At 34.7% G+C, this 99,049-nt stretch carries 79 protein-coding genes, 4 tRNA genes and 3 pseudogenes; 22 read left to right on the forward strand and 64 right to left on the reverse strand.

The window, feature by feature from the left end:
• Window positions 1-159, reverse strand: a pseudogene (locus RBB48_RS22335) (cobalt transporter); the annotation flags it as partial.
• Window positions 160-527: 368 nt separating this feature from the next.
• On the opposite strand from RBB48_RS22335, the gene RBB48_RS22340 reads away from it, so the two are divergent.
• The 3 genes from RBB48_RS22340 (at window position 528) to RBB48_RS22350 (ending at window position 4,965) form a co-directional block, all read left to right on the forward strand.
• The gene (locus RBB48_RS22340) at window positions 528-2,057 is read left to right on the forward strand and encodes a cardiolipin synthase (protein ID WP_060487013.1); all 1,530 of its coding nucleotides are present in this window, start codon (window positions 528-530) and stop codon (window positions 2,055-2,057) included.
• A gap of 127 nt (window positions 2,058-2,184) precedes the next feature.
• Window positions 2,185-3,078 carry an ATP-binding protein gene (locus tag RBB48_RS22345; protein WP_000892965.1) on the forward strand — a complete coding sequence of 298 codons (894 nt, stop codon included), beginning with the start codon at window positions 2,185-2,187 and terminating at the stop codon, window positions 3,076-3,078.
• 3 nt (window positions 3,079-3,081) lie between these two features.
• The gene (locus RBB48_RS22350; RefSeq protein ID WP_088608964.1) at window positions 3,082-4,965 is read left to right on the forward strand and encodes a vWA domain-containing protein; all 1,884 of its coding nucleotides are present in this window, start codon (window positions 3,082-3,084) and stop codon (window positions 4,963-4,965) included.
• Between the two features lie 38 nt (window positions 4,966-5,003).
• Here the strand turns inward: RBB48_RS22350 and RBB48_RS22355 are convergent, their stop codons facing one another.
• The 4 genes from RBB48_RS22355 to RBB48_RS22370 all read right to left on the reverse strand — a co-directional run bounded on the left by RBB48_RS22355 (window position 5,004) and on the right by RBB48_RS22370 (window position 8,267).
• Complete coding sequence (locus tag RBB48_RS22355; protein WP_060487015.1) at window positions 5,004-5,426, reverse strand: NUDIX hydrolase; 423 nt, start codon at window positions 5,424-5,426, stop codon at window positions 5,004-5,006.
• Window positions 5,413-5,955 carry an orotate phosphoribosyltransferase gene (gene pyrE, locus RBB48_RS22360; protein WP_141547135.1) on the reverse strand — a complete coding sequence of 181 codons (543 nt, stop codon included), beginning with the start codon at window positions 5,953-5,955 and terminating at the stop codon, window positions 5,413-5,415. The genes RBB48_RS22355 and pyrE overlap by 14 nt, the downstream gene beginning before the upstream one ends.
• A gap of 111 nt (window positions 5,956-6,066) precedes the next feature.
• Window positions 6,067-7,032: an L-threonine 3-dehydrogenase gene (locus RBB48_RS22365; protein ID WP_000723139.1), complete on the reverse strand. Its 966-nt coding sequence runs from the start codon at window positions 7,030-7,032 to the stop codon at window positions 6,067-6,069.
• A 44-nt stretch (window positions 7,033-7,076) separates the two neighbouring features.
• Window positions 7,077-8,267: a glycine C-acetyltransferase gene (locus RBB48_RS22370; protein WP_000095914.1), complete on the reverse strand. Its 1,191-nt coding sequence runs from the start codon at window positions 8,265-8,267 to the stop codon at window positions 7,077-7,079.
• A 213-nt stretch (window positions 8,268-8,480) separates the two neighbouring features.
• On the opposite strand from RBB48_RS22370, the gene RBB48_RS22375 reads away from it, so the two are divergent.
• Window positions 8,481-9,212, forward strand: a complete 732-nt coding sequence (locus RBB48_RS22375; protein WP_088061833.1) for a class I SAM-dependent methyltransferase — start codon at window positions 8,481-8,483, stop codon at window positions 9,210-9,212.
• 31 nt (window positions 9,213-9,243) lie between these two features.
• Here the strand turns inward: RBB48_RS22375 and RBB48_RS22380 are convergent, their stop codons facing one another.
• Genes RBB48_RS22380 through RBB48_RS22390 form a run of 3 tightly spaced genes read right to left on the reverse strand, consistent with a single transcriptional unit; the run spans window position 9,244 to window position 12,137 of the window.
• Window positions 9,244-10,065, reverse strand: a complete 822-nt coding sequence (locus RBB48_RS22380; protein WP_060487018.1) for an ABC transporter ATP-binding protein — start codon at window positions 10,063-10,065, stop codon at window positions 9,244-9,246.
• 12 nt (window positions 10,066-10,077) lie between these two features.
• Window positions 10,078-11,136: a FecCD family ABC transporter permease gene (locus RBB48_RS22385; RefSeq protein WP_048562868.1), complete on the reverse strand. Its 1,059-nt coding sequence runs from the start codon at window positions 11,134-11,136 to the stop codon at window positions 10,078-10,080.
• Window positions 11,133-12,137, reverse strand: a complete 1,005-nt coding sequence (locus tag RBB48_RS22390; protein WP_087983392.1) for a FecCD family ABC transporter permease — start codon at window positions 12,135-12,137, stop codon at window positions 11,133-11,135. The genes RBB48_RS22385 and RBB48_RS22390 overlap by 4 nt, the downstream gene beginning before the upstream one ends.
• A gap of 172 nt (window positions 12,138-12,309) precedes the next feature.
• On the opposite strand from RBB48_RS22390, the gene RBB48_RS22395 reads away from it, so the two are divergent.
• Together RBB48_RS22395 and RBB48_RS22400 are read left to right on the forward strand one after the other, a co-directional pair.
• Window positions 12,310-13,275 carry an ABC transporter substrate-binding protein gene (locus tag RBB48_RS22395; protein WP_088608959.1) on the forward strand — a complete coding sequence of 322 codons (966 nt, stop codon included), beginning with the start codon at window positions 12,310-12,312 and terminating at the stop codon, window positions 13,273-13,275.
• A 381-nt stretch (window positions 13,276-13,656) separates the two neighbouring features.
• Window positions 13,657-15,042, forward strand: coding sequence for a peptide MFS transporter (locus RBB48_RS22400; protein WP_306008126.1), 1,386 nt, complete (start codon window positions 13,657-13,659; stop codon window positions 15,040-15,042).
• Window positions 15,043-15,083: 41 nt separating this feature from the next.
• Here RBB48_RS22400 and RBB48_RS22405 read toward each other — a convergent pair whose 3' ends face one another.
• The gene (locus tag RBB48_RS22405) at window positions 15,084-15,263 is read right to left on the reverse strand and encodes an acid-soluble spore protein H (protein ID WP_000382688.1); all 180 of its coding nucleotides are present in this window, start codon (window positions 15,261-15,263) and stop codon (window positions 15,084-15,086) included.
• 191 nt (window positions 15,264-15,454) lie between these two features.
• Window positions 15,455-15,742: an ArsR/SmtB family transcription factor gene (locus RBB48_RS22410; protein ID WP_000081429.1), complete on the reverse strand. Its 288-nt coding sequence runs from the start codon at window positions 15,740-15,742 to the stop codon at window positions 15,455-15,457.
• An 823-nt stretch (window positions 15,743-16,565) separates the two neighbouring features.
• Here RBB48_RS22410 and RBB48_RS22415 point away from each other — a divergent pair.
• Complete coding sequence (locus RBB48_RS22415) at window positions 16,566-18,185, forward strand: L-lactate permease (protein WP_046957351.1); 1,620 nt, start codon at window positions 16,566-16,568, stop codon at window positions 18,183-18,185.
• Between the two features lie 40 nt (window positions 18,186-18,225).
• On the opposite strand, the gene aspA is transcribed toward RBB48_RS22415, so the two are convergent.
• From aspA to gloA2, 3 genes are all read right to left on the reverse strand, one after another.
• The gene (aspA, locus tag RBB48_RS22420) at window positions 18,226-19,659 is read right to left on the reverse strand and encodes an aspartate ammonia-lyase (protein ID WP_306008127.1); all 1,434 of its coding nucleotides are present in this window, start codon (window positions 19,657-19,659) and stop codon (window positions 18,226-18,228) included.
• A 275-nt stretch (window positions 19,660-19,934) separates the two neighbouring features.
• Entirely contained in the window at window positions 19,935-21,233 is a 1,299-nt protein-coding gene (locus tag RBB48_RS22425; protein ID WP_088061817.1) for a hemolysin family protein, read from the reverse strand.
• A 107-nt stretch (window positions 21,234-21,340) separates the two neighbouring features.
• Window positions 21,341-21,727, reverse strand: coding sequence for an SMU1112c/YaeR family gloxylase I-like metalloprotein (gene gloA2 / locus RBB48_RS22430; RefSeq protein WP_001017670.1), 387 nt, complete (start codon window positions 21,725-21,727; stop codon window positions 21,341-21,343).
• A 91-nt stretch (window positions 21,728-21,818) separates the two neighbouring features.
• On the opposite strand from gloA2, the gene RBB48_RS22435 reads away from it, so the two are divergent.
• From RBB48_RS22435 to RBB48_RS22445, 3 genes are all read left to right on the forward strand, one after another.
• Window positions 21,819-22,997 (forward strand): NupC/NupG family nucleoside CNT transporter, encoded by a 1,179-nt coding sequence (locus RBB48_RS22435; protein WP_088121265.1) that lies wholly within the window; start codon window positions 21,819-21,821, stop codon window positions 22,995-22,997.
• A 185-nt stretch (window positions 22,998-23,182) separates the two neighbouring features.
• A complete protein-coding gene (locus RBB48_RS22440) occupies window positions 23,183-24,199 on the forward strand; it encodes an LCP family protein (RefSeq protein WP_304363091.1) in 1,017 nt (338 codons plus the stop codon).
• Window positions 24,200-24,433: 234 nt separating this feature from the next.
• Window positions 24,434-25,696, forward strand: a complete 1,263-nt coding sequence (locus RBB48_RS22445; protein WP_088121263.1) for a VanW family protein — start codon at window positions 24,434-24,436, stop codon at window positions 25,694-25,696.
• Between the two features lie 39 nt (window positions 25,697-25,735).
• Here the strand turns inward: RBB48_RS22445 and RBB48_RS22450 are convergent, their stop codons facing one another.
• Together RBB48_RS22450 and RBB48_RS22455 are read right to left on the reverse strand one after the other, a co-directional pair.
• Window positions 25,736-26,008, reverse strand: a complete 273-nt coding sequence (locus RBB48_RS22450) for a hypothetical protein (RefSeq protein ID WP_087983406.1) — start codon at window positions 26,006-26,008, stop codon at window positions 25,736-25,738.
• A gap of 15 nt (window positions 26,009-26,023) precedes the next feature.
• Window positions 26,024-26,542 carry an RNase A-like domain-containing lipoprotein gene (locus tag RBB48_RS22455; protein WP_064477118.1) on the reverse strand — a complete coding sequence of 173 codons (519 nt, stop codon included), beginning with the start codon at window positions 26,540-26,542 and terminating at the stop codon, window positions 26,024-26,026.
• A gap of 397 nt (window positions 26,543-26,939) precedes the next feature.
• On the opposite strand from RBB48_RS22455, the gene RBB48_RS22460 reads away from it, so the two are divergent.
• Window positions 26,940-27,488: a TVP38/TMEM64 family protein gene (locus RBB48_RS22460; RefSeq protein ID WP_088121262.1), complete on the forward strand. Its 549-nt coding sequence runs from the start codon at window positions 26,940-26,942 to the stop codon at window positions 27,486-27,488.
• Window positions 27,489-27,551: 63 nt separating this feature from the next.
• On the opposite strand, the gene RBB48_RS22465 is transcribed toward RBB48_RS22460, so the two are convergent.
• The 3 genes from RBB48_RS22465 to RBB48_RS22475 form a co-directional block, all read right to left on the reverse strand.
• Entirely contained in the window at window positions 27,552-29,252 is a 1,701-nt protein-coding gene (locus tag RBB48_RS22465; protein ID WP_088061807.1) for a M4 family metallopeptidase, read from the reverse strand.
• Window positions 29,253-29,419: 167 nt separating this feature from the next.
• On the reverse strand, window positions 29,420-29,545 hold the full coding sequence (locus RBB48_RS22470; protein WP_131933998.1) for an NprX family peptide pheromone: 126 nt from the start codon (window positions 29,543-29,545) through the stop codon (window positions 29,420-29,422).
• A gap of 2 nt (window positions 29,546-29,547) precedes the next feature.
• Window positions 29,548-30,819 (reverse strand): helix-turn-helix domain-containing protein, encoded by a 1,272-nt coding sequence (locus RBB48_RS22475; protein ID WP_088061805.1) that lies wholly within the window; start codon window positions 30,817-30,819, stop codon window positions 29,548-29,550.
• 199 nt (window positions 30,820-31,018) lie between these two features.
• Here RBB48_RS22475 and RBB48_RS22480 point away from each other — a divergent pair, with 199 nt between their 5' ends.
• The gene (locus tag RBB48_RS22480; RefSeq protein ID WP_048541651.1) at window positions 31,019-32,482 is read left to right on the forward strand and encodes a nicotinate phosphoribosyltransferase; all 1,464 of its coding nucleotides are present in this window, start codon (window positions 31,019-31,021) and stop codon (window positions 32,480-32,482) included.
• Between the two features lie 203 nt (window positions 32,483-32,685).
• On the opposite strand, the gene RBB48_RS22485 is transcribed toward RBB48_RS22480, so the two are convergent.
• The 7 genes from RBB48_RS22485 to fdhF form a co-directional block, all read right to left on the reverse strand.
• Window positions 32,686-35,052 (reverse strand): heavy metal translocating P-type ATPase, encoded by a 2,367-nt coding sequence (locus tag RBB48_RS22485; protein WP_097906881.1) that lies wholly within the window; start codon window positions 35,050-35,052, stop codon window positions 32,686-32,688.
• A 23-nt stretch (window positions 35,053-35,075) separates the two neighbouring features.
• Complete coding sequence (locus RBB48_RS22490) at window positions 35,076-35,453, reverse strand: ArsR/SmtB family transcription factor (protein WP_000918377.1); 378 nt, start codon at window positions 35,451-35,453, stop codon at window positions 35,076-35,078.
• A gap of 255 nt (window positions 35,454-35,708) precedes the next feature.
• Window positions 35,709-37,124 carry an amino acid permease gene (locus tag RBB48_RS22495; protein WP_048541647.1) on the reverse strand — a complete coding sequence of 472 codons (1,416 nt, stop codon included), beginning with the start codon at window positions 37,122-37,124 and terminating at the stop codon, window positions 35,709-35,711.
• A gap of 103 nt (window positions 37,125-37,227) precedes the next feature.
• A complete protein-coding gene (gene ald / locus RBB48_RS22500; RefSeq protein ID WP_048541645.1) occupies window positions 37,228-38,361 on the reverse strand; it encodes an alanine dehydrogenase in 1,134 nt (377 codons plus the stop codon).
• A gap of 369 nt (window positions 38,362-38,730) precedes the next feature.
• Window positions 38,731-40,602: a glycerophosphoryl diester phosphodiesterase membrane domain-containing protein gene (locus RBB48_RS22505; protein ID WP_088061797.1), complete on the reverse strand. Its 1,872-nt coding sequence runs from the start codon at window positions 40,600-40,602 to the stop codon at window positions 38,731-38,733.
• 155 nt (window positions 40,603-40,757) lie between these two features.
• Window positions 40,758-41,240 carry a helical membrane plugin domain-containing protein gene (locus RBB48_RS22510; RefSeq protein WP_048541641.1) on the reverse strand — a complete coding sequence of 161 codons (483 nt, stop codon included), beginning with the start codon at window positions 41,238-41,240 and terminating at the stop codon, window positions 40,758-40,760.
• Window positions 41,241-41,252: 12 nt separating this feature from the next.
• On the reverse strand, window positions 41,253-44,189 hold the full coding sequence (gene fdhF / locus RBB48_RS22515; protein WP_088608955.1) for a formate dehydrogenase subunit alpha: 2,937 nt from the start codon (window positions 44,187-44,189) through the stop codon (window positions 41,253-41,255).
• A 299-nt stretch (window positions 44,190-44,488) separates the two neighbouring features.
• Between fdhF and fdhD the strand changes: the two genes are divergently transcribed.
• Both fdhD and RBB48_RS22525 read left to right on the forward strand, forming a co-directional pair.
• A complete protein-coding gene (fdhD, locus tag RBB48_RS22520; protein ID WP_088061793.1) occupies window positions 44,489-45,295 on the forward strand; it encodes a formate dehydrogenase accessory sulfurtransferase FdhD in 807 nt (268 codons plus the stop codon).
• Between the two features lie 220 nt (window positions 45,296-45,515).
• Complete coding sequence (locus RBB48_RS22525) at window positions 45,516-46,022, forward strand: GNAT family N-acetyltransferase (protein WP_000405878.1); 507 nt, start codon at window positions 45,516-45,518, stop codon at window positions 46,020-46,022.
• Between the two features lie 510 nt (window positions 46,023-46,532).
• On the opposite strand, the gene RBB48_RS22530 is transcribed toward RBB48_RS22525, so the two are convergent.
• Window positions 46,533-46,655, reverse strand: coding sequence for a hypothetical protein (locus RBB48_RS22530; RefSeq protein WP_001068388.1), 123 nt, complete (start codon window positions 46,653-46,655; stop codon window positions 46,533-46,535).
• Window positions 46,656-46,984: 329 nt separating this feature from the next.
• Between RBB48_RS22530 and RBB48_RS22535 the strand changes: the two genes are divergently transcribed.
• The 3 genes from RBB48_RS22535 to RBB48_RS22545 all read left to right on the forward strand — a co-directional run bounded on the left by RBB48_RS22535 (window position 46,985) and on the right by RBB48_RS22545 (window position 49,953).
• On the forward strand, window positions 46,985-47,656 hold the full coding sequence (locus tag RBB48_RS22535) for a response regulator transcription factor (protein WP_000238949.1): 672 nt from the start codon (window positions 46,985-46,987) through the stop codon (window positions 47,654-47,656).
• Window positions 47,657-47,721: 65 nt separating this feature from the next.
• A complete protein-coding gene (locus tag RBB48_RS22540) occupies window positions 47,722-49,185 on the forward strand; it encodes a sensor histidine kinase (RefSeq protein WP_306008128.1) in 1,464 nt (487 codons plus the stop codon).
• Between the two features lie 255 nt (window positions 49,186-49,440).
• The gene (locus RBB48_RS22545) at window positions 49,441-49,953 is read left to right on the forward strand and encodes a GNAT family N-acetyltransferase (RefSeq protein ID WP_000351216.1); all 513 of its coding nucleotides are present in this window, start codon (window positions 49,441-49,443) and stop codon (window positions 49,951-49,953) included.
• A 32-nt stretch (window positions 49,954-49,985) separates the two neighbouring features.
• On the opposite strand, the gene pdxR is transcribed toward RBB48_RS22545, so the two are convergent.
• Window positions 49,986-51,386, reverse strand: coding sequence for a MocR-like pyridoxine biosynthesis transcription factor PdxR (gene pdxR / locus RBB48_RS22550; protein ID WP_306008129.1), 1,401 nt, complete (start codon window positions 51,384-51,386; stop codon window positions 49,986-49,988).
• Between the two features lie 120 nt (window positions 51,387-51,506).
• On the opposite strand from pdxR, the gene RBB48_RS22555 reads away from it, so the two are divergent.
• The gene (locus tag RBB48_RS22555) at window positions 51,507-52,433 is read left to right on the forward strand and encodes a DMT family transporter (protein WP_088121249.1); all 927 of its coding nucleotides are present in this window, start codon (window positions 51,507-51,509) and stop codon (window positions 52,431-52,433) included.
• Window positions 52,434-52,548: 115 nt separating this feature from the next.
• The gene (locus RBB48_RS22560) at window positions 52,549-53,073 is read left to right on the forward strand and encodes a DUF4871 domain-containing protein (protein WP_147787295.1); all 525 of its coding nucleotides are present in this window, start codon (window positions 52,549-52,551) and stop codon (window positions 53,071-53,073) included.
• A 297-nt stretch (window positions 53,074-53,370) separates the two neighbouring features.
• On the opposite strand, the gene RBB48_RS22565 is transcribed toward RBB48_RS22560, so the two are convergent.
• From RBB48_RS22565 to RBB48_RS22625, 14 genes and pseudogenes are all read right to left on the reverse strand, one after another.
• Window positions 53,371-54,570, reverse strand: a complete 1,200-nt coding sequence (locus tag RBB48_RS22565; RefSeq protein ID WP_306008130.1) for an NAD(P)-dependent malic enzyme — start codon at window positions 54,568-54,570, stop codon at window positions 53,371-53,373.
• Between the two features lie 59 nt (window positions 54,571-54,629).
• Complete coding sequence (locus RBB48_RS22570; protein ID WP_000512729.1) at window positions 54,630-55,976, reverse strand: 2-hydroxycarboxylate transporter family protein; 1,347 nt, start codon at window positions 55,974-55,976, stop codon at window positions 54,630-54,632.
• Between the two features lie 122 nt (window positions 55,977-56,098).
• A complete protein-coding gene (locus tag RBB48_RS22575; protein WP_098090699.1) occupies window positions 56,099-56,806 on the reverse strand; it encodes a response regulator in 708 nt (235 codons plus the stop codon).
• A complete protein-coding gene (locus RBB48_RS22580; protein WP_149213941.1) occupies window positions 56,803-58,407 on the reverse strand; it encodes a sensor histidine kinase in 1,605 nt (534 codons plus the stop codon). The genes RBB48_RS22575 and RBB48_RS22580 overlap by 4 nt, the downstream gene beginning before the upstream one ends.
• Before the next feature lie 78 nt (window positions 58,408-58,485).
• Window positions 58,486-59,433, reverse strand: a complete 948-nt coding sequence (locus tag RBB48_RS31875) for a methyl-accepting chemotaxis protein (protein WP_438285567.1) — start codon at window positions 59,431-59,433, stop codon at window positions 58,486-58,488.
• Window positions 59,425-60,468: pseudogene (locus tag RBB48_RS31880) on the reverse strand (HAMP domain-containing protein); the annotation flags it as partial. The pseudogene RBB48_RS31880 and the gene RBB48_RS31875, both read right to left, overlap by 9 nt.
• A 252-nt stretch (window positions 60,469-60,720) precedes the next feature.
• Entirely contained in the window at window positions 60,721-61,470 is a 750-nt protein-coding gene (locus tag RBB48_RS22590) for a C39 family peptidase (protein ID WP_306008131.1), read from the reverse strand.
• Between the two features lie 13 nt (window positions 61,471-61,483).
• Entirely contained in the window at window positions 61,484-62,305 is an 822-nt protein-coding gene (locus tag RBB48_RS22595) for a transporter (RefSeq protein WP_097890743.1), read from the reverse strand.
• Between the two features lie 206 nt (window positions 62,306-62,511).
• On the reverse strand, window positions 62,512-63,762 hold the full coding sequence (locus RBB48_RS22600; protein WP_371878391.1) for a sensor histidine kinase: 1,251 nt from the start codon (window positions 63,760-63,762) through the stop codon (window positions 62,512-62,514).
• Window positions 63,759-64,430: a response regulator transcription factor gene (locus RBB48_RS22605; protein WP_306008133.1), complete on the reverse strand. Its 672-nt coding sequence runs from the start codon at window positions 64,428-64,430 to the stop codon at window positions 63,759-63,761. The genes RBB48_RS22600 and RBB48_RS22605 overlap by 4 nt, the downstream gene beginning before the upstream one ends.
• 150 nt (window positions 64,431-64,580) lie before the next feature.
• Window positions 64,581-65,285: a metallophosphoesterase family protein gene (locus tag RBB48_RS22610; protein ID WP_048562841.1), complete on the reverse strand. Its 705-nt coding sequence runs from the start codon at window positions 65,283-65,285 to the stop codon at window positions 64,581-64,583.
• A gap of 646 nt (window positions 65,286-65,931) precedes the next feature.
• Window positions 65,932-66,804 carry an ankyrin repeat domain-containing protein gene (locus RBB48_RS22615; protein WP_097890741.1) on the reverse strand — a complete coding sequence of 291 codons (873 nt, stop codon included), beginning with the start codon at window positions 66,802-66,804 and terminating at the stop codon, window positions 65,932-65,934.
• Between the two features lie 290 nt (window positions 66,805-67,094).
• The gene (locus RBB48_RS22620; RefSeq protein ID WP_001259409.1) at window positions 67,095-67,598 is read right to left on the reverse strand and encodes a nitrous oxide reductase accessory protein NosL; all 504 of its coding nucleotides are present in this window, start codon (window positions 67,596-67,598) and stop codon (window positions 67,095-67,097) included.
• 131 nt (window positions 67,599-67,729) lie between these two features.
• A complete protein-coding gene (locus tag RBB48_RS22625) occupies window positions 67,730-67,984 on the reverse strand; it encodes a hypothetical protein (RefSeq protein ID WP_087983445.1) in 255 nt (84 codons plus the stop codon).
• Window positions 67,985-68,237: 253 nt separating this feature from the next.
• On the opposite strand from RBB48_RS22625, the gene RBB48_RS22630 reads away from it, so the two are divergent.
• Window positions 68,238-69,542 (forward strand): CitMHS family transporter, encoded by a 1,305-nt coding sequence (locus RBB48_RS22630; protein WP_075310625.1) that lies wholly within the window; start codon window positions 68,238-68,240, stop codon window positions 69,540-69,542.
• A gap of 47 nt (window positions 69,543-69,589) precedes the next feature.
• Here the strand turns inward: RBB48_RS22630 and RBB48_RS22635 are convergent, their stop codons facing one another.
• From RBB48_RS22635 to colA, 7 genes and pseudogenes are all read right to left on the reverse strand, one after another.
• A complete protein-coding gene (locus RBB48_RS22635; protein WP_088061768.1) occupies window positions 69,590-70,282 on the reverse strand; it encodes a response regulator in 693 nt (230 codons plus the stop codon).
• Window positions 70,282-71,892 carry an ATP-binding protein gene (locus RBB48_RS22640; protein WP_088061766.1) on the reverse strand — a complete coding sequence of 537 codons (1,611 nt, stop codon included), beginning with the start codon at window positions 71,890-71,892 and terminating at the stop codon, window positions 70,282-70,284. The genes RBB48_RS22635 and RBB48_RS22640 overlap by 1 nt, the downstream gene beginning before the upstream one ends.
• Before the next feature lie 152 nt (window positions 71,893-72,044).
• Window positions 72,045-72,992, reverse strand: coding sequence for a methyl-accepting chemotaxis protein (locus tag RBB48_RS31710; RefSeq protein ID WP_370458318.1), 948 nt, complete (start codon window positions 72,990-72,992; stop codon window positions 72,045-72,047).
• Window positions 72,987-74,132 (reverse strand): annotated as a pseudogene (locus RBB48_RS31715) (HAMP domain-containing protein); the annotation flags it as partial. The pseudogene RBB48_RS31715 and the gene RBB48_RS31710, both read right to left, overlap by 6 nt.
• Before the next feature lie 123 nt (window positions 74,133-74,255).
• On the reverse strand, window positions 74,256-75,830 hold the full coding sequence (locus tag RBB48_RS22650) for a flotillin lipid rafts scaffold protein FloT (RefSeq protein WP_000154996.1): 1,575 nt from the start codon (window positions 75,828-75,830) through the stop codon (window positions 74,256-74,258).
• Window positions 75,831-75,842: 12 nt separating this feature from the next.
• Complete coding sequence (locus RBB48_RS22655) at window positions 75,843-76,391, reverse strand: NfeD family protein (protein ID WP_001173145.1); 549 nt, start codon at window positions 76,389-76,391, stop codon at window positions 75,843-75,845.
• Between the two features lie 245 nt (window positions 76,392-76,636).
• Complete coding sequence (gene colA, locus RBB48_RS22660; protein ID WP_306008134.1) at window positions 76,637-79,534, reverse strand: collagenase ColA; 2,898 nt, start codon at window positions 79,532-79,534, stop codon at window positions 76,637-76,639.
• A gap of 268 nt (window positions 79,535-79,802) precedes the next feature.
• Here colA and opuD point away from each other — a divergent pair, with 268 nt between their 5' ends.
• Window positions 79,803-81,353 carry a glycine betaine transporter OpuD gene (gene opuD / locus RBB48_RS22665; protein WP_046956767.1) on the forward strand — a complete coding sequence of 517 codons (1,551 nt, stop codon included), beginning with the start codon at window positions 79,803-79,805 and terminating at the stop codon, window positions 81,351-81,353.
• A gap of 128 nt (window positions 81,354-81,481) precedes the next feature.
• On the opposite strand, the gene RBB48_RS22670 is transcribed toward opuD, so the two are convergent.
• The 13 genes from RBB48_RS22670 to RBB48_RS22730 all read right to left on the reverse strand — a co-directional run bounded on the left by RBB48_RS22670 (window position 81,482) and on the right by RBB48_RS22730 (window position 97,914).
• Window positions 81,482-82,345 (reverse strand): GNAT family N-acetyltransferase, encoded by an 864-nt coding sequence (locus tag RBB48_RS22670; protein ID WP_088061758.1) that lies wholly within the window; start codon window positions 82,343-82,345, stop codon window positions 81,482-81,484.
• Window positions 82,346-82,500: 155 nt separating this feature from the next.
• Entirely contained in the window at window positions 82,501-85,296 is a 2,796-nt protein-coding gene (locus tag RBB48_RS22675) for an NEAT domain-containing protein (protein ID WP_306008135.1), read from the reverse strand.
• 129 nt (window positions 85,297-85,425) lie between these two features.
• The gene (gene yhbH, locus RBB48_RS22680) at window positions 85,426-86,601 is read right to left on the reverse strand and encodes a sporulation protein YhbH (protein WP_046957378.1); all 1,176 of its coding nucleotides are present in this window, start codon (window positions 86,599-86,601) and stop codon (window positions 85,426-85,428) included.
• A gap of 446 nt (window positions 86,602-87,047) precedes the next feature.
• Window positions 87,048-88,943, reverse strand: coding sequence for a PrkA family serine protein kinase (locus tag RBB48_RS22685; protein ID WP_306008136.1), 1,896 nt, complete (start codon window positions 88,941-88,943; stop codon window positions 87,048-87,050).
• A gap of 392 nt (window positions 88,944-89,335) precedes the next feature.
• Complete coding sequence (locus RBB48_RS22690; protein ID WP_088610253.1) at window positions 89,336-91,405, reverse strand: sensor domain-containing protein; 2,070 nt, start codon at window positions 91,403-91,405, stop codon at window positions 89,336-89,338.
• Between the two features lie 127 nt (window positions 91,406-91,532).
• Window positions 91,533-92,021, reverse strand: coding sequence for a tRNA (uridine(34)/cytosine(34)/5-carboxymethylaminomethyluridine(34)-2'-O)-methyltransferase TrmL (gene trmL / locus RBB48_RS22695; RefSeq protein ID WP_000538149.1), 489 nt, complete (start codon window positions 92,019-92,021; stop codon window positions 91,533-91,535).
• Between the two features lie 58 nt (window positions 92,022-92,079).
• Entirely contained in the window at window positions 92,080-92,967 is an 888-nt protein-coding gene (locus tag RBB48_RS22700) for an amidase domain-containing protein (protein ID WP_000260555.1), read from the reverse strand.
• Between the two features lie 44 nt (window positions 92,968-93,011).
• The gene (queG, locus tag RBB48_RS22705; protein WP_098230343.1) at window positions 93,012-94,154 is read right to left on the reverse strand and encodes a tRNA epoxyqueuosine(34) reductase QueG; all 1,143 of its coding nucleotides are present in this window, start codon (window positions 94,152-94,154) and stop codon (window positions 93,012-93,014) included.
• Between the two features lie 199 nt (window positions 94,155-94,353).
• Window positions 94,354-94,427, reverse strand: a tRNA-Gly gene (locus RBB48_RS22710).
• Between the two features lie 114 nt (window positions 94,428-94,541).
• The gene (locus tag RBB48_RS22715) at window positions 94,542-95,192 is read right to left on the reverse strand and encodes a DsbA family protein (protein ID WP_000841323.1); all 651 of its coding nucleotides are present in this window, start codon (window positions 95,190-95,192) and stop codon (window positions 94,542-94,544) included.
• Between the two features lie 188 nt (window positions 95,193-95,380).
• The gene (locus RBB48_RS22720) at window positions 95,381-96,157 is read right to left on the reverse strand and encodes a transglycosylase domain-containing protein (RefSeq protein WP_088610251.1); all 777 of its coding nucleotides are present in this window, start codon (window positions 96,155-96,157) and stop codon (window positions 95,381-95,383) included.
• A gap of 427 nt (window positions 96,158-96,584) precedes the next feature.
• Complete coding sequence (locus tag RBB48_RS22725) at window positions 96,585-97,046, reverse strand: NUDIX hydrolase (protein ID WP_088610250.1); 462 nt, start codon at window positions 97,044-97,046, stop codon at window positions 96,585-96,587.
• A 148-nt stretch (window positions 97,047-97,194) separates the two neighbouring features.
• Window positions 97,195-97,914: a YebC/PmpR family DNA-binding transcriptional regulator gene (locus RBB48_RS22730; RefSeq protein WP_088610249.1), complete on the reverse strand. Its 720-nt coding sequence runs from the start codon at window positions 97,912-97,914 to the stop codon at window positions 97,195-97,197.
• 351 nt (window positions 97,915-98,265) lie between these two features.
• Between RBB48_RS22730 and RBB48_RS22735 the strand changes: the two genes are divergently transcribed.
• Window positions 98,266-98,586, forward strand: a complete 321-nt coding sequence (locus RBB48_RS22735; RefSeq protein ID WP_046956772.1) for a DUF3884 family protein — start codon at window positions 98,266-98,268, stop codon at window positions 98,584-98,586.
• A gap of 212 nt (window positions 98,587-98,798) precedes the next feature.
• Here RBB48_RS22735 and RBB48_RS22740 read toward each other — a convergent pair.
• From RBB48_RS22740 to RBB48_RS22750, 3 genes are all read right to left on the reverse strand, one after another.
• Window positions 98,799-98,880, reverse strand: a tRNA-Leu gene (locus RBB48_RS22740).
• A gap of 9 nt (window positions 98,881-98,889) precedes the next feature.
• Window positions 98,890-98,960, reverse strand: a tRNA-Cys gene (locus RBB48_RS22745).
• A gap of 14 nt (window positions 98,961-98,974) precedes the next feature.
• Window positions 98,975-99,049 (reverse strand) — tRNA-Gly (locus RBB48_RS22750).

Below are 99,049 nucleotides of genomic sequence, written 5' to 3' on the forward strand. Positions count from 1 at the left end.
GCCCCATCCGCCTCCGTGATGGTGGTGATGATCATAGTGATTGTGCCCTCCATGATGGTGATGTCCGCCGTTATGGTTGTGCCCTCCATGAGGATGATGATTACGATAATACAATCCGTTATTTTCTATATAATTCATGTTTCCCCTCTCCTTTTCCATTTTCTCATCTTAATAGGTATTGTATGGATAGTACGGACCTTGTTAGTAACCTATATAATTAAGAAGAATCCGCGTAATAAAGATAACTATATCCTGGTCTTCATCATGCACCTGCTACAAATCCATGATATGGTTATCCCCTTTCCTATATAAAGGGCAAGGGTTTTGTCCCTCCTACACTGTTTATTAACCAGCAAATAGCTGGATAATAACGTCACAATATAATGTATGTAGGACAAATGCGGAAAGCATGGAGAAAATGTCTATATTTTGTAAAAAAAACAAAACACTTTATAATAAGAATGTCGGATTATACCTTTTTATATAAGAGGTCTATACTTAAGAAAGATTAGAGGAATTTTATAGAAATGAAGAAGCCTATCGTTCAATTACTATCAATATTTGTAATTATATCTATCGTTCTTTTCCTATTAAATACATCATTTATTTCGTTATATACATTTGTCGGCGCTCTCTGGTCCATCACAATCATAGGAATTTCATTCGTTATTTTCATCGAAAATAGGTCTCCTCAAAGCACCTTAGCGTGGTTTTTAGTATTAGCACTTCTTCCCGTTATAGGGGTGCTTTTATACTCTATTTTCGGTCGTAGCCGTTGGAGAAGAAAAAAACATCTCCATCGTTCAGAAGAACAAAGAAAATTATTCCGTGAAATATTAGAAGGAAGACGACTAGAATTAGCACTCACAGTCCCCTTACATGAACGTTCTGTACATTTAACAGAAGTCGTACAAAAATTTGGAGGCGGGCCTGCCGCAGATAGAACGACGACAAAACTTTTAACAAATGGAGATCAAACATTCTCAGAAATTTTGCAAGCTATCGAGCAAGCAAAACATCACATACATATTCAATACTATATTTATAAATCTGATGAGATTGGTACGAAAGTTCGAGATGCTTTAATAAAAAAAGCAAAATCTGGTGTTATTGTACGCTTTCTTTATGATGGACTCGGAAGTAACACTTTAAGAAGACGCTTTTTAAAACCTATGAAAGAAGCTGGGATCGAAATTGTAGAATTTGACCCTATTTTTTCAGCTTGGTTACTTGAAACAGTCAATTATCGTAACCACCGTAAAATCGTTATTGTAGATGGAGAAATCGGTTTTACTGGTGGACTCAACGTCGGTGATGAATATCTTGGTCGTTCAAAAAAATTCCCCATTTGGCGTGATAGCCATTTAAAAATAGAAGGGAAAGCGTTATATAAATTACAAGCAATCTTTCTAGAGGATTGGCTCTATGCATCTAGTGGGTTGAATACTTATTCTTGGGATCAATTTATGAATAGACAATACTTCCCAGGTAAAGAAATTTCAAATGCAGAAGGTGCTGTGCAAATTGTAGCGAGCGGACCAAGCTCAGATGATAAAAGCATTCGCAATACATTATTAGCTGTTATGGGATCTGCAAAAAAATCGATTTGGATCGCTACACCTTACTTTATTCCAGATCAAGAAACTTTAACATTATTACGTTTAAGTGCAATATCTGGCATAGATGTACGCATTTTATATCCTGGTAAAAGTGATAGTATTATTAGTGATCAAGCATCTCAGTCCTACTTCACTCCGCTTTTAAAAGCTGGTGCTTCCATTTATAGTTATAAAGATGGTTTTATGCATGCAAAAATTGTACTCGTTGATGATAAGATCGCGACAATTGGAACGGCAAATATGGACGTACGCAGCTTTGAATTAAATTATGAACTTATTAGCGTACTATATGAATCAGAAACCGTTCATGATATTAAACATGATTTTGAAGACGACTTTAAGCATTCCACTGAAATTAAATGGAACGCATTCCAAAAAAGAAGTATCAAAAAACGAATATTAGAGTCTTTCATGCGACTCATTTCTCCTTTACTGTAAGCAATCAATGTAACATTGATTGCTTTTTCTTTTCCATTTCCCCTCTCTCCTTTTCTTTGCATACCATATTAAAACAAGTTATCATAAGATGTATTACTTTATGAAAATAATGTTAGGTGGGAAATACATGTTAGAACAATTTCATATACATGCTGATTTAAAACAACAGCTCTCAACCATTCACGAAAAAAATAAACAAGAAGCTGGTGAAAATGCACATTTAATTGGAAAGAAAATATATAAAGCATCTGATAACAGCATTATTGAAGATGCTATTACAGCGCTTCTTCTTGGCAAAAACATTCTATTAAAAGGGCCGACTGGTAGTGGTAAAACAGTACTAGCTGAAACTCTTTCTTCTTTATTCCAAAAACCAATGCATAGCATTAACTGTTCTGTTGACCTAGATGTAGAAGGTATTTTAGGATACAACACACTACAAACGAAAGATGGCGCATCTGAAGTTACATTCGTTAACGGCCCTCTTATGAAAGCAATGAAGAACGGTCATTTCCTATATATTGATGAAATCAATATGGCAAAACCTGAAACGTTACCACTTCTTCACGGTGCATTAGATTACCGTAAAATGATTACAAATCCATTTACACAAGAGGTTGTATATGGCGATGACGAGTATCGTGTAATTGCAGCAATTAATGAAGGTTACGTTGGAACAAGTGAACTAAACGAAGCATTAAAAAACCGTTTCGTTATTATTGAAGTTCCATACATTCAAGGTGATACATTAAAAGAACTATTACTATCTGAATCAAAATTAAATGATGTTGCAACAATTGAAAAGTTCGTTGCATTTGCAAGCGACCTTATGCCTTTAGCTCGTGACGGACGTGTAAGTGAAGAAGCAGCAAGTATTCGTGGCATTATCGACGCATGTGATTTAGGTGTATATATTCCTGTTATGCGTGCAATTGAACGTAGTATTATCGCAAAATTAAACGATGAAACAGAACAAATGACTGTCCGTGAATTAGCAGAAAGTTATTTCTTTGAGGGATAATTCATGAGACAAATTTTTAGTGACAAAAAAATTGATGCGTCGCTGTTTCTACAAATGGAAAACTTAATGTATGCTCTTCTAAAAGAAGACGATGCCTACCTTGAGTATGGCTATAAAGCATACTACGATGAAATTGAAAAAAAGGTTGTCATTAGTCACTTTTGGGATGATCGAAAAGAAGAGGATACAGTAATCGGATTAAAAAGCGAAGTGTTTTTAAAGGCACTTGGTAATAAACATTACTCGGACATGACTTTAATTCGTTCTTATGCGATTGAATTACAAGAATCACCCTTAAAAAAGTTTTTAACACAATTATTTGTTCTATTAGAAGATTTACGTGTTGAGGAAATCGTAAAAAACTTACGCCCTGGCACAAAGCATGTTTTTAAAAGAAGAAAAGAAATGTATCGCAATTACTTTGGTTCACAAAATGAAATCAATCGTGTTCGTAACTATCACGGTGATCGTCTATTTTGTCTCTGCTATCTTTCATTAACGAGCGATAAATATGAAATGTTTAATAATGAATATTTCGAGCAAATTGAAGCAATTTTGCATGAAACATTCCAAGCTCGTAATACAGAAGATATTATGTATATCGTTGAAAAAATTCGCTATCGTTTAGAAGGACTTCTTGAAAGTGATATGCTTAATAATTATTTCGGACATGCTCCGCTTTATTTATCTGTCATTGCAGACGAAAAGAACTGTCGCGTCGAAGATTTAGCAAATGATGATACGCAGCTCATAGATGACGATGAAAATAAAAACAAAATGGATGAAAGTTTCTCCACATGGCATCGTGAAAATAAAAATAACGAAAACGAGAATTTTTTACGCTTTGAATTAGAAAGCGGAACAAAAACAAACATGATGGGCGATACTGCTCGTGAATCAGAAGATGGCGACCAAGCACTTGGTTCTGTACAAGGTACTTCTCAAAAAAGTACACAATCCAACTTTGATGGCGCTGATACAGAAGAAGCAAGAGCTTCACACGCTTCTAGCCAAAACGAGGGTGCATACGGTAAGTATAACGTTGGTGCTTCTCATATATTTAAAGAAGCTCGCAAATCAAATCCTGATGAAAAAAAGGATTACCAAGCTATCAAATCAGTCGTTAATAAAGATGTAAAAGAATTAAAGAAAATTATCGAAAAAACGATTGAAAATAAAACGAATGCAAATAGTGATAAATATTACGGAAGACTTCGTAAGAAATTCCTTCGTATTTATACTGAAAAGCAGCCGCGCATGTTTTATAAAAAAGGACAAGAATCACAAGAACTTGACGTTGCATTCCAACTACTAGTGGACTGCTCTGGTTCTATGTATAACAAAATGGAAGAAACGAAAAAGAGTGTGGTCCTATTCCATGAAGCATTGAAATCTTTAAAAATCCCGCACGCCATTAGTGGATTTTGGGAAGATGCTTCTAGTGCTAAGCCTGAGGATAAACCAAACGTTATCCATGAAGTTGTAACGTATAAAAACTCAACGTTACCAAACGTCGGTCCAGAAATTATGCAGCTTCGCGAAGAAGAAGATAACCGCGACGGATATATTATTCGTATCGTTTCTGAAAAGCTTGCAAAAAGACCAGAAAAACATAAATTCTTACTTGTCTTTACAGACGGTGAGCCTTCTGCGCTAGACTATCAACAAGACGGTATTTTAGATACACATGAAGCTGTCAAACTTGCTCGTAAAAGTGGTATGGAAGTAATCGGAATCTTCATCGAAGAAGGCGAAGCGAAAGAAGCCACTTATCAATTAATGAAGAACATTTATAACCATCACTTCTTAGTTGCAAATCATGCTGAAGATTTACGTCTGAAGATTAAACCACTATTGAAAAAGTTACTACTGAAGACGATTGAATAGAAAAACAGGAGCGTTGTCGCTCCTGTTTTTTCTTTCAATCACTTTGTTTCTGATTGAAACTTATATGGAATGGCTACTTCTAATAATGCCTCGAATCCGCCATCGTAGAATGGAAATCGTTCATTTGCGATCGTTCGATTCACCCACTCTATTGCAGAAATTTCTTCTTCATCTCCCGCAATCAGTTCACCTTTTACTACATTTGCTCGGAATGTAAAAAGTATCGCATGATTCCCTGATTCTTCAAAGAATTTTTCATTGATCGCAACAAGTCCACCTGCCACGGCAGTTAAACCTGTCTCTTCTTTCACTTCTCTTATTAGTGCTTCCTCTAATATTTCACCTTTTTCAACAGCCCCACCCGGCAGTGACCAAACGTTTTGTTCTATATTATGTACCATTAATATTTTATCTGTTTCTTCATCATGTATTAGTGCATATACGACGTCAACTCTTTGCATGTTGCTTTTCTCCTTCAATTAACTCATCCATTGTAAATAAAGAATGTAGTTGTAAGCCATCTTCTAATAAGTTGTCTTTTCCCTCTTTCGTTCGTTCAATTACACCTAGAACATGATGTACTTTCGCACCTAGTTCTCTTAAATCTTTCGTACTTAATAATATTTGACCACCTGTCGTAATAACATCCTCAACAACACAAACATTTTTCCCAGCAATATTAACGCCTTCTGCTAACTTACATGTACCGTACTTCTTCGCTTCTTTTCTTACAAATACAACTGGTATACCTGTTTGTAAAGATAATGCTGTTGCTACTGGAATTCCTCCCATTTCTAAACCTGCGAGTACTTCTGTATCAGGGGGAATGAGCTCTTTCAACTGTTTAGCAATTTCTAATAACAGTACTGGATTAGATTCAAATAAGTACTTATCAAAGTATTGATTTGATACTTGTCCTGATCGAAGTTTAAATGTTCCTGTTAAACGTGACGTATTATAAATTCCCTTTGCTAACTCCCATTTCTCCATTGTTTCTCTCCCCTTTATGCACAAATTAACTTATTCTATCACACTTGTAATTATTTGTATATTCCTAAAATACAAATAAAAGGGTCGATTCCTAAGAATCGACCCTTCCTATTAATTCATCACTAACTCAGCTGTGAGCTTTTTTTTTAACTTAGCCAACATGTCAGTTGTCATTTTGTCTAAATCGTATTCTGCTTTAAAGCCCCACTCTTTCATTGCTGCTGTTGCATCAATAGAGTTTGGCCAGCTATCAGCGATTGTTTGACGAGCAGGATCTACAGCGTAATCCATTGTAAACGTCGGGATGTGTTTACGAATTGATGCTGCGATTTGCTCTGGCTCAAAGCTCATTGCTGTAATATTGAACGCGTTTCTATGCACAAGTTTACTTGGATCAGCTTCCATTAATGAAATGATCGCTTGTAAAGCATCTGGCATATACATCATATCCATGTATGTTCCTTCTGCAATGTATGAGGTGTATGTGCCTTTTTTAATCGCCTCATAATAAATTTCAACCGCATAATCAGTTGTTCCGCCTCCTGGAGGAGCTACGTAAGAAATTAAACCAGGGAAACGTACACCGCGCGTATCAACGCCAAACTTTTGATGATAATAATCACATAGTAATTCTCCTGCTACTTTGTTTACCCCATACATCGTAGTAGGACGCTGAATTGTATCTTGTGGCGTATTATCTTTCGGTGTTGATGGACCGAATGCACCGATAGAACTTGGCGTGAAAAACTTACAGTTTAATTCACGAGCTGCTTCTAATGCATTTACAAGTCCACCCATATTTAAATTCCAAGCAAATAACGGATTTTTTTCTGCTGTTGCTGAAAGTAAAGCTGCTAAATGAATAATTGTATCTACTTCATTACGCTTTGCGATATCATGTAGTTTTTGTCCATCTGTTACATCTAACGTTTCAAATGGACCAGACGTTACTACTTCACTATCTGTTTCACGAATATCTGTTGCAATAACATTTGATGCACCGTATACATCACGAAGTTTCATTACTAATTCAGAACCAATTTGCCCTAAAGAACCGGTTACTAGAATTTTTTTCATTTTCCCCACTCCTCATTTGCAAGCTATTCAAAAGATGTCGTTACTTAAATGATGCCCATTTCTTTTCCTACTTTTTCATACTTACGAATTGCTTCATCTAACATTTCTTTCGTATGAGCTGCTGTAGGCATATTACGAACGCGTCCTGTTCCTTTAGCTACAGTTGGGAACACGATAGATTTTGCATATACGCCTTCTTCATTTAGACGTTTACTAAATTCTTGTGTTAATACTTCGTCACCAATAATACAAGGTGTAATTGGCGTTTCACTTTCTCCAATGTTAAAGCCAAGTTCTTTTAACCCTTGTTTTAAATAGCGGCCATTTTCCCAGAGACGATCATGTAACTCTGTGCTTTCCATTAAAATTTCAATTGATCGCATACATGCAGCTGCATCAGCTGGTGTTAATGCTGTGGAGAATAAGAATGGACGTGAACGAACTTTTAACCAGTCAATTAAGTTTTGTTTCCCTGCTACATATCCACCAATTACCCCAATTGCTTTTGATAATGTACCAATTTGGAAATCAACTTTATCAGATAGACCGAAATGCTTTACAGTTCCTGCACCTTTTCCAAGTACACCTGAACCGTGTGCATCGTCTACATATGTCATTAAATCTAATTCTTCTGCAATCTCAACAATCTCTGGTAATTTTGCAACATCTCCATCCATTGAGAAGACACCGTCTGTAATTACCATTAATTTATTGTAAAGACCTGATTCTTTCGCTGCGATTGCTTTTTGGCGTAAATCTTCCATATCAGAATGTTTATAAACGATGATTTTCGCTCTTGATAAACGACTACCATCAATAATAGAAGCATGGTTTAATTCGTCTGAAAGAATCGCATCATTTTTATCCATAACGGCTGAAATCGCTGCCATATTACAGTTAAATCCTGATTGGTAAGCAATTGCTGCTTCTGTATGTTTAAACTTTGCAATTGTCTCTTCTAATTTAATATGCAAATCTAAAGTACCGTTAATTGTACGAACAGCTCCTGCTCCAACGCCGTACTTATGAATTGCACCAATTGCTGCTTCTTGCAAACGGCTATCTGTTGCTAATCCAAGATAGTTGTTTGAAGATAAGTTAATATATTCTTTTCCGCCAATTGTAATGATCGGTCCATTTGAACTCTCAAGCGGATCAATTACGTTATAAAGCCCCTTTGATTTTAAATCCTCTAAATTTTCTTCTAAAAATTTTGCAAGTGTTTTACTAGACATTGTGAAGCCTCCCATCGTTCATGTAAGCGGATTATTGTCTTAATAGTTCTAATAATCCCTCTACTAGCTTAACACGTTTTTAGAATTTATTATAGAAAAATAGTTTAAAGTAACCGCTTACAATTCTAGATTATATATGATTCATTACAAGAAATCTATCATTTACTTTTCATATTTGGTAGAATAAAAAAAATATTTAAGGGGGCTTCAATCATGGCATTTACTGAATCTGATGTATATAATAACGAAGCATTTTTTGAACAATATATGAAACGAAGATACCGAGAAAATAGCCCAAATGAATCACTTGAAAAGCCAGCCTTCTTTCAACTCATTGGTGATGTGAAAGGAAAGAAAATCCTCGATTTAGGCTGCGGTGACGCCAAGTTTGGCGAGGAATTATTAGAGAATGGCTGCCACTCTTACACTGGTATTGAAGGCTCCGAACTTATGTATGAAAAAGCTAAAAAACAACTAGAAAATAAAAATGGAACCGTCCATTGTTTAAACCTCAAAGACTACACATACCCTCCTTCTACTTTTGATTTAGTAACGTCTAGACTCGCCTTACATTATATTGAACATCTTCCTATCATTTTTCAAAATGTGTACGAAGCTTTAAAAACAAATGGAACCTTTACTTTTAGTGTTCAACACCCTGTTATTACTTCTTCATTTGAAAGCTTGCAAACGAGCGGAAAAAGAACAAGCTGGCTCGTCGATGATTATTTTAAAATGGGAAAACGCGTTGAACCTTGGATTGATCAAGAAGTTATTAAATATCATCGTACAACGGAAGAATATTTTACATTATTACAACAAGCTGGATTTACGATTACAAATATAAAAGAAGCTACACCAAATCAAACTTATTTTCAGAGCGAAGAAGAATATGAACGACGTTTACGAATTCCCCTCTTCCTACTATTCTCTTGCGAAAAATAAAAAAGACGATGAATCATCATCGACTTTTTTATTATCTCATTGCCTGAGCAACCTCTTTACGTACACGTCTTCCTTTTCCATGCGGAATACAAAGTGGCGTCCCAAATAACGGATCCGTACTAATTTGACATTCCATTCGGAACACATCACGTACTAGCTTCTCATCCACTACTTCTTCCGGCTTACCTTGTGCATATATTTGTTTATCTTGAATGGCAACAATATTGTCTGCATAACGGCATGCTAAATTTAAATCGTGTAATACCATAACAATTGTTCTTTGTTCTGTTTCATTTAATTCGAATAATAAATCTAGCACTTCAATTTGGTGAGTCATATCTAAATATGTAGTAGGCTCATCCAGTAAAATAATATCTGTATCTTGTGCAAGCGTCATTGCAATCCAAGCACGTTGACGTTGTCCACCTGAAAGAGCATGCACATCACGCTCAGCAAATTCTGTCATACCTGTTGCTGCAAGTGCTCTTTGTACCATTTCTTCATCTTTTTCTGACCATTGCTTCAGCCATGTTTGATATGGATAACGTCCTTGCTTTACAAGCTGCAATACTGTAAGTCCTTCTGGCGCTTGCGGTCCTTGTGGTAAAATTGCCATTTGACGAGCGATTTGCTTCGTTTGCATACTTTGAATGGCTTGATTATCTAACAAAATGTCACCCGTTGTTGGCTTTAACAATCTAGCTAGTGAACGTAATAAAGTTGATTTCCCGCAACCGTTAGAACCGATAAAGATTGTAATTTCGCCTTTTGGAATTTCTAAATTCAACTCATCAATAATAATTGTTTCACCATAAGACAACGTCAAACGTTTCGTCTCCAATGCTTTTTGCATATTCATCTCCCTTTATGAATTCCGACTTTTATAAAGTAAATAAATAAAATAAGGTGCACCAATTGCTGACGTAAATACCCCTGCTGGAATTTCAAGTGGTGTGAAAACTGTACGCCCAATTAAATCTGCTGCGAGCACTAAAATTGCACCAACAATTGCTGCAACTGGGAGTAATGCACCGTATAAAGAACCAACTAGTCTTCGTGAAATGTGAGGTGCCATTAAACCGACAAATCCAATTCCTCCGGCAAAGGCAACTGCTCCACCAATTAAAGCTGTACTAAGTAATAACATGAATACGCGTGACTTCGTTAAAGGAACACCAAGCCCTACCGCAATATCATCCCCTAGCTCTTGCGCATTTAAATGTCTAGCAGCTATAAATGATATTACCGTTAAAACGAGAACCCACGGCGCAAGCACCATAACGTTTTGCCATGAAGAACCGTAAACAGTACCTGTAATCCATACATTCGCTTGACTCGCTTGATAAATAGGCGCTAACAACATAAACAAAGTCGTTGCCGCTTTCGTTAATGCCCAAAAACCAACACCAATTAAAACAAGACTAATCGGTGATAATCCGTCATTTCTCCATGCAAATAAATATACAAAAAGCGCTACAATCGTTGCCCCAGCGAAGGCTGCTAACGGCATATAATGAATGCTTACGGTTAGCGCATTATTTTTATCACTGAATATAGCTAAAAATAATACAACTGCAACACTTGCACCACCTGTAATCCCGATGATATCAGGAGAAGCCAGTGGATTTCGAACGAGACCCTGTAAAATACATCCTGCTACAGCAAGTGCAATTCCTACAAGGATGGCAATCAAAATACGCGGCATACGAAACTTGTTTACAACCATATTTGACATCGCATCGCCATTTCCAGTAATCGCTTGCCATACATCATAAGGGGCAATTTTCATGTCTCCCATACCTGCACTTGCAAAAAATAATCCTATTAAAACAACTAGTAAACTGAATAAGACGAGACAAGCTCGTTTATACATTAAAAACGAGAGCCCGCCTTTTCCTATACGAAACGGAATATACTTCTTCATTTGCTAAGCCCTCTCTTACGTGCAATATAAATAAAGAATGGTGCCCCGATAAACGCTGTCATAACCCCTACTGGTACTTCTTGTGGCATAATGACATATCTTGCTGCTATATCAGCTAAGATTAATAGTATTGCACCTAACAATCCGCTATACGGTACTCTCCACCTGTGATCTACTCCAACAAGAAATCTGGCAAAATGCGGAGTAACAATACCAATAAATCCAATCGGACCAGCGACTGCAACTGAACCACCAGACAACAGGACAATAATAAATAGTACGAATGATTTCATTAAAATCGTTCTTTGTCCAAGGCCTTTTGCAACGTCTTCCCCCATCATTAATGTATTTACTTTCCCTGCCATCATAAGAGATGCGATCCAGCCTACTAATAAATATGGGAATACAGATTGTAAAATTTCTAACTTTCTTCCTTGCACAGATCCGGCAAGCCAAAACAGTACTTCTTCAAGCGCTTTTTCATTTAACACAAGTAATCCTTGCGTTAATGATGAAAATAACGCACTAATTGCGACCCCTGCTAACGTTAACTTAAGAGGCGTCGTCCCTTCTTTTCCTAAAGAACTAGAAGCAAATACAAGCACAGCTGCAATTGCTGCCCCTAAAAAGGCAATCCACGTGAAAGCTGATAATGATGTCACGGAAAAAATAACAATTGCTACCACTATGAAGAAAGCAGCACCTGAATTTAATCCAATAAAATCTGGAGAAGCAAGTGGATTCTTCGTTAAAGTTTGCATAAGACAACCGGCAATGGCTAAACTAGCACCAACACTAGCTGCAATTAATGCCCTTGGTAAACGCACATTTTGAATAATAATATGTTCATTGGAACCATTAAAATGAAAAAAAGCATCTAACGCTAATTTCCAGCTCGTATTTGTATATCCGAAAATAATACTTCCCCAAATACAAATAATGACTGCAATGATTCCAACAAATAATCCAATCCATTTTGCTTGATTTGTTTTTAATAACATGCAGCGTTTCCCCTTCAATGTATAATGATACGTTGTAAGTGTATTTCAACTTAATTCTCATTGTCAACGATAATGAGAACTATTTTCATTGATATGTATTGACAATCAAAAGATAAAAGCTTAATATCATGCTTGCTATTGAAAAAACTTCTCAGTATGTAGGGGGTACATAATGAATTTAACACGAAAGAAATCGTTTACAGTATTTGTATTTTTACTAGCCTTTTCATTACTTTTAAGTGCTTGTGGAAAATCAAATACGAAAGAGGAAACAAAAGAAGATACAAAAAAAGAAATGATTACGGTGGAACACGCAATGGGTAAAACAGAAGTTCCTGCTAATCCAAAACGTGTAGTCATTTTAACAAATGAAGGAACTGAAGCTTTACTTGAACTAGGTGTGAAACCAGTTGGGGCTGTAAAATCTTGGACTGGGGATCCATGGTATCCACATATTAAAGATAAAATGAAAGATGTAAAAGTTGTTGGTGATGAAGGACAAGTGAACGTGGAAACAATCGCTTCTTTAAAACCAGACTTAATTATCGGTAACAAAATGCGTCACGAAAAAGTGTACGAGCAACTAACAGCAATTGCACCTACTGTGTTCTCTGAGACGCTACGTGGTGAATGGAAAGATAACTTCAAATTTTATGCAAAAGCATTAAATAAAGAAAAAGAAGGTCAAAAGGTTTTAGCTGATTACGATAAAAGTATGAAAGATTTAAAAGCTAAACTAGGCGATAAAGTAAATCAAGAAATCTCTATGGTTCGCTTCATGCCTGGTGATGTTCGTATTTATCATGGTGATACATTCTCTGGTGTTATTTTAAAAGAGCTTGGATTTAAACGCCCTGGTGACCAAAATAAAGACGACTTTGCAGAGCGTAACGTGTCTAAAGAACGTATTTCAGCAATGGATGGTGATGTATTATTCTACTTCACATTCGACAAAGGAAACGAGAAAAAAGGCTCTGAATTAGAAAAAGAATATATCAATGATCCTCTATTTAAAAATTTAAATGCAGTAAAAAATGGTACAGCATACAAAGTTGACGACGTTATTTGGAATACAGCTGGTGGTGTAATGGCTGCTAACCTACTATTAGATGATATCGAAAAACGCTTTGTTAAATAATATTTCCTTAACCAGCTCCCCTTCTATGGAGCTGGTTATTTTTCAATTCACTTAAATGTCACATTATTTCATTTTGTATTTTTATTCTCAATATGTTATATTGTAAAAGTAAATAGAATATATTTTCTCTATATCAGAATAAATATTTTAATCTAAATTTTCTGATTAATCACTATTTTATTTTCTTTTAGAATTCAATTATTACATTTGAAAACGCTTATCATCTCGTTTTCAGGGCAAAATACAGTAACGGTCGAAGAAAAATAGAACATTTTTAGAAATTTTCTTTCTATTTCCATATAATTCTATTGACTTCTAAATATTTTGTAAATTAAAATGATTACATAAATATCCGTTATACAGGATTAGGGGGAAACAAAAATGGATGCAGCTTTAAAATTAGACAAAGCTGGAGAGCAACAATCACCAAAAAAACATCCACCAGGGTTGTACTTGTTGTTCTTAACAGAAATGTGGGAAAGATTTAGTTATTATGGAATGCGTGGCCTTTTAGTTCTTTATTTAACAACTGCTGCTGTTAGTGGTGGGTTAGGATTTGATAAGGCAGTCGCAGTGCAATTATATGGTACTTTTACAGCGGCAGTATATTTCATGCCAATTATAGGCGGATGGCTAACGGATCACTATATCACAAGACGTCATGCCATTACTCTCGGCGGAATTATTATGGCAATCGGTAACTTTGTACTATTCTCAATGAATACAAAAACAGGTCTATTCCTTGGATTAATACTATTAGTTATTGGTAATGGATTCTTCAAACCAAATATTTCTACACTGTTAGGTGAATTGTATGGTGAAAATGATTCACGTCGTGACAGTGCATTTACTATCTTCTATATGGGTATTAACGTAGGTGCTTTCTTTGCTCCACTTATTTGTGGATTTTTAGCAGAAGATTTCTTTAAAACAAGCGCTAATGGCGTTATTGTAATGGGATATAAATACGGATTCTTAGCAGCTTGTATCGGTATGATTATTGGACAAATTGTTTTCAACTTATTAGCTCCTCGTTACCTTGGTAAAGCAGGAACAACAATTGTCGGTAAAAAGTCAAAAAATCAACCTGCAGTTGAAAAGAAACCTTTAACAAAACAAGAGAAAAATCGTACTTGGGCAATTGTAATTTTAACTTGTTTCGTAGTGTTCTTCTGGGCAGGATTTGAACAAGCTGGTAGTTCTCTAACACTTTATACAAATAAATTTGTTGATCGTACAATTTTCGGTTGGGAAGTTCCAACATCTTGGTTCCAATCAGTTAACCCAGCATTCATCGTACTACTTGCACCATTCGTATCTATGCTATGGTTAAAACTTTCTAAAACAAAACGCGGTGATTTAAAAGTACCAACAAAAATGGCATTAGGTATGATTTTACTAGGTATAGGTTACCTTGTTTTAACATTAGCAGTTCTAAAAACTGGAAGTAGTGAAGCAGATATAACTGTAAAAGCGAACTTATTATTCATCGTTATCACTTATCTCTTCCATACAATTGGTGAGTTATTCTTATCACCAATCGGTCTATCAATGGTAAGTGCAATCGCTCCTGTAAAATTAGCATCATTACTAATGGGGGTATGGTTAGCTGGTACGGGTATGGCTAACTGGTTAGCAGGTAAACTTGCTTCCTTTACACAATCATTAGGCTACCTTGAAGTATTTGCAAGTATCGGTATTATCGTTATCGTCTTAGGACTTGTACTCCTTCTCTTCTCTAAAAAAGTTGCGAGTATGATGGAATAACACTCGAAAAGACGCTTCTAAAATTAGAAGCGTCTTTTTTATCATTTCTCCTCTAAAGCCGTCACGTTCACGTGAACGCTTTCTCCAGGATTAGATACATCATACACTTGAGCAACCCCACTCTGCTCGTCACAGCTCTCAATCCATACTGGGACGCCCTCATATGTAACGTCAATGCTACTTGAAGAAGATAAAATTTGTTTCACACGTTTTACATCCATACTACTATTCCTCCTTTTACTTACTACACTCCTTTCTATCTTTTCTTTCCTCTTTAGAATATATTCCATATAGCAGCATTTTAATGGATAGCCTTTTCTTCCTTTCCTGCTAACATTTTCTCTCCTATTACCTTTCTGACAAATAAAAAAAGACGTATATCCCACACGTCTTTTTCCATAATATTCAAATTTTAAGAAAATAATGTTTTTACAACTTCACTTACTTTATCATTATGAATTTGATAATACACTTCTAATCCTCGTCTTTCAAAGCGCACTACTTTATTTTGTTTTAATTTCGTTAAATGTTGCGAAACTGTTGATTGTGGAATTTCTAATACTTCCTGTAATTGTGTTACATTACAAGTCCCACGTTGCATTAGTTCCATTACTAGACGTAGACGCAACGGATGCGCTAACGCTCTTAACATTTGTACATCTTCTTCTGAAATACGACATTCGAATTGATTTTGGCTCATAAAGTTCCCCTCATTTTCGTTTTTATTTTCTTTTTATTTATTTATATATCTGTTCTTATATTTCCTGTTACGACATAACTTTATCAACCTATAAAGCTGAAAATTTTTTCCACCTTAACCAGCAAAGAGCTCAGGAAAAATTCCTTGCTGATTTTGAATATTATACTATATGATATAACGAAAAAGCAAAACAACGAGCTGCAAATACTTTGCTTGCAAACGTTGTTTTATCAGGCTTTTTGTTATATTTTCACCTCATTGCAACGTGCAGTAATGATATTGTAAAATACCGTCTATAATTGATAACCTATCGTAACGTATTTGGGTTATATTTAACCTCTTTGTTACGCTAAAAGGAATTTTCAGTAAAAAAATAATATAATATTAAAAATTAACTTATTGTTGTTTTAATTCGTATTGTACTTGCTCAGACTGTTATTCAAAACTTCCTATTAAATGCATTTGCTTTCTCTTTCTTACTAAATCAACTCGGACCAGAATGTGACACCTATCAAATTTCAACTATTCCAACATCCTATATACTTAATGCAAAGACTTCATCTAACATATGGAATCAATGATATATGAACAGACAAAACAATATGGAAATAACTTCAAAAAGCGCACTCAAATCCATTTGAGTGCGCTTTTTTGTCCACTTTATGAACAAAGCATTTCTTTTAACACTATTATGGAATAATTATACTTTTTTACGTTGACAATAGTGTTGAAGGAGAATATACTAAGCATGTAAGTTGATTGTGAATAGTTTCACAAATAATGTGAATTTCTTCACATAAAATAGATAGGAGTTGTCATTATTATGAGTACTTGGACACAAATTTATGACCCATTAAACAATATTTGGTTATCTGCACTAATCGCAGCACTTCCAATTTTCTGCTTCATTATTTGTTTAGTGGGATTCAAAATGAAAGGTTACATGGCTGGTCTTTACAGTGTAATTGTTGCTATTATTCTTGCTATATTTGTTTATAAAATGCCTACAACTGCAGCAGTAGCATCTGCCGGATTTGGTGTTTTATCTGGATTTTATCCAATTTGTACTATCGTTATCGCAGCTATCTTCCTTTACAAATTAACTGTTAAAACAGAACAATTCAATGTCATTCGTGATAGTATTTCAAGTATTACAAATGATCAACGTTTACAAGTATTATTAATCGCTTATTCTTTCGGCGCTTTCTTAGAAGGCGCAGCTGGTTTCGGTGTTCCGGTTGCTATTACAGCTGCATTACTTGTAGGTATGGGCTTTAATCCATTAAAAGCAGCGGGTATTTGCTTAGTAGCTAATATCGCTGGTGGTGCTATGGGGGCTATGGGTATTCCAGTTACAGTACCTGCCCAATTAACTGGAATAGATGCATTAACTGTCGGTCGTCAAACTGTTCTTATTTTACCATTCATTAGTATTGTTTTACCGTTCTTACTTGTTTCAATGGTAGATGGATTTAAAGGCATTAAAGAAACTTGGCAAGGTATTCTTGTAAGTGGTGTTTCTTTCGCAATTACTCAGTTTGTTGTAACTTACTTCTTAGGCGCTGAACTTACTAATATTTTCGCAGCAGTCGTAAGTATGGTCGCTCTTGCATTATTCTTACGTGTTTGGCAACCAAAATCTTCTGCTAAAGAAGAAAAACAAGAAGAAAAAGAATCTCATACATTCAATCAAATTTTATATGCTTGGTCTCCATTCATATTCTTAACTGCATTTGTAACAATCTTTAATTTAAAACCAATTAAAGCTTTATTTGCTCCGGATGGTCCATTAGCAAACTTAGTATTTAACATTCAATTCCCTGGTCTTCATAATCAAGTTATTAAAACTGCACCAATCACAAAAGCTGATACACCTTTCGCAGCGATTTTCAAACTAGATGTATTCTCTTCTACAACTACTGCGATTGTATTAGCAATTATCGTTTCACTTATCGTCTACCGTGTAAACGGCAAAATGATTAAAGAATTAATGATTGAAACAATAAAAGAATTAAAGGTTCCAGTATATACAATTTGTAGCGTTATCGCTTTAGCTTACGTAGAGAACTACTCTGGTATGTCATCTACACTTGGACTTGCATTCTCTTCTACTGGAAATGCATTCCCTATTCTTTCTCCAATCTTAGGATGGATTGGCGTATTCATTACTGGTTCAGTAGTATCTAGTGGTTCACTATTCGCACCACTTCAAGCAGTAACTGCCGATCAATTAAACATCGTACCATCTACTCTCGTTTCATTAAACGTAGTTGGTGGCACAATAGCAAAAATGGTTTCACCACAATCCATAGCAGTTGCTTGTGCGGCAGTTGGACTAGTTGGTAAAGAATCTGCTCTATTTAAAACAGTGATGAAATATAGTTTAATCTTCTTAGCTATTATTAGCTTACTTCAATTAAATGCTGTATTTAATATCTTTTAAACAAAAAACACCGATCCAAATGGATCGGTGTTTTTTCACATTACATCTTCTTATTCTTTAGTAAAGAAGCTCCAGCAATTTCAGGATGCGTCATTTCGAATGGATCTAAAATAATATCCAATTCTTCTTCTGTCAGTACACCATGTTCTAAACATAGCTCCCTAACAGATTTTCCTGTTTCAATTGCTTCACGTGCAATACGAGATGCTGCTTCATAACCAATATGAGGGTTCACCGCTGTAATAATTCCAACACTTTTCTCTACATATTGCTTCAGCAATTCTTCATTTGCTGTAATTCCTTTAATACAATATTCACGGAATACACGGAATCCGTTATTCATAATACTAATAGATTGAATTAAATTAAATACGAGTACAGGCTCCATTACGTTTAACTCTAATTGTCCTGCTTCTGATGCTAAGCAAATTGTATGATCATTACCAATTACTTGGAAAGCAACTTGATTAATTACTTCTGCCATAACAGGATTTACTTTACCTGGCATAATAGATGAACCTGGTTGGCGAGCTGGTAATTGAATTTCCGCCAATCCAACACGTGGACCAGATGCCATAATACGAAGATCATTTGCAATTTTAGACATATTCATCATACATACTTTTAATGCCGCAGATACTTCTGTGTATGCATCTGTGTTTTGCGTTGCATCAACTAAATGCTCTGCACCAACAAGTGGGAATCCGCTAAATGTTCGCAAGTGTTTAACCACTTGTTCAATGTACGTAGGGTTTGCATTTAATCCCGTACCAACAGCTGTCGCCCCCATGTTCACTTCATATAAATGTTGGCGAGACTGTTTAATTCTTTTTATATCACGTTCAAGCACTCGGCTATACGCTTCAAATTCTTGTCCAAGACGAATCGGAACAGCATCTTGTAAATGTGTACGTCCCATTTTAATGACGTGGTCGAACTCTTTTGCTTTTTCACGGAAAGCAGCATGAAGTTCTTCCATTGTAATAAGAAGTTCTTCTAACATCATAAGAGTTGCAATATGAATTCCCGTTGGAAACGCATCATTCGTTGATTGAGCCATGTTCACATGTGTGTTTGGGCTAATTTTCACATACTCGCCTTTTTCATATCCCATACGTTCTAAAGCTCGATTAGCGATTACTTCATTTGTATTCATATTAATAGAAGTTCCAGCACCGCCTTGGATTGGATCCACGATAAATTGATCATGGAATTTCCCATCAACAATTTCTTGTGCTGCCTCTGCAATTTCATATCCAATGTCTTTAGCTAAGTAACCAGTATTCATATTTGCAAGTGCCGCCGCTTTCTTCACAATTGCCATTGCCGTAATGAGTGACGGATGAATGCGATATCCTGTAATCGGGAAGTTTTCTACAGCACGTAATGTTTGTACCCCATAATAAGCTACACTCGGTACTTCCTTTTCACCTAAAAAATCTTTCTCTATACGTATATCCTTCGTTGCTATCATTTTCATCACCTATACTTTTCATTCTAAATCCTTATCTAAAAAATTCGCCTCTAAAAAAACGAGTATCATTCAGAAGAATTTTTCAGTATCCACCTTCACTATATAGCACCTTTTTTGAAAGCGCAAACATTTATTTTTCTATATCTACCTTTTATAAAGTGAAACTTTAATCAGTGGGGGTTTTGTTGATCCCCCACCTAACTTCTTCGCTTTCGCTGAATTTTGAAGTAGGGGTCTTACTGCCCACAAATAGCGGGATAAAAATTTATAGAAAATCATTCTTCTACCTTCTTTATTTCCACTCGTTTAATTTGATGCATATCCTTTTCAAGAACTTTAAAAGAAAAGCCGTGTTTTTCAATAATATCTCCTTCAGCAACGATTTGCTTTTGTACCATAATCCAGCCACCAATTGTATCTACATCAGCAGCGATTAGGTGTAGGCCAAATAAATCATTTACTTCACTAATAAGCACTTTTCCCTCTACGATTTTATAGCCTTCACTTATATGCTCTATAGGCGGGTGTTCATCTTCATCGTATTCATCTCGGATTTCTCCAACAATTTCTTCTAAAATATCTTCTAGTGTAACGATCCCCGCTGTACCACCATATTCATCATATAATACAGCTAATGGAATTCGTTTTCTTTGCATTTGTAATAGCAAATCATGAATAGGAATATTTTCTAACACTTCAATAACTGGTCTTGTATATGGCTTAATCGAGCACCCCTCGTCTCGATTACCATCCATATAACGAATAAATAAATCCTTTACATTAACCATCCCAATAATTTCATCTTTATCTTCACCAAATACGGGATATCTCGTGTACTTTTCTTGTGCGATTATTTTAATATGTGTTTCAAATGGTTCGTCCTCATATAAACCTACAACTTCCGTACGAGGTACCATAATTTCCTTTGCGACTCTATTATCGAATTCAAAAATATTATTTACATATTTAAATTCCCTTTGATTAATCTCTCCGCTCTCATAACTCTCGGATAAGATTAATCGTAATTCTTCCTCCGAATGAGCAACTTCATGTTCAGAAGCCGGATGTAATCCGAATAACCCTGTCACAAGCCTCGCAGAACCATTTAAAGCCCAAATAAACGGATACATTACTCGGTAAAAGTAAATAATTGGCTTCGATAATAATAAGCTAACTTGTTCTGCCCTTTGTATAGCGAGCGTCTTCGGAGCAAGTTCACCAATGACAACATGTAAAAACGTAATAACTGCAAAGGCAATAATAAATGAAACTGTACTTGCAATTGCAGGAGATAGGTGTAGTTTTAAAAACAACGGCTCGAGTATATGTTTTATAGTGGGCTCTCCTAACCACCCAAGCCCTAAAGCAGTAATTGTAATACCTAACTGACATGCTGATAAATACTCATCTAAATTCGAAGTTACTTTTTTAGCTGCCAATGCTCCTCGTCGTTTCTCACTAACGAGTTGATCAATACGACTGCTACGTACCTTAATAATTGCAAACTCAACAGCTACAAAAAATGCTGTTAACGCAATAAGGATGGCTACCATCAATAATTTTAAAATATCCACATATGTCCTTTAGCTTTCTTAGCTAAAGTTACACCTCCTTTAAAAAAGAAGTTTCACTTTAGTTTCTTCATTTATTTGAAAGCAACCCTATATAAAATTCACCAATTTCAAGCCTCATACAATTCTAAAGGCAAGCCATCAGGATCTTGGAAAAAGACAAATTTTTTATCCGTAATTTCATCCATACGTATCGCTTCAGTCTCCACACCGCATTGTTTTAAATGGTTTACAGCTTCTTCTATATTTGTAACAGCAAATGCTAAATGTCTAAGTCCAGCTGCTTCTGGAAAACTCGGGCGCTCAGGTGGACTAGGAAATGAAAATAATTCAATTTGATACTCTTCCCCTACACATAAATCTAACTTATAAGAATCTCGTTCTTTTCTATATACTTCATTTATCGCTTTAAAACCTAATATCCGAGTATAAAAATCCTTTGACAGTTCATAATTCGAACAAATAATTGCAACGTGGTGCACTCTACATATATTCATGCTCTCTCTATTCCTTTCTTTACCAAAGATGCATATTCTCCCTTGAAATGAAAAACATATATAGCAGAATATCTCTTTTAGGGGGCTTACTATGAAATTTATTACTTTTTTCGTGGGACTTATCGTTGTTTTCTTCCTTGCTTATATTGCTAGCAACAATAAGAAACATATTAAATTTAAACCAATTTTCATCATGCTTATTATACAGTTGATTTTAACCTATTTATTATTAAATACAGAAATCGGCCTCATACTTATTCGGGTCATTTCCAGTCTGTTTACAAAGCTACTCGAGTATGCTGCTGATGGTATAAACTTTGTATTTGGCGGTCTTGCCAATAAAGGTGAAATGTCATTTTTCCTTACTGTATTATTACCAATTGTCTTCATTTCCGTCTTAATTGGTATACTACAACATTTCAAAATACTACCATTTTTTATTCATTGGATCGGTTACTTCCTTAGCAAAATAAATGGTCTTGGGAAATTAGAATCTTACAACGCTATCGCCTCTGCCATTGTCGGCCAATCAGAAGTTTTTATTACAGTTAAAAAGCAATTAGCTCAAATTCCAAAACACCGTCTTTATACACTTTGTGCTTCTGCCATGTCAACCGTATCTATGTCTATCGTAGGTGCCTATATGACAATGATTGAGCCTAAATATGTAGTAACCGCACTCGTTCTCAATTTATTTAGTGGTTTTATTATCATACTCATCATCAATCCTTACGACGTGAAAGATGACGAAGATATTTTAGAAATTAAAGGCGAAAAGCAAAGCTTTTTTGAAATGCTTGGAGAATACATTCTAGATGGCTTTCGCGTAGCCATCGTTGTCGGCGCTATGCTCATCGGATTCGTCGCATTAATTAGCTGCATTAATGACCTATTCCTCATTATATTCGGCATTACTTTCCAGCAATTAATCGGCTACGTATTTGCGCCTGTTGCATTCCTTATCGGTGTACCAAGTTCTGAAATTGTCACAGCTGGTAGCATTATGGCAACGAAGCTTGTAACGAATGAATTTGTGGCAATGATGGACCTTAGTAAACTTTCTAATAGCCTTTCTCCCCGTACAGTGGGTATCATTTCTGTTTTCCTCGTTTCTTTTGCCAACTTTTCTTCTATCGGCATTATTTCAGGTGCAGTAAAAGGGTTAAACGAAGAACAAGGAAACGTCGTTGCCAGATTTGGCCTTAAATTACTATATGGAGCTACTCTCGTTAGCATTTTATCTGCAATTATCGTAAGCATTATGTTGTAATTAGGTAAAATTTTATCATTTTCTTATCCCTATCTTTTGTATACAATAACGAATAGGTGTCTTATAAATAATCAAGACATCTATTTTTTATACATGTACAATCGCTTTTATTTAGCGTACAATATTTTTTATGTGTTTGAATGCGCTTCTAGATGTATACACTTTGATAGTTTTAAAGGAGAAAAATGATGAAATCCGATATGAACAAAGACACCCGAGCCAAAAACGGACGCTCAAAGAAAAAACGCCTACTTTGGTTCCTTCTTATTCCATTACTGATTATAGCACTTGGAGCAGGGGGCTACTCCTTCCATATATACAGTAAAGCAAAGTCTGTATTAAGTAATGCCTATTCTGAACTGGGCCGCGGGGATAAATCCAGCAAACGTGAAAAAGCTGTGAAACCTATGACTGACAACATTTCCGTACTTATTATGGGTGTTGATGAAAGTGATATTAGGGACAAGAGTTATGGAAAAGCAACTCGTACGGATGCGCTATTACTTGCAACAATTAATAAAAACGATAAATCTGTTAAACTTGTGAGTATTCCACGTGACTCACGTGTCTACATTAAATCACGTGATAAATACGATAAAATTACACATGCGCACGTATTCGGTGGTGTGGACAGCACAATTGATACAGTGGAGAAATTTTTAGATGTTCCAGTTGATTACTATGTAAAATTCAACTTTAAATCATTTATCAAGATTGTCGATTCTCTTGGTGGTATTACTGTCGATGTTCCGGTTGAGTTTACAGAACAAAATAGTAAAGACGAAGCAGATGCAATTCACCTCAAAAAAGGACGTCAACATTTAAATGGAGAAGAGGCATTAGCACTAGCTAGAACTCGTCATATCGATAGTGATTATATGCGCGGTCAACGACAACAGCTTGTTTTAGAAGCTATTGCTGCAAAAGCACTATCTCTTAATTCTATTAATAAAATCGGTGGCCTCTTAGACGCTGTCGATAAAGACTTAAAAACAAATTTAACTTTTGATGATATGATGACAATTGCCAAAAATTCAATGGATTCCAATTTAAAAATGGACAAAATGCAAGTAGAAGGTACTGATAAATATATAGGTGGTATTTATTATTACGTTCCAAATGAAAAAAGCGTCAATAATATTTCGACAACACTACAAGAACATCTCGGTGTTACGAATAAAAATGAACATAAAAAATTATAATAAAAAGGCTGCTAGATCTTTCTAGACAGCCTTTTTATTATAATTTTCAACATATTTCTCGTGCATATTGTGACAAAAAGAGACAATTATTACAACAGTGTAACATTTTTTATAAAAACATTACACGCATAGTGGAAATAATAGTATACTAGTACGTACATAATGTTATTTTCATCATTTTTATACAAAAAATGTAATACATATATTTATACAAAAATTTCTGGGGGGAAATAAATGAAGCTAAGTAAAATACTGATCGGTTCTGCAATTACTGGAGGCATATTACTTTGTGTAGGCGGTGTTGGTGGATATCAATATGTATCCAAACTAAATAATCAATTAGATACTACTGCATTACCAAATACTACATTTGAAGGTATTTCTCTCGATGGAAAAAATAAAAAAGATATTCAAGCAATTATTAATCAAAAGGTAACTGAATTAGATCAAAAATCTCTTACCTACATATTCCAAAATGATAAACAAACGTACACATGGAAAGATTTAGGGATAAATTATAAGGAAAAAGATATTATTGACAAAATCTTTAAAGAACAAGAAGGAAACGCAATGAATCGTTACCAAATGCGGAAGCAGGCCGAAAACGGTGAATTAAAACGTGACTATAAATTAACAGCTCAATTAAATACAACTGCTTATGAAAGCTTTATGAAGGATAAATATAATGAAACATTAAAAAATCCTATTAATGCAGAATTAAGTGTTGAAGGCTCTACAGTAAATATTAGCCAAAGTCAAAATGGAGAAAAAATTGATAAAGGAAAATTAACTGATTTAACGCAGCAGGCCATTACTTCTGGCTCATCGGACGTTACATTACCAGTTACACTCTTAAAACCTGAGCGTTCTACAGAAGATATACAGAAAATGGGGATTAAAGAAGTAATTGCTGAATATTCAACTCCAATGGCTGGTCGGAATGGAAACCAGTCCTATAACGTAAATAAGTCAGCTAATACTTTAAGTGGAGTTATTGTCGCACCTGATGAAACGTTTAGTTTTAATGGCCGTGTTGGCGTAACGGATGCTGCCCATGGTTATAAATCCGCAGCAGTATTTTCACAAGGTAAAGTTATACAAAGTGCAGGCGGAGGCGTTTGCCAAGTTAGTAGCACTTTATATAGCGCAGCTTTAAGAGCAGATTTAGGAATTGTTTCTCGAAGCAATCATTCTATGCCCGTAAATTATTTACCACTTGGGCAAGATGCAGCAGTGGCAGATTATGGTCCGGATTTAAAATTTAAAAACAATACAGGCAATCATATTTATATTCAAGCATTTTCAAATGGCGGTAGTATTACTACTCGCATTTTTGGTACAAATACTGGTAAAAATGTTGAAGTTTCTTCTCAAGTAGTTAGTAGAACTGGTGATAAAATAACAGCGGTTACGTATAAAAAAGTAACACAAAACGGTGAAGTAGTATCAAATGGACAAATTTCAAAAAGCGTATATAAAAGTGCCCCAACACAATGAGACACCATCAAATTGGCAAAAGAAAAAGGCGTGATCTATTCACGCCTTTTTCTTTTGCAATAATAGTAAAAAAGCTTCAAGATGGTCTTTCGTTTCTTCTAAAGACCACATGCGATTTCCTTGCTTCGCAGCTAATACACACGCCTCTTCCCAAGCGTTTTTTTTCTTCATATATAATAATTCATTGCGTAATTTCAAAACAATTTCTTCATCTTCTTGCTCTATAAACTCTTCCATCACGCCTACTATTTCATCCTCATGGATACTTAACGTACAATACGATTTGAGAAAATATTGTAATGTCGTATACATATTTACTCCCCCTTCTTATTTATCAGATGGATAAGAAGTAATGATCTTATATCCTAAATCTCCTGACTTATCTCTCGCCAAAACAGTAACAGTTTTTACTAACTTGTCTTTTACATTCATATTTTTCTTTATTACCGTTTTTCCAACTGGGAATGAATGAGTTGTATTTAATACGAGACGAGCCTCTTTAGAATTTTTTAACCAATCTTGAATTTCCTTATCATGCTGCTTCAAACTATCTTTTACAGCTTTCGTCGCTGTTTCCTTATCATAGTATGTACTTGCCGCTGATACTTTATCTGTCTTCAAGCGATTCTTCAAATCCTCTTCTGATTTTCCTACATGTCTTTCAATCGTATGACCATTTTTAGGTGGCCCTTCCATTTCATCTAAAATATTATCACTAATTTTTTCTACTGATGTCGATTGATTCCCTGTTTGTTTCTCTGTTTTTTGTTCTTTTCCTGCACATCCACTTAAGATCAGCATTAATGCCAATAAACTACTCAAGAGAAGACTACTTATTCGTTTCATAATATCACCTCTTCCATGATTATTATCGTAACTTCACTAAAAGTCAATTTCACAACGAAAAAACATATACATTTTTAAAATTCCTCATCAATTTTGCCATATTACCACCCTAGTTTCATCAAACTACTATTTTGGACCCCCTCCGAAATATACCCCTATGTTTTTATAATTATTTCCCAGATTAAATCACCCCTAAAATAGCTAAACATCCCCTTTAAAAACAGAGTTTTTTGGTGATTTTATAAAAAATAAAATATACCCCTAATTTTATATACCTAATACCCATATAAGGTATATCGATGGTGTTTTATCAACGTTTTCTACATTATGTAAATTTGTGCTTGCCTACACAATGGAAATATGGTGTAATGCAAAAAAAGATAAAGGATTTTAAACAATGGCTGAAACAATTCAAAACTTCTTAACAGACTATTATTCAATCGCAATTCCACTTAGTATCTTAATTAACGTCATCATCAGTCTTTTAGGTTTTATCCCTAGTATTTTTTTGACCGCTATTAACATACAGCTCTTTGGTGTAACAAACGGGACCATTATTTCGATCGCAGGTGAGGCATTAGGGGCTATTATCTCGTTTTATATTTATCGTATAGGCCTTCAGAAATTCACTCACAACAAAGCAAATAAGTATCCAAAGGTAGAACGCCTACTTTATGTAGAAGGTAGAGAGGCCTTTCTACTCGTTCTATCGTTTCGATTCATACCTTTCATCCCATCAAGTATCGTTACTTTATTTGCCGCTCTAGGCAAAATGTCATTACTCTCTTTCAGTATTGCCAGCACAATAGGTAAAATACCGGCTTTGTTAATCGAAGTATATTCTGCCTATCATGTCATGAATGGAACGAATGAAGCGAAGTGGATTGTAACAATAGCGGGTTGTGTTGGATTGTTTTATTTGTGGAAAAAATGGAGAAAAAAATAAAGAAGGAGCATAGGCTCCTTCTTTATTTTTGAAGTATTTTATTAATAATACTCTCTTAAACCCTTAGTTTACACCAACAGCACTAAATGATTGCTTCACTGCTGCTACTTCCGCAGAAGTCGCACCATATAAATCAGCTGCAGCTTGTACTGCACCAGCACGAGCTTGGCTAAATGTAGTAGATTGCGTGAAATATTGTGTATTTGCACGGTAATAAATTGCACCTAACTTATCTTTACCAATACCAGTTACAGTTACACCAGAATGTGTACCACCATTTGCTAATAAATAAGCTTGTTTGTTAATGATACCACTGTTCGTATGAACTCCACCGTTATCACTTGAACCAGTGTAACGCTTAGAATAATGATCTGGATCACCATATTTCGCCGGATCACTCATAGAGCGAAGTGCGTCTCCTGCTTTACCAGGCGTGTAAATATCTTCACCAATCTCCCAATCTGGATTACGGTTATCATAGAACTCTACTAATGTACCAAAGATATCAGAAATTGCTTCATTTAATGCTCCTGATTCATTTTGATAAATTAAATTCGAGCTATTTTCCGTAACCGCATGCGTTAATTCATGACCAATTACATCAATTCCACCAGATAATGAAGTAAACGTTACACCATCACCATCTCCGTATACCATTTGTGATCCGTTCCAGAATGCATTATTATAATTACTTCCGTAATGAACTGTTGATTTTAACGGCGCTCCTGCATCATTAATAGAATTTCTATTAAATGTAGCTTTATAGTAATCATATGTTTTACCTGCATAGTAATGAGCATCTACCGCTGCTGCATCATACGCTGCATTGAAAACATTATCTGCATCTGCCCATAATGTTCCTGGTAATGTTGAACGATTTTTCGCATCATATGTGAAAATCGTTGCCCCGCGTGTATTATCTTGTAAGTAGTAAGATGATCCAGATAACGTTGTATTAAGCGATTTCGTATCTCCTAATACCCCTTTACCAGTTCCTACTTTATTTGTTCCTGTTACAGGCTTTACAACTGCTTTTGCATCTTGCTTAGGAGCCTCTTGTTTAACTGGCGACTTATCATCATTCGTCACATGATCGATTGTATTAAACTTATTTAATACTTTACCGCTTTCTGCTTCAATGAAATAGTAGTAGTTTCCTGGGCTTGGATCTAAGAAGTTTAGATTTACAACGTATGCATATGTTGTTTCTTCACCATTTTGATATACATATAAGTCCGCTTTTGGTTCTACCTCATACTTAGGTGTAACACCTAAATCTTTTTGCGCAATTTCAATTGCTTTTGCGCCCTCGATCTTATTTTTATTCTTCAACTTTTCTTTTTTGTCTAAATCAGGTGCAACTGTTCCAGACAATACTTTTAAAGAACCATCTTTACTTACATGAGCTACTTGAGTAGAACCCCATACAGGTACTCCTTCGTATACTTGTTGCATACGTACTACTGTTGAATCAGTTACAGCATCTTTTTTCACTTGTTTTACTTTGAAAGAATCTTGCGCACTCTTTTCCCCTAACTTATAATCACCTTTTGCTGCGTTTAAGTAATCAAACACAACAGATTCTGCTTTCTTACCAGTCGCTCCAGTTAGATCACCAGAAATAAACTCTGGTGACTGTACTGTCTCATTGTACTTCTTCGTAGAGAGCACATTTTTAGAATCTGCAAATGCAGAGCCTGTCCCTCCAAACGTTGTAACTGCCATTCCTGCCGCTAACACTAACGCTAAACTTTTCTTTTTCATGAATCTTCCCCCTAATAAATTATTTTTTGAAAAAGAGTAGTTTTATCGTAGCACTATGTTTCCACTATTAATATACTAAAAATTCAAATAATTATTTTCTCAAGTTTTGTAGAATTTTGAGGAACAAATATTGAAAAAACCCCTTTCCGATTGGAAAGGGGTTTTTATTAAGAATTTATTACTTCTATTAGTTCTTTAGCTTGACCATACATATCTCCAGTCCAAGCATATTGAGGTTCTAACACTACTAATATAGCCACTAATGCTAGTGCACCAAAAATCATTTTCTTCATATTCATCTTCCTCCCTTTTCTTCTAATAAATTAATAGTTAGTCTATAATACCGATTACTTTCTTGGAATTCTAATACTTCTTCATGATATTTTGCTAATTCTAAATATACCTTTTTTAAATCTTTTTTATTTTCCTCTTGCTTAAAAAATGTTAAAGCTTCTGTTTCTAAAAACTTTTTATACACCCCCTTCTCTTCAAAATATTTATATTGAAGTATTAAAAGTGTATATAACATACTTTTATACTTCTCATCTCTTTTCGCAACTTCTATCCCTTTATTAATCCACTCTTTTACTTCTTCAAATTCCTTCAATTCAATACATTGCAATGCAATCTCATATACAGCATCAATATAATCTAAATCTTCTTCCTTCTTGTATTGTAAACATTGTAAATAATACTCTTTCGCTTTTGCATAATCCTTTAAATGGTAATGTAAATACCCCATGTTATTTAGAGCAATCGCTGTTATGTTATCTTTATCCGCAAAAGAATTAGCCTCTCTTAAAATATTTCTATAAATTCCTAAAGCTTCGTTATATTGTTTTTTCTGTATATAACTTAACCCTATCAATAACTGGCAATTAATCACATGACGAAATTTATATTCATTCTTAAAGCCTTCCATAGCTAAATGAGCAAAATGTAAAGCCATATGTTCTATTTCTAATTCATTATAAACAAGAGCTAAATTATAATAGATTCCAGTTTCATAATAGCCTTGTTCTTTCGCCATCACTTCAGTTTGAACTAAATAATCTAAGGCCGTTTTATATTTATGCTGTAAAAAATAATATAGACCTTTACTATACGTATATAATAATTTCTGAAATGGCGAATACTTTTTGTACATCTTTTTTAATCTCTCTAATTCTTCTTCAACAGCCAGAAAATCTCGTTTCATAATTAAATAACGCGTATACAGCAGTTTATAATAATTTATAATTTCAAAATCCAAAACATGCTTCATTTCACCTTGCAACTCTTCATATATGCGTTCTACTTGCGGCTTGTCCAAATGAACTAGTGCATTCAACCATTCATCTAGCTTCCCCTTCACATCTTCTTCTACATCTCTCAAATCCGTCACGGCAATTTCTAACCTTGTGCAGAGCAATTGTAGAATTTCTTCTGATGCCTCGATCTTTCCATTTTCGATTTTACTTAAGTATGAGACAGAACAAATGCCCTGACATAATTCTTCTTGTGTCATTTTTTGCTGTAGCCGTTTATAAAAGACTTGTTTGCCTATTTTTTCTAATGTTTGTTGCATTGTCCTCCTCCATTCTCATTACCCCCATTACTCTAATAATACATAAAATCTTGAGAAATATAAATTGATAAATGTTAATTTTCTAAAAAATATGCATTATTTCATTTTTTTCCCTCTTGACTACACTTTCATATCCATTCTTTGCTACGAGCGATGAAAAATTGGTATACTATAACCAAATTATGGAGGTGTTTTCGCGATGACTTATTATAAAGACGATAGCTATGCCTTACATACAGATTTATATCAAATTAATATGGCTTATACATATTGGAAAGATGGTATTCATAATCGCCGCTCGGTGTTTGATTTATACTTTCGAAAGCTTCCATTCGAGAACGGTTATGCTGTTTTTGCTGGCCTTGAAAAGATTGTAGAGTACATAGAAAACTTCAGCTTTACCGAAAGCGATATCGCTTATTTAGCAGAATTACAATTTGAAGAAGAATTCCTTCATTATTTACAAAATATGAAATTCACTGGGACCGTTCGAAGTATGCAAGAAGGTGAAGTTGTATTTAATAACGAGCCTTTATTACGTGTTGATGCACCGCTCGGCGAAGCACAAATTATTGAAACTGCCCTGTTAAACATTGTGAATTACCAAACATTAATTGCAACAAAAGCTGCTCGTATGAAGCACGCTGCAAATAATGATGAACTTTTAGAATTTGGTACAAGACGTGCCCACGAGTTTGATGCAGCTCTTTGGGGCACACGCGCTGCCTTTATTGGTGGTTTCTCATCTACGAGTAACGTACGAGCTGGGAAACGCTTCGGAATACCTGTAGCAGGCACACACGCTCACTCTTTCGTTCAAGCGTATCGCGATGAATATGTCGCGTTTAAGAAATACGCTGAAACTCATAAAAAATGTGTCTTTCTCGTTGATACATACGACACTTTAAAATCAGGTGTTCCAAATGCGATTCGCGTCGCGAAAGAGTTTGGGGATCGTATCGATTTTTATGGAATTCGCCTTGATAGTGGTGATATGGCTTATTTATCTAAAAAGGCAAGAAAACTACTAGATGAAGCTGGGTTTACAAATACAAAAATTATTGCTTCTAGCGATTTAGATGAATACACAATTATGCATTTGAAATCTCAAGGCGCAAAAATTGATGTATGGGGCGTTGGAACAAAATTAATTACGTCCTTTGAACAACCAGCGTTAGGGGCTGTCTATAAACTAGTTGCGATTGAAGATACTGATGGAAAGTTAAATGATACAATTAAAATTTCATCTAACCCTGAAAAAATTACCACTCCAGGACTGAAACGAATTTATCGCATTATCAATCGAGTTAACGATCATGCAGAAGGCGATTATATTGCATTAGATTCTGAAGAGCCAGGAAAAGAAGAACGTTTAAAAATGTTTCATCCTGTTCACACGTATATAAGTAAATTTGTAACAAACTTTGAAGCACGCGAACTGCATAAAGACATTTTCATTAACGGCGAAAGAACATATGAACTACCAGGTATATTAGATATTCAAAAATATAATGAACAGAGTCTCGCACTATTTTGGGAAGAATATATGCGAACTTTAAATCCCGAAGAGTACCCTGTCGATTTAAGTCAAGAATGTTGGGATCATAAAATGAATTACATTCAAACCGTTCGAGAACAAGTTGAAAAAAATATACAAAAATAAAACAGAGAAGCTTTTCCTTCTCTGTTTTTTCAATACGATATGTATCTTTGTGGAAAATATATTAAAATAGTACGACAAATATTTTTTTATTTGTAAATTTTAATATTACGTTATTTATTTACAAAATAATATTTGTTATTATTTTATTGAGTCAATTTCAACAAAATAACCTAAAAAAGAGGACGCAGGTTGCGTCCTCTTTTTTATAAATCTTTCACTCGTAGTACACGCATTGCATTTAACACTGCAAGTAGTGTCACACCAACATCTGAGAAGACAGCTTCCCACATTGTTGCAATACCAAAAGCACCAAGTAATAAAACTAATCCTTTTACCCCTAATGCAAAGATGATATTCTGCCATACAATGCGTCGTGTGCGTTTTGCAATATTTAAGGCTGTTGCAATTTTTGAAGGCTCATCAGTCATAATAACAATGTCTGCCGCCTCAATCGCTGCATCTGATCCTAAACCACCCATCGCAATACCAACATCTGCTCTTGCTAATACCGGTGTGTCATTAATACCATCACCAACGAAAGCAACTTTTTCTTTTCCGTTCTTCGCCGCATCAATTTTTTCAATCTCTTCGACTTTTTGTTGCGGTAATAGTTCTGCGTGAACTTCATCTAAACCTAATTCTTTACCAACAGCTTCACCAACGGATTTTGCATCACCCGTTAACATGACTGTCTTCTTAATACCTAGTTCTTTTAATTTTTGAATTGCTTTTTTTGAATCTTCTTTTACCTCATCAGAGATAACGATATAACCTGCATATTCCCCATCTACAGCAACGTGAACTAATGTACCTACCGTTTCTGGTTGCTTAAATGTAATGTTTTCTTTTTTCATTAATTTAGCATTACCTGCAAAAATTTCTTTTCCTTGTACTTTTACGACTGTACCGTGACCAGAAATTTCGCTATACTCATCGATTATTTTTTCATCAATTGATTTTCCGTATGCTTTTCGAATAGATTGTGCAATTGGATGATTAGAATACACTTCAGCAAATGTTGCATACTCTAATAATTCTTCATTTGTAATACCTTCGCTTGGTTCCATTTTTGTAACTTTGAAGACACCTTTTGTTAATGTTCCTGTTTTATCAAAAACAATATATTTCACATCATTTAAAGCTTCTAAATAGTTACTTCCTTTTATTAACACACCACTTTTAGATGCACCACCAATTCCTCCAAAGAATCCAAGAGGAATAGATACAACTAACGCACATGGACAAGAGATTACTAAGAACACTAAAGCTCTATAAATCCATTCTGAGAATGTAGCTCCTTCTAAAATAAGTGGTGGAATAAACGCCATGATTGCTGCTGTAATAACTACAACCGGAGTGTAGTAACGCGCGAACTTCGTAATAAAGTTTTCTGTTGGCGCTTTTTTACTGCTTGCATTTTGAACTAAATCTAAAATTTTTGATACAGTTGATTCACCAAATTCTTTTGTAACTTCAATTGTTAATACGCCATTTTGGTTCACAAAACCACTTAATACATCATTTCCAACTTCGACTTCACGTGGTACAGATTCACCAGTCAATGCTGAAGTATCTACCATTGATGTTCCTTCAACTACTTTTCCGTCTAATGGTACTTTCTCACCAGGCTTCACGATAATATAATCGCCGATTTGTACATCTTCTGGTGATACTTGTTTCGTTTCATTTCCAACCTTCACATTCGCATAATCAGGACGGATATCCATTAATGAAGTAATTGACTTTCGGGAGCGATTGACCGCAATACTTTGGAATAGTTCCCCTACTTGATAGAATAGCATTACCGCAACAGCTTCTGAATATTGTTGAATCGCAAAAGCTCCTAGTGTTGCAATTGCCATTAAGAAGTTTTCATCGAACACTTGGCCGCGAGTTATGTTTCTTACCGCTCTCCAAACGATATCTCCGCCTATTAATAAATACGCAAGGACGAATAACGGAATTGTTATCATTTGTGGTAAGCCAGCTAATGCAGCAATTGCTGTCAAAATTCCGCCGACCACTAATCGTCCTACCATCTTTTTCACATTTGCTTCACCATGGTCGTGACTATGTCCGTGGTCATGACCACCTTTTTCTTCACGAACAACTTTTACATCTGGTTCTAACTTTTGAACGACATTTGTTATATTTGCTATAGTCGCTTCTAATTCTCTTTTATTCGCTACTTCAACTCTTAATTTCTTTGATACGAAATCAACAGTTGCTGCTGAAACAGTGGGCATTTCTTTCACTTTATTTTCAATCTTCATCGCACAGTTTGCGCAATCTAAACCTTCTAATATAAATACTTCTTTCGCTACTTTTGTGTTGTTTTCTTCTTGTACTTTAATGTGCGGTTCTAATTTTGTAACGAGTTGTTTTGCTTCTGTAACAACTTCGCTTTCTGTATTTTGTGCTGTTTCTAAAACCATTGTTTTTGTCGCGAAATTTACAGAACAAGAATTTACTCCTTCTATATTCCCAACGCCTTTTTCAATTTTCATTGCACAGTTCGCACAATCTAAACCTTCTAACACCAGTTTCTTTTTCACTAATGCTTCAGCCATCGTTCTCCCTCCTCGCGTTCTTTTTATTCTTCCTCGTTTACGTGTTCAAACGCTTGCTCGAAGATATGAATTACGTGCTGGTCAGCTAACGAATAATAAACGACCTTTCCTTCTTTACGATTCTTTACAAGTTTCGCTTGCTTTAACACACGAAGCTGATGTGAAATAGATGATTGTGTCATTCCTAATAAATACGCTAAATCACACACACACATTTCTGCTTCAAATAACGCATGTAATATTCTCGTACGTGTACGATCACCTAATACTTTAAATAGTTCTGCTACTTTACTTAAACTTTCATCAGTTGGAATTGTTTGTTTTACTTGATCAACAACTTCTTCATGAATTATCGTTTGAGAACATGTCTCTTGTGGTGTTTCTACTTTATTTCCAGCCATTATAGCTCACCTCTTCATTTGAACATATGAACAATCATTCATATATCTTATACTCTTATTATATGAGCGTCCATTCATATGTGTCAATGAAATCTCATACATTTTTCCGAACATTTTGTTCATATTTTAATAAGGCTTACACATATTTTCCACATCCATTACATTCTCATACAAAAAAGGATGTAAATTTTGCACAAAAGAAAAAAGCCTTGCGCGCTCCCTAGACGCACAAGGCTTACTATACTTATATCCCTTTTAATTAGCTTGTTCTAAATTATCCTGCGAACTTCCATCGTCTTTTAAATGACTATGTTTTTTCGAATAAACAAAGTATACAACTACTCCGATTGCTAACCAAACACCGAAGTATATCCATGTTTTTAATGGTAAATTTACCATTAAGAATAGACAACATGCAACTGAAATAATCGGTAAGATCGGTACAAGTGGTACCATAAATCCACGTTGTAATTTCGGATGCGTTTTACGAAGAATGATAACAGTTACACCAACCATGGCGAACGTTAATAACGCTCCAATATTCGCTAAATTCGACAATTCTTTTAAATCGATAAATCCAGCAATTAAAGCACTACCAATTCCTGTTAACCAAACTGAAAATGTTGGAGCTTCAGTCTTCTTGTTAATTTTCGCGAAAGATTTTGGCAATAAACCGTCACGGCTCATTGCGAAGAATACACGAGTTGTTGCATAAATGTAAGCGAAAATTACAGCCATAATTCCGATTACAGCTCCAATAGCAATTACACCAGCCACTTTATCTTGTCCTACAACTTCTAACACATATGCCATAGCTTCAGGTACATCTAATTCCTTATAAGAAACCATACCTGTCATAACGAGACAAACTACAACATAAATGATTGTACAAATAACTAACGAAGCAATAATACCAATCGGTAGATCACGTTGCGGATTTTTTACTTCTTCAGCAGAAGTTGCTAATGCATCAAATCCTAAGAAAGCAAAGAATACTGCTGCTCCTCCGGCGAAAACTCCACTTATGCCGTACGGTGCAAATGGTATCCAGTTTTCTGGTTTCACGTAGAATACACCAACTGCAATGAATAAAACAACAATACCAATTTTAATTAATACCATTATGTTATTCACACGCTTACTTTCTTTCGTACCTCTTGATAATAACCAAGTTATCACCAACGTAACGATAATTGCGGGTAAGTTCACCATACCACCTTGCGATGGAATCGTTAACAAGGCTTTAGGAATTTCAAGTCCTAATCCACTAACTAAGTTATTGAAATAACCCGTCCATCCGCCAGCTACTGCGGCAGTTGTTACGACATATACGGATAACAATGTCCATCCCATTAAATGGGCAACAAACTCACCAATTGTTGCATATGAATATGTGTACACACTACCTGAAACAGGAAGTGTAGATGCAACTTCTGCATAACATAATGCTGCAAATCCACAAACAATTGCTGCAATCATGAATGAAAAAATAACTGCTGGACCAGCATCTCTTGCTGCTACTAATCCTGTTAATACTAGAACTCCTGTACCGATTATCGCACCAATCCCTAGCATTGTTAGGTCGAATGCCCCTAGCGTTTTCGTTAAAGTTTTACTTTTACTTTCCCCTAACAATTGCGTAACGGATTTCTTTTTAAATAGGTTGGCCACGATGTATGCCCCCTTTTGCCAAGAAGAGCTAAGAGATCTTCACTCTTAGCTCTTATCATGTTGGTTTATATATTGTTCGATTTTGTTTTGTATAATGCTTCTATTAGCAAGATACTGTTTCTGCTTCTAATAATTCTTTAGCACCTTTGTACTCTACACCGTGAGCTTCTGCAACTGCTTCGAATGTTACATAGCCGTCTAATGTGTTAATACCTTTTAGTAATGCAGCGTTTCCTAGGCAAGCTTCTTTGTAGCCTTTGTTAGCAATTTGTACTGCATATGGTACTGTTACGTTTGTTAATGCAAGAGTTGATGTACGTGGAACCGCACCTGGCATGTTTGCAACTGCATAATGAACAACGCCGTGTTTTTCGTAAGTTGGGTTATCATGAGTTGTAATACGGTCAGTTGTTTCGAAAATACCACCTTGGTCAATCGCGATATCTACAACAACAGAACCTGGTTCCATTGATTTAATCATTTCTTCTGTTACAAGTTTTGGCGCTTTTGCACCTGGGATTAATACTGCACCGATTACAAGATCAGACTCTTTTACAGCTTCTGCAATATTGTAAGGATTAGACATTAAAGTTTTTACTTGGTTTCCGAAAATGTCATCTAATTGACGAAGACGTTCTGCACTTAAGTCGATGATTGTTACATCCGCACCTAGTCCAACTGCAATTTTAGCAGCATTTGTACCAGCTTGTCCACCACCGATGATTGTTACTTTACCACGTTTAACCCCTGGAACACCTGCAAGTAAGATACCTTTACCGCCTTTGTTTTTCTCAAGGAATTGTGCACCAATTTGTGCAGCCATACGACCAGCTACTTCACTCATAGGTGCAAGTAATGGTAGAGAACGGTTTTCTAATTGTACTGTTTCATATGCAATAGAAACAACTTTCTTTTCGATTAATGCTTTTGTTAATTCTGGTTCTGGAGCTAAGTGTAAGTATGTGAATAAGATTAAACCTTCGCTGAAGTGTTTGTATTCGCTTTCAACTGGTTCCTTAACTTTCATAACCATTTCCATGTTCCAAGCTTCTTCAGCCGTATCAACAATTTTTGCTCCCGCTTCAACATACTGAGCATCTGTGAAACCAGATCCTAGACCTGCACCCTTTTGAATGAATACTTCGTGATTGTTACGAATTAAATGTACAACACCTGCTGGTGTCATTGCCACACGGTTTTCGTTGTTTTTAATTTCTGCTGGTACCCCAATACGCATAATGAAATGCCCCCTTATAATTAACAGAAAAAAGAGATTCTTTTTTCTTTTTGTAATAATTAATAACTTATGTCCTTATTCTAGCATAACTTAAAAGTCATGAAAACGCTAACATACTATTTTTTTGAAGTTTATATATTTAGAATAGTGTAAATATATGGAACATTGATTCTATTAGCATCTTCATGCCATTTCATTATCTATCACTCTATTTTTATTATACTCCCTAAAAATAAGCAGTATTCACTTATTATTCGACAATAATGTAACAATGTAAGAAACCCGAGTGATTCCGTATACATATACAGTTAATAATTTGTACAATACTTTAGGGATATATTCTTTTCATAAAAAAACAGCTGCAAGCATTTAGCCAGCAGCTGGATAACTTATAAATAACTTGGAAAATAAATCATCTGTTGTTTCACTAATTTTATCAAACAGATCACTTTCTTCCGCTTCTTGCTCTTTTAACATCTTAATTGTTTCACGTGCATCTTCAGGATAATCGGTAATGATACCATCTACGTTTAATTTATAATATCCCTTTAAACTTTCCATATCATTTACCGTCCATACGTAAATCGGCTTGTTTAACTTTCTTGCTTCTTTTACTAATTTCTTATTTAACATGTATTCTTCTGCTACATAAAAATCAGCCTTCACATTCTTTAAGTTGGCTCTACTTGCATACAGTATATATCCTACTTTTATATTTGGATTTGCACGTTTAAACTCTTTAATAAGCGGATAGTGTAGCGTTTGAATGACACATTGTTTCTCAAATTCATTATCTTTAATCACTTTTAATACTTTGTTTACGAAATCTTTTTCGCCACCATGAAGCTTCACTTCAATATTAAGTTTGATTTTGTTCTTTGACAGCTTAATGATCTCATCAAGTGTACTGATTTGTCCTGACAATCCGTCTTGACTAAGAGTAAGCTGCCTTAACTCATCCATCGTTAAATCTGACACATGAACATTAGCATTAGCAAGACGTTTTAGCTTCAAATCATGTATAACTGCTAGTTCACCGTCTTTCGTTTGCAGTACATCAATTTCAGCATAGTCTGCTTTCGCATCAATAGCCCCCTGCACAGCTTCTTTCGTATTCTCTACACCTTTTGAAATATAACCACGATGAGCCATAATAATTGGTTCTTTATATGTGTTTGTAATAAAGGTAACAATGAAGGCAACAACCATTCCAGCAGTAATAATTCCTACAATATATACGCCAATAAATTTCCAACGATGTTTTTGGAAGAAACATTTATCTGCTTTCGTTTTCGAATAATCTAATCCTTCTTCTAATAAAACATCTTCGACCGCAACCTTTTGTAAATACAATCTTGTTAACGCCATAATATAAAACGGCGTCATAATAAAGCTAAATAGGTACAATGTACTTGTTAAGAAGACTGAAATAGTTGACTCTGCTAGTAGTGCAAATGTCCCTTCTGGGTTCGTAAATTCATACACTCCCCACAGACAAAGTAAATAAATTCCTACACATAAAAGAAAGACGATTCCTACAGATATGAAAAAACCTACTAAAAAGAACAATACTTTAAAGAAGCTTTCTTTTACTAAGTTCGCACTTTTTCGTGCTGCCGTACGGAACGGCTTCTTCTCTAAAACGATAATAGGTAAAACAAAAATCCAACGAAGATTTAAATAGGCAACTACAGCAAAGAAAGTATAATATCCAACTTGCCCCATTGTTGTCTTAAATAGTTCACCTGTAATAAAATTAGGAATTTGAATTTCAGGAATCAATGCAGATTTATATCCCATACTTAATAGTGGTAATAGTACAACTGCATACAAAACAAATCCGGGTAAGCAATATGTAAACAGGGAAGGTAAATACGTTACTGTTTTATACAAAATTGGACGTAGTCTCACCTTTTGCCTTTTATGAGCGAAGTACGAAATGATAATAAGTACTGCAAACTCTGTAAATATAAGAAACAATGCCAATATAGATAAAATTAAAATCGCCAAAATCCCGTATGGTGTTTTCAAAAATGCTAATAACTCATCATTTGTTGCGTTTGCATACCCACCAAAGTACAACAACTTATTGAAAATAATACCGAAAAGTGGGATAAACACAATCGCTGCTAACAATTTATAAGCAAGTTGGAATGTTAACACATTCCAAAAAGCAAATCTAACAGTTTGAAAGGAATGTCTCATTACTCCTGGTATAGATAGTCTTTTACGGTGTTGCATATATTCCTCCATATTCTAAAACGATATTTGAGATGGATTCCATATTTCCATTTCTAATCCATCTTTTTAATAATAATATATTCCGCTTAACATGAACACTCTTATACATACAATGAAAAAAGTGATGGCTACGTCCCATCACTTTTTCATTTACCCTATTTTTTCTCTAATCCTTGCCCAAATGCTTTCAAGAAGCTAAAACCGAATGTAATGGCTCTATTGATATCTGGATCTTTTAACACTTTAAAGAAATCCATCACTTTTGTTTTTTTACCACTATTTAATTCATCTGTTGCAAATTGCAATCCAGTAACTAAACTCGATGTGATTTGCTTCGTTACTTCTGGGTCAACTGCAGATAGCGCTTCCCCCGCCCCCATCATATTGTTGAGTGCATTTTTAACGGGTTCACGATTTAATTGCTCCACAGCGATTTTTGAAACATCTTCCTTCGCAGCAAGTAAACTAATCGCTGCATCTAATATCCCAGCCTTCTGCAACTGTGCTAAAAGCTGCATCGTTTCTTCTACTGCTTCACGATTATTAGATAGCTCATGTAGAAGTTCATCTGCTAATTGCTGTTTCTGTTCTTCCTCTGTTACAACTTTCTTTTTAATTAACGTAATTTCTTTCGCCACTATCTCCGCCCCCTAGTCCACAAGTGATACGTATTGTTTTCTTTGCCACTTTTGCTCGATTTCAACACCATTTTGCGGATTACGCTTTTTATCTCGCGGGTTTGAAGATGGTAACGGACGATTTCCTTTTTCACGTAACACACGCATTTTCACCATCGTTTGTTTATATGCTGGTGTACACGTATAAAGGTCTGTTGCCGTCCCAGTTAAAATATTGATTGCCTCTTCATTTACTGTTGCATGCATTGGTAAATATAGCTCTTTCCCCGTTACACGATCAGTAATAAGCGCTTGTACTTTAATTTTCCCAAATGGTGATGCTAATTCTACAAGACCACCATCTTTTACATTGCGCTCTATAGCGAGTTCAGGTGAAATTTCAACGAATACTTCAGATACTTTAGATAAAATACCAGCCGACTTATTCGTCATATTCCCTTCATGGAAATGTTCTAGCATACGACCATTATTTAAAAGTAAATCATACTCATCTGGCGCTACAACCGGTGGTACCCATTCATCTAATGATAAACGAGCAAGTTTATCTGGGAAGTTAAATCCGTCTACATATAATAGCGGTGTATCGCTACCATCATGACTACCCCAACATAAACTATTCCATCCTTCTAGACGATCATACGTCGCTTGAGAGTATAACGGTGCAAGTGATGCGATTTCGTCCATAATTTCACTTGGACTTTCGTAATTCCAATCCCCGCCCAGTGCACGAGCAACTTTTTGCAAAATCCACCAGTCTGGTTTGGAATCACCAAGCGGTTTCAATACTTCATATAATCTTTGAATACGGCGCTCTGTATTCGTAAACGTTCCTTCTTTTTCTAAGCTTGGTGCTGCCGGTAAAATAACATCAGCAAAACGAGCTGTTTTTGATAAGAACATATCTTGAACAACGAGGAAGTCTAAATTTGATAAAATATGTTGCACATGGTTCGCATTTGAATCGACTAAAGCCATTTCTTCACCCATGACATACATACCGCGTAGTTTTCCTTCTTCCGCTGCAAGTAACATTGCAATATTATTTAATCCTGGTGCTTTCGGAATAGTTGTACCGTATGCTTTTTCAAATTTCGCACGAAGCGTATCATCTGATACTGCTTGATAACCAGGAAGCCAGTTTGGTAATGTTGCCATATCACAAGCACCTTGTACGTTATTATGCCCTCTTAATGGGTATGCACCTGCACCAGGACGACGATAGTTACCCGTAACAAGTAGTAAATTTGAAATTGCTGCTGATGTCGTACTTCCTCCTGTATTTTGAGTTACACCCATTCCCCAAAGTATACAAGTACCATCTGCTTCATATACCATACGGGCCATTTCTTTTAACTGAGCTTTAGAAATCCCCGTAATTTCTTCTGTGTAATCAAGCGTATACTTTTCTAACATTTTGCTATATTCATCAAAGTTCTTCACATTTTCAGCTAAAAACTTTTTATCGTGCCAATCTTGATCAATGATATATTTCGTAATACCTGCAAGCCATACGTAATCCGTTCCTTGGCGCGGATGAATAAATAGATCCGCACGCTCTGCCATTTCATGTTTACGAAGGTCTGCTACAATCAGTTTTTGCTCGTGTAATTTATGAGCACGTTTTACTCTCGTAGCAAGTACAGGATGTCCTTCTGTTGGATTCGCACCAACGATAATAACAAGGCCTGCTTCAGCTATATCTTTCACTGTTCCAGCATCCCCGCCCATACCGACAGTTTTAAATAAACCGTCTGTCGCTGGAGATTGACAATAACGAGAACAGTTGTCCACATTATTCGTTCCATATATTTGTCGGGCTAGTTTTTGCATAAGGTAATTTTCTTCATTCGTTACTTTCGATGAAGAAATGAATCCAAATGCATCGCTGCCATATTGAGATTTAATATGCTGCATGTTAGAAGCAACAACTTCTAATGCTTCTTCCCATGAAGCTTCAACAAACATATCTCCTTGGCGAATTAATGGCTTCGTAATTCGATCTTCACTATTTACAAAGTCCCATCCAAATTTACCTTTTACACATGTGGAAATACCATTAACAGGTGCATCTGAAACAGGTTGCACTTTTAATATATGGCGATCTTTTGTCCATACTTCAAAGGAACAACCGACACCACAAAATGTACAAACTGTTTTTGTTTTATTAACTTTCGTCTTACGCATCGCAGCCTCTACTTCTGAAACCGCTAAAATACTACTATATCCAGGCTCTACATCCTTTACAAAATCAATCATTGGATCTAACACATCTGGTTTTAATCCAGTCATGAACCCAGCTTCACCTAGCATTGTTTTTTCCATTAACGCATTACATGGACATACTGTTACACACTGCCCACAACTTACACAAGATGAGTCATTTATGCTTACACCATGATCCCATATAACACGTGGACGATCTAAGTTCCAGTCTATCGATATAGTTTCATTAACCTGTAAGTTTTGACATACTTCTACACACTGTCCACAAGCAATACATTGATTTGGATCATACCGATAAAACGGATGTGACATATCCACTTCACAAGCACTTACTTTCGGCTCATACGGATATTTCTGTTCTTCAATTCCCATCATATGTACCGTGTTATGGACTTTACAGTTACCATTATTGTTATCACAAACGGTACAATACAATAAATGATTCTCTAATATTCGATCCATTGCCTCAGTCTGTGCCTCTTTTGCACGCTGGGACTGTCTTTCAATATGCATACCGTTCTCTAATTTTGTTGAACAAGCACGTAATAACTTCCCATTTACTTCTACAATACACGTATCACAAGTTTGAATTGGATCTACTTCTGGTACATGACAAATTTGAGGATGTTCCAAATTACTCTCGTTAAATAATTGTAGTATCGTCTTTTCACCCGATGTGGAAAAGTCTTTACCATCCACGGTTACATGGACTGTCTGTTCTGCCATAGTTTCCCCTCTCCTTACAACCAACTGTACAACACAATTATGAATCCGTTTTCAAAATCGCATTACTGTACATATTTTTGAACGCTCTGTCCGAATACTTTTCTTATGAAGTCGATTCTAGATGTTATAAGGTATAACTACGAAAGCTTGAAAATATCACTATTCTACAGTTCTATTATATCGTACATATACAATAATAACCAAAATAATCTGTGATTTCCTTGCTAATAGGTGTTTTTATTTCCCCATTGTTTTATGATAAATATGGGAGAGAAATACATATAAAAGGGGAATTTAATATGAGGCCTACGCAAGAGACTTATACAATTGTACGCTATCAATCTGGTACATTTTCAAAACAACTGGATGAGATTGTTACAGAATCTCCTATTACTATTAAATTAAATGGTGAAGAATATGTAACAGTTGTATGCACACCAAATTATATTGAAGATATGGTAATTGGTTTTTTAATTTCTGAAGGAATTATTGCTTCCTATAAAGATGTTGAAGAACTATGGGTGCAAAAAGATAACGGAATTGTCCATGTAACATCATCAAAAGTAAATCCACTCTATCAAACTTTATATAATAAACGATACATCACTTCTTGCTGCGGAAAAGGTAGACAAGGTTTTATTTTCGTTAACGATGCAGCAAAAGCAAAAGATTTACATGATATACATGTAAAAATTACTCCTGAAGAATGCTTTCACTTAATGAATACTTTACAACAATCTTCCACTACCTTTCGCCAAACCGGTGGGGTTCACAATACCGCGCTATGTGATCGAAACAATATCCTCCTATCAAGAATGGATATTGGAAGACATAATGCATTAGATAAAATATATGGTCATTGTTTACGCAACGATATATCCGTTAAAGGAAAAATCATCGCATTTAGCGGGCGTATTTCATCCGAAATTTTACTCAAAGTTTCAAAAATCGGATGTGAAATGGTTCTATCTAAATCCGCTCCAACAAAATTAGCATTACAACTTGCTCACGATTTAGGCATTACAGTCGTAGGATTTATTAGAAATGAATCTTGCAATATTTACACACATCCACATCGAATTGATGGTTATCAATCGAATAACTAAAATAACTCCTCAGTTGAGGAGTTATTTTAGTTATAAAAATGTAATATATTAAAGACTTGAATAGTTAATGAAGTTAATATATAATTTAATTACATATTAAAAACAAAACATTGTAGCATATATCTTTTCATTCTTTTACAAATTAAAAGAGACTGTTAACAAAACGCATACACAATCTTATTGAAGTAATGGATTTATTTCGACCAAGGAGGTTATAACTATGGAAATTCGCTTATTAACGACAGAGGACGCAGAAATATATTTAAAAGTTTGTATGGAAGGTTTAACGAAGAACCCGGAAGCTTTTAGCTCTTCTTATGAAGATGTTCTTAAACATGAGGATCCTGTAGCTGCTATGGCAAAACGATTAAGCAATCCGGATAAGTATACTCTAGGGGTCTTCAAAGATAACGATTTAATCGGCATTTCTACTTTAGAAACAAAGCCTTTCATTAAACAAGAACATAAAGCAAAAATCGGTTCCGTTTTTGTTTCCCCAAAAGCGCGTGGCCTTGGAGCAGGAAGAGCTCTAATTAAAGCAATTATCGAAAATGCCGATAAATTACATGTAGAACAACTTATGCTCGATGTTGTAGTTGGTAACGATGCCGCAAAAAAATTATATGAGTCATTAGGCTTCCAAACTTACGGCGTACAAGAGCGTTCATTAAAACATAACGGGCAATATTGGGACGAGGAACATATGGTTCTGTTCTTAAATGATTAATACTTCAATATAGTTTTTTAAAAGCATCTTCTTATTAAGGAAGGTGCTTTTTTCATTACAACAATGTAATCTTCATGTCACCTTTATCGATCGTACCAAACCTTTCCATTCATTATACTAAAAGTATAAAGTGAAACTTTACTCAGTGGAAAGCTTTACCTCCACTGAGTATTAGCCCTCACCAATCGGGCTTTTATGGGCAGTTGATCTTCCATCTAACTTCTTCGCATCCACTAAATCTTTAGATGGAATTCTTACTGCCCATTAATGCGGGGTAAAGTGACACTTTCATTAGTGAGGTACCAATCATGAAATGAACGTATAGCATTCAATTGATATATAAAGGAGAATGTGACATGAAACAAAACAAACGAGCTATGCTTTTAATATTTACTACAGCAATTGTAACTTCTGGGTTAGCAATTTTACCTTGGTTTATTATATAAAACTATTCCCCTAATAACGAAAAAAAGCTTATTGCTTCTTAAGAAGCAATAAGCTTTTTCTATATTATAAAATCCCCAAAATTTTATTTACACAACTTATAATAATAACCATAGATACGGCAATGCACATGACAACCGTATTACGATCTTGCTTTTCTTTTTTTGAAATTTCTTCTTTTGGATTCATGTGTATGATCTCCTTTTAAAAAAAGTGTGAGATAGGAAATTTTTCTTATCCGATGCGAGGTGAATACGAAAACCCTCTCTATCTCACATACACAATAGAATGGAATTGTCATTTTATAAATAAAATGACATGACGTTATGTCGCAACATAGGGTATTTTGTGTCGCTACGTTTTCTATTATAAAAAATAGTTGTGCAAAACTAGTGCATTTTTTATGTCAATTACTCTGAGCGAAAAATAACTCTTCGACCTAATCACATAAAAAGAGTTTTTTATTATTTTCATGTAAACTATACAAGTAGAATGAACAGTTTGGGGTGCACAATATTATGGTTAAAATTTTATTAGTAGACGATGAAGAACGCATGTTACGATTATTAGATCTGTTCTTAAGTCCTCGTGGCTATTTTTGTATGAAAGCTACCTCTGGCCTTGAAGCACTAAAGTTAATAGAACAAAAAGACTTCGATATTATTTTGTTAGATGTTATGATGCCGAATATGGATGGATGGGATACTTGCTATCAAATCCGTCAAATTTCCAACGTTCCGATCATCATGCTAACAGCTCGTAATCAAAACTACGATATGGTGAAAGGTCTCACTATGGGCGCGGACGACTATATTACAAAACCATTTGATGAGCATGTATTAGTCGCAAGAATCGAGGCTATATTACGCCGTACAAAGAAAGACGGCTTCGTTAGCTTCAATGGTATTGAGTGGGATAAAACGAAACATACTGTCACAGTATATGATGAAAAAATCTCACTGACTCCTATCGAATTTTCGTTACTTGGACTATTTTTACAAAATACAAACCGTGCTTATAGCCGAGATGATTTAATCGAAAAAATTTGGGGTTATGAAACAGACATTGAATATAGAACAATCGATTCACATATTCGCAATATCCGCGATAAATTACGCAAAAAAGGATTTCCAGTTGAAAATTACTTAGAAACTGTCTATAAAGTCGGATATAAATGGAAAAGTGAATAATTACTTCGGTCAGTGGACAATAGTATACCACTGACCCTTTATATGAAATAAGGTATGGTGAGAAAATGAGTAAACTTTCACTTAAAATTGGGACATACTTTTTAATACTAGCTTTATGTATTGAAACAATTGCTTTCGTATCTTTTTACAAAAGCATTTCAAACATGCGCATTGAGGAGGAAACAATTGCTCTTTTAGAAAAGGGTAATCGCTATAGTAACATGATTAAAAACCGCGCCAAGTGGAATGCATATTCTAAAGAAAAGAGACTCACAGAAAGCGCTGAACACAGTAAACGGCCTAAACGTGCTGTATACCCCGAGTTTGATATCAACACTGAAGCTGAACACTTAGTCGAATCAGAAGCAATTGCTAACTCTGATATAGCTATCATTATAACTGACAATAATGGCAAAATTATTTCCACTTCAGAACCTGTAACAAAGGTAATGCAAAAACAGCTTACTTGTAAAACAGAACCTATTCCAGCAAACGGATTGGTTGTCGAAAAGAACTGGAAAAAATCAAAATTCATCACAACGGTAAGCCCACTTAACACAGCAGAGTTTCAAGGAAAGTTATATATGTTATTAAAAACATCTTTCTTAGAAAATATGTTACTTAAACTCATGAAGCAATTTCTTATCATTAGTGTTTTGACAGTTATTTTAACGACTATTTCTGTCTTTGTTTTTTCTCGTGTTATTACAGAACCGCTTATAAAAATGAAGCGGGCAACAGAAAAAATGTCAAAATTAAATAAACCAATTCAATTAGGTATTAAACGGAATGATGAACTTGGAAGCTTAGCAAAGACGATTGAAGATTTATCCAGTGAACTGACTTATATGAAAAAAGAACGCAATGAGTTTCTCGCTAGTGTCGCCCATGAATTATTAACTCCATTGACCTATATGAAAGGTTATGCGAAGGTAGCAAAGAGAGACTCTTTAACGAAAGAAGAGCGTGAAGAATACTTACAAATCATTGAGGATGAAACAGATAGTGTAACCGATCTCGTCCAAGATTTATTTATGCTGGTGCAATTAGAACAACACCAGTTTGTTATAAAAAAACAAAAAGTGATTCTTCAACCATTTTTAGAACGAATGGTTGAAAAAACAAAAACAACATTAACAAATAAACAAATGCAACTCCATGTATATTGCAAAGATGATTTAGAAGTTTGCATAGACGAAAGACGTATGGAACAAGTTATGTTAAATTTATTACACAACGCTTATCAACATTCGCCAGAAAACACTACTATTACGATACGCGTACTCACAGAAACAGATTCTTTTACAATAAGTGTAGCCGATGAAGGAGAAGGTATTCCTGAAGAAGATATCCCGCATATTTTTGATCGTTTTTATCGTGTTGATAAATCGAGAACGAGAGCTACTGGAGGAAAAGGTATCGGGCTAGCTGTTGCAAAAGAAATTGTAGAATTGCATAACGGTTCTATTCTAGTAACAAGCCAATTAGGAGTAGGAACAAACTTTAGAATCGAGCTACCTTTTGAATAAGATGCGTGTGAAAACACCAGTAGTAGTAAACACTACTGGTGTTATTTTGTTCATAAAATCAGCTCATATAAGCTAACCTTTTGAAATTATTCTTATTTCAATATAAAATAAAGTAAAACTTTAACCAATCGGGCATTTACGGGCAATTATCTCTCACCTAAATTCCGCGCATTCGCCGGATTTTAAAGTTGGATTCTTACTGCCCGCAAATAGCGGGGTAAAGGTACATTTGCAAAGATTTGGAGGGTGATATAATTGGATATCCATGTATTAACAAAAGATGAAGCAGAAATTTACTTAGAACTTCGTGTAGAAGGATTAAAGCAAAACCCTGAAGCTTTCAGCTCTTCTTATGAAGATATTATTAATAAAGAGTGTGCGATTGAATATAAAGCACAAAAATTAGCACAAGATGAAAACTATACGCTAGGTGCATTTAAAGATGGACAATTAATCGGAGTTGCAACGCTGGAAACGAAACCATATGTAAAACAAGAACATAAAGCTAAAATTGGTTCTGTATATGTGTCTCCAAAAGCACGCGGACTTGGAGCAGGAAAAGCACTTATTAAAGAATGTCTTGAACTTGCTAAATCTTTAGAAGTAGAACAAGTTATGCTTGATGTTGTTGTTGGCAACGATGGTGCGAAGAAACTTTATGAATCATTAGGTTTTAAAACATTCGGTGTACAAGAACGTTCACTGAAATATAACGGACAGTATTGGGACGAAGAGCATATGGTCTTATTCTTAGATGAAAATAAATAATAAAAAACATCCTCATGCCTGGAGGATGTTTTTTACTTTCTTGTATACCATGCCTTATGTAATAATTGAACCGCTTTCGCAATTTCGTCTTCTGATAAAATCGCAAACCCAAGTAAAACTACATTTTCAGGCGCAGTACCGTCTTTATAGTACGTAGAAACAGGATATATTTTAATACTATATTTTGCAGCTTCTTTAATTAGTTCTTCTTCTCGCATTCCATTATGCATTTTTAATAAAATGTGTAATCCAGAATCTTCTCCTATCACTTCAACACGATTAGAGAAATACTTCTCTATTTCAAAAACAAGTCGATCCCTCTTTTTTCGGTAGACGACGCGCATTTTATGAATATGTTTTTCCCAATAGCCTTCATTTAAAAACTTTCTAATCACTTCTTGGTCCATTCTTGAAACACTTTGTGTATAAAACAAATATTCCTTTTGATATTTTTCAATTACATTCTTCGGTAATACTATATAGCTCATCCGTAATGAGGGCAACAAAGCTTTTGAGAGCGTCCCCATATAAATAACTTTCCCATCTGTATCTAAACCTTGTAGTGCCGGAATTGGCTTTCCTGAATAACGAAAGTCACTATCGTAATCATCTTCAATAATATACCTGTCTTCCTCTTTCTTCGCCCATTGTAAAAGCTGCGTCCTTCTCGTAATAGGCATAATCATTCCATATGGGAATTGATGAGATGGAGTTACAAATACAACATTCGCATCGCTATTTTCTAAATCTGCCATACAAATTCCGTCTCTATCTAAAGACAACATTTGAACCTTCTTCTCTCCCTGTTCAAAAACGACCATTTTCCTATGATAACCTGGATTTTCAACAGCATAATTACTTCCCTTCAACAATTGAAAAAGTAACTTCACTAATATTTGTGTTCCCGCCCCTAATACAATTTGGCTAGCTGAACAACGCACACCTCTAGATTCATACAAATAGTTGGCAATTTCCTCCCTCAGGCTCAATTCCCCTTGAGGATGTCCAAGAAAAAGCAATTCATTATTATGTGGTTGCCATACATCATTTATAAGCTTGCGGTACGTAGTGAACGGAAACGTATTCGTATCAACCCCTGTTTGGGTGAAATCAAATGTATAGTTCTCCTCCCGAAACGGTACTTCTTCTACTTTCTCTTCACTTCCTTCTACATAAATCATTTGTTCAACTTTACATACAAAATAACCTTTTCTCGATGCTGACTCAATATAACCTTCTGCAAGTAATTGCTCGTAAGCCGCTTCTACTGTATTCTTACTCACTTGTAAATAGCTTGCCAGCTTTCTTTTTGCAGGTAATTTTGTTAAAGCCGGAATCGTTCCATCTTTAATCTCTTTTTTTATATACTCATACAATTGCACGTACAATGCTCTTTTACTATTCACATTTAAATTAGGCGTTAATTCTAACATAATATCTGACCCCTTAATAAAACTAAAATCTGATACTTTTTACAGTACCAGAAGTTATATATAATTCCTTTTATCATGTCACACATAAAAAATCAAATACCGGAGAGGAGAAACATGATAATGAACAATGGTAGACGTATCGGACTCATTATGATTATTATAGGGGCTACATTATGGGGATTATCTGGTCCAATGATTCAGTGGCTATTTCAGCACACTAATGTATCCTCAATTGATTTTTTAACAATTCGCTTGTTGCTTGCAGGAATATTTATTTTGTCTTTCTTACTTATAAAGAAACAAAACATATTTCAAATTTGGAAACACCCTAGATATTCTATACAACTTATTATTTTCTCTATTCTCGGCATGCTCGGTGCGCAATACGCCTTTATTGAAACAGTTCATATTAGTAACGCCGTTACAGCGACATTATTTCAATTTCTTGGCCCTGTTCTTATTACCATTTATGTCGCATTTGGACAAAAAAAATTCCCAGCGTCTATGCAACTGCTCGCAATTATAACAGCACTAACGGGGACATACTTTATTATTACAAATGGTTCAATTGAAAATATTGTTTTATCAAAAGAAGCCATTATTTTTGGTCTATTAACTGCAATTGGATTTGCATTTTATACCCTTCATCCAGCCTCTCTTATTAAAGAATGCGGAACAACTGTAGTAATTGGCTGGGGAATGTTAATTGGCGGTATTGCCCTGCTTATTTGTAATCGCTCGTTTGAATGGAATCAGCTTTCACAAACTTTTACATCAAGAACTTTTTCTATGCTTATTCTTATCATCATAAGTGGCACTCTTTCTTTCCTCCTTTATATCGGTAGTCTGAAATATTTAGCAGCAACAGAAACGAGCATTTTATCTAGCATTGAACCACTTGTAGCTGCCATCGTTTCAATCGCTTGGCTAAATGAATCCTTTGGAGCATATCAATTATTAGGCGGCGTATGTATCGTTCTTTCTGTTATTTTCTTAACGATGCCACAAAAAGAGAATGAACCTACCTTTTCAACTGAACAAATATAGAAAATGTCAAAAGAGGTCGTACAAAACTTACGACCTCTTTTTATACTTTAAAGGAATTGTCCCGCTTTCTAGCAAATACAATTACACTAACAATAAAATTTAGGAGTGTGACACCATGAAAAAAATCGGAACTATGCTACTTTTCTCTTTTCTCATCGCTGGATGCACACAAACGCAACCTGATTCAGAAACACCTAAAAAAGAAGCCATCGCAACGTCATCCACTCAAGTTAATGCACCTTCCTTCTTTCATCTTAGCGTTTTAAAAGATGTAAATTGGGAAGAAACACCCTCCTTCATACAAGAAAAAATACCTTTAAAAGGCATCGAAGAAAAAATCGCAATGGCTGATAGTCCTATTATCGCAAATGAAAAAAATGAAATAATGTGGTACTTTTTAGATCCTGAAATGCCAACTGGAAAACTATCTATTATTGCACTAAAACAAGGATCAATAACTCCAACACCCGTACTCTTTCAACAAGAAACTTCCAAACCAACTTGGACTACTTCAAATACAATTGATTCTACTACAAACGAACTCCCTCTCACTATGTCACTACCTTCATCTGGATTATGGATATTAAATATATATGTGAATGAAAAATATTATGATCAGTTTTTAATTACCGCTGAGTAAAGTGACAAAACTAAAACACTTTCTTACAACAATGTAATTTCTACGTCATGTACTTCGATAGTTGAAGTATCTCTCTTCTCTTATACTTAAAATAAGAAATGACACGAGGAGAGATGAGAGATGAAAAAAATGATAGAAGTAATCGTAGCAGTAACTGAGGTTTTAGTAAATGGTAAACAAGTTGCAATGGAATTAAATAAATAGTGAAGACACACAAATAAATAATTTTACACTTCTTCATTATTTTGATTTCTTATCTCAAAAAAGCAGTGCCTTTTTAGGCACTGCTTTTAGCTATTAATAACTTGGTATTTTCATAATTTGCGCCACACCTGAATCAATGGCCGCTTTCGCTACAGCTTCCGCAACACTTGGAACAACTCTTTTATCTAACGGATTCGGGATTACATAATTCGCATTACGTTCTTCGTCCGTAATGATGTTAGCGATCCCATATGCTGCCGCTAATTTCATCTCTTCTGTAATATCAGTCGCGCGCACATCTAACGCACCACGGAATATCCCTGGGAACGCCAATACATTATTTACTTGATTCGCATAATCCGAGCGCCCGGTTCCTACTACAGCTGCCCCAGCCTCTAATGCATCCTCTGGGAAGATTTCTGGAATTGGATTCGCCATAGCAAACACAATTGCTTTCTCATTCATCGTTTGTACAAGTTCTTTCGTTAATACGTTAGGAGCAGATACGCCAATAAAAATATCAGCTTGATGAATCGCTTCTTTTAACGCTCCACGCACATATTCTCGATTTGTCTTTTTGGAAACTTCAATTTGTGCTTCGTTCATCCATGATTCACCTTCACAAACAATACCTTCTAAGCTAACTAACGTAATGCGCTTTGCACCAGCTTTTAATAATAATTTTCCAATTGCAATTCCTGCCGAACCTGCACCGTTAATAACAATTTTCACATTATCCATTTGTTTGCTAACAACTTTTAATGCATTAATAACAGCTGCTAAGACGACAATAGCGGTCCCATGTTGATCATCATGGAATACAGGAATATTTGTTTCTGCTTTTAATCGCTTTTCAATTTCAAAACAACGTGGTGCCGCAATATCTTCTAAGTTAATTCCTGCAAACGTAGGCTCTAAATTTTTCACAAGAGTAACGATTTCATTCACATCAGTCGTACCTAAACATAACGGGAAAGCATCTACATTCGCAAATTTCTTAAATAAAATACTCTTCCCTTCCATAACAGGCATAGCTGCTTTCGGTCCAATATTCCCTAAACCAAGTACCGCTGTTCCATCTGAGATAACTGCCACCATATTACCGCGTGCCGTATAGTCATACACTGTTTCTTCATCCGCCGCAATTGCTTTGCAAGACTCCGCTACACCTGGTGTATATGTCAGGCTTAAATCATCCGCTGAATTTACTTCTACTTTACTTGTAATTTCAATTTTCCCTACTAATTCTTTATGCAGTAACAATGATCTTTCATTAATTTGATTATCTAACATACTTATAATCTCCCCTTAAATTGACAAGCTAGCTATATGAATATAGCTAGCTTGTTTGATCATGAAAACATTTTCAATAAAATTGTCGCTGTTACAACCATTGCTGCCCCGCCTAAACGTGTTGAAATTTGCGCAAACGGCATTAATTCCATACGATTTGAAGCTGATAAAATAGCAACATCTCCAGTTCCACCTAAACCACTATGACATCCCGTTACAATTGCTGATTCAACTGGATACATTTTCATCACTTTCCCTACAAGAAAACCTGATGCTACCATTGTAAGAACAACTGATGCGCACACAACAACATATCCTACTGAAAGAACTGCTGCTACGTCTTTTAACGGAATATATAGCAATCCTAATCCAACCATTAACGGCCAAGTTAAATTCTTCGAAATGAATTTATATAAATGGAATGCTCCTTGCTCCATTTTTGCTGGCATTAATTTAAAGTATTTCACAAGTGCTGCTGAGAAAATCATAATGATTGCCCCAGGAATACCGATGAACTTAGAAGCAAATCCTCCGAAGATGAAGAACGTACACGCAATTAATAAACCTGCTCCCATTAATGAGAAGTCAATTGGCTTCTCTGTATTTTGTTCTTTTAATAACTCTGCTTGATTGTCTGTTTTCACTAATACACCGTTACCACTAAGCTCCGGTTTCTTCTCACCTAAACGCTTCATATACCCTGCACTCACGATTGCGAACATATTTCCAATAATAGCCGCTGGAATAAGTTGTGATACAAACGTTGCTGATGATTCATTTAAAATATCGCTATAAGCTAGCGACAATGGTAAAATCCCTTCTCCAATACCACCACTCACAATTGGTACGATGATAAAGAAGAATGTTTGCTTCATTTCAAATCCAAATAGTGAACCGACCAATAATCCTACCGCTACAGAAGCTAACGTCCCTACTACTAAAGGTATAAACATACGAACGAAACCTTGTACTAATACTTTACGATTCATTCCTAAAATACTTCCGACTACTAAACAAGAAATATATAAATATAAAAAGTTCGATTTTTTCATTAACATAGTCGCAGCTTCCATTGAAGCTGGATTCATCCAGTTAAAAAATACAAGTAATGATGGAATAAATAATGAAAGTATTGCCGGGCCGCCGATATTTTTTAAAATTGGAATTCTCATTCCAATGTCGCCTAAGAAAATACCCATGATCATAATAACTGCAAATCCACCAATCATATCTGCTGGCAATTTATTATATACAGATGCCCCATAAATAATAGCAGCCAATACTACATATAACGGTAAAGGTATAACACCGATTTTTACATTCATAATTTTAGAAGCGAAAGATTCTCTTTGTACTTCATTTCCTCCAGAAAATGATACCGCTTCCACATTCTTTTGAATTCCCATATGGCACCTCCTTGTTTTCTTAATAACAATATTAAAACGCTTTCAATAGTAAAAATAGTTTTTGTAAGTTTTGTAATTGATTTTGTAATTAAAAAAAGTATAAGCGACTTATAATAAGTCGCTTATACGTAAAACTCTATTTTATTTTGGTCAATACATCTTAATTTACTCACTGGTCTTCCTACATGTTGATACACCATTTCGTTTTCTAATACTCCAATTTCAGTCAAAAACATTACATACTTTCGAATAGAAACTCTTGAAACTCCAACTAATTGCGCCATTTCATCTGTTGTAAACGCTCGTCCATTCAGCGACTCGATCTTCTGCCAAATTAATTGCATCGTTTGCTTCGTTAATCCTTTCGGAAGCTCTTTAGTGACAGTAGGCTCTCTTTTTTCTTTTTGCAAAATTAACGAATCTAATTCCGATTGACTAATTTTTTGTTGTTCTTTCATAAAAGTAAGCTTTTCTCGATATATAGTTAACGCCTTTTTAAATCGTTCAAATGTAAATGGTTTAATTAAATAATCTACTACACCATATTGTAATGCTTTTTTAATACTCCCCATATCATGTACAGCTGAAATCATCATAATATCGATTTCTTTTTCTTGGTTCCGAATATACATTAAAAGCTCAAATCCAGTTTCTTCAGGCATAAAAATATCAAGTAATACTAAATCTACTCGTAATTCCTCTAATACTTCTATCGCTTCTTTAACGGAGTTAACTGCTTGAACAAGTTCAAACCCTCCTACTTGCTCTAAATAATGCGTATTTAACATTGCTACCATCGGGTCATCTTCTACAATTAAAACTTTAATCATATTTGCCTCTCATCCCTACCTTTAGGTATTTCAATTGTTATCGTTGTTCCCTTTCCTACTAATGAATGCATATGAATTTCCCCATTTATTCGCTGTATACTTTCTTTTACAAGATACAAACCATAACCACGGTTATCTCCCTTTGTGGAATAACCTTTCGTAAATAATGCCCCTATTTCTTCTTCTGGTATACCTTTCCCCGTATCTTGTACTGTAATGATTAATGTATCCCCATATTGTATCTCAAGTTCAACTTGCTTCTTTTTACAATTCATCACTGCCTCTAATGCATTATCAATTAAATTTCCGACAATCGTAATTAGTTCATGAATAATACTTTCATCATCTATTTCCGGCATGTAAGAATCTTCACTTATGATTAATTTTATATTTTTCTCTCTAGCATAGCTAAGTTTCCCAAGTAAAAAACCAGCAAATACTGGACTTTTTATTCTCTCCATAACCCCACCAATTTCATATTGATGCTCTGATACCATACCGCTTATATACTTCTGTAATTCTTCATACTGCTTCATGTGTGTAAGTCCTAATACGACATGCATTTTATTCATAAATTCATGCGATTGTGCCCGTAATGCTTCCGCATATAGTCTAATACCAGTTAATTCTTCTGCTAATTTTCTAACCTCTGTTTTATCACGAAATGTTGCAATTGCACCAACTATTTCTCCTTTTACATATAAAGGAACACGATTCGTCACAATCGTAATTCCATAAATATTTTGTTCTTCGTTTAATTGTACCTCTCCCGTTTGTAATACTTCTTTTATACGTGAATTAGGCATATACAACTCAACATCTTTACCGATAAAATCTTCTTCAAGTCCACTTTTCTTAAACAATCGTTTTGCCTCATTATTTATTAAAGTTACATTGGCTTCTTTATCTACAGCAATAATACCTTCCTTTACAGATTGTAGCATCGTATTTCTTTCTTCAAGAATTTTCGCTATCCTGTGAGGTTCAAGACCGAATAAACTTTTCTTTATATGTCTAGCTAGCAATATTGCTCCTATAATTCCAACTAGTACTCCAACTCCGACACCAATGTAAATGATATGTCTACTTTCCCTAACTCTCTCTTTTACATTATCTGCTGAAATACCAACGGCCACCGCTCCAAGTTGTTCACCTGTTTCAGAAAATACAGGTACAAACACTCGCATTGAAATACCTAAAGTTCCTTCTGCCAGCGATACATGTTCCTTTCCTTTCAATGCAGGCCCTTCATCTCCCCCAATAAAATGATAGCCTATTTTTTGAGGATTTGGATGTGATTTTCTTATTCCATTCATGTCCATAACTACAATGAATTGAACACCTGTATTTTTTAATATTCTATTTGTATACGTTTGGATTGCAGAAGTATCTGCCTTCCCAATCAAACCATCGATTACAATTGAATCATTCGCCACAATGTGTGCAATTGTTTTTGCTTTCTCTGCTTGGCTATCCTCCGTCGTCCGTTCTACATTATGACTAATTAATATATCTGTCACAAGTAAAGAAAAAATTACAACTGTACAAACTAACAATGTAATCGTTTTCCATAAATTCCATAGTCTTTTTCTTTTTTTCATCCCGTTAATGACTCCCCTAATTGCTGAATAGAAAAATAAGTAAGGTGAAAATAATATCACCTTACTTATCTGCTGTTATTATACTTTAAATTTACTAGTCATCGCTTGTAGTTCTTCGGCCATCCCAGCTAAGTTTTGCGAAGCTGAACTAATTTCTTCCATTGAATTCACTTGTTCTTCTGTTGAAGCAGCAACACTTTGCATACTAGCTGTATTTTCTTCTGCAGCCGCTGCAATTTCATCAATAGCATTTGTCACTTCATTTGCATCTCCAGCAATTCTCTTCGTTGTTTCTACCATTTGATTAACTTGAGAAACAATATGTGTAGTAGAACTTAAAATTTCCGTAAAACTTGCTTTCGTTTTTGTTACAACATCAAGGCCTTGTTGAACTTCTCCATTCACATTATCCATCGCCTTAACAGTATGTTCAATATCCGCCTTAATTTCTGCAATTAAATTTGCAATCTCTCCAGATGATTCTCCTGATTGCTCCGCTAATTTTCTAACCTCATCAGCTACAATAGCAAACCCTCGGCCCTGTTCACCTGCTCTTGCCGCTTCAATAGCCGCATTTAAAGCTAATAAGTTCGTTTGAGTAGCGATGTTTTGAATCGCTTCAGAAATAGCTCCTACCTGCTTTGATTTCTCATCAAGAAGTTTAATAATAGCATCTGACTCGGATACCGATTTAGAAATAGACTGCATTTGTTTTGCTGTTTGTTCAACCAATTCTTCCCCTTCTTCAGCTCTTTCTCTCGCATGTAATGAGGAGATAGAAATTGATTCCGCGCTTCCAGTTACATCTTGAATTGCTGTATTTACTTGTTGTAATGTAGCCGCACCTTCTTCAACACCTTGACTTTGTGATTCAGCCCCACCTGATACTTGTTCCATTGCAATTGTAATTTGATCTGTCGCATCATTTGCTTGCTGTACGCTCGCTGTTAACTCTTCAGCCGATGCAGCGACATGTTCTGCTGAAAAACTAATTTGAGTAATCACATCTTGTAAAGAGGCAGACATTTCATTAAATGAATTCCCTAATTTCCCTATATCATCCTTGGAATGGATTGTAATTTTCTCTGTCAAATCTCCCTTACTAATTTTATGTGCCGAGTCAGCTATTTTTCTTAATGGTCTTGTAATAGACTTTGTAATGAAATAAATTAATACACTACCAAATACAATAGCTATAGCAATGACAATCAAAGTCTTATAAAACACTGGATTCGCAGCTTCGGTAATTTCTTCGTCGAACATAACCCCGACTACTTTCCATCCTGTTTTCTCATTTGTTGCAAAGATTAAATTCTTTTTATCACCTTGTTCTGTATAAGACACATTTCCTTGTTTTTCTTCATAAATTGGTTTAATCCACGGATCAGTAACTTTTGCACCTGGTTTTCTAGATGGATGACTAACAATTTGCTTATTTTGATCTAGAATAACTGCATAACCTTTTTCACCAATGTTAATCATTTTGGAAATTTTTAAGATGTTATCTAAATTTAAGTTAATTCCTATAACACCTTTACCATCTTTTACTTCTTTAGCAATTGTCACTACCATATTTTTAGTAGATGCTGATTGATATGGTGCAGTAACAATTACTTTCCCTTTATTTTCATGTGCTTCTTTATACCAAGATCTATCTGTTGGATTATACCCATCAGCCATTTGGATAAATGGTTCTCTTATAAACTTTCCTGCCTGTGTTCCAATATAAATACCTTCTACTTCTGGATGAAGTTTTATATATTGCGTTAACTTCGTTCTTACTATTTCTTCTTGTCCGTTTGGATATGTATCCTCTGTTAAAATGTCTGCAAAGTACGCCGCATCAACAAATTTCTCTTCTATATTTTGAGAAATAACAGTATTTAAAACTGAAATATTCTCCTTTGCTTTACCTGTAATTTGTTGTTCAAAATTTGTTTTGGCAGTTTGATATGAAACACCACCGATAATAAGTCCTGGTATAGTTAAAATAAGAAAAAATGAAATGATTAATTTTTTCTTAATACTCATACATTTAACCCAGTTAAATATTTTTTGCATAATAATCCTCCTTTATGTAATGTGGATACTTGTGTAATTTTATACAAGTAACATATATAAAACAATATATAATGATAACATGTAATTTTTTTGTCAATTATGCATTTTTACATATTCACTACTTCTAAATATTTAATCATAAAAAATAAGAGAACCTCAGCCTATATAATAAGCTGAGGTTCTCTTATTTCTTAACAAAAAACACCCACAAAAACTCCTCTTAAAGTTCCTTACATCTATTTCCTTACTAATTCATTTAGAGCTTTTCACATAACTAATCGCCTGACTCCCCATTTGCATCCATGCCTTTTCAAATTCTCCTCTCGGCACTTTTACATCTAGCCTATCCTCGAGAGGATCCCGAATATATACAAATTCTTCATCGTATCCAATCAGTACTACACAATGTTCATTATACGTAATAGAAACATCTCCGCTATTTGTTTCCCATGTAGTAAATTCATCTTCATCTAATGGCACAAATGTTGCATTCGTAATCATAACTACCGGTTGTCCTGATTTTACACTCTTATAAAGTTCTTCTATACTCTTCCCTGTTAAGTCCACAGCTTTATTAGGTAAATACTTTTTCGCTAATTGAAAAAGTGGTCCGTGATATACACCATATCCAGATTCAGAAAAGGTATAAATATTCCCTACAAATCCTTCATTCGGATTCCCACGTACACCATCGTTCATAAAATCAACTTTCTTTATTTCATTTGCTAATTGCATCTTATCCACTGTAATGCCTGCATATTGTAACATCATCGCTAAGCTAGTCACTTCACAGCCTCTATCTAGCTCTGGTAATTGCTGAATTAAAGGTACATTCGATAAGATGACCTTTTCATCATTATTACTAAAATCTGCTTCTTTTCCGCTTTGTATATTGAAGAATGTTAACTTCTCCACATACTTTGTAATGCCATTTTTATATACATTCCATACTGCTATAGCTAGTAAAGCCATACATATATACCACTTCCATCTCCGTATCACTCTCACGCCCTTTTTAGTTCGTTAAATAAGAATAAAACGCGTCAGCATCCGTGCGAATCACCGGTACAAAATTTAGTTCTTTTCCTTTTTCAGGCTGATCTTTTTTAATTTTTTCTGCTAATTCTTGAACGTTCATATTCGTTTTATCCATATTAAGCTCATCTGCCATTTGTAACACTTTTTGTTCATTAATTTCGCTTAATACTTGATATATATCTTTACCATACAAATCAATATGATATTTTTTTGCTTCTTCCTGCACTTTTTGTTCGTACACTTCTTGCGCTAACGTTTCTATCTCTTTTCCTTTTTGTGAAATACCTAACTTCCCTGCTTCCTCTCTTACTTTCGTTCCATAGATTTCTTCCGCAATGTCTTCCATTTCTTTTCCATTTGTCAAAATGCCTAATTTATCCGCTTCATCATTAATTTTAATCGTATTAATTTGATTAATTAAATTTACAATCGTTGTATTTTCTATAGATATGCCTAGCTTTAACGCTTCTTGCTTCACTTTTGTTTCATAGATTTCTTCTGAAAGAGTTCCAACGTCTTTTCTTTCAATCGAAATTCCTAACTGTTCAGCTTCTCTTCCTACTTCCGTCTCATGAATTTCTTTTTCTAGCGTAATTTGTTCTTTCCCTTCCGTTTCAATACCTAGATTCTCCGCCTTTTCTTCTGTATGCACCGCATGTATCTTCCCATTATTTAATTGTTCTTTACTGCGCTGCGTGTAATTTGTCTTTCCTTTTGATGTTTCAGAAGGAGAGGCACCCCCTAATATGCTTAAGCTCATTACTCCAATAGTGAATACCGTCATCATTTTCTTTTTCAAAATTAATTCCTCCCTCTTACACTTTCTTTTCCATCATTCCCTATACATAATCGAAATAACATTATGATCGATATAATCTACTCAAATACCTTTTTATAATCGCTTCTTCATAGGGCGAACTTTCTGTATATCATACATGTTATAAATAGTTTCTTAACTTTCCCTTAAAAAAAGACGACCTTGTAAAAACAAGATCGCCTTCTCACTTATATTCTTTGGTTTTTAGGGAAATTCACTTCAAAACAAGTACCCTCTCCCCATTTGCTATCTACTAATATTTTCCCATAATGCTTTTCTACAATCCAATTTGCGATTGAAAGGCCTAATCCCGCTCCTTCTGACGCACTTCTCGCTTTATCACCTTGATAAAAACGATCAAATAATTTTGGGATGTCCTCATCTTTAACCCCTATCCCGTCATCTTTCACTCGTATATGAATTGAGCTGCTCGTTTGCGTACAATCGATTTGAATATGTCCGCCCCCATTTGTATACTTCATCGCATTATCTAACAATATGACCATCATTTGATGAATTCTCTCTCTATCACCCATAAATGATATGTCATGTTCTACTTTCAATATCATCTCTTTTTCTTGATATGAAGCAATTTCCTTATATGGATCTACTATTTCTTCTAACAATTTATCCATTTCAAATGTTTTCTTATCCATCTCAATTTGATTAGAATCCGAACGTGCTAACAATAATAAGTTAGTTACAAGCTTAGATAACCGTCTACACTCCTTTGAAATCGTAGAAATATCCATCGCTTTTTCTTCTATTGTCGCAGATGGTGACTGGAATAACACATCCGTTTTTGATTGAATAACTGCAAGTGGTGTCCTTAATTCATGTGATGCATCCGAAACGAATTGCTGCTGTTTTTCCCACGAATTTTGAATGGGTATGAGTGCCCTGCCGGCTAAGAAAAAGCCGATGCCTATTGCACATAAACTTCCTACACTACAACCAATAACAAGAATTAAAAATAAAGTATTTAACATTTCTTTTTCAGCTGTTATATCGCGTACAATTTGAACTATTTTTGTATCTTGTTGAAATGCAAATGTTCTAAAATATTGCCCTTGCACTTCTATATCTTGCAAAGTTCCTAATTTCTTTGGAGAAAACTTTTCCAAATTATCTTCAAAGATAAAACGGCGTTTGCCGTTTTCAATACCTATCTCCACTATGTTTCCAATCCAAATTAACTCCGTTATCCTTGGATCCCCAATCGGAGGATATCCCCTAATTTTTTTAGGTAGTTTTTTATCATCTGAATTCTTTCTATGCTGAACGGATTTTCCTATCGATTTATCTACTTCATTATAAATACGATTATATGTGTATGAATAAATGATACTGCCTAATACACCTATCAAGATAATAAATACTAATGAATTCAATATAGTCAATCGAATGCGTGTTTTCTGAAACATGCTTCCCTTTTTCATTGTTCTTTTAATATATATCCAATACCTCGAACAGTTTGAATATCTTTCTGATAACCGAATGGCTCTAATTTTTTACGTAAATGATGTACATACACTTCTACAATTGCTACTGTCGTATCTGAATCAAATCCCCAAACACGATCAAAAATTTGTTCACGCATTAAAATCTTTCCACTATTTTGAACAAGGTACTCTAGAAGCTCATATTGTTTTAATGTTAACTTCATACTTTGTCCATCTACTTGAACGTCTTTATCTTTTCCGAACAGTTCAACCCCTTTATAACGAATAGTCTGCTTTGTTGTTAAACTACCGCTTCGTCGTAATAAAGCACGAATTCTCGCTTTTAACTCTGGAGCCTGAAATGGCTTAACGATATAGTCATCCCCACCAAAGTCTAAGCCTTTCACGCGATCTTCTAAAGAGTCTCTCGCTGTCAAAAATAGGACTGGTGTTTCAATTTTTTCATCACGTATTTTTTGAATTACTTCAAAACCGTCCATTTCTAGCATCATCACATCAAGTAAAATGGCATCATATATATTTTGTAACGCTAGAAATAATCCATCTTCCCCATTCAATGCTGTATCTACTTCAAATTCATCGCGTAATATTTGGACAATAGACTCTAATAAAGAAGCATTATCTTCTACTACGAGTAAGCGCATATTCTCACCTTCCACCATATTGTTCAATTCTATTTATAATTATATTTTAACGTTTTTCTCAATATAAAATTTGAATGATTTATTATAAAAATTCTTTCTTAAATTTTTCTTAATAAAAAATTGAAAGAAATAAGACTCCCCTTATCTCTTTCAACTTTTTACTACGTACACCTTTTTACTCGGCAATTCTAAACAATTTAACTGGCCACCATATACAGCACCGCCATCAATCCCTATAATACGATTACTCCCAAAATACACGCCGCAATTCTCACTACCATGAAACGTTTTTGTTTCCGTATGACCAAATACAACAACCTTTTCACCACTATACCCACTATGAAACTCATTACGTATCCACATTAACGTATATGGTTCACATTCCGAAACTCGCTTCAATGGCTCAACACCGGCATGTACAAATATATACTCTTCTGTTTCAATGTAATGATCTAATTCTTGAATAAATTTTACATGTTCCTCTAAAACATGCGATTGTAAAATTGGTTTTTGGAAGGCTTCTTCATTAACCACAATATCTTCTTCTACAAAGCCATAGCTGTATAAAGTCTTATCTCCACCATTCCTTTTTACCCAATGGTTCCATGAACGTTCTTCATCAGTCGTTAACGCTTTAATCATCATATCTTCATGATTACCCTTTAGAACGAGGGCTCCCTCTTCTTTTAACGCTTTTACCTTTTCAATTACAGCACGCGCATTGGGACCACGATCTACATAATCCCCTAATAAAATCAATTGATCCTGTCTTGCATCATATTGAGCTTCTTCTAATAACTGTTCGAACTTTTCTATTTCTCCATGAATATCACTAATAACAAGAATTCTTTTCATATTATCCCCTTCTTTCTAAGCCACTCTCTTTCTAATTATAGTTCAAAACAACAGAAATTTCTGAATCCATATTCGAAATCACATTTATTACAAATAAAACGATTGTCCTTACAACAATGTAAGTCTCTTGTCATCCAATTCGATAGTTGCAAGTGCTATATTTCCTTATACTAAAAGTAAGAAATGAAACAAAAAACAAGGAGAGATGAGACATGAAAAAAGTGATGGAAGTTGTAGTAGCGGTGGCAGCGGTTTTCGTAAATGGCAAACAAGTTGCAATGGAGTTAAATAAATAATGAAAAGGACAAGATTCATTCTAGACCCTTTACTCATATAAAATAGATAAGACTTCTTCATTTTTTTGATCTCTTATCTCCTTGTAAAAAAAGCCGTATCCTTTTTTGGGATACGGCTTTCTTATTGCCATGTTCATTTACACACTTTATTATTCCTAGTTGGTTATAAACAAGTAAAATCTCGGCTTAAATTGTTTTATCCTCCTTATTTACTATACCCTCTCTTCAAACAATTTTTTCAAAACAAAAATCCCATTCAAATACACATTACTGAATCCATCATACTAAATGACTTCTTCATTCTGTCTATCTAAATGAGATTATTTCGTACTTTTTATTTCTTTATCTTGTTATTCCACCGGTTGTGGTTGTGGCTGTACGACTTCATTCGCTCCAGCTAACCTCAACATATTTGCAATATCTTTAAAACCTCTTTTTTCAGCATATTGCAGTGGCGTAATATTTTCCTTATTGGCCAAATTTACATCTGCCCCGTGGTCAATAAGCATTTGAATTACTTTCTTATGGTTTTCACTACCATTTCCTAATACGATTGCTTCTACTACAGCTGTTCCACCACGATCATTTCTATAGTTCACATCAATATCTGTATGCTCTAATAACTCTTTTACGACCTCTACATGGCCACGTTCAGATGCAGAAATGAGTGCTGTTCCACCTGATTTAGTAGTTTCTTTCGTATTAACCCCTGCATTAATTAGTAGCTTTACAATGTCTGTATATCCTTCTCTACTTGCATAAAGAAATGGATTACTTTGTTTCTCATCTTTCCTTTCAATATTAGCACCTGCACCAATTAATGCTTTAACTGTCTCTACATGATTTTGATACGTTGCTGCAAGGATAGGAGTTTCTCCGTTGTCACCTTCTACGTTTATATTGGCTCCATCTTGAATCAGCTTCATAGCTGTTTCCGTGTCTCCAAGAGTCGCAGAAAGTAGCAACTGTTTGTCCATTAAATTTATACTTTTTTCTTCTTTAGGTTCTTCCTGTTCTTTATGCTTTTCTTTTTTCTTTTCGTTTTTCACATGAACCGGTTTCGATTCTGGCTCCTCTTGCTTATCGCAAGCCACTACCGTCATTAAAAGTCCTAATAACATACATAATAAAATTTTTTGTTTTCTCACAACTACAGCTCCTATGAAAGATAATGTTTTCTTAACCATTCCTCCATCACATACAATAACTCTTCTTGAGTACATTTATCCATAAGCCCTTTATATTCCTTCTTTAATCGGATTATCTTAAAACCTATACTATGTTTCTCAACCTATTGGAATGATGTGCCTGATGGCCTCATCATTAACATTATGAAGCAATTAGTTTAGCACGATTTTACCGCATTTGTATACATTTCTAAAAAGTACATAAATGATTGCTTTAGGTTACTATATTCCATTGTAACCGTTCTTCTAAAATTTTTACACCTTTTCTATATTTGCACCTGAGTAATACTAAAAAAGACAACTTATGTAGTTGTCTTTTTTTAGTATTAATGATGACCACCGTGATTTCCCTTTTTCGGGTTCCCCATCATCTCTTTATTCATTTCCCATTTATGCTCTGCTAGCTCTTTATATGAAAGAACTTTCCCTTTATAGTTAGACACAAAGTTTTCTGCATCCTTTTTATTTTCAAATGAAATGACATTATAAGCCATCGGTGTCGTTATTGTTTTATCATATACGTAAGTCGCATCTTCTAACGAAATCCACTCTTTCGAATCATAATCTCGAACAAATTTTTCTTTCGTCTTTTCACCTGGATTAATCTCCATCCATTTATACATACAACCGATATCATCAAACTTTAACGCTTTTCCATTTTCTAAAATGACTTCTGTTGCAAATTGATTATCCATTACCCCAATTTGGCAAATATCACACTTATCATGTTTCTCATCAATTGCTACAGCCTCTGCTTGTTTCTTACCACATCCTACTATTGTAAAGACAAAGAATAAGCATATAGCAAGTGTCACATACTTTGTTCTCATTTTACTTCCTCCCTAACCGTATCTTCCACAAGGAGCATATCAAAAAGTTGTGTGAGATTTGTGAAAAAATAATGTACTTTTTGTAATATAAAGACCAAAAAAGATGTGTAGCCATTTCTACACATCTCTCATCATTCACAACCTGTAATTAATAAATCGTCTTCTAACTTAACTAATAATGTATCTGTATTAATTTGCTGACCAACAACTACATTTACTAACCTTATATTTCCACTAATACCGACCGCAACTTTTTCAAGCTCACCGTTATTTTTTCGGATCATCATTAAATTTTCCCACTCATATACGTAAGAAGATTCATTAACAAAAATCTCTTCTACTTTTCCTTCATAAGAACTATAAATCTCTTCAATTCTCGTTTTCATATAAAATCTACTCCCTATTTCACACTTCAATATTTTCATCTTATTCTACCATTCTTACGGAGAGCAGCTTACTTTTTAAAAATTCAAATTAACTACCGTGAACAAAATGACCAAAATAAAAATTATGCTTCTAATGATGTTATTTTTCAAATTATTTACCATTTGAATGAATGCTTTTATGATAAATAAAAAACACTTTTTCTGAATTTTCGTTACATTTTGAAAGCGCAATCATTCTTGAGGGGGAGATTACATGTTAGCACTACTTGGATTTGCGATGGTATTTGTCTTTATGTTTTTAATTATGACGAAACGTATGTCAGCACTAGTAGCATTAATATTAATTCCAATTACTTTCGCATTAATTGGCGGTTTTTATGCAAATATGGGACCTATGATGTTAGAAGGAATTCAAAAACTAGCACCTACTGGTATTATGCTTATGTTTGCTATTTTGTATTTTGGAATTATGATTGATAGCGGTTTATTCGATCCTGTCATTAGTAGGATTTTGAAATTTGTAAAAGGAGATCCTTTAAAAATTGTTGTTGGTACAGCGATTCTTACTATTATCGTTTCATTAGATGGGGATGGAACAACAACGTATATGATTACGGTTTCCGCAATGTACCCATTATATAAACGCCTTGGAATGAATCCACTTATATTAGCTGGGGTTGTTATGTTAGGAGCAGGAGTGACAAATCTTACACCGTGGGGCGGACCGACAGCTCGGGTTATGAGTGCTCTTGGACTAGACGCATCAGAGCTCTTTACACCACTTATACCAGGAATGATCGCTGGTGCAATTTGGGTCATTTTCGTTGCTTACTATCTTGGCAAAAAAGAAAGAAAACGATTAGGAATTATGGATGTACAATACTTAAAACAAATGCAAACGATGGATGAGCAAGCTGCCACAGTAGAAGCTGCCGTTCATAAACGCCCTAAACTTCTATGGATTAACTTTTTATTAACTGTTACCTTACTTGTCTGTCTCATACTAGAAGTTATGCCGTTACCTGTTTTATTTACAATCGCTTTCGCCATTGCTGTTATGCTTAACTATCCGAACTTAGAACAACAGAAAGAACGTATTGCTTCTCACGCAGGAAACGTATTAGCCGTTGTTTCTCTCGTATTTGCCGCTGGAATTTTCACTGGTATTTTATCAGGAACAAAAATGGTAGATGCAATGGCTCAAAGTGTAGTCACTCTTATACCAGACGCTCTTGGACCACAATTACCGATTATTACAGCTCTTCTTAGTATGCCGTTCACATTTTTCATGTCCAATGATGCATTTTACTTCGGAGTATTACCTATTTTAACGAAAGCTGCCGCTGCTTACGGAATTAGTGCAGCTGAAATGGGACGTGCTTCATTACTCGGGCAACCTGTTCACTTATTAAGTCCTCTTGTCGCTTCCACTTATTTATTAGTCGGAATGGCCAAAGTTGATTTTGGTGAACATCAACGCTTTACGTTACTTTGGGCTGTTGGAACGACAATGGTGATGTTAATTACGGGAATTGTAATCGGAATTATTCCAATATAAGACGTAAAAAAACAGTAGAAGAAATGTAATTCTCTACTGTTTTTTTGTTATGAAGAAACAAGAAAATACCTTCTTTCTGGTCTCCCTACACTCCCATATATAAGCTCCGCATGAACTTTCTTTCCAGATATTAAATACTCTAAATAACGCCTCGCTGTTGATCGGCTTACCCCAACCATTGAGCTTAACACTTCTGCCGTAATACCTTCTTCATCAACTGCTAACATATGCTTTTTTATTTTTGCTAAAGTTAAAGGATCTATCCCTTTCGGGGCATATTCTATTTCATTTCCCTTTACGCCTCTTTGAGACCATAAATGTTCAATTTGTTCTATAGATAATTGATTAGTTTTTTTTAACTGCACAATCTTTTTTTGGTAACTTTCCAAACTCGCTTTAAATCGATCAAACATAAGTGGCTTTACGATATAATCTGTTACTCCGCCTCGTAGAGCGTGCCTCACTACATCTGTTTCCGATGCAGCTGTAATCATAATAATATCTGTATCATGCAAATTATTCCTAATATATGTGACAAGTTCGGTTCCTTGCATATCAGGTAAGTACACGTCTAATAAAACGAGTTGTGGCTTCACAAACTCTAGCCATTCTTTCGCTTGTTCTCCAGTCGTTGCTGTTCCAATTACTTTAAATCCCTCAATCTTTTCAGTAAAACGACGATGAATGTCCGCAATTCGAATATCATCTTCTACAATCAATACTTCAATCTCCTCACCCATTACAATTCGCCTCTCTCTTTTGGTAATGCAATAATAAATAATGCACCACCTAAATCCCCTTTTTCGATTGCAATACTTCCATTTAAATCTTCTACTAACTCTTTCACTTTTGCTAATCCATATCCTCGTTTCCCGCCTTCTTTCGTCGAGAAGCCTTTATAAAATATGCTAGTAATGACTTCATCATGAATCCCTTGTCCTGAATCTTCCACTTCAATTACTATCTCTTCTCCAATATCAGTTACAAACATCCTTACCTTCTTATCATTCTCTTCATTTCTTTCAATTGCTTCAAATGCATTCGTAATTAAATTTCCTAAAATAGAAACGACGTAATTACTCTCAATATGCGGGCTTAATTTATCTAAGCTACTTTCTCGATCTAGCATAAAATCAATCTTTAACTCTCGCGCTCTATTATAGAATCCAATTAAAATTCCACCTAACCATGGATTTTGAATTCGCTTCATAATAAATTGAACAAAATCTTGATATACCGCTGTTTCCTTATGAATAAGCTCTAAAGCATCTTCATATGATTCTAACTGGATAAGACCTGAGAGCGTATACAACAAATTGTTATATTCATGCGTTTGCGCTCGTAATGCCTCTGTATATTGCTTCGTCTGAGATAACTCTGCTGTTAACTGATCCATTTCAGATTTCAAACGTAAGCTCGATACGACGCCAGTTACTTTATTTTTCACTTTAATAGGTAGACGGTTCGCAATAACAGCCTGCCCTTTTATATTTAATTGACGATCAAACTGTTCTTCACCAGTTTGAAGTACATCTAGTATCGTTGAATTAGGAATTACATTTAAAATAAATTCTCCAATAATATTACGCTGTTCATCTAACGAAAGAATATCATAAGCCGCTTGATTGACTAAACTAATCATGCCATTGTGATCAATTACAATAATCCCTTCACGTACAGATTGAATCACTGTACTATGCTCTTCATATAAAGATGAAATTTCTTCTGGCTCCATCCCAAACATCATTCTTTTTATACTTCCGGCTAAATATATAGAACCAATTATCCCGATTAAAAGACCTATTACTGTAATCCAAAATACACGCTTTCCATATACTTCTACCGCTCCATGAATATCATCCATTGAAAATCCAACAGACACCACGCCTATAATTTCATTTTCCTGATTACGGATTGGAACTTTGCCGCGTAATGAAGGACCTAATGATCCAGTTGCTTTCGAAATATAAGATTTTCCTTCTACTAGAACTCCTTTATTATCTCCACCAACCATTGCTTCTCCTATTTTATCTCGCTTAGGATGTGCATATCGAATCCCCTCTTTGTTTCCAACTACAATAAAATCAGCATCTGTATCAATTCGAATTTTTTCTGCAATTGGCTGAATGATAGAAGCTGGGTTTTCTTTTTGAAAAGCTTCCGTTATTTCAGGTATAGCAGCAACTGTTTTCGCAACATGCAAAGCCCGTTTCCCAATTTGCTCTTCTACCGTTTCAGACAATATGTAATAAAATAAATAACTTGTTAATAGAAGTACGACTAGAATAAGTGTACTAATTGTTATTGTGATTCTCGGTTGTAGTTTTAACTTTTTAAATTTCAAAACCATTCCCCTAACATAATTAAAGATAGAATTTAATGAATTTACAGTCTTTTGCGATTACAACTAATCATAACACGGTTACTCTATATTTCTTTATTTTTATCTTCACAAAAAAAGAAACGAAGTACAATTACTACCTCGTTTCTTAACATTTTTTATTACACTTTAAATTTCCCAATCATCTCTTGTAATTCTTCTGCCATTTGCGATAAATGAACTGCTGCTGCATTGATTTCATCTACCGAAGCTAATTGTTCTTCTGAAGAACCAGCAATATTTTGAACGCTTGCTGCATTTTCTTCAATTGTAGCTGCAATTTCATTAATAGATGCACTAACTTGTTTTGCATCTACTGTCATTTGTTCCGCTACTTCTACCATACTATCAATTTGTACAACTGTATCATCTGTAGACTTCAATATTTCAGCGAAGCTTTGCTTCGTTTCATTTGCAACTACAAGTCCTGATTGTACTTCTGTTCCAACTTGCTTCATAGAGCTTACTGTTTCTTTTATGTCAAATTGTATCTCTTTTACTAGTTTTCCAATTTCCGTAGAAGACTGTCCTGATTGTTCTGCTAACTTTCGCACTTCATCTGCTACAATTGCAAATCCTCTTCCTTGTTCTCCAGCTCTCGCAGCCTCAATTGCAGCATTTAATGCTAATAAATTTGTCTGCTCTGCAATATGTTGAATTACCTCAAGGATTGCTCCAATTTGTTTCGACTTATCATCTAGCAAAACAATAACTTTATCTGATTGTGAAACAGACTCATGGATTAATTGCATTTGATTCACCGTTTGTTCAACTAACTTCCCACCATCTTCAGCCTTTTTCTTCGTATACATAGATGCTGTGGATACTAATGAAGAACTGTCTGCCACACGTTGAATTCCTTCTGTAACTTCTTCTAATAATGTTGCGCCTTCTTCGACTTCTTTCGTTTGTATTTCCGCTCCACTCGACACTTGCTCTATCGCTTGTGTAATTTGTTCCGTTGCTTCACTCGTCTGCTTCATACTAGCTGTTAATTCTTCTGAAGATGCCGCTACATGACCTGCTGAAGTATTTATATTTGAAATGACATTCTGTAATGATGCTGCCATCTCGTTAAAGCTTTCTCCTAACTGTCCAATTTCATCTTTAGAATGAACTGTAATGGATTCTGTTAAATCGCCTTCACTAATCTTTTTCGACGATATAACAAGTTGTTTTAACGGATTAATAATAGAAGCAATTATGAAGTAAATTAAAATCCCGCCAATTATTAATGAAATACCAATAACAGTTATCGTTTTATAGAAAATAGGTTCAGCAGCTTCAATAATTTCTTTTGCAGGCATAATTCCTGCTATTTTCCATCCAGTTATCTTATTTGTTTTAAAAGTGATATGACGATCTTCACCATCTAATCTGAAATTAAAATCACCTGTTTCTTGTTTGTACAACTCTTTTTCAAGTTTCTCTTCTACCTTATCACCTGGCTTCATCGTTGGATGTGCTACCACATTTTTATCTTGATCAAAAATTGCTACATATCCACTTTTACCGATATTAACCATCTTTGAAGTGTTTACGATATCATTAATAATTAAATCAATACCAAGAACACCGCTCTTATCCTCATTTTGTTTTGCTATTGTAATAACAATATTTCCTGTCGTTTTTGATTTATATGGAGCTGTAATAATTACTTCTCCACTTTTTTTCACTGCCTCTTTATACCAATCTCTTTCTGTAGGATTATATCCTTCTGGCATTTGAATAGACGGTGATTGAATAAACTGCCCATTGCTGGATCCAGTATAGATGGCTTCCAGTTCTGGATGTAACTTATTATATTCTTCTAGTTTATTTTGGATATTTTGTATTTGATCCGTTTGGTAGCTTGATTGTGTAAATAGTTTCGTAAAATAAACTGCATCTACTTTTTTACTATCCAATTCTTTATTAATTACATTATCCAAAATTTTTATATTGTCTTTCGCCGATTGTGAAATCGTCTCATTAAAGTTTGTCTTCGCTTGCTGATAAGACGTCCAACCAATTACAATACTTGGAAGAATCAAAATGATAACAAATGACACAAGTAACTTTGCTTTTAAACTACTACTCCTTAATTTCCCTTGAAACATATTTCTACCCCTCCATACCGTTTTAAATGTAATGGTTTTACATTTAATTTCTTTATATAAATCATACGATTCAAATGTATCAACTCTTTCTCTATTGAAGAGTTGATACATACCTTTTTCATTCTATATAAATTAAATAATTAAAACAATATATAAAAATGTATATTATTCGAAATATTATAATTCACAGAAGAACCTCTAGTATCTCACTTACTAGAGGTTCCTACCGCTTTACTATTCTTTATCTTTTTCTACTTCTTTTTTCGCATCTTCTACTACAGATACAACAGGTTTATCGTTTGATAATTGTTGTACTGCTCCTTTTCCAGCAAATCCTTCTAATAACTCTTTTAAATCAATGCCAGAAGAAGCTTTTAATGTTTCTTGCATCGTTGCCATTAAATCAGTCGCATAACCTGCAACTTTTCCGGCACCGCTATTTTTACCACCGCCACCTGTATCGACAACTGTAATTTTATCAATGTTGCTAAGTGGGCTTGCAACTTCCTTCGCATAACTTGGAAGCATGTTAAGAACCATATCCATAATCGCCGCTTGGCCATATAACTCAAATGCCTCTGCAATTTTTTGTTTCGCTTCCGCTTCTGCTAAACCTTTTAATCTGATAACATCTGCTTCCGCTGTACCTTGTGCTTTTTGTACTTCTGCTTTTGCTTGACCTTGCGCTTTTTCGATTTCCGCCTTCGCTAAACCTTCTACACGAACTTCTTCTGCACGTGCTCTTGCTTCCGCTTCAATTTTATATTGATCTGCATCTGCTTTTTTCATTTGTTTTACTTTTTCCGCTTCTGCTGATTGTTCAACAGCATAGCGATCTGCATCTGCCTTTTTCTTTACTTCTGCATCATATTGCTTTTCACGACGCGCAATCTCTTTTTCTTCTAATTCAATTTGCTTTTCACGCTCAATGATTTTAACGCGCATTTGCTCTTCTGTAACACCTTGTTGCGCTTTTGCTTGTTGTAATTCATAGGAAAGATCTGCATCTGCGCGAGCTTGTTCTTGGTCTCTCTTATAAGATTGTACTTTTAACTCTTTATGTTTTTCAGCTTCAGCGATTTGTGCATCACGTTGATACTCAGCTTCTTTCGCTTCTTTCTCAGCACGAGCTTTTTCAATTCGCGCCTCTTTTTCACGCTCTGCATTTGCAACTGTTGCATCACGCTTAACCATCGCAATTTGTGGCTGACCAAGTGCATCTAAGTAACCGTTCTTATCCATGATTTCTTTAATTGTAAAGGAAACGATGCGAAGTCCCATCTTCTTTAAATCTGTAGAAGCTACTTCATGTACCTTTTGAGCAAATTGCTCTCTATTACTATAGGCATCTTCTACTGTCATAGAAGATAAAATAGCACGTAGATGCCCTTCTAAAACTTCTTTTGCTTCTATTTTCAACTCTTCTGTTTCTTTTCCTAAATATTGTTCAGCTGCTGTAGAAACTTCTTCAATGGTAGACCCTACTTTAATAATAGAAACACCATTTACTGTAATCGGTACACCTTGTTTCGTATACGTATCACGTGTTCCCACTTCTAATTTGTAGTTTAATAGACTTAAAGGCTCTGCTCTTTGCATAATCGGAACTACGAAAGTACCGCCTCCACGAATAATCTTAATCTTCTTTCCATCATCAGTGGTAACTACATTTTTCCCGCCACCAAGCCAGTTTCCAGTAACAATTAATGCTTCATCTGGTCCAACTGTTCGATACTTTGTAATGAATACTAAAATGAGTAGAATTAAAATTGCGAGTAATACTCCACCGATAATTAATGGAATCGTCATGTAAATTCCCCCTTATAATTTTGGTTTCTTTAAAGAATAAGCAATGTTCTGTACAAGCAGAACACCATCTTGGACTCCCTCGATAATAACTTCAGTTCCTTGTGAAATATCTTTCTTTCCAACTGTTTTAGCTAGGATTGCATTGTTTCCAAATTGGGAGGAAATTAATACTTCACCAAACCCTTCTGTAGGAATAGTCGTAATGACCTCTCCCTTACAACCAATAAATTCATCCATACGCTGCACAGTGTTTTGTTCTGCTTCTGCAATCGGCTTTAAAATTAATATTTTCATTATGAAAACACCAATAAAGGATATAGCAAATGCAGACCCGAAAATAAGAATGCTATTAAAGGAAAATAAATATTCTCCTATATAACTAAGTCCACATAACATGGCGAAAAAACTAAGTAATAAAGTAACAACGGATACAGATCCGCCTCCAAAACTAAATATGGATTCAAATATATCTCCAAAAAAGATATAAATAACAGTGAGTATAGTAGCAATAATAAATCCGTATAAATAAATTGTTTCAAGTGGATAACCAAACAAAGCCATTTCTTATCCCCCTCTCTTAAACAATCCCTTTTTTGTTATGTGTATGCCCACCTCTTTCAAAGATTATAGTTCTTAATTTTCAGTTATTTATCCTTTAAAGAAAAGCCTGTAAGACAGGCCCCTAAAAAAGAACAGGAGAAACCTATTGTGACAGGCTCCTCCTAGTAAATAACCGATATATTATATATCTATATAATATACTATTTTCCACAAAAAGTAAAGTTAAACATACATTGGAAAAGCACTTATTTTACTGATAATTCGTACGTTCCATCGCCATTATCATATTTATATACATACAAATAATACTTACCTGGTTTTGCATTAAATTTTGCCTCTATATGATTTCCATTAGCTTGACCGTAAGCGGCATAATTTTGCATATCTGATTCATGATGAAGCACCCATGTCATCCCGATTCCATACTCATTTAAAACGGAAATATCGATATTTTTCGTTGATGCTACATTAAATGTATAAACATCGGTGTGATCTCCGCCGATAAGGCTACCTTTTATAGTAGTGTTTAGCCCGATACGATTTGCTTCCTCTGGACGATTATTTGGTTCTAATTCTGTTAAACTTCCATCTTTAATCGTAACAGTGGTTTCGTTTCTGCTCTCTTTACCTTTATCATCTTTTACTCTTAACGCTACTTTATAAATTCCTTCTCTTTCATATGCATGTATTGGATTAACTTCTGCACTTGTGCTGCCATCTCCAAATTCCCATAAATAAGAAACAATTTTTCCATCTTCATCATTTGAGCCATCACTTTTAAATTGAATTCCTTCTTTTACAAGCCCATTATAAGGTCCATTTATATTAACCGTTGGAGCTTTATTTTCTCCATCATCTTTTGCGATACCGTGGAAGACTACATCATATTCAAATTCATTTGAACTATTCACACGATAATTGACGAAGTATGCTGTAACAGTTTTGTAGCCACTCCATTCTTTTTGCGCCAGTTGTTCTAGTGCTTCATTTACTCGTTTACTCATTTCGTTCCAATCTTCAGATTCACCTTTTGTTACACTACCTGTAAATGTGCCTTCTAGTGTAAATGTATTAAAGAATTGGGAGCTATGTTTTGTCATTTTTGCCTCTTTCATTGGCAACGTATCACTAATTTCTTTCTCTACTGCTGTTAACGATTTTGGTGCATGTTCAGCTAAATAATCATCTGCTACTTCCGGTACATTATATTTATCTTGATTATCAATTAGCTGTTGCATATACTCTTGATACTCTTTATTTAGTTTAGAATCTTTACTTAAATTCTCACGATAGGCATCATAATTTTTCACGTCATTTGCACGAATTAAATCTTGAATTTTATCAAATGTTTCAAATTGATGTGTATATAAATAAGATTGCAATGCGAACGAGTAATTATAGAAATCCCAAGAACCATATTTAGCAAATAATGTGCGCTCTGCTGTATAACGGCTTGCAGGATCAGATGATAATCCACTAATGATGCTCTTTCTCGGTACTACATTATTTGTACGAGTAGATCCTGCGAAAAATTCTGCATTTCCTTCTTGGAACCAAGTTAATCTCTCATTTTGATACATATCTCCTCTTCCAAATAAACCTGGCACTTCAAATCTCCCTTGAAGATAATGAGTAAACTCATGACGGAATAACTCTTCTAAACTATAAATACTTTGTTCTGGCGTACGCTCATATGTAAAGAATGTACCTGTTTCTTCTATATAAATGCCACCGTTGTTTGTTTCATATCCATACAGTTGTCTGTTTAACTGATATTCGTCTGGAGTATTATAGATTACTATCGTTAATACGTCGTCTGCATTACCTGGCTCTAATGCTTTGTCATTCCCAATTACACGATGATACTGTGCTTTTACTTCCTTTGCAGCCCAGTATAGTCTCTTAATTTTTTCTTCTGATACTTTATCTCCTGTTTTAAATACGATAGATCCATCGTCGAATGTATACGTTTTTGGTAAGTACTGTTCTTTTCCTTCTTTACGTATCGTCTCTAAATCTACCGTATTACCGCTATAATCTTTTCCGTTATAATTTGTTGTAATTTGTTCTACTGCAACAAAATACGGCTCACTTAAACGCGGATACATATGCATTGCTTGTGTAACAACCTCTAAACCTTTATTTGGATTACTATGAAACTTCCCTAAACGACTAGCAAAATAAATTCCATTATTAACGAGCCACTTATTTTCTGGTGTTACTTCATTTAAAAGAGCAATACGATTTATTTCATTAATAAATCCATCTATTTTCCCGTACCACATTGTATCTTTTGCTTCTTTACGAGTTTCAAATAAATAAGATTGCATATCATAATCAATACCTTGCATCATATCGTATACAGCTTGTCCTTTCATACGATCGTCTACATACGTATGAAGATTATCATTGTATTGTTTTAAAATATTCGATGCGTATTGAACCGTTTCCACATCACTTGAAGCATTACTAATTAATTTACCGTATGCAGATACGACTGCATCTTGCTCATATGTACCAAGCTTAAAGTTTGGATTGGCTGCAATTGCTTTTAAAGCAGGTAAACATTTATCCTGGAAGCTTCTCTCATTTAAATCACTTAATTCATTATTGTAAAATGCGAGATAAAAAGCTGAACGTAACACTTCTGTAAACGTTTGAATTCCTTTTGAATCATCTTTCGTAAACGTACTACCTCGGTGAGCTAATTCATCTATAACTGCTTGCATTTTCCCTTTGTCTTTATAAAAAACCTTTGCATCTTCATTGAACTGAAATAAGTCTGTAATTTGATTCCATTTAATACTTCCTAGCGTTTCAACCAATTCTTGATTATTCATTTTGTTTAAATCAGCCATTGAATAGCTTTCTTTAATTTGCTTTACTTCTGAGCTCTTCATAATAGATGCTGGTCGCTGTGAAAAGTCTCCTACTTTTAAACGTTCTTGAAACGATAATGTTTCCTCTGCTTTAGAAACATGTCCAATCTCATCTACTGGTTTTTCAATCCCAACTGGTTTCGAATGCAATACATTGTATGGCACCTTTTCTTCTGCTGATACATTCGTTTGAATTGCTCCTAACGATAGCGCCATTGTACTAATACTAAGCATCACTTTATTAATCTTTGATTTCTTGTTCATATCATTGCCCCCTATTTATATATTCCCTTGAAGAATTTAACATAAAATCTAGATACAACAATATAAAATGCAATATTTCATATTATTTCTTCCTATATTTTGTACATATCGTGAACAGACTTAACTTTATCTAACCTCCAATAATTATGAATCCATAGCGATTAAACTGTCCTTTTACACAAGATAAAAATCGAATTTTTTGACAATTAATCTTTTAATTGTTATAGTTAATATAATTGTTAACTTTATTAAACAAAGGTGGGATTCTATGATAAAAAAAGAAAACAGTGTATTTTATATCTCCATCTTGCTAACAACATTATTCATCATATGGGGAATTACCCCGGCAAGTTGGATACAAGGCTATGATTTGCAAAGTGTTACATCTTCCTTAAACTCATTTATCCTCAATAAATTTGGATGGTTTTACTCTCTACTTATGACCGCAATGATTATTTTAGCCACTTATTTAGCATTTTCTAAGTACGGTTCTATTCGTCTTGGTAAAGATGGAGAAAAACCACAGTATAGTTATCCATCTTGGCTATCCATGTTGTTTGGAGCAGGAATGGGAATTGGACTCCTCTTTTATGGAATCACTGAACCGATTTCACATTTTACAGATCCATTAACAGGAAAAGCAGGTACAGAGGAAAGCGCCAAACTCGCTATGCAATATTCATTTTTCCACTGGGGACTCTTTCCGTGGTCACTATACGCGATGGTTGCTTTAACAATTGCATATTTCACATTCCGTAAACAAAAAGGTAGCACAATTGGGGCTACAGTTACTCCATTATTTAATCGATCGAAAAATTCTCCTATCGGAAAAACAGTCGATATTTTGGCTGTTTTAGCCACAGTATTCGGTATTGTGCCATCTGTTGGGATTGGTGCTCAACAAATCGCCGGAGGATTAAGCTATTTATTCCCTTCTATTCATAACACTGTACTTACACAGCTTGTACTTATCGCCATCTTCGCTGTTTTATATTTAACAAGTGCACAAACAGGCTTAGATCGTGGGATTAAATATTTGAGTAACTTAAATTTCTCTCTTGCAGGTATTTTACTCGTCTCCTTTTTACTTTTAGGACCGACTGTATTTATTATGAAATATTTCACATCTACACTCGGTTCTTATATCGGAGCTTTACCTAGTATGGGATTAAATTTAGGAGCATTTAATGAAAAATCTTCTTCTTGGATTGAAAACTGGACTATTTTCTATTGGGGATGGTGGATCTCTTGGTCTCCATTCGTCGGTACATTCATCGCTCGTATTTCTAAAGGGCGTACAATAAAAGAATTTATTATTGGAGTTGTATTAGTCCCAACTCTTATCTGTACATTTTGGTTTGCAGTATTTGGCGGTACCGCTATCCATATGGAAATGTTCCAATCGCTTGGTATAGCTGATGAAATCGCAAAAAATGGTACAGAGATTGGATTATTTGCTGTTATTTCACACCTACCGTTCTCTACATTTTTAACAATTATCGGGTTAATTTTAGTAGCCACATTTTTCGTTACTTCTGCTGACTCGGCAACATTTGTTGTTTCAATGCAAACGAGTAACGGAAGCTTATCACCGAAAAATAGTTTAAAACTTATATGGGGATTAACAATCGCGATAATTGCTGCTATTTTATTACAAGCTGGAGGATTAAATGCACTGCAAATAGCAGCTATAATTGCTGCGCTACCATTTTCTATCGTAGTTGTTCTTATGGTCATTTCGCTCTTTAAGGAGCTTCGAAAAGAAGATGTTAATTTACAAGCAAAAGAAGTTCCGCAAAAAATAAAGAAGGTTATGTAACGATTAGCACCTCTCCTAAAGAAGAATTCGGTCCTCCGATTAGTCCTGAATCCATTATTACTGAGGGCTGCAAAATAAATTAAATAAAACCCATTCGTATGAAATATAATTTTCATACGAATGGGTTTTTACTCTATTATATAGTGTTGTAAACATGCTTTCTCCTCAAAACCTACTTTCTTGTACAACTTCATCGTACCATCATTATTCGTATTCAAACATAGTTCTATCTCTCTCATCCCTTGAAAGGAGAAAATATACTGAATTGCCCCTTGTAATAAGCGCTCTCCAACACCTTTTCTTCTACTATTTTCAGTCGTTGCAATAAATTCGATATTCGCTTCTTGAAACTCCGGATTTACTTCAACATATACATAACCTTCTAACTTATCATTCTTCATACTTACAAATAATTTATTCGTATCACTTAAACGTTCGATAATTTCAATTCCTTCATAATATGTATTAGGAAAAACATTATTGTGTAAAGCGATAAACTGCTCAAATACTTTTGGTAAAGCCTCTTCTACATTACATATAACACGTTTTCTTGGAATGTTTTTTAAAATGAGAATACTATGTCGATCTTGTTCTTTAGCATGTAAATCCTTCATTAAGCGAGCACAATTATTATTTTCCACATGATAAAAACCATAAAATTTCTCAATATGAAAAGGCATCTTTTCTATAAGTTCCTTCCACATATGTAAAGCAACTTCTTCCCAATTCTCTACAATAATAAACGGCCCCCATATTTCTGCACATTTTTTCACTTCATCCACATCAAATCCTAATACACCTATTATTTTATTATTTTCATAAGTAACAACAAAAGATTGTTCCCATCCTATATCAGAAAAATCATGGATAATTGTCTGTAATAACTCCTCTTTCTCGTCTCCACAATAACCAACATAATGAGTAGCATCTTTATTCATACTTGCAATAAATGATGCCACCTCTTCAGTTTTCAAAATAGAACTGACATGCATAACCTCTCCTCCTTCTCTAATATATTTACACCTTTTACATTTATATCCTTCTAAAAAAGACATCATCATAAGCATATTTCAAAATGAAATCGCCATGATAATGTCTTCTCAAAAACTCACATAATTATTTTACATTATAATAAGATAAAACGTTTTTATTTCTTAAATAATCTCTTTCTAAATACAAACATACTCAGTGCTGAAAGAACTAATGCTACACCCGAAAGTAAAGTTGATGTATTCGCTTGTCCACCTGTTGCTCCTAGCGATTTCTTACTTTCTTCTTCTTTATTAACAACTGGTTTATTTTCTTTCATGCTTTGATTCTCTACTACTTTTTCTTTCACAACTTGATTATTCACGTTTTGTTCTTGAACTGGTGCCGATTGATTGATTTCTTCTTTCGATTCTTCAACTTCTTTTGTTGGCTCTTTTTCTTCTTCTTTCGATTCTTCAACTTCTTTTGTTGGTTCTTTCCCTTCTTCTTTTGGTTCTTCAACTTCTTCTTTTGATTCTTCAACTTCTTTTGTTGGTTCTTTTACTTCTTCTTTTGATTCTTCAGCTTCTTTTGCTGGTTCTTTTGGCTCTTCTTTTGATTCTTCAACTTCTTTTGCTGGTTCTTTTTCTTCTTCTTTTTCAACTATATTCTGGATTACTGTTCCGTTAAAACTTATACTAATTTCATCCGAATCTAAATCAAATTTATACACCTTTTCACCTGGAGTACTCCATTTTATTACTCGGTTATTAAATGTTCCACCCTCACTTGTCAGTTTAATATTCTCAATAATTTCTCCTTCTAAATCATATACAGGAACTTGAATTTCTTCATTTACTTTTGCTTCATCTAAAAAGATTTTCTGTCTGCCGGCATCAATTGAAAACCATTGGCCTAATTGTATTAACGGCCTTACATCACGAATCTCATTTCCAGCTAATTTTAAACTGAGTAGGTCTAACATTGGGCTAAGAACTGAAACATCTTTAATTTGATTATCAGCAAGATTTAACCACTGTAAACTTTTTAATGAAGATAGTGGTGTTATATCTTCAATCTGATTATGAGATACATTCACATCGTTCAACTTTTCTAAGTTTGAGATAAATTCAATATTCTTCAAACCTACTCCTTCTAAAGTAAGTTTTTCTAAGTTCATCATATATTCTAAACCTGTTATATCTTTTATATTTTCCCCTTTTTCTTTAAGTATCTCTAATTTTTTAATCTGCAATAAATCTTCTTTTGTGATAGGAGCGTTTAAATTCTCTCTACCTAAATTCTCTTTATTAATATGTTGTTGTAAAGTTTTATCAAGAATTATATTTTCCTTTTGTTCATCATTTCCTTTTATTTCATCTAACCTTTCAACAACATTTTGAATTACTGTTCCATTAAACTTAATACGATTCTCTTCTGGTTTTATATCCAACAGAAATTCGTATGTTTTTTCACCAGTAGTACTCCATTTAACAGAACCATTATTAACTACTCCATCTCCATTCTTTAATTGAACAGTATCGAGTGGCTCTCCTTGTAAATTATAGATAGGTATTTTAACTTCCTTATCTTTTTCTACATCATCTAAAAAGATTTTTTGTCTTTGAATATCAATGTACATTCTTTTCCCTAACTCTTGAACCGGTCTAACATCACGAATTTCATTTGACCCTAGCTTTAAATCGTATAAACCTGTTAAGTGGCTAAGTGGCGTTATGTCTGAGATATAGTTTTCTTCTAAATTAAGTGATTGTACGGTAGACAATCTTGATACAGGTTCGATGTTTTCTAATTCATTTTTAGAAAGATCTAACTCTACTAACTTTTTCATTGGTGTAATATGTTCAATATTAGTCAGTCCATTGTTGCTTAAAGATAAACTCTTCACATTCTTCAATTGCTCAATCCCAGCAAGATTAGCATTACTAATTTGATTATTTGCTACAGTCAAAGTCTTTAAAGTTGTTACTGTAAATAATGGTTTAATATCTTTTATATAATTACTATTTAAATCTAGCATTTTGATCTTCTTCATTTGACTCAATGGGCTTAAATCCGAGATTTTATTGTTTCTCAAGCTTAAACTTTCGATATGTTCTAACTCAGCCAAAGGTCCAATATCTTTAAGTTCACCATAAGTTATACTTAATGATTTCAATTGTCTCAAACTCGAGATAAATTGTATATTTTCTAACTTAACTTCTTCCAATGTTAAGGTTTCTAAGTTCGTCATATATTCTAAACCAGTTACGTCTTGTATTCCTTTACTTTTCGCTTCAACGACTATTAAAGATTTAACTTTTAATAAATCTTCCTTAGTTATTGGCGTATTTAGATTCTCTCTATTTAAATTATACTTATTAATATGCCTTTGTAATTGCTTATCTAATATTACATTTCCGTCTTCATCCTGTTGATCCTCTTTATTTTCCTTTTGCTTTTCTGGAACATTATTTTCTAAATTTAAAGCATTTACTTCAAACTGCACTTGATATTTATTATCATAGGCCATTGTCGGAATATAAATATGCATTTGCATATTATATCTTTTTCCTAATTCTCCTACTTCAAACTGAATCACTTTCGTTCCGTTTTTCTTTTTATCTTCTGATATTACTTTTACATCATGAAACACACCAGGAGTATGAACATCTTCTGTTTTCAAGTATTTGAAGAAATCACTATCACTTAACGTTGCCGTTACCATTTTCTTTCCATTCTCAATCGTTAACTTAGGATCCTTTATATAAACAGCTGCCATAGACTCCTCATTCGTTTTATCTTTATATGCTTTCATAACAGCATCATATGTACCATCTTCTAAAGCATAGCCCTTTTTATTAGCCTCAATTGCTACTGCCGCTAAAGCAGGCGTTGAATACGTGGCAAATGGAAGTGATAACGCCGCAGCGATAATCATCGCATTTATATGTTTTCTTTTATTTTTTTTCAACTTTACATCTCCTCCAAAATATATAAATCTAAATGTAATCATATCTCGAATAAATGATAATGATTTTCATTATCATTGTCAACTAAAAAAATAAAAAGTTAACAAAAAAATAACCCCTTTTTAAGGGGGTTATGCCATTTTTTCTCCGGTTTCTTCTTTAAAAAAGCTCTTCATCGCATGGAATACGTCTGCTTTTTGCTTTAAAATATAATATCTAAAATTCTCATCTTTAATATTTTTATAGGCTGACATGAGGGTACTATGGCGGTTGTACTGGTTCACTTCCCCATATCCAAACATATTACACTTCTTCATTAACTCCTCGACAAGCTTTACACATCTAGCATTATCTGATGTTAAATTATCACCGTCTGAAAAATGGAATGGATAAATATTATAGCGGTCTGGTGAGTATTTATTATCAATTAGCTCGAGTGCTTTTTTATATACAGAAGAACATATCGTTCCGCCACTTTCTCCTTTTGAGAAAAACTCTTCCTCTGGAACTACTTTTGCCTCCGTATGATGGGCAATAAACTCAATATCTACTGTTTCATACTTCGTTCGTAGAAATCGCGTCATCCAGAAAAAGAAGCTACGTGCCATATATTTCTCCCATATTCCCATCGATCCACTCGTATCCATCATCGCTAATACAACAGCTTTTGAATCTGGCTTTAATACTTCATTCCAAGTACGGAACTTTAAATCTTCTTGGTGAATCGGATGAAAAGAGGCTTTACCACGCATCGCATTTCGTTTATATGCGGATATCATCGTTCGTTTCTTATCGATATTTCCCCATAATCCAGTCTTTCTAATGTCATTAAATTCAACATGTTCAATCCGGTTTTCATCTATTTCTTTTCTCTTTAAATTAGGCAGCTCTAACTCTTTGAAAAATGCTTGCTCTAATTCTAAAATAGAGACTTCAGCTTCATAATAATCTTCTCCAGCCGCGTCCCCTGCTCCTTGCCCTTTTCCTGGTCCTTTTTGCTTTTGACCACCTGATCCATCTCTCGCAACGACATCACCAACTTTGCTGTCACCATTTCCTTGCCCAACGTGTTTGTTTTTATCATAATTGTACCTAATCTTATATTCATCTAAAGAACGAATCGGTATTTTTACAACATCCTTACCATTAGACATAACTATGCTTTCTTCTGTTACAAGATCGGGTAAATTATTCTTAATTGCCTCTTGTACTTTTTCTTGATGGCGTTGTTGGTCGTCATATCCTTTGCGATGGAGGGACCAGTTTTCCTGTGAAATCGTATAATTTGGTTGGTTTTCTTCACCCATTTCTTTCCCTCCTTACTGTAATTGTCTTCCCTTATGAACAGTAAGCTAGAAATTTTGTTTTATACTGTGCAAGCTAGAATGAAAGATAACTGCCCATCGAAATTCATCCCATAAACATATATAACGTTTTTCATATAATACTCCGAGCATCCTAAACAAAATTTTGCCACTCACATACTAGAAAGAAATATTCAGCCGTTGATAAGAAAGAAACACAATGCATAGTTGCACACATTTACACTTTGCAACATATTGTATTGTGTTGGCTTTTTTCGTATGAATGGTTGGTTACTCTATCATATGCATATTGTAAAAATAATTGACAATAAATTCATGAAATTGTATCTTAATTTATTACATTTGGACAAGGTATGACACTTTACACATATAAATGGATAATAAAACGCTGTCCCGCAAAATACAAGAGACAGCGTTTTGTTATCAAACTATCGGTTTAGCAGACTACCTACATAGCGTAATAATTCATTCGCAGATGAAGAATTATAGCCGTGCTCATCAATTAAGCGTGCAACAACATCATTGATTTTCTTAAGCTGATTTTCGTCTGGCGTTTTCGTTGATGTTGTAATTTTCACTATATCTTTTAAATCAGCAAATAGTTTTTTCTGAATCGCTTCGCGAAGACGCTCATGTGAATTATAATCAAAGCGTTTTCCTTTACGCGCATAAGCAGAAATGCGAATTAAAATTTCTTCACGGAATGCTTTCTTAGCATTTTCTGAAATTCCAATTTGCTCCTCAATTGAGCGCATTAGCTTTTCATCTGGACTCATTTCTTCACCTGTTAATGGATCACGTAATTTCGATTTATTGCAATATGCTTCAACGTTATCTAAGTAATTATCCATAAGTGTCTTCGCTGATTCTTCATATGAATACACGAATGCTTTTTGTACTTCTTTCTTCGCAATTTCATCATATTCTTTTCTCGCTAATGAGATGAAATTCATATAACGCTCTCGATCTTCATTACTAATTGACGGATGCTGATCCAATCCGTCTTTGAGCGATCTAAGTACATCTAATGCGTTAATAGATGGTACCTCTTTTCGAATAATTGTAGAAGAAATTCGGTTAATAACATAACGAGGGTCAATACCTCTCATACCTTCATCTTGATATTCACGTTGCAGCTCTTCTACATCAATCGCATTATAGCCTTCTACCGTTTCTCCATCATATAAACGCATCTTTTTAATTAAATCAATATCTGGACGCTTCGGATCTTTTAAACGAGTTAAAATCGTAAACATTGCTGCAACGCGAAGTGTGTGCGGTGCAATATGCACATTGGATACATCACTTTCACGAATCATTTTTTCATAAATATGTTCTTCTTCACTCACTCGTAAATTGTATGGAACTGGCATTACAATAATTCTTGAGTGCAATGCTTCATTTTTCTTGTTTGCTATGAAGGAACGATACTCCGTTTCATTCGTATGCGCTACAATTAATTCATCTGCTGAAATAAGCGCAAATCTTCCCGCTTTGAAATTCCCTTCTTGCGTAAGCGATAATAAATGCCATAAAAACTTCTCGTCGCATTTTAACATCTCTTGGAATTCCATCATCCCACGGTTTGCCTTATTCAATTCTCCATCGAAGCGATACGCTCGTGGATCTGATTCTGAACCATATTCTGCGATTGTTGAAAAGTCCAGACTACCTGTTAAATCGGCGATATCTTGTGATTTAGGATCAGACGGGCTAAATGTACCAATCCCTGTACGGCGATCTTCCGAGAAGAAAATACGCTCTACAACTACATCCTCAATTCTTGAACCATATTCTTGCTCTAGACGCATTACGTTTAATGGCGATAAATTCCCTTCAATTCTAACTCCATACTCACCAAAGAAATCATCCCGTAAATGATGCGGAATTAAATGCAGTGGATCTTCATGCATTGGGCAGCCTTTAATTGCAAAAATTGCGCCTCGATCTGTTCGTGAATATGTTTCTAATCCTCGTTTCAGCATCGTAACTAATGTTGATTTCCCGCCACTAACAGGACCCATTAATAATAAAATACGTTTTCTAACATCTAATCGTTTTGCAGATGGATGAAAATATTCCTCCACAAGACGTTCTAAAGCATCCTCTAATCCAAATAGCTGATTACTAAAGAAGTTATACTTTCTTCTACCATCTACTTCTTCGATTCCAGCATCTTTTATCATATTGTAAATGCGAGAGTGTGCTGTTTGAGCCACCCATGGTCTTTCCTTCACAAGCTCTAAATACTCCGCAAACGTACCTTCCCATTGTAACCGTTCTTCTGCTGCTCGATACTGTTCAATCTTTTTTAGAATATCCATTATAGCTCCTCCCCCATCTCCTTGTTCAATCGGATTATTATAAAAGGTATGCTAGGATGTCCTTAAACATTCTTTAAATCAAAATGAAATATACAGTAGTGCTATAAAATTCTCTCCAAAATTCAAAGAAAATTCTGTATAATATAGGTATTAAAGTTTTTACACCTCTATTCATTTTAAATAAATTCTTTTCTTCCAAGAACCTTACATACATTTTGATTCATATTTAAGATTCGTAAACTGAAAAATAGGAGGGATATTAGTATGAAATTATTATTAATTTTAGGTGTATCACTCACATTTCTTACAGCTATTTTCACATCTGGTTACAATGATAAACCCGGTACACAAAAAAAGTGATGTGCTTCTTAGCACATCACTTTTTTTATCAATCATTTATAATACACATTTTCCACATCATATTTTGATAAAGGTCGGCTATAATAATAACCTTGCACAAACTTCACATTCTTTTCCTTCAAAAATTGTATTTGTTCCGCCTTTTCTACACCTTCTGCAATTACATTCAATTCCAAAGTATGAGCTAAATGAATAATTGCAGCTGTAATATTCGTATCACGTTCATCCACATGTATACCTTCCATAAAAGAACGATCGATTTTCAACGTATCAATTGGATACGTTTTTAAATAACTTAAAGATGAATATCCCGTCCCAAAATCATCTAAATGAATCTTTAAATTTTGTTCTTTTAATTGTAGCAATACCCTTTTCGATATGTCTTTATGCATAAGGGCTCCTTCTGTAACCTCTATCGCTAATAGATGAGCTGGTACATTGTACTTATGTAACGCCCGTGTAATCATCTCTATTAATGTAATCGAGCGAAAGTGCCTGGCTGAAATATTAACTGCAATCGGGACAACTTCATATCCTTTATTTAACCATTCACGTATTTGCCGACACACTTCATTTACTACCCATTCATCAAGCTTAATAATAAATCCTGTTCTTTCTGCTAGCGGAATAAATTGATTGGGAGAGACAAATCCCAATTCTTTATTCTCCCACCTTATTAAAGCTTCCATACTCGCTATTTTTTTCGTTTCAATATTCATTTGTGGCTGATAATACAAGCAGAATTCATTTTTTTCTATAGCACGATGCAATTGGTTTTCTATTATAAATCTTTGTTCACGCTCACAATCTAATCCACTGCAATAAAACTGATAATGCCCTTTTCCTTTTTCTTTTGCTTTTTCCAAAGCAGCATCAACTCTTTGGAATAATATTTTTTCATCCTCTCCATCTGTTGGAGCCATTACAATTCCGATTGACGCACTTAAATAGACGTCCTCTTCTTCGATTACAAAATGTTCACTAATCTTTTTTAGTATGCTTTTTGCAACTATCTCTACACGTTCTTTCGTTATATTTTCTATTAACATAACAAATTGATCATCGTGTTCTCTAAATAAGTGCATACCGTCTATTTGAAGACTGCTTAAACATTCTGTAACTTTTTGTAATACTTTATCTCCTTCTTTATGACCAAAAGTATCATTAATAAGGTGAAATTCATCTAAATCTATAAAAACAAGTGCAAACTCTGTATTATCATTTAAAAAAACATTTAACTTATTTGCACATGAAATTCTATTCATTAATCCTGTTAATTGGTCATAATAAGCTAAATATTCTGTTCGCATTTCATTCAATACTTGCCTTGTAACATCCCTCGTAACAATATATACCCCAACAATTTCGGCGTTCACAATAATCGGAATAGTTCTCAAAGAAATATAGAGCTCGTACCCTTCTTTATGAACATATTTCCTTGAAACAATTTGTTTTGCCCTTCCTTGCAGGGCTCCTTTAAATATAATTTGAAAATCTTTTTCATATTCCTTATTAATAAATTCAAAAATAAATTTATTATGTAATTCTTCATATCGATATCCAAATATTTCATACGTTGCTGGATTTGCATATGTAATTCTACCTATAGAATCCATAGATATAATGGAGTCATTATTATATTCTAATAACGACTTAAACAACATTTGTTTTTCCTCTATCTCTGCCTTTTCCTCAATCTGAGCTGTGATATCCCTCGTAATACAAATAATAAACTGACATACTCCTTCTTCGTCGAATACAGGATTAAGTGAAGATTCATAATGTAACTCACCCTTTGGTAAACTAACTACATCACAAAAGGTATGTGCTTTCGCTTCGCTCGCTACTTTTGCATATTGCACTCGCAATATTTCCGCCGTATCTTCTGATAATACTTCAGCAAACGTTTTTCCATAACATTCTTCGCCTAGCTTCGCATAATCCATACCTATCTTATTTACATAAATATATTTAAAGGTTTCCTCATCCATAACTTTCACAATAAATACTAAATCTTGAATAGCATGTAATAGTCCTCTTCTTATTAAATCCATATCTATCATACTTAAAAAGGTATTTTGATTATTATATTGTTCCTTCATATTTATCTCAACCCGTCTAATCTATTTTTATTCATATATCCCATTCTATATGAATATGTACCCTTTTTTAAATGTATGATTACATATTATTTTTATTTTTAGAAAAAAAGTCGCCATATGGCGACTTTTAATAAACAATTTCTAAATCTAATCCCGGATAATTTTGTTGACGGAATGCTTCATAAATTAAAATAGCTGCTGTATTAGATAAATTTAATGAGCGCACTTTATCAGTCATTGGAATACGTAAACAATGATCGAAATTTTCTTCGATTACATTAGCTGGTAAGCCGTTTGTTTCTCTTCCAAATACAAAATAGTAATCCTTCTCACGTTTGCTATAATCAAATGCTGTATGAGCTTTCTCGCCATACTTTGTTAAATAGAAGAATTCACCGTCTTTATTTTTCTCATAAAATTCTTCAATTGAATCATAATACGTAACTTTCACGTGCTGCCAATAATCTAATCCTGCACGCTTTAACATTTTATCATCCGTTGAAAATCCAAGCGGTCTAATCAAATGTAATTCTGTTCCAGTTGCTGCACAAGTACGAGCAATATTCCCTGTATTTGCTGGAATTTCTGGTTGATATAAAACAACATGTACTCCCACGCGATATTCACCTCTGTTTTTTGTCTACTACGTATTATACCACTTGAGCGAAAAATCTCTACCCATTAATAATATGAAAGAATTTATATTTCATTTGTGGTGTATATTTACTAGAATCTTCATAGTTCCAATAACGCCGACGGCTATTCGCTGAATGTGCATTTACAAGTGGCATACCATCTGCGTCTTTTGCTACTACAATCGTCGTATGATTCCACCTACCATCATCCTCGAAATCATAAGCGATGACATCACCAAGAATAAGGTCCTCTGGCCTTTCTACCGCTTCAGCTCGAAGCCCTGTTGTAGCACCTGACAAATACCAATAAAAAGAGTGTGCGACAGCCCAGCTCCAACTCCACTGATTCTCCCTTTGCCACCATCCTTTGCGAATATTAGGATATCCATTCATTGGTACTTCTCCAGTATGAAGACATTGAGAAATAAAATTCGTACAATTATCAGGGAAATTACGATATACAGGGTTTCGATCATCCCACCAACGCTCTGCATATTTAACTGCCTCTAAACGGTTGTACTGATAAGAACCATACTTCTCTTTTGTAACTTCCCTTTCTAACGTCTCACTCATTCCAACTGCTTCTGGCACTTCAATAGCATAATCACCTATTACCCGACTATTATTTAAACAAACTCTTCGTTTTAGTTGTTCCTCTTCGATATAAAATAATTCTTTATGCTTAATTAAATATTTAAAATGTATTTGATAATCAATTTCTTGATGATTGCTATTATTTAATTGTCTCATGAAAGAAACATCCGCAGTTGCTTTCACTATCTCTGCATTACGCTTTTGAAACAATTGTTTCTTTCTCTGTGCTATTTGTAATAAATCTTCAGCAATACCATCTACATTTGTTCGTTTCTCTGTTACATATGCTAAAAATTGTTGTACTTGCTTTTCAATATTTATTTTTACAACCATTTCGTCTCCCTCCCATATTACAATATGAAGAAGGGAGATATTATCTACTCTTTTTTCTGCGCTAACAATTCAAGTCCGCGATTCATTTCATGAAGAACCTCTTCATCTTTCTCACGTTGCATCGCTTTTTCAATAGCTTCGCCCACGCCATCTCCACCAATTTTCCCAAGTGCCCATGCTGCTGTTCCGCGAAGTACTGGTCTTGGATCGTCTTTCATAACACCAATTAAATCTGGAATTGCTGATGCCTCTTTAAAATGCGCAAGTGCCAAAATTGCATTTCGTTGCAACGGCTTTTTACCTCTCCATGAACCAGACATAATTCCATATTTCTCTTTAAAATCACGATTGCTAATTGTTAAAAGTGGTGTTAATAACGGCTTAACTAACTCAGGATCTGGTTCCATCTCAGGATGATTATGAAAATCCATTCCTTTATTTTTCGGACAAACAGTCTGACATGTATCACATCCATAAATACGATTTCCTATTTTGTCGCGGTATTCTTCCGGTAGGAATCCTTTCGTTTGTGTTAAAAATGCAATACATTTCTTCGAATCTAACTGTCCTCCTTGTATTAAAGCGCCTGTAGGACAAACATCAATACATTTTGTACAACTTCCACATTGATCTTCTATCGGCTGATCTGGTGGGAAGGGAACGTTTGTAATTATTTCTCCTAAATATACATACGAACCAAATTCAGGTGTAATAATAGCGCAATTCTTACCACTCCATCCAATACCGGCACGCTCCGAAACAGCTCGATCACTTAATTCACCCGTATCAACCATTGACTTAACTTCTATATCGGGAAGTTTTTCGATTAAATATGCTTCTAATTTTTGCAAACGATCTCGTAAAACAAGATGATAATCTTGTCCCCAAGAGGCACGACAAAAAATACCGCGGCGTTCTCCGCGCTTACTTAATGGTGCATTTTTTAATTTTGAAGGATACGCTAATGCAATCGCAATAATTGATTTTGCACCAGGTAGTAGAAGCTGTGGGTTCGTTCTCTTTTCTATATCAGACTCTTCAAATCCCGATTGATAATTTAATTGTTGTTGCTGGATTAACCTCTGCTTTAATTCCTCAAATGGTGAGGCACTAGCAAAGCCTATTTTATCTATACCAATTGTTTTACTATACGCAATGATATCTTGCTTTAATTGTTCAAAATCCATTCCTAATCGCCTCCTCAGATGAATCCATCCCTTATGTAACGACTATATTGGTTAGCAATTCACTTTTGGAATACTATTCTTTACTTCTATTTTCGCATACAATTATGTTTTTCAAACATTAAAAAACGCAATGCCTCGTTTATCTTAGAAACGAAACACTGCGTTGATCACAATTTATAGAAAAACATTTAATAAAATTTGGAGCGGGTGAAGAGAATCGAACTCTCGACCAGAGCTTGGAAGGCTCTTGTTTTACCACTAAACTACACCCGCAAATATGAAATAAATATAAGATATTAGAATAACTTATGTAAAGTAGTATAGCATGTAAAAAAAACGGAAGCAAGAATTTTATCGAAAAAAGTCGAAAAAGTGATGAGTATCTCATCACTTTTTCAATTCTTTATCAATCGCCTTCTTCATACTATCGAAATCAGGGTTTGCAAGATTTCCATTTATATATACTGAAGGAGCACCTTGAACTTTTAATTTTTGAGCACGATCTGAATCTTTACGTACTTTTTCTTTTATTTCTTTACTGTGTAAATCTTTCTTAAATTGTTCTACATCAACTTTCGGAAGCTTCTCTTTCACAATGTTAAGAAGTAATTCTTCTGTAATCCATTCTTCCGTGTCTTTCTTTTGACTTTGATAAATCTCATCGTAGAAAATCCAGAATGAATCTTGATCTTGTTTATAAATTGCTTCACCAGCTGCTGCACCTAAATCAGAGTCTTTTCCGATAAATGGGAAGTTAATAAAGTATAACTGCACTTTACCTTTATCGATATACTCTTCTTTTAATCGTGGTAATACTGTTACATCCCAAGTACGACAAGCAGGACATTTGAAGTCTCCAAATTCAACTACCTTAACTGGGGCATCATCTTTCCCTAAAGATTGTTGTGTGGAATAAGCAAACATCTCATTCCCTTTATCTTTTTTGTCATTTATGATGCTATACGCAATTGTTCCGATTACAATCAATACTGCGATAGAAAAAACTACACCAAGAGCCATGAGTTTATTTGATTTCATATACATTCCTCTTTAAATTCATATTCTGTATACAGCATTGTACACAATACACATAATATCAACACTTATATACGTCACGCAATGAACACGCTCACATAAATTACAAAAACACAATAATTGTGACGATATTGTGTCACAATTTGTCACAATTTATTCAAAAAAAGGAAGCTCCTATGTAGGAACTTCCTTTAGCTTACTGCTTTTTCACGAGCACTCTTTAACATCGACTGCTCTGTTTTTATATCATGACGAATTACTAACTTCTCACTAACTGCTTGCACATACTCATTATGATTGATATAGCCTTCTTTCTCCATTAATCTCAAAACGACATTTCGTCTCTCTACGGCCTTATCATAATTTTGTGCAGGTGAGTAATAAGCGGGTGCCTTTACTACAGCAGCCATCATTGCACTTTCAGCCAACGTTAATTGGCTCACCTTTTTACCGAAGTAAAGGTTTGCTGCTTTTTCAATTCCCCATGCTCCTTCTCCGTAATAAATATTACTTACATACAATTTTAAAATTTCATCCTTCGTAAATGTCCGTTCAATTTTTTTCGTATAAAAAATTTCTTTCCACTTACGAGAAAATGTACGTTCATTCGTTAAAAAGGCATTTTTGGATAACTGTTGTGTAATTGTGCTTCCGCCTTGCACAACACCACCAGCTTTTATATTCTCAACAGACGCTCTGACAATCGCTATATAATCTAAACCGTTATGATGATAAAACCTTTTATCTTCTGTCGCAATAAATGCATGTGTTAATGATTCTGGCACCTCTAACTTAGCAGGTACATGTAATTTACTAATATCACTTTGCTCGATCATTATATTTCCAATGAATAATAACGTACAACTTAACAATAATAATAAAATAATGGCTTTATAAAAGAATTTAGTCATTGGATTTAATGCAACTTTTTGATGATAGTTCACCCTAGATAATACTCGTTCTTTCATCTTAAACACCTCTTTTCCACACAGCGTATAACTCTTACTTTAAGAATACCTTGTTGTAAAAAAATATCCCATCGATTTCTCTTACACGTACCTTACATCATTGTAAGGTATAAAAAAGTATTGTATCACAGTCCTTTTTTATCTACTATTCATCTGAAATATTGAATATAGATTATGCTAAACCAATAACAGAGTATACCTTAAGCCTATACTTCCCTATTAAAACATCCTATTTTCATTATATCATCTACAAAAATATATATTTGTAAGTATCTAGTAATCTAAATGTATACAATATATCATACATTATACAGAACAAACGTTCCTGAAATCAATACTAGCACTATTATTATTTTGACCTTTTTCTTAAACAGTATACAAAAAAGAGTAGTGATTTGATTGTATCTCAAACCGGCTACTCTTTTCTTCACAATCTACCTATTAAATTATATGGCTGCACTTCCCACGTTTCGTACGGAATACAATGTGTTGCTCTCATCGCATCAAGCGTTCTGGATTTCATATGAGGACGCGTTATATACTCATCTATATTCTCTTCATTTAAAACAACAAATTTAGCCTCTTGTATTTCTTCAGGCTGAATTTGTATTTCACCGCTCACGTATGCCACTTTAAAAACAACACCTAGAATGTGCATGGAAGCATTATAATAAACTCCTGTAATACCGATAGGCTTCACCGTTAATCCTGTTTCCTCTTTTATTTCCCTACAAACAGCTTGATCGAGCGCTTCTCCTTCTTCCACCTGTCCTCCTGGCAACTCCCACGTATCCGATCGCCAATGTACTTTAGCTAATAACACTTCGTCTTTTTCATTTGTTAAATAACCTGCTACAGCAACGATATGCTTTGGTGTTTTATGTTCCATATTAAACCTCCTAGAAATAATGATTATTTCATATATCCCTATAAGCATATTCCCTGTCTAAAACAAAATACCTTTACTAATTCATCCTCTTAATTAACTTCATGAAAAAAAGCCCCTATCCGTTAAATGAACAGGGGCTTCTATCGTATTATTCTCCTAAGTCTACGTTGTGGTAAACTTGTTGCACATCTTCTAGATCTTCTAATGCATCAACCATTTTTTCAAATTGTACTTGAGCCTCTTCAGGAAGTTCTACATCACTTTGTGCAAGCATTGTTAATTCTGCAACTGTGAATTCTTCAACACCAGCATCTTTAAGTGCAGATTGTACGGAATGGAATTGATCAGGTTCAGCATACACGATAACAGAATCTTCTTCTTCTAGAATGTCACGTGCATCAACATCTGCTTCCATTAAAATTTCAAGAACTTCATCTGATGTTTTACCTTCAAGACCGATAACAGCTGTCGCATCAAACATGTAAGCTACAGAACCGTTTACACCCATGTTACCACTGTTTTTGCTAAATGCAGCTCGTACATCTGCTGCAGTACGGTTTACGTTATTTGTAAGTGTATCTACAATTACCATAGATCCATTCGGTCCGAATCCTTCATAACGAAGCTCGTCATAATTTTCTTCTGAACCGCCTTTTGCCTTTTCAACTGCACGATCAATAATTGTTCTTGGTACGTTGTATGTTTTCGCACGTTCTAATACAACTCTAAGCGCTTGGTTTGATTCTGGATCTGGCTCGCCTTGTTTTGCTGCCACATAAATCTCACGTCCAAATTTCGCGTATATACGGCTTGTATTTGCATCTTTTGATGCTTTTTTTTCTTTAATATTATTCCATTTACGACCCATACTTTCCACTCTCTTTCCCGTTTTAAATCTACATAAAAATATTAATATGAAATATAATGTGTATTCAACACATTTTTAAAAGAAATATAAAAAGTTCATTTTTGATTCATATTACAGACATAATATAAATTACTATCATTTTGTTCTTTCGACAAGTTATATTATACATGAATTTCTACATTTATTACGAATTTTAGAAGCACATAGTATAATTTAACAAAAAAGACTCTAACAGAAATGTTAGAGTCTTTTTATATAGCCGATACATATTTCCATAATATTCCCATAACTACTTTCTATTGTTGTATAATAAAAAAAGGAAAAAATTTGAAGAGAGATGGAGGGAGAAGTATGACACATTCACATGAGAAAAAAGCACATGGTCTGAAAGGAATAGGAGAGAAGTTAAACCCAACTATCTATCAAGTGAGATTCATGAAATTAGATGAACCAATTCAATTTGAGTCATTTCCTGAATTAAAGGAATTAGGAGATTGGTTGAGTACTTCAACGCACATGTGGGCGTGCCACTCAACTATGTACAAGTACAACAAAGAAGAGTTTGAAAAGAGGTTTTTAGAAATTACAAACTTAACCGTTGATAATGTACTAATATCTACTGGTGCTGTCGGATTTAACTTCATGTCACCGGGTTGGAGAAATTCTCTCTAGAGTGCTCGAAGGGAATATTGTATATACAATATTTTGCTGGAATTTTATAGAATATCACAATTAAAAGGATAAAAATGAATGTTTGTTTTTATCCTTTTAATGTTTCGCAGTCTACTCACCGTACACTTTTTGTACTTATTTTGTCATATAATGAAAAGAAAATACAAAAAAACTCTATACTAATTGTATAGAGTTTTTTACGTCGTTTATGATACCGATGGTCGGGGTCGAACCGACACTCCCGAAGGAACACGATTTTGAGTCGTGCGCGTCTGCCAATTCCGCCACATCGGCACAAAAGAAAGGCGGCAACCGGATTTGAACCGGTGGTAAAGGTTTTGCAGACCTCTGCCTTACCACTTGGCTATGCCGCCATGTTAAATTTTATTGGAGCGGAAGACGGGATTCGAACCCGCGACCCCAACCTTGGCAAGGTTGTATTCTACCACTGAACTACTTCCGC

Source organism: Bacillus sp. MMSF_3353 (assembly GCF_030733445.1).
Classification (GTDB): Bacteria; Bacillota; Bacilli; order Bacillales; family Bacillaceae_G; genus Bacillus_A; species Bacillus_A wiedmannii.

What these genes read in the sequence shown, in the direction of transcription:
- RBB48_RS22570 (WP_000512729.1), bottom strand. Translation starts at nt 55,976, where the DNA reads ATGGGAATTCAAAAGAATGTGGAAGCGGTATCATTTTCTGGAGGAAAT.
- RBB48_RS22535 (WP_000238949.1), top strand. Translation starts at nt 46,985, where the DNA reads ATGGTTAAAATTTTATTAGTAGACGATGAAGAACGCATGTTACGATTA.
- RBB48_RS22460 (WP_088121262.1), top strand. Translation starts at nt 26,940, where the DNA reads ATGGCTGAAACAATTCAAAACTTCTTAACAGACTATTATTCAATCGCA.
- colA (WP_306008134.1), bottom strand. Translation starts at nt 79,534, where the DNA reads ATGAACAAGAAATCAAAGATTAATAAAGTGATGCTTAGTATTAGTACA.
- RBB48_RS22575 (WP_098090699.1), bottom strand. Translation starts at nt 56,806, where the DNA reads ATGATTAAAGTTTTAATTGTAGAAGATGACCCGATGGTAGCAATGTTA.
- pdxR (WP_306008129.1), bottom strand. Translation starts at nt 51,386, where the DNA reads ATGTTAGAATTAACGCCTAATTTAAATGTGAATAGTAAAAGAGCATTG.
- RBB48_RS22530 (WP_001068388.1), bottom strand. Translation starts at nt 46,655, where the DNA reads ATGAATCCAAAAGAAGAAATTTCAAAAAAAGAAAAGCAAGATCGTAAT.
- pyrE (WP_141547135.1), bottom strand. Translation starts at nt 5,955, where the DNA reads ATGGAGAAATGGGAGTTAGCAAAGGGAATTTATAATACGTCACGTTTA.
- RBB48_RS22580 (WP_149213941.1), bottom strand. Translation starts at nt 58,407, where the DNA reads ATGAAAAAAAGAAAAAGACTATGGAATTTATGGAAAACGATTACATTG.
- RBB48_RS22355 (WP_060487015.1), bottom strand. Translation starts at nt 5,426, where the DNA reads ATGCAAAGAGTTGACGTCGTATATGCACTAATACATGATGAAGAAACA.
- RBB48_RS22715 (WP_000841323.1), bottom strand. Translation starts at nt 95,192, where the DNA reads ATGAAATCAAATAAACTCATGGCTCTTGGTGTAGTTTTTTCTATCGCA.
- RBB48_RS22350 (WP_088608964.1), top strand. Translation starts at nt 3,082, where the DNA reads ATGAGACAAATTTTTAGTGACAAAAAAATTGATGCGTCGCTGTTTCTA.
- fdhF (WP_088608955.1), bottom strand. Translation starts at nt 44,189, where the DNA reads ATGGCAGAACAGACAGTCCATGTAACCGTGGATGGTAAAGACTTTTCC.
- RBB48_RS22700 (WP_000260555.1), bottom strand. Translation starts at nt 92,967, where the DNA reads ATGGTTGTAAAAATAAATATTGAAAAGCAAGTACAACAATTTTTAGCA.
- aspA (WP_306008127.1), bottom strand. Translation starts at nt 19,659, where the DNA reads ATGATAGCAACGAAGGATATACGTATAGAGAAAGATTTTTTAGGTGAA.
- RBB48_RS22455 (WP_064477118.1), bottom strand. Translation starts at nt 26,542, where the DNA reads ATGAAACGAATAAGTAGTCTTCTCTTGAGTAGTTTATTGGCATTAATG.
- opuD (WP_046956767.1), top strand. Translation starts at nt 79,803, where the DNA reads ATGATAAAAAAAGAAAACAGTGTATTTTATATCTCCATCTTGCTAACA.
- RBB48_RS22730 (WP_088610249.1), bottom strand. Translation starts at nt 97,914, where the DNA reads ATGGGTCGTAAATGGAATAATATTAAAGAAAAAAAAGCATCAAAAGAT.
- RBB48_RS22380 (WP_060487018.1), bottom strand. Translation starts at nt 10,065, where the DNA reads ATGCAAAAAGCATTGGAGACGAAACGTTTGACGTTGTCTTATGGTGAA.
- RBB48_RS22615 (WP_097890741.1), bottom strand. Translation starts at nt 66,804, where the DNA reads ATGTACTCAAGAAGAGTTATTGTATGTGATGGAGGAATGGTTAAGAAA.
- RBB48_RS22445 (WP_088121263.1), top strand. Translation starts at nt 24,434, where the DNA reads ATGAAGCTAAGTAAAATACTGATCGGTTCTGCAATTACTGGAGGCATA.
- RBB48_RS22400 (WP_306008126.1), top strand. Translation starts at nt 13,657, where the DNA reads ATGGATGCAGCTTTAAAATTAGACAAAGCTGGAGAGCAACAATCACCA.
- RBB48_RS22440 (WP_304363091.1), top strand. Translation starts at nt 23,183, where the DNA reads ATGATGAAATCCGATATGAACAAAGACACCCGAGCCAAAAACGGACGC.
- RBB48_RS22725 (WP_088610250.1), bottom strand. Translation starts at nt 97,046, where the DNA reads ATGGAACATAAAACACCAAAGCATATCGTTGCTGTAGCAGGTTATTTA.
- RBB48_RS22720 (WP_088610251.1), bottom strand. Translation starts at nt 96,157, where the DNA reads ATGAAAGAACGAGTATTATCTAGGGTGAACTATCATCAAAAAGTTGCA.
- RBB48_RS22395 (WP_088608959.1), top strand. Translation starts at nt 12,310, where the DNA reads ATGAATTTAACACGAAAGAAATCGTTTACAGTATTTGTATTTTTACTA.
- RBB48_RS31710 (WP_370458318.1), bottom strand. Translation starts at nt 72,992, where the DNA reads ATGGCAGCATCATTACAGAATGTCATTTCAAATATAAATACTTCAGCA.
- RBB48_RS22655 (WP_001173145.1), bottom strand. Translation starts at nt 76,391, where the DNA reads ATGGCTTTGTTTGGTTATCCACTTGAAACAATTTATTTATACGGATTT.
- RBB48_RS22435 (WP_088121265.1), top strand. Translation starts at nt 21,819, where the DNA reads ATGAAATTTATTACTTTTTTCGTGGGACTTATCGTTGTTTTCTTCCTT.
- RBB48_RS22370 (WP_000095914.1), bottom strand. Translation starts at nt 8,267, where the DNA reads ATGTCTAGTAAAACACTTGCAAAATTTTTAGAAGAAAATTTAGAGGAT.
- RBB48_RS22690 (WP_088610253.1), bottom strand. Translation starts at nt 91,405, where the DNA reads ATGAAGGAACAATATAATAATCAAAATACCTTTTTAAGTATGATAGAT.
- RBB48_RS22385 (WP_048562868.1), bottom strand. Translation starts at nt 11,136, where the DNA reads ATGAAGAAGTATATTCCGTTTCGTATAGGAAAAGGCGGGCTCTCGTTT.
- yhbH (WP_046957378.1), bottom strand. Translation starts at nt 86,601, where the DNA reads ATGGGTGAAGAAAACCAACCAAATTATACGATTTCACAGGAAAACTGG.
- RBB48_RS22505 (WP_088061797.1), bottom strand. Translation starts at nt 40,602, where the DNA reads ATGCAACACCGTAAAAGACTATCTATACCAGGAGTAATGAGACATTCC.
- RBB48_RS22735 (WP_046956772.1), top strand. Translation starts at nt 98,266, where the DNA reads ATGACACATTCACATGAGAAAAAAGCACATGGTCTGAAAGGAATAGGA.
- queG (WP_098230343.1), bottom strand. Translation starts at nt 94,154, where the DNA reads ATGGATTTTGAACAATTAAAGCAAGATATCATTGCGTATAGTAAAACA.
- RBB48_RS22475 (WP_088061805.1), bottom strand. Translation starts at nt 30,819, where the DNA reads ATGCAACAAACATTAGAAAAAATAGGCAAACAAGTCTTTTATAAACGG.
- RBB48_RS22540 (WP_306008128.1), top strand. Translation starts at nt 47,722, where the DNA reads ATGAGTAAACTTTCACTTAAAATTGGGACATACTTTTTAATACTAGCT.
- RBB48_RS22625 (WP_087983445.1), bottom strand. Translation starts at nt 67,984, where the DNA reads ATGAAAACGAGAATTGAAGAGATTTATAGTTCTTATGAAGGAAAAGTA.
- gloA2 (WP_001017670.1), bottom strand. Translation starts at nt 21,727, where the DNA reads ATGAATATATGTAGAGTGCACCACGTTGCAATTATTTGTTCGAATTAT.
- RBB48_RS22555 (WP_088121249.1), top strand. Translation starts at nt 51,507, where the DNA reads ATGAACAATGGTAGACGTATCGGACTCATTATGATTATTATAGGGGCT.
- RBB48_RS22405 (WP_000382688.1), bottom strand. Translation starts at nt 15,263, where the DNA reads ATGGATGTAAAACGTGTGAAACAAATTTTATCTTCTTCAAGTAGCATT.
- RBB48_RS22365 (WP_000723139.1), bottom strand. Translation starts at nt 7,032, where the DNA reads ATGAAAAAAATTCTAGTAACCGGTTCTTTAGGGCAAATTGGTTCTGAA.
- RBB48_RS22525 (WP_000405878.1), top strand. Translation starts at nt 45,516, where the DNA reads ATGGAAATTCGCTTATTAACGACAGAGGACGCAGAAATATATTTAAAA.
- RBB48_RS22375 (WP_088061833.1), top strand. Translation starts at nt 8,481, where the DNA reads ATGGCATTTACTGAATCTGATGTATATAATAACGAAGCATTTTTTGAA.
- RBB48_RS22635 (WP_088061768.1), bottom strand. Translation starts at nt 70,282, where the DNA reads ATGGGTGAGGAGATTGAAGTATTGATTGTAGAAGATGATATTCGAATT.
- RBB48_RS22450 (WP_087983406.1), bottom strand. Translation starts at nt 26,008, where the DNA reads ATGTATACGACATTACAATATTTTCTCAAATCGTATTGTACGTTAAGT.
- ald (WP_048541645.1), bottom strand. Translation starts at nt 38,361, where the DNA reads ATGCGTATTGGGGTACCAGCAGAAATTAAAAACAACGAAAACCGTGTG.
- RBB48_RS22600 (WP_371878391.1), bottom strand. Translation starts at nt 63,762, where the DNA reads ATGAAAAAGGGAAGCATGTTTCAGAAAACACGCATTCGATTGACTATA.
- RBB48_RS22345 (WP_000892965.1), top strand. Translation starts at nt 2,185, where the DNA reads ATGTTAGAACAATTTCATATACATGCTGATTTAAAACAACAGCTCTCA.
- RBB48_RS22415 (WP_046957351.1), top strand. Translation starts at nt 16,566, where the DNA reads ATGAGTACTTGGACACAAATTTATGACCCATTAAACAATATTTGGTTA.
- RBB48_RS22610 (WP_048562841.1), bottom strand. Translation starts at nt 65,285, where the DNA reads ATGAAAAGAATTCTTGTTATTAGTGATATTCATGGAGAAATAGAAAAG.
- fdhD (WP_088061793.1), top strand. Translation starts at nt 44,489, where the DNA reads ATGAGGCCTACGCAAGAGACTTATACAATTGTACGCTATCAATCTGGT.
- RBB48_RS22480 (WP_048541651.1), top strand. Translation starts at nt 31,019, where the DNA reads ATGACTTATTATAAAGACGATAGCTATGCCTTACATACAGATTTATAT.
- RBB48_RS22465 (WP_088061807.1), bottom strand. Translation starts at nt 29,252, where the DNA reads ATGAAAAAGAAAAGTTTAGCGTTAGTGTTAGCGGCAGGAATGGCAGTT.
- RBB48_RS22340 (WP_060487013.1), top strand. Translation starts at nt 528, where the DNA reads ATGAAGAAGCCTATCGTTCAATTACTATCAATATTTGTAATTATATCT.
- RBB48_RS22650 (WP_000154996.1), bottom strand. Translation starts at nt 75,830, where the DNA reads ATGACGATTCCATTAATTATCGGTGGAGTATTACTCGCAATTTTAATT.
- RBB48_RS22485 (WP_097906881.1), bottom strand. Translation starts at nt 35,052, where the DNA reads ATGGCTGAAGCATTAGTGAAAAAGAAACTGGTGTTAGAAGGTTTAGAT.
- RBB48_RS22620 (WP_001259409.1), bottom strand. Translation starts at nt 67,598, where the DNA reads ATGAGAACAAAGTATGTGACACTTGCTATATGCTTATTCTTTGTCTTT.
- RBB48_RS22470 (WP_131933998.1), bottom strand. Translation starts at nt 29,545, where the DNA reads ATGAAGAAAATGATTTTTGGTGCACTAGCATTAGTGGCTATATTAGTA.
- RBB48_RS22630 (WP_075310625.1), top strand. Translation starts at nt 68,238, where the DNA reads ATGTTAGCACTACTTGGATTTGCGATGGTATTTGTCTTTATGTTTTTA.
- RBB48_RS31875 (WP_438285567.1), bottom strand. Translation starts at nt 59,433, where the DNA reads ATGTCTGCCTCTTTACAAGATGTGATTACTCAAATTAGTTTTTCAGCA.
- RBB48_RS22605 (WP_306008133.1), bottom strand. Translation starts at nt 64,430, where the DNA reads ATGCGCTTACTCGTAGTAGAAGATAATGCTTCTTTATTAGAGTCTATT.
- RBB48_RS22670 (WP_088061758.1), bottom strand. Translation starts at nt 82,345, where the DNA reads ATGCATGTCAGTTCTATTTTGAAAACTGAAGAGGTGGCATCATTTATT.
- RBB48_RS22560 (WP_147787295.1), top strand. Translation starts at nt 52,549, where the DNA reads ATGAAAAAAATCGGAACTATGCTACTTTTCTCTTTTCTCATCGCTGGA.
- RBB48_RS22565 (WP_306008130.1), bottom strand. Translation starts at nt 54,570, where the DNA reads ATGTTAGATAATCAAATTAATGAAAGATCATTGTTACTGCATAAAGAA.
- RBB48_RS22490 (WP_000918377.1), bottom strand. Translation starts at nt 35,453, where the DNA reads ATGGCTGGAAATAAAGTAGAAACACCACAAGAGACATGTTCTCAAACG.
- RBB48_RS22410 (WP_000081429.1), bottom strand. Translation starts at nt 15,742, where the DNA reads ATGAGCCAAAATCAATTCGAATGTCGTATTTCAGAAGAAGATGTACAA.
- RBB48_RS22390 (WP_087983392.1), bottom strand. Translation starts at nt 12,137, where the DNA reads ATGTTATTAAAAACAAATCAAGCAAAATGGATTGGATTATTTGTTGGA.
- RBB48_RS22640 (WP_088061766.1), bottom strand. Translation starts at nt 71,892, where the DNA reads ATGGTTTTGAAATTTAAAAAGTTAAAACTACAACCGAGAATCACAATA.
- RBB48_RS22685 (WP_306008136.1), bottom strand. Translation starts at nt 88,943, where the DNA reads ATGGATATTCTAAAAAAGATTGAACAGTATCGAGCAGCAGAAGAACGG.